The organism is Corynebacterium sp. UMB10321 (assembly GCF_030228725.1).
Classification (GTDB): Bacteria; Actinomycetota; Actinomycetes; order Mycobacteriales; family Mycobacteriaceae; genus Corynebacterium; species Corynebacterium pseudogenitalium.
The window spans coordinates 1-114082 of the sequence record NZ_JASOZC010000006.1 but is presented as its reverse complement, the minus strand read 5'-3'; the positions used below and the strand labels follow the sequence as shown (position 1 = coordinate 114082).

General features: G+C 61.2%; 114 protein-coding genes, 2 tRNA genes and 1 riboswitch (1 of these 117 cut by a window edge). Of the genes, 60 read left to right on the top strand and 56 right to left on the bottom strand.

The window, feature by feature from the left end; genetic code table 11:
• A protein-coding gene (locus tag QP752_RS07465) for a DUF3800 domain-containing protein (RefSeq protein WP_284805149.1) crosses the window boundary here: on the top strand, positions 1-56 show its 3' portion. Its footprint begins 988 nt before the window's first position; 56 of the gene's 1044 nt are visible here — the last part of the coding sequence; its start codon lies beyond the left edge, outside the window; its stop codon occupies positions 54-56.
• A gap of 41 nt (positions 57-97) precedes the next feature.
• Here the strand turns inward: QP752_RS07465 and QP752_RS07460 are convergent, their stop codons facing one another.
• Positions 98-1630: a multicopper oxidase family protein gene (locus QP752_RS07460; protein WP_070976178.1), complete on the bottom strand. Its 1533-nt coding sequence runs from the start codon at positions 1628-1630 to the stop codon at positions 98-100.
• 54 nt (positions 1631-1684) lie between these two features.
• Here QP752_RS07460 and QP752_RS07455 point away from each other — a divergent pair, with 54 nt between their 5' ends.
• The 7 genes from QP752_RS07455 to pth (QP752_RS07425) all read left to right on the top strand — a co-directional run bounded on the left by QP752_RS07455 (position 1685) and on the right by pth (QP752_RS07425) (position 9457).
• Positions 1685-2911, top strand: a complete 1227-nt coding sequence (locus QP752_RS07455; RefSeq protein WP_256041789.1) for an MFS transporter — start codon at positions 1685-1687, stop codon at positions 2909-2911.
• Positions 2912-2977: 66 nt separating this feature from the next.
• Positions 2978-4417 (top strand): bifunctional UDP-N-acetylglucosamine diphosphorylase/glucosamine-1-phosphate N-acetyltransferase GlmU, encoded by a 1440-nt coding sequence (glmU, locus tag QP752_RS07450; RefSeq protein WP_284805146.1) that lies wholly within the window; start codon positions 2978-2980, stop codon positions 4415-4417.
• A gap of 9 nt (positions 4418-4426) precedes the next feature.
• Complete coding sequence (locus QP752_RS07445) at positions 4427-5404, top strand: ribose-phosphate diphosphokinase (RefSeq protein WP_070362775.1); 978 nt, start codon at positions 4427-4429, stop codon at positions 5402-5404.
• A gap of 162 nt (positions 5405-5566) precedes the next feature.
• Entirely contained in the window at positions 5567-6925 is a 1359-nt protein-coding gene (locus tag QP752_RS07440; protein WP_070976174.1) for an amino acid permease, read from the top strand.
• Positions 6926-6958: 33 nt separating this feature from the next.
• Positions 6959-8023 carry a histidinol-phosphate transaminase gene (hisC, locus tag QP752_RS07435; RefSeq protein ID WP_070976173.1) on the top strand — a complete coding sequence of 355 codons (1065 nt, stop codon included), beginning with the start codon at positions 6959-6961 and terminating at the stop codon, positions 8021-8023.
• A gap of 141 nt (positions 8024-8164) precedes the next feature.
• Complete coding sequence (locus QP752_RS07430) at positions 8165-8797, top strand: 50S ribosomal protein L25/general stress protein Ctc (protein WP_070362778.1); 633 nt, start codon at positions 8165-8167, stop codon at positions 8795-8797.
• An 84-nt stretch (positions 8798-8881) separates the two neighbouring features.
• The gene (gene pth / locus QP752_RS07425; protein ID WP_284805144.1) at positions 8882-9457 is read left to right on the top strand and encodes an aminoacyl-tRNA hydrolase; all 576 of its coding nucleotides are present in this window, start codon (positions 8882-8884) and stop codon (positions 9455-9457) included.
• On the opposite strand, the gene QP752_RS07420 is transcribed toward pth (QP752_RS07425), so the two are convergent.
• Positions 9454-10371 carry a nitronate monooxygenase gene (locus QP752_RS07420; RefSeq protein ID WP_284805142.1) on the bottom strand — a complete coding sequence of 306 codons (918 nt, stop codon included), beginning with the start codon at positions 10369-10371 and terminating at the stop codon, positions 9454-9456. The two genes, pth (QP752_RS07425) and QP752_RS07420, sit on opposite strands and share 4 nt — an antisense overlap.
• 60 nt (positions 10372-10431) lie before the next feature.
• Here QP752_RS07420 and pth (QP752_RS07415) point away from each other — a divergent pair, with 60 nt between their 5' ends.
• Positions 10432-11034 (top strand): aminoacyl-tRNA hydrolase, encoded by a 603-nt coding sequence (gene pth / locus QP752_RS07415; RefSeq protein WP_336621663.1) that lies wholly within the window; start codon positions 10432-10434, stop codon positions 11032-11034.
• Between the two features lie 10 nt (positions 11035-11044).
• Here pth (QP752_RS07415) and QP752_RS07410 read toward each other — a convergent pair whose 3' ends face one another.
• Positions 11045-11599, bottom strand: coding sequence for an NADPH-dependent FMN reductase (locus QP752_RS07410; RefSeq protein WP_071573423.1), 555 nt, complete (start codon positions 11597-11599; stop codon positions 11045-11047).
• Positions 11600-11730: 131 nt separating this feature from the next.
• Between QP752_RS07410 and QP752_RS07405 the strand changes: the two genes are divergently transcribed.
• Positions 11731-13377, top strand: a complete 1647-nt coding sequence (locus tag QP752_RS07405; protein ID WP_071573296.1) for a peptide chain release factor 3 — start codon at positions 11731-11733, stop codon at positions 13375-13377.
• On the opposite strand, the gene QP752_RS07400 is transcribed toward QP752_RS07405, so the two are convergent.
• Positions 13374-14525: a YihY/virulence factor BrkB family protein gene (locus QP752_RS07400; protein ID WP_070479303.1), complete on the bottom strand. Its 1152-nt coding sequence runs from the start codon at positions 14523-14525 to the stop codon at positions 13374-13376. The two genes, QP752_RS07405 and QP752_RS07400, sit on opposite strands and share 4 nt — an antisense overlap.
• Between QP752_RS07400 and QP752_RS07395 the strand changes: the two genes are divergently transcribed.
• Both QP752_RS07395 and QP752_RS07390 read left to right on the top strand, forming a co-directional pair.
• Positions 14524-14967, top strand: a complete 444-nt coding sequence (locus QP752_RS07395; protein WP_070479302.1) for a hypothetical protein — start codon at positions 14524-14526, stop codon at positions 14965-14967. The two genes, QP752_RS07400 and QP752_RS07395, sit on opposite strands and share 2 nt — an antisense overlap.
• Positions 14968-14972: 5 nt before the next feature.
• Positions 14973-15674, top strand: a complete 702-nt coding sequence (locus QP752_RS07390; protein WP_070362786.1) for a metal-dependent transcriptional regulator — start codon at positions 14973-14975, stop codon at positions 15672-15674.
• On the opposite strand, the gene QP752_RS07385 is transcribed toward QP752_RS07390, so the two are convergent.
• The 7 genes from QP752_RS07385 to QP752_RS07355 form a co-directional block, all read right to left on the bottom strand.
• Positions 15577-16479, bottom strand: coding sequence for a metal ABC transporter permease (locus tag QP752_RS07385; RefSeq protein ID WP_070362787.1), 903 nt, complete (start codon positions 16477-16479; stop codon positions 15577-15579). The two genes, QP752_RS07390 and QP752_RS07385, sit on opposite strands and share 98 nt — an antisense overlap.
• Entirely contained in the window at positions 16476-17429 is a 954-nt protein-coding gene (locus tag QP752_RS07380) for a metal ABC transporter permease (RefSeq protein ID WP_284805136.1), read from the bottom strand. The genes QP752_RS07385 and QP752_RS07380 overlap by 4 nt, the downstream gene beginning before the upstream one ends.
• Positions 17429-18178, bottom strand: coding sequence for a metal ABC transporter ATP-binding protein (locus QP752_RS07375; RefSeq protein ID WP_070976160.1), 750 nt, complete (start codon positions 18176-18178; stop codon positions 17429-17431). The genes QP752_RS07380 and QP752_RS07375 overlap by 1 nt, the downstream gene beginning before the upstream one ends.
• 3 nt (positions 18179-18181) lie before the next feature.
• A complete protein-coding gene (locus tag QP752_RS07370; RefSeq protein ID WP_070362790.1) occupies positions 18182-19138 on the bottom strand; it encodes a metal ABC transporter substrate-binding protein in 957 nt (318 codons plus the stop codon).
• 163 nt (positions 19139-19301) lie between these two features.
• A complete protein-coding gene (locus QP752_RS07365; protein ID WP_284805133.1) occupies positions 19302-21677 on the bottom strand; it encodes a hypothetical protein in 2376 nt (791 codons plus the stop codon).
• Positions 21678-21689: 12 nt separating this feature from the next.
• Positions 21690-23648, bottom strand: coding sequence for a Rib/alpha-like domain-containing protein (locus QP752_RS07360; protein WP_284805131.1), 1959 nt, complete (start codon positions 23646-23648; stop codon positions 21690-21692).
• Between the two features lie 229 nt (positions 23649-23877).
• Positions 23878-25338 (bottom strand): glyceraldehyde-3-phosphate dehydrogenase, encoded by a 1461-nt coding sequence (locus tag QP752_RS07355; RefSeq protein ID WP_256007874.1) that lies wholly within the window; start codon positions 25336-25338, stop codon positions 23878-23880.
• Positions 25339-25677: 339 nt separating this feature from the next.
• On the opposite strand from QP752_RS07355, the gene QP752_RS07350 reads away from it, so the two are divergent.
• Entirely contained in the window at positions 25678-26478 is an 801-nt protein-coding gene (locus QP752_RS07350) for an HAD family hydrolase (protein WP_071573292.1), read from the top strand.
• Positions 26479-26481: 3 nt separating this feature from the next.
• On the opposite strand, the gene QP752_RS07345 is transcribed toward QP752_RS07350, so the two are convergent.
• Together QP752_RS07345 and QP752_RS07340 are read right to left on the bottom strand one after the other, a co-directional pair.
• Complete coding sequence (locus tag QP752_RS07345; protein ID WP_168156190.1) at positions 26482-26658, bottom strand: hypothetical protein; 177 nt, start codon at positions 26656-26658, stop codon at positions 26482-26484.
• 39 nt (positions 26659-26697) lie between these two features.
• Positions 26698-28236 carry an FMN-binding glutamate synthase family protein gene (locus QP752_RS07340; protein WP_071573291.1) on the bottom strand — a complete coding sequence of 513 codons (1539 nt, stop codon included), beginning with the start codon at positions 28234-28236 and terminating at the stop codon, positions 26698-26700.
• Positions 28237-28384: 148 nt separating this feature from the next.
• Between QP752_RS07340 and QP752_RS07335 the strand changes: the two genes are divergently transcribed.
• Both QP752_RS07335 and QP752_RS07330 read left to right on the top strand, forming a co-directional pair.
• Complete coding sequence (locus tag QP752_RS07335) at positions 28385-28963, top strand: DNA-3-methyladenine glycosylase (RefSeq protein ID WP_070479291.1); 579 nt, start codon at positions 28385-28387, stop codon at positions 28961-28963.
• A 102-nt stretch (positions 28964-29065) separates the two neighbouring features.
• A complete protein-coding gene (locus tag QP752_RS07330) occupies positions 29066-29719 on the top strand; it encodes a heme oxygenase (biliverdin-producing) (protein WP_256006383.1) in 654 nt (217 codons plus the stop codon).
• Here QP752_RS07330 and QP752_RS07325 read toward each other — a convergent pair.
• On the bottom strand, positions 29716-30135 hold the full coding sequence (locus tag QP752_RS07325) for a hypothetical protein (RefSeq protein ID WP_256006381.1): 420 nt from the start codon (positions 30133-30135) through the stop codon (positions 29716-29718). The genes QP752_RS07330 and QP752_RS07325 overlap by 4 nt on opposite strands.
• A 100-nt stretch (positions 30136-30235) precedes the next feature.
• Between QP752_RS07325 and QP752_RS07320 the strand changes: the two genes are divergently transcribed.
• The 6 genes from QP752_RS07320 to QP752_RS07295 all read left to right on the top strand — a co-directional run bounded on the left by QP752_RS07320 (position 30236) and on the right by QP752_RS07295 (position 36066).
• The gene (locus QP752_RS07320) at positions 30236-32140 is read left to right on the top strand and encodes an HtaA domain-containing protein (protein ID WP_336621662.1); all 1905 of its coding nucleotides are present in this window, start codon (positions 30236-30238) and stop codon (positions 32138-32140) included.
• Between the two features lie 14 nt (positions 32141-32154).
• Positions 32155-33222: a hemin ABC transporter substrate-binding protein gene (locus QP752_RS07315; protein WP_070362799.1), complete on the top strand. Its 1068-nt coding sequence runs from the start codon at positions 32155-32157 to the stop codon at positions 33220-33222.
• Positions 33219-34262 carry an iron ABC transporter permease gene (locus QP752_RS07310; RefSeq protein ID WP_070362800.1) on the top strand — a complete coding sequence of 348 codons (1044 nt, stop codon included), beginning with the start codon at positions 33219-33221 and terminating at the stop codon, positions 34260-34262. Before QP752_RS07315 ends, QP752_RS07310 begins: the two co-directional genes overlap by 4 nt.
• Complete coding sequence (locus tag QP752_RS07305) at positions 34259-35038, top strand: heme ABC transporter ATP-binding protein (RefSeq protein WP_070362801.1); 780 nt, start codon at positions 34259-34261, stop codon at positions 35036-35038. Before QP752_RS07310 ends, QP752_RS07305 begins: the two co-directional genes overlap by 4 nt.
• 99 nt (positions 35039-35137) lie before the next feature.
• Entirely contained in the window at positions 35138-35926 is a 789-nt protein-coding gene (locus QP752_RS07300) for an HtaA domain-containing protein (protein ID WP_070362802.1), read from the top strand.
• The gene (locus tag QP752_RS07295; protein WP_284805118.1) at positions 35923-36066 is read left to right on the top strand and encodes a hypothetical protein; all 144 of its coding nucleotides are present in this window, start codon (positions 35923-35925) and stop codon (positions 36064-36066) included. The genes QP752_RS07300 and QP752_RS07295 overlap by 4 nt, the downstream gene beginning before the upstream one ends.
• An 85-nt stretch (positions 36067-36151) precedes the next feature.
• On the opposite strand, the gene ppk2 is transcribed toward QP752_RS07295, so the two are convergent.
• Positions 36152-37018: a polyphosphate kinase 2 gene (ppk2, locus tag QP752_RS07290; protein ID WP_070362803.1), complete on the bottom strand. Its 867-nt coding sequence runs from the start codon at positions 37016-37018 to the stop codon at positions 36152-36154.
• Between the two features lie 47 nt (positions 37019-37065).
• Positions 37066-37389: a putative quinol monooxygenase gene (locus QP752_RS07285; protein WP_070362804.1), complete on the bottom strand. Its 324-nt coding sequence runs from the start codon at positions 37387-37389 to the stop codon at positions 37066-37068.
• Between the two features lie 171 nt (positions 37390-37560).
• Between QP752_RS07285 and QP752_RS07280 the strand changes: the two genes are divergently transcribed.
• A complete protein-coding gene (locus QP752_RS07280; RefSeq protein ID WP_256006368.1) occupies positions 37561-38202 on the top strand; it encodes a GntR family transcriptional regulator in 642 nt (213 codons plus the stop codon).
• On the opposite strand, the gene QP752_RS07275 is transcribed toward QP752_RS07280, so the two are convergent.
• The 5 genes from QP752_RS07275 to QP752_RS07255 all read right to left on the bottom strand — a co-directional run bounded on the left by QP752_RS07275 (position 38199) and on the right by QP752_RS07255 (position 44023).
• Positions 38199-40013 (bottom strand): ABC-F family ATP-binding cassette domain-containing protein, encoded by a 1815-nt coding sequence (locus QP752_RS07275; protein ID WP_256007878.1) that lies wholly within the window; start codon positions 40011-40013, stop codon positions 38199-38201. The genes QP752_RS07280 and QP752_RS07275 overlap by 4 nt on opposite strands.
• 17 nt (positions 40014-40030) lie before the next feature.
• Positions 40031-41023 (bottom strand): 4-(cytidine 5'-diphospho)-2-C-methyl-D-erythritol kinase, encoded by a 993-nt coding sequence (locus QP752_RS07270; RefSeq protein ID WP_284805114.1) that lies wholly within the window; start codon positions 41021-41023, stop codon positions 40031-40033.
• Positions 41020-41865, bottom strand: a complete 846-nt coding sequence (gene rsmA, locus QP752_RS07265; RefSeq protein WP_256059899.1) for a 16S rRNA (adenine(1518)-N(6)/adenine(1519)-N(6))-dimethyltransferase RsmA — start codon at positions 41863-41865, stop codon at positions 41020-41022. The genes QP752_RS07270 and rsmA overlap by 4 nt, the downstream gene beginning before the upstream one ends.
• A gap of 11 nt (positions 41866-41876) precedes the next feature.
• Positions 41877-42995 carry a resuscitation-promoting factor gene (locus tag QP752_RS07260; protein ID WP_070362808.1) on the bottom strand — a complete coding sequence of 373 codons (1119 nt, stop codon included), beginning with the start codon at positions 42993-42995 and terminating at the stop codon, positions 41877-41879.
• 188 nt (positions 42996-43183) lie between these two features.
• Positions 43184-44023, bottom strand: coding sequence for a TatD family hydrolase (locus tag QP752_RS07255; RefSeq protein ID WP_070362809.1), 840 nt, complete (start codon positions 44021-44023; stop codon positions 43184-43186).
• 12 nt (positions 44024-44035) lie between these two features.
• On the opposite strand from QP752_RS07255, the gene QP752_RS07250 reads away from it, so the two are divergent.
• Positions 44036-44446: a DUF3806 domain-containing protein gene (locus tag QP752_RS07250; protein ID WP_070976140.1), complete on the top strand. Its 411-nt coding sequence runs from the start codon at positions 44036-44038 to the stop codon at positions 44444-44446.
• Here the strand turns inward: QP752_RS07250 and QP752_RS07245 are convergent.
• The 4 genes from QP752_RS07245 to rsmI form a co-directional block, all read right to left on the bottom strand.
• Positions 44427-45620: an MFS transporter gene (locus QP752_RS07245; protein ID WP_284805107.1), complete on the bottom strand. Its 1194-nt coding sequence runs from the start codon at positions 45618-45620 to the stop codon at positions 44427-44429. The genes QP752_RS07250 and QP752_RS07245 overlap by 20 nt on opposite strands.
• A gap of 27 nt (positions 45621-45647) precedes the next feature.
• On the bottom strand, positions 45648-47492 hold the full coding sequence (gene metG, locus QP752_RS07240) for a methionine--tRNA ligase (RefSeq protein ID WP_284805105.1): 1845 nt from the start codon (positions 47490-47492) through the stop codon (positions 45648-45650).
• An 89-nt stretch (positions 47493-47581) separates the two neighbouring features.
• A complete protein-coding gene (locus QP752_RS07235; protein ID WP_083290957.1) occupies positions 47582-49399 on the bottom strand; it encodes a BCCT family transporter in 1818 nt (605 codons plus the stop codon).
• 117 nt (positions 49400-49516) lie between these two features.
• The gene (gene rsmI / locus QP752_RS07230; RefSeq protein ID WP_070479269.1) at positions 49517-50392 is read right to left on the bottom strand and encodes a 16S rRNA (cytidine(1402)-2'-O)-methyltransferase; all 876 of its coding nucleotides are present in this window, start codon (positions 50390-50392) and stop codon (positions 49517-49519) included.
• A gap of 118 nt (positions 50393-50510) precedes the next feature.
• On the opposite strand from rsmI, the gene QP752_RS07225 reads away from it, so the two are divergent.
• Positions 50511-52067 (top strand): dolichyl-phosphate-mannose--protein mannosyltransferase, encoded by a 1557-nt coding sequence (locus tag QP752_RS07225; RefSeq protein WP_070479350.1) that lies wholly within the window; start codon positions 50511-50513, stop codon positions 52065-52067.
• A gap of 4 nt (positions 52068-52071) precedes the next feature.
• Here the strand turns inward: QP752_RS07225 and QP752_RS07220 are convergent, their stop codons facing one another.
• Entirely contained in the window at positions 52072-52740 is a 669-nt protein-coding gene (locus tag QP752_RS07220) for a zf-HC2 domain-containing protein (RefSeq protein ID WP_070479267.1), read from the bottom strand.
• Positions 52733-53140, bottom strand: coding sequence for a DoxX family protein (locus tag QP752_RS07215; RefSeq protein WP_284805100.1), 408 nt, complete (start codon positions 53138-53140; stop codon positions 52733-52735). Before QP752_RS07215 ends, QP752_RS07220 begins: the two co-directional genes overlap by 8 nt.
• Before the next feature lie 53 nt (positions 53141-53193).
• Between QP752_RS07215 and QP752_RS07210 the strand changes: the two genes are divergently transcribed.
• Positions 53194-53799 carry a DNA-3-methyladenine glycosylase I gene (locus tag QP752_RS07210; protein WP_070976131.1) on the top strand — a complete coding sequence of 202 codons (606 nt, stop codon included), beginning with the start codon at positions 53194-53196 and terminating at the stop codon, positions 53797-53799.
• Here the strand turns inward: QP752_RS07210 and QP752_RS07205 are convergent.
• The 6 genes from QP752_RS07205 to QP752_RS07180 all read right to left on the bottom strand — a co-directional run bounded on the left by QP752_RS07205 (position 53796) and on the right by QP752_RS07180 (position 59004).
• The gene (locus tag QP752_RS07205; protein ID WP_284805097.1) at positions 53796-54404 is read right to left on the bottom strand and encodes a cation transporter; all 609 of its coding nucleotides are present in this window, start codon (positions 54402-54404) and stop codon (positions 53796-53798) included. The two genes, QP752_RS07210 and QP752_RS07205, sit on opposite strands and share 4 nt — an antisense overlap.
• 231 nt (positions 54405-54635) lie before the next feature.
• Positions 54636-54708, bottom strand: a tRNA-Ala gene (locus QP752_RS07200).
• Between the two features lie 63 nt (positions 54709-54771).
• Positions 54772-55941, bottom strand: a complete 1170-nt coding sequence (gene glpR / locus QP752_RS07195; protein WP_256041774.1) for a gephyrin-like molybdotransferase receptor GlpR — start codon at positions 55939-55941, stop codon at positions 54772-54774.
• Between the two features lie 94 nt (positions 55942-56035).
• Positions 56036-56701, bottom strand: a complete 666-nt coding sequence (locus tag QP752_RS07190) for a GNAT family protein (protein WP_336621661.1) — start codon at positions 56699-56701, stop codon at positions 56036-56038.
• 3 nt (positions 56702-56704) lie between these two features.
• Positions 56705-58006, bottom strand: a complete 1302-nt coding sequence (glp, locus tag QP752_RS07185; RefSeq protein ID WP_284805094.1) for a gephyrin-like molybdotransferase Glp — start codon at positions 58004-58006, stop codon at positions 56705-56707.
• A gap of 26 nt (positions 58007-58032) precedes the next feature.
• A complete protein-coding gene (locus tag QP752_RS07180) occupies positions 58033-59004 on the bottom strand; it encodes a UTP--glucose-1-phosphate uridylyltransferase (protein ID WP_070976124.1) in 972 nt (323 codons plus the stop codon).
• Positions 59005-59068: 64 nt separating this feature from the next.
• On the opposite strand from QP752_RS07180, the gene QP752_RS07175 reads away from it, so the two are divergent.
• From QP752_RS07175 to mscL, 3 genes are read left to right on the top strand one after another with little or no spacing between them, the layout of a single operon-like run.
• Complete coding sequence (locus QP752_RS07175; RefSeq protein WP_070976122.1) at positions 59069-59644, top strand: 5-formyltetrahydrofolate cyclo-ligase; 576 nt, start codon at positions 59069-59071, stop codon at positions 59642-59644.
• Positions 59645-59679: 35 nt separating this feature from the next.
• The gene (locus QP752_RS07170; RefSeq protein ID WP_070362821.1) at positions 59680-60285 is read left to right on the top strand and encodes an SAF domain-containing protein; all 606 of its coding nucleotides are present in this window, start codon (positions 59680-59682) and stop codon (positions 60283-60285) included.
• 53 nt (positions 60286-60338) lie between these two features.
• Positions 60339-60743, top strand: a complete 405-nt coding sequence (gene mscL / locus QP752_RS07165) for a large-conductance mechanosensitive channel protein MscL (RefSeq protein WP_070362822.1) — start codon at positions 60339-60341, stop codon at positions 60741-60743.
• Positions 60744-60748: 5 nt separating this feature from the next.
• Here mscL and QP752_RS07160 read toward each other — a convergent pair whose 3' ends face one another.
• The 7 genes from QP752_RS07160 to QP752_RS07130 form a co-directional block, all read right to left on the bottom strand.
• Entirely contained in the window at positions 60749-60934 is a 186-nt protein-coding gene (locus QP752_RS07160; RefSeq protein ID WP_141742264.1) for a hypothetical protein, read from the bottom strand.
• A gap of 48 nt (positions 60935-60982) precedes the next feature.
• Complete coding sequence (locus QP752_RS07155) at positions 60983-61552, bottom strand: molybdenum cofactor biosynthesis protein B (protein ID WP_070362823.1); 570 nt, start codon at positions 61550-61552, stop codon at positions 60983-60985.
• Between the two features lie 64 nt (positions 61553-61616).
• Positions 61617-62825 (bottom strand): S1C family serine protease, encoded by a 1209-nt coding sequence (locus QP752_RS07150; RefSeq protein WP_083290956.1) that lies wholly within the window; start codon positions 62823-62825, stop codon positions 61617-61619.
• An 83-nt stretch (positions 62826-62908) separates the two neighbouring features.
• Positions 62909-64492, bottom strand: coding sequence for a HAMP domain-containing sensor histidine kinase (locus QP752_RS07145; protein WP_071573787.1), 1584 nt, complete (start codon positions 64490-64492; stop codon positions 62909-62911).
• Positions 64489-65187 carry a response regulator transcription factor gene (locus tag QP752_RS07140; RefSeq protein WP_070362825.1) on the bottom strand — a complete coding sequence of 233 codons (699 nt, stop codon included), beginning with the start codon at positions 65185-65187 and terminating at the stop codon, positions 64489-64491. Before QP752_RS07140 ends, QP752_RS07145 begins: the two co-directional genes overlap by 4 nt.
• Before the next feature lie 102 nt (positions 65188-65289).
• Positions 65290-65463 (bottom strand): 50S ribosomal protein L32, encoded by a 174-nt coding sequence (gene rpmF, locus QP752_RS07135; protein WP_070362826.1) that lies wholly within the window; start codon positions 65461-65463, stop codon positions 65290-65292.
• A gap of 19 nt (positions 65464-65482) precedes the next feature.
• Entirely contained in the window at positions 65483-65755 is a 273-nt protein-coding gene (locus tag QP752_RS07130; protein WP_038589209.1) for a type B 50S ribosomal protein L31, read from the bottom strand.
• Positions 65756-66129: 374 nt separating this feature from the next.
• On the opposite strand from QP752_RS07130, the gene rpmB reads away from it, so the two are divergent.
• Genes rpmB through rpsR form a run of 4 tightly spaced genes read left to right on the top strand, consistent with a single transcriptional unit; the run spans position 66130 to position 67103 of the window.
• Positions 66130-66366, top strand: coding sequence for a 50S ribosomal protein L28 (gene rpmB / locus QP752_RS07125; RefSeq protein WP_070362827.1), 237 nt, complete (start codon positions 66130-66132; stop codon positions 66364-66366).
• Complete coding sequence (gene rpmG, locus QP752_RS07120) at positions 66366-66530, top strand: 50S ribosomal protein L33 (protein ID WP_070362828.1); 165 nt, start codon at positions 66366-66368, stop codon at positions 66528-66530. Before rpmB ends, rpmG begins: the two co-directional genes overlap by 1 nt.
• A gap of 3 nt (positions 66531-66533) precedes the next feature.
• A complete protein-coding gene (gene rpsN, locus QP752_RS07115) occupies positions 66534-66839 on the top strand; it encodes a 30S ribosomal protein S14 (protein ID WP_070362829.1) in 306 nt (101 codons plus the stop codon).
• A 12-nt stretch (positions 66840-66851) separates the two neighbouring features.
• The gene (gene rpsR, locus QP752_RS07110; protein ID WP_070362830.1) at positions 66852-67103 is read left to right on the top strand and encodes a 30S ribosomal protein S18; all 252 of its coding nucleotides are present in this window, start codon (positions 66852-66854) and stop codon (positions 67101-67103) included.
• Between the two features lie 160 nt (positions 67104-67263).
• On the opposite strand, the gene purH is transcribed toward rpsR, so the two are convergent.
• The 3 genes from purH to QP752_RS07095 are packed head-to-tail and all read right to left on the bottom strand — an operon-like array spanning position 67264 to position 70661.
• Positions 67264-68790, bottom strand: a complete 1527-nt coding sequence (purH, locus tag QP752_RS07105) for a bifunctional phosphoribosylaminoimidazolecarboxamide formyltransferase/IMP cyclohydrolase (protein ID WP_284805086.1) — start codon at positions 68788-68790, stop codon at positions 67264-67266.
• Positions 68787-69380, bottom strand: a complete 594-nt coding sequence (purN, locus tag QP752_RS07100) for a phosphoribosylglycinamide formyltransferase (RefSeq protein ID WP_284805085.1) — start codon at positions 69378-69380, stop codon at positions 68787-68789. Before purN ends, purH begins: the two co-directional genes overlap by 4 nt.
• Before the next feature lie 15 nt (positions 69381-69395).
• A complete protein-coding gene (locus QP752_RS07095; RefSeq protein ID WP_284805084.1) occupies positions 69396-70661 on the bottom strand; it encodes a DUF6350 family protein in 1266 nt (421 codons plus the stop codon).
• Between the two features lie 232 nt (positions 70662-70893).
• On the opposite strand from QP752_RS07095, the gene QP752_RS07090 reads away from it, so the two are divergent.
• Both QP752_RS07090 and QP752_RS07085 read left to right on the top strand, forming a co-directional pair.
• A complete protein-coding gene (locus QP752_RS07090) occupies positions 70894-71610 on the top strand; it encodes a M23 family metallopeptidase (RefSeq protein ID WP_256041772.1) in 717 nt (238 codons plus the stop codon).
• A gap of 308 nt (positions 71611-71918) precedes the next feature.
• Positions 71919-72608, top strand: a complete 690-nt coding sequence (locus tag QP752_RS07085; protein ID WP_070976111.1) for a M23 family metallopeptidase — start codon at positions 71919-71921, stop codon at positions 72606-72608.
• On the opposite strand, the gene pcrA is transcribed toward QP752_RS07085, so the two are convergent.
• Entirely contained in the window at positions 72609-74939 is a 2331-nt protein-coding gene (pcrA, locus tag QP752_RS07080; RefSeq protein ID WP_284805081.1) for a DNA helicase PcrA, read from the bottom strand.
• Positions 74940-75000: 61 nt separating this feature from the next.
• On the opposite strand from pcrA, the gene QP752_RS07075 reads away from it, so the two are divergent.
• The 3 genes from QP752_RS07075 (at position 75001) to QP752_RS07065 (ending at position 77713) form a co-directional block, all read left to right on the top strand.
• Entirely contained in the window at positions 75001-75294 is a 294-nt protein-coding gene (locus QP752_RS07075; protein ID WP_070362837.1) for a chorismate mutase, read from the top strand.
• Positions 75295-75366: 72 nt separating this feature from the next.
• Positions 75367-77007: a glucose-6-phosphate isomerase gene (gene pgi, locus QP752_RS07070; protein ID WP_284805079.1), complete on the top strand. Its 1641-nt coding sequence runs from the start codon at positions 75367-75369 to the stop codon at positions 77005-77007.
• A gap of 67 nt (positions 77008-77074) precedes the next feature.
• Positions 77075-77713, top strand: coding sequence for a DedA family protein (locus QP752_RS07065; RefSeq protein ID WP_141742262.1), 639 nt, complete (start codon positions 77075-77077; stop codon positions 77711-77713).
• Here the strand turns inward: QP752_RS07065 and QP752_RS07060 are convergent.
• The gene (locus tag QP752_RS07060) at positions 77658-78485 is read right to left on the bottom strand and encodes a DNA-formamidopyrimidine glycosylase family protein (RefSeq protein ID WP_070363557.1); all 828 of its coding nucleotides are present in this window, start codon (positions 78483-78485) and stop codon (positions 77658-77660) included. The genes QP752_RS07065 and QP752_RS07060 overlap by 56 nt on opposite strands.
• A 10-nt stretch (positions 78486-78495) precedes the next feature.
• Between QP752_RS07060 and QP752_RS07055 the strand changes: the two genes are divergently transcribed.
• Entirely contained in the window at positions 78496-78723 is a 228-nt protein-coding gene (locus QP752_RS07055) for a hypothetical protein (RefSeq protein WP_070362839.1), read from the top strand.
• A gap of 75 nt (positions 78724-78798) precedes the next feature.
• Positions 78799-80229, top strand: a complete 1431-nt coding sequence (locus tag QP752_RS07050) for an HNH endonuclease signature motif containing protein (RefSeq protein ID WP_284805075.1) — start codon at positions 78799-78801, stop codon at positions 80227-80229.
• A gap of 14 nt (positions 80230-80243) precedes the next feature.
• On the opposite strand, the gene QP752_RS07045 is transcribed toward QP752_RS07050, so the two are convergent.
• Complete coding sequence (locus QP752_RS07045) at positions 80244-84875, bottom strand: ATP-dependent helicase (RefSeq protein ID WP_284805073.1); 4632 nt, start codon at positions 84873-84875, stop codon at positions 80244-80246.
• Between the two features lie 77 nt (positions 84876-84952).
• Here QP752_RS07045 and QP752_RS07040 point away from each other — a divergent pair, with 77 nt between their 5' ends.
• The 5 genes from QP752_RS07040 to QP752_RS07020 all read left to right on the top strand — a co-directional run bounded on the left by QP752_RS07040 (position 84953) and on the right by QP752_RS07020 (position 87448).
• Positions 84953-85729, top strand: a complete 777-nt coding sequence (locus QP752_RS07040) for a 3'(2'),5'-bisphosphate nucleotidase CysQ (protein WP_070362842.1) — start codon at positions 84953-84955, stop codon at positions 85727-85729.
• Positions 85726-86526, top strand: a complete 801-nt coding sequence (locus QP752_RS07035; RefSeq protein ID WP_070362843.1) for a thymidylate synthase — start codon at positions 85726-85728, stop codon at positions 86524-86526. The genes QP752_RS07040 and QP752_RS07035 overlap by 4 nt, the downstream gene beginning before the upstream one ends.
• Positions 86526-87017 carry a dihydrofolate reductase gene (locus tag QP752_RS07030; protein WP_070976102.1) on the top strand — a complete coding sequence of 164 codons (492 nt, stop codon included), beginning with the start codon at positions 86526-86528 and terminating at the stop codon, positions 87015-87017. Before QP752_RS07035 ends, QP752_RS07030 begins: the two co-directional genes overlap by 1 nt.
• Positions 87014-87295, top strand: a complete 282-nt coding sequence (locus tag QP752_RS07025; protein ID WP_256022063.1) for a mycoredoxin — start codon at positions 87014-87016, stop codon at positions 87293-87295. The genes QP752_RS07030 and QP752_RS07025 overlap by 4 nt, the downstream gene beginning before the upstream one ends.
• Positions 87296-87375: 80 nt before the next feature.
• A tRNA-Arg gene (locus tag QP752_RS07020) sits at positions 87376-87448 on the top strand.
• A 78-nt stretch (positions 87449-87526) separates the two neighbouring features.
• Here the strand turns inward: QP752_RS07020 and QP752_RS07015 are convergent.
• On the bottom strand, positions 87527-89893 hold the full coding sequence (locus tag QP752_RS07015; protein WP_284805070.1) for a bifunctional lysylphosphatidylglycerol flippase/synthetase MprF: 2367 nt from the start codon (positions 89891-89893) through the stop codon (positions 87527-87529).
• Between the two features lie 50 nt (positions 89894-89943).
• Positions 89944-91161: an alpha/beta hydrolase family protein gene (locus QP752_RS07010; RefSeq protein ID WP_284805068.1), complete on the bottom strand. Its 1218-nt coding sequence runs from the start codon at positions 91159-91161 to the stop codon at positions 89944-89946.
• A 20-nt stretch (positions 91162-91181) separates the two neighbouring features.
• On the opposite strand from QP752_RS07010, the gene QP752_RS07005 reads away from it, so the two are divergent.
• From QP752_RS07005 to QP752_RS06985, 5 genes are all read left to right on the top strand, one after another.
• Complete coding sequence (locus tag QP752_RS07005; protein WP_284805066.1) at positions 91182-91820, top strand: triacylglycerol lipase; 639 nt, start codon at positions 91182-91184, stop codon at positions 91818-91820.
• A 96-nt stretch (positions 91821-91916) separates the two neighbouring features.
• Positions 91917-92381, top strand: coding sequence for a YceI family protein (locus QP752_RS07000; RefSeq protein WP_284805064.1), 465 nt, complete (start codon positions 91917-91919; stop codon positions 92379-92381).
• A gap of 21 nt (positions 92382-92402) precedes the next feature.
• Complete coding sequence (locus tag QP752_RS06995; RefSeq protein WP_284805061.1) at positions 92403-93893, top strand: gluconokinase; 1491 nt, start codon at positions 92403-92405, stop codon at positions 93891-93893.
• Between the two features lie 50 nt (positions 93894-93943).
• Entirely contained in the window at positions 93944-95110 is a 1167-nt protein-coding gene (locus QP752_RS06990) for a YibE/F family protein (RefSeq protein WP_284805059.1), read from the top strand.
• Between the two features lie 19 nt (positions 95111-95129).
• Entirely contained in the window at positions 95130-95936 is an 807-nt protein-coding gene (locus tag QP752_RS06985; RefSeq protein ID WP_256022072.1) for a DUF1906 domain-containing protein, read from the top strand.
• An 87-nt stretch (positions 95937-96023) separates the two neighbouring features.
• On the opposite strand, the gene QP752_RS06980 is transcribed toward QP752_RS06985, so the two are convergent.
• The 3 genes from QP752_RS06980 to QP752_RS06970 form a co-directional block, all read right to left on the bottom strand.
• Positions 96024-96860 (bottom strand): aldo/keto reductase, encoded by an 837-nt coding sequence (locus QP752_RS06980; protein WP_070362853.1) that lies wholly within the window; start codon positions 96858-96860, stop codon positions 96024-96026.
• A 9-nt stretch (positions 96861-96869) separates the two neighbouring features.
• Positions 96870-97229, bottom strand: a complete 360-nt coding sequence (locus tag QP752_RS06975) for an FKBP-type peptidyl-prolyl cis-trans isomerase (RefSeq protein WP_070362854.1) — start codon at positions 97227-97229, stop codon at positions 96870-96872.
• A 99-nt stretch (positions 97230-97328) separates the two neighbouring features.
• Entirely contained in the window at positions 97329-98624 is a 1296-nt protein-coding gene (locus QP752_RS06970; RefSeq protein ID WP_070362855.1) for a citrate synthase, read from the bottom strand.
• Between the two features lie 269 nt (positions 98625-98893).
• Here QP752_RS06970 and serC point away from each other — a divergent pair, with 269 nt between their 5' ends.
• Genes serC through QP752_RS06955 form a run of 3 tightly spaced genes read left to right on the top strand, consistent with a single transcriptional unit; the run spans position 98894 to position 101860 of the window.
• On the top strand, positions 98894-100021 hold the full coding sequence (gene serC / locus QP752_RS06965; protein WP_284805055.1) for a phosphoserine transaminase: 1128 nt from the start codon (positions 98894-98896) through the stop codon (positions 100019-100021).
• 54 nt (positions 100022-100075) lie between these two features.
• Entirely contained in the window at positions 100076-101002 is a 927-nt protein-coding gene (gene sepH / locus QP752_RS06960; RefSeq protein WP_284805052.1) for a septation protein SepH, read from the top strand.
• Between the two features lie 9 nt (positions 101003-101011).
• Complete coding sequence (locus QP752_RS06955) at positions 101012-101860, top strand: hypothetical protein (protein WP_070362858.1); 849 nt, start codon at positions 101012-101014, stop codon at positions 101858-101860.
• Here QP752_RS06955 and QP752_RS06950 read toward each other — a convergent pair.
• Complete coding sequence (locus QP752_RS06950; RefSeq protein WP_141742261.1) at positions 101820-102665, bottom strand: RNA methyltransferase; 846 nt, start codon at positions 102663-102665, stop codon at positions 101820-101822. The two genes, QP752_RS06955 and QP752_RS06950, sit on opposite strands and share 41 nt — an antisense overlap.
• Before the next feature lie 3 nt (positions 102666-102668).
• Positions 102669-104126, bottom strand: coding sequence for an NCS2 family permease (locus QP752_RS06945; protein WP_240492729.1), 1458 nt, complete (start codon positions 104124-104126; stop codon positions 102669-102671).
• 147 nt (positions 104127-104273) lie between these two features.
• Between QP752_RS06945 and QP752_RS06940 the strand changes: the two genes are divergently transcribed.
• The gene (locus QP752_RS06940; protein ID WP_284805047.1) at positions 104274-104963 is read left to right on the top strand and encodes a hypothetical protein; all 690 of its coding nucleotides are present in this window, start codon (positions 104274-104276) and stop codon (positions 104961-104963) included.
• A gap of 4 nt (positions 104964-104967) precedes the next feature.
• Here the strand turns inward: QP752_RS06940 and QP752_RS06935 are convergent, their stop codons facing one another.
• The gene (locus QP752_RS06935) at positions 104968-105648 is read right to left on the bottom strand and encodes a DUF3027 domain-containing protein (protein ID WP_070362861.1); all 681 of its coding nucleotides are present in this window, start codon (positions 105646-105648) and stop codon (positions 104968-104970) included.
• A 38-nt stretch (positions 105649-105686) separates the two neighbouring features.
• On the opposite strand from QP752_RS06935, the gene QP752_RS06930 reads away from it, so the two are divergent.
• Positions 105687-106472, top strand: coding sequence for a glutaminyl-peptide cyclotransferase (locus QP752_RS06930; protein ID WP_070363560.1), 786 nt, complete (start codon positions 105687-105689; stop codon positions 106470-106472).
• A gap of 10 nt (positions 106473-106482) precedes the next feature.
• Positions 106483-106989 carry a DUF2771 domain-containing protein gene (locus tag QP752_RS06925; protein WP_070362862.1) on the top strand — a complete coding sequence of 169 codons (507 nt, stop codon included), beginning with the start codon at positions 106483-106485 and terminating at the stop codon, positions 106987-106989.
• A gap of 3 nt (positions 106990-106992) precedes the next feature.
• Here QP752_RS06925 and QP752_RS06920 read toward each other — a convergent pair whose 3' ends face one another.
• The gene (locus QP752_RS06920) at positions 106993-107376 is read right to left on the bottom strand and encodes a cold-shock protein (protein ID WP_070362863.1); all 384 of its coding nucleotides are present in this window, start codon (positions 107374-107376) and stop codon (positions 106993-106995) included.
• Positions 107377-107613: 237 nt separating this feature from the next.
• Positions 107614-107790: riboswitch (cyclic di-AMP (ydaO/yuaA leader) on the top strand.
• A 9-nt stretch (positions 107791-107799) separates the two neighbouring features.
• On the opposite strand from QP752_RS06920, the gene QP752_RS06915 reads away from it, so the two are divergent.
• A complete protein-coding gene (locus tag QP752_RS06915; RefSeq protein WP_071573769.1) occupies positions 107800-108450 on the top strand; it encodes a resuscitation-promoting factor Rpf1 domain-containing protein in 651 nt (216 codons plus the stop codon).
• 120 nt (positions 108451-108570) lie between these two features.
• Here the strand turns inward: QP752_RS06915 and QP752_RS06910 are convergent, their stop codons facing one another.
• Positions 108571-108765: a hypothetical protein gene (locus QP752_RS06910; RefSeq protein WP_070362866.1), complete on the bottom strand. Its 195-nt coding sequence runs from the start codon at positions 108763-108765 to the stop codon at positions 108571-108573.
• A 53-nt stretch (positions 108766-108818) separates the two neighbouring features.
• On the opposite strand from QP752_RS06910, the gene QP752_RS06905 reads away from it, so the two are divergent.
• The 4 genes from QP752_RS06905 (at position 108819) to QP752_RS06890 (ending at position 113867) form a co-directional block, all read left to right on the top strand.
• On the top strand, positions 108819-110900 hold the full coding sequence (locus tag QP752_RS06905; RefSeq protein WP_284805043.1) for a helicase-associated domain-containing protein: 2082 nt from the start codon (positions 108819-108821) through the stop codon (positions 110898-110900).
• A gap of 16 nt (positions 110901-110916) precedes the next feature.
• Positions 110917-112569 carry a DNA repair helicase XPB gene (locus tag QP752_RS06900; protein WP_284805041.1) on the top strand — a complete coding sequence of 551 codons (1653 nt, stop codon included), beginning with the start codon at positions 110917-110919 and terminating at the stop codon, positions 112567-112569.
• A gap of 10 nt (positions 112570-112579) precedes the next feature.
• Positions 112580-113230, top strand: coding sequence for a DUF3239 domain-containing protein (locus QP752_RS06895; RefSeq protein ID WP_070479208.1), 651 nt, complete (start codon positions 112580-112582; stop codon positions 113228-113230).
• A 130-nt stretch (positions 113231-113360) separates the two neighbouring features.
• Positions 113361-113867, top strand: a complete 507-nt coding sequence (locus tag QP752_RS06890) for a GNAT family N-acetyltransferase (protein ID WP_256006316.1) — start codon at positions 113361-113363, stop codon at positions 113865-113867.
• The last annotated feature ends 215 nt before the right edge of the window (positions 113868-114082 follow it).

Genomic DNA, 114082 nt, shown 5'->3' with positions numbered 1-114082 from the left:
CCCCTGACTTACAACGGAAGTTAGACGCCATTCGCGGAGGCAAAGCTTCCAAGTAATTCTTAAACCTTTTCAGGTCGTGGTCTTCCTGGAACTTAGCCTAGTGGTGATGCCCCTCCGGCATCGGCCGCAGGTTCGCCTTCTGCCCAGGCTCAACCATGACGAACTGCCCCATCATCCCTTCATCTTCGTGGAAGAGCATGTGGCAGTGGTACATGTACGCCAAGGTCGGATCCGGGTGCCAGCCGAACTCCACAATGAGGGTGACGGTTGACAGTGGCGGTACATAGATCGTGTCGTGCCAGCCTTCGGTGAATGCGACGTCGCCGTTGTCCACCTTGTCCACCAGGAACCTGGCGTTGTGGACGTGGAAGTTGTGCGGCCAGTCGGAGTTCTCGTTGGTGACGTGCCAGACTTCGGGGCCATTGTGGTCGATGACAAAGTCGACGCGTTCCATATCCATGGATTGCTCGTTGATTTGGAAGCCGTTAAGCCGGAACTCGCGCTCCGGTGCTCCGCTGACATCAGGACGCACCACGGGGACGAGCTGTGCCGGTAGCGCGTCGAGTGCGGTGTCGTGTTCCGGCGCTGCGATCTCGAGCAGGTCGAAGGTGTCTTGCAGGCCAAACCCGTTGGCGACTTCCTCGTCAGGCAGGCCTCCCCCATTGGGGACGCCGTCGCTGCGCAGCATCAGGTCCTTGCCCGCCTCAAGGTCGACGATGATCTCTACCCGCTCGCCAGGGCTCAGCAGTACCGCGTCGGCTTCGATGGGGGCGTCGAGAAGCCCCTGATCTGTCGCGATGATGTTGAACGGCACGCCGAGGCTGAGATGGTGGAAGCGCATCGTTGCACCGTTGAAGATGCGAAGTCGAACACGGCTTGTCGACGCCTCAAAGCGCGGCTTCGTGATACCGTTCACCAGCGGCGTTGTCCCGAGGAGACCATAGGTTGGGTCGATGGTTTCGTCGAGTTGGCCATCCTCAGTGAATTTCGCATCGGTGATGATGACGGGGATGTCGTCGACACCGTATTCCTGCGGCAGGCCGAGCGCGTCGGACGCGTCGTCGGCAACGACAATGCCCCCGGCGAGGCCGCGGTACGCGTGCAGCGCGGAAATCTCGTGCGGGTGCGGGTGGTACCAGCAGGTGGATGCGGCCTGTTCGACCTGCCAGGTCGGTTCCCAGCTCGCGCCAGGATCAAAGATGAGGGCCGGACCGCCATCAGCCGCCGCGGGCAGGTGGAGACCGTGCCAGTGGACCACCGTCGGCTCGTCGAGCTCGTTGTTCACCTTCATCTCGATCGTTTCACCTTGGCGCATGTAGAGCGTGGGCCCAAGCCATGGGCCATTGAAGCCCCAGGTCTTCGTCATGGTGCCGGGTACGATTTCGTACTCGCCTTGCTGCGCGGTGAGTTCAAAGCTGCGCGTGGTGCCGTTAAGCGTGCCCTGTTCCAGCGGCGGGATAGGAAGCGGGCGGGCTTCGGCCTCAGCGCCTTCGGGCGTCGCCTGGCCGGAGCGTACCCCTCCCGGGCCTTCCCCGGCGCACGCCGCCAACAGCGCAACCTGCGTAAACAGTGCGCCTTTAAAGAATGTCCTTCTACTGATGACGTTGCGGTGAGCGCGTGCCGAAGCCATGGGTTCTCCTCTTTCGAATGCGTAAACTCTGCTGCCGACCCTACTATCTTTGGTATGACGTCTCACGAGGAGTACAACGCACGCAGATTCGTGTGGGCCAACGGCTTGCAGGGAATCGGTGACCAAATCGTTGCTACAAAGACAGTATTACCGTGGCTGTTCACAGCTGCCGGGGTACCAGCCCTGTTCACGGCATTCTTGGTACCGATCCGCGAATCAGGCTCAATGCTGCCGCAAGCCGCGCTGAGCCCCTGGGTCACGTCGCAGCGTTCGCGAAAATGGGTGTGGTTGGTTGGTTCGTGGGGCCAGGCCGCATCAGCAGGGCTGATCGCGCTCTCTGCGGCGCTGCTCAGTGGCGCTGCCTTAGGCGTTGCGATTGTCATCCTGCTTGCAGCGCTCTCGATCTTCCGTGCGCTGTGTTCAATCTCAGGCAAAGATGTACAGGGACGAACCGTATCGAAGGGTCGCCGTGGTCTCATCACGGGGCGGGCTACCGCGCTGTCTGGCGCCGTCACCCTCGCGATCGGTGTCCTGTTCGCAATTCTCCCGAATGACCTACCCCGATGGGTCCTGGTGACGCTTCTTGCGGCGGGCGCCTCCACGTGGGCGTTCGCCTCCCTGGTTTTCCGCACCATTAAGGAGCCTGAAGAGGAACCCTCGGAGGCCTCCAGCAAGGGGTGGGCACGCCAAACGTGGGACCTGATTAAGGACGACAGGGATCTGCAGAAGTTCCTCATCGTTCGCTCCCTCATGCTGGTCACCGCCTTATCGACGCCATTTATTGTCGTGCTGGCCCAGCAACAGGGCACGAACCTTTCCTCACTCGGCGGCTTCATCCTGGCATCGGGTGGCGCAGCACTCGTTGGTGGAAAGGTCTCCGGTATGTGGGCGGATAAGTCGTCGAAAAACGCGATGGCGTGGGCTGCTGGCGCCGCATCCGTCGTGCTCGTGCTCTTGGTGATGTCCGGGCACTGGCTTGCTCCCGAGGTCAACCGCTGGATCATGCCAATCGGGTTTTTCCTGGTCAACTTGGCGCACACGACGGTGCGCGTGGGCCGAAAGACCTACCTCGTGGACATGGCGGAGGGTGATCGACGCACGATGATCACCGGCGCCGCGAACACAGCGATGGGGATCGTCCTGCTGATCGTCGGTGCGATTTCATCGGCGGTTTCGACCCTTGGACCTGAGGCAACGCTGCTGTTCCTGGCCGCAGTCGGCGCGGTGGGTGTGTGGCGCGCGGCAGGTTTGAAGGATGTGTCTGCAAACTCGCGCGCGTAGCGCGTTATGCTGTTGTGCAGTTGGTTTTATACCTCATTCACCGATGAATTAAGGAGTACCCGTTCAGTGGTAAATCATCCTGAATGCGCCGTCGTAGTCCTCGCCGCAGGTGCGGGCACGCGCATGAAGTCCAGCATCCAGAAAACACTGCACGAGATTGGCGGACGCAGTCTGCTCGCGCACTCGCTGCACGCAGCCAACGCGGTAGGCCCGCAGGAGCTCGTCGCGGTTGTCGGCCACCAGCGCGACCAGGTCTCCCCCGCCGTCGATGCTATCGCCGAGGAGATGGGGCGCAGCATCAAGCAGGCAGTGCAGGAGGAGCAAAACGGCACGGGCCACGCGGTGCAGTGCGGGCTTGAGGTCATCCCAGACTTCGAGGGCACTGTCGTTGTTACGAACGGTGATGTGCCGCTGTTGCAGCCATCGACAATCACCGAGCTTATCGACGCCCACAAAGCCACCAGCGCCGCCGTCACCGTCCTGTCGCTCGAGTTCGACAACCCAACTGGCTACGGCCGCATCATCCGCGACGCTTCCGGCAACGTGCTGGAAATCGTGGAGGAAAAGGACGCCAACGAGGAGCAAAAGAAGGTCCGCGAGGTCAACTCCGGCGTGTTCGCCTTCGATGCCGCGGTCCTGCGCGATGCGCTGACCCGCATCGACGCCAACAACGCACAGGGAGAGCTCTACATCACCGACGTACTCGGCATCGCGCGCGGCGACGGCAAGGCCGTCAGCGCCTACGTGGCGAAGGACCCTCGCGAGTTGGCCGGCGTGAACGACCGCGTGCAGCTCGCCGAGGCCGGCAAGGAACTCAACCGCCGCTTGGTCGAGCGCGCCATGCGCGCTGGCGCCACTGTCGTCGACCCTGCTACGACCTGGATCGGCGTGGATGTTGAGATCGGCCAGGACGTCATCATTCAGCCAAACACGCAGCTGTGGGGCTCAACCGTGATTGGCAACGGCGCGACCATCGGCCCAGACACCACCTTGACGGACATGGAGGTCGGCGAGGGTGCACAGGTTGTCCGCACGCAGGGCTCCCTCTCCGTCATCGGCGCGAATGCGAACGTCGGCCCATTCACGTTCATCCGCCCAGGCACCGAACTTGGCACGAATGGCAAGCTCGGCGGATTCGTCGAAGCCAAGAACGCAAAGATTGGTGAAGGCTCAAAGGTGCCACACCTGACCTACATTGGCGACGCCACCGTTGGCCGCGAGTCCAACATCGGCGCATCGTCTGTGTTCGCCAACTACGACGGCGTCCAGAAGCACCACACCACGATCGGCGACTACTGCCGAACTGGCTCGGACACGATGTTCGTAGCGCCAGTAACCGTAGGCGATGGCGCGTACACTGGCGCAGGTACGGTGGTAACAAAGGATGTGCCGGCGGGTGCGCTGGCCATCAAGGAGGGCCATCAGCGCAACATCGAAGGTTGGGTTGAGGCCAACCGCCCGGGTACGGACGCAGCGAATGCTGCAAAGAAAGCACGCGAGAACTAAAGGATCACCATGACTGGATATTCCACGGAAAGCCAAAAAGACCTCAAGCTATTTACTGGACGCGCCCACCCTGAGCTTGCGGAGGCCGTCGCAAAGTGTCTGAACATCGAGTTGGTACCGACCACCGCGCGCGATTTTGCGAATGGTGAAATCTTTGTCCGCTTCGAAGAGTCCGTGCGTGGCTCGGACTGCTTTGTGATGCAGTCGCACGCGCAGCCGCTGAATAAGTGGCTGATGGAGCAGCTCATCATGATTGATGCACTCAAGCGTGGTTCCGCAAAGCGCATCACCGCGATTCTGCCGTTCTACCCGTACGCCCGCCAGGACAAGAAGCACCGCGGCCGCGAGCCTATCTCCGCCCGCCTGGTTGCTGACCTGCTCACCGCTGCCGGCGCAGACCGCATCGTGTCCGTGGATCTGCACACGGATCAGATCCAGGGCTTCTTCGATGGCCCGGTCGACCACATGCACGCTCAGCCAATCCTGGTGGACTACATCAAGTCCAAGTACCCGATGGACAACCTCGTGGTGGTCTCCCCTGACGCTGGCCGCGTGAAGTCGGCTGAGAAGTGGGCCAATATGTTGGGTGATGCCCCGATGGCGTTCGTGCACAAGACTCGAGACATCGACGCCGCGAACAAGGTTGTCTCCAACCGCGTTGTCGGCGACGTCGACGGCAAAGACTGCATCCTGATGGACGACATGATTGATACCGGTGGCACCATCGCAGGTGCGGTCGGCGTGCTGAAGAAGGCCGGCGCGAAGTCGGTCGTCATCGCGTGTACCCACGGTGTCTTCTCTGACCCGGCACGTGAGCGTCTGAGCGACTGTGGCGCGGAGGAAGTGATCACGACCGACACGCTTCCGCAGAGCACCGAAGGCTGGAAGAACCTCACCGTGCTTTCCATCGCTCCGCTGCTGGCAAAGACCATTCACGAGATTTTCGAAAATGGCTCGGTAACGACGCTCTTCGAGGGGCAGGCATAGCCTTACGCCTCACTTTCGGGATCTCCCCCTTGCGCGCTTCCCCGCGAAGCGGCGTCAAGGGGGTTCTTTGTGCACACCCAACGGTTGTCTGACACACGCAATTGATTAATGTGTGAGGAAGCCTCCGGCTATCCGGCAATCTTTATCGCAAGGAGTACGCCAATGAGCGGCGATGAACAACACCAAGTCACCAGCGATGGTGGCCTGCAGCGCAAGGTGAAAAACCGCCAGCTGCAGATGATCGCATTCGGTTCCTGTATCGGAACTGGCCTGTTTCTTGGTTCTGCGGAATCCATTAGCTATGCGGGCCCAGCGGTCCTGCTCACATTTTTAATTGTCGGGTTCATCGTCTATCTGCTGATGCGCATGCTCGGCGAGATGGCAGTAGCGCATCCTGTCTCAGGCTCGTTCGCGGCCTATGCTCGTGAGTTTATCGGCCCGCGCGCCGGGTTTATCACGGGATGGAACTGGTGGTTTACCACCATCGTGGTGGGCATGATTGAGCTCACCGCGATGGGCACCTTCCTCGACTTCTGGTTCCCTGACATTCCACACTGGCTCACTGCGCTTGTCACGCTTGTCGTTGTGATGCTTGTGAACGCAGCACGCGTGAGCGTGTTCGCAGAGGCCGAGTACTGGCTCTCACTGTTTAAGGTCATTGCGCTGATCCTGATGATCATTCTGGGCGTTGTGCTGGTGCTTGGTCTTGGTCCGGAGCCAGCAGTCGGTTTTGGCAACCTCTTTGTCCACGGCGGATTCTTCCCGAATGGTGCATCTGGTGTGCTGTTCTCCCTGGTAGCGGTGACCTTTACATTCGGCGGCATCATGTCGATCGGCACGGCAGCTGGCGAGACAGAGCACCCGGAGAAGACGATCCCACGCGCAGTGAACTCTGTTATTTGGCGCATTTTGGTCTTCTACATCGGTGGCATGAGCGTCATCTTGCTGCTCGCGCCGTGGGACGAACAGGATATTTCCGCCAGCCCGTTCGTCAGGGTGCTCTCCTCTGTGGGAATCGACAGCGCCGCCCACTTGCTCAACCTTGTTATTTTGGTAGCGGTTGCGTCAGTGTGTAACACAATGACGTACTCGGGAAGCCGTATGCTGCGCGATCTCGCGCGCAATGGCCAGGCGTCCTCATTTTTCGCAGCAACAACCAAAAAGGGGTTGCCGCTTCGCGCTCTGCTGTTCAACGGTTCGCTGATGGGCATTGTGGTCTTCATGAACTACTTCTTTGAGGGTCGTGTGTTCGCCATCCTGCTTGCCATCATCGTCGGCTCCGAGCTGATTACTTGGGCTGCTGTGTGCTTCGCGCACCTGAACTTCCGGAAGACGCACCCCGATGTGTCGTTCCGCGCTCCGTGGTACCCAGTGGCAAACTGGATCTGTGCAGGGTTCTTCATCCTGGTGCTGGTCCTGATGGCGTTCCTGCCTGATTACCGCACCGGCCTGTTCGCTCTGATCGGCTGGGTGATCGCGCTTTCAATCATTTGGGCGTTGAAGCCGAAGTCGCGCGCCTAAAATTTTCTATTCTCTACTCAAGGAGCATCCGAGTTGATTCGCAAAGATCTCGATAGCCTTCCGTCCTACGTCCCCGGCCAGAGGAACGAGCGTGCGGTGAAGCTTTCCTCCAATGAGATTGCTGAGGGCCCACTGCCCGCAGTAGAGGAGGCGATGGCACAATCACTGCGGTCGGTGAACCGCTACCCGGACATGGGTGCGATGCAACTGCGCGAGGCGATTGCTGCCTCGCTCGGCGTGCGGTCGGAGCAGGTCGCTGTCGGCACCGGGTCTTCAGCGCTGTGCCAGCAGCTGGTGACCATGACCTCGCAGCCGGGCAACGAGGTCGTCTTCCCATGGCGGTCGTTCGAGGCGTACCCGATTTTCGCTCAGATCGCGGGAGCTACGCCGGTTGCAGTGCCATTGACGGCTGACCACCGGATGGATTTGCCAGCGATGGCGGATGCAATTACCCCACGAACTTCCCTGGTGTTTGTGTGCAACCCGAATAACCCGACGGGCACCACAATCACGGAGCGTGAGTGGGCTGACTTCATGGCCCGCGTCCCTCAAGACGTTATCGTCGCGCTGGACGAGGCCTACTTCGAATACAACGCAGCTACCGACTCCCCGCGCGGTGTCGATGAAATTCAGGTGTATCCCAACGTTGTGTGCCTTAGGACCTTTTCCAAGGCGTATGGGCTGGCCGGAGCGCGCGTTGGCTACGCGTTCGGCCAGGAGGAGACGATCGATGCGCTGAATAAGGTCGCCGTTCCGTTTAGTGTGAGCTCGGTGGCACAGGTCGGTGCGCTTGCTTCCTTGTCTTCACAAGACGAGCTCCACGACCGCGTCGCCCGGACGCGCGCGCAGCGTGAGCGGCTGCAGGAGTTCTTCGCTGCATACGGAACTCCCCACTCCGAGGCGAATTTCGTGTGGGTTCCGGCAGAGAGTTTGAACGAATCACCGCAGGAGTTGGCGGCGCAGCTTGCTTCGCACGGGGTGCTTGTTCGCGCCTTTGATGAAGGCATCCGTATTACGGTGACAAACGAGGAAGAAACCAATGCGTGCACTGCCGCCTGGCGGGCGCTTGACAATGGTGGGCGTCGAAACCTAAGCTAGCTGGGTCTCGGCGAGGGCTGATTTTGGCCGTTATCGACGCGATATGTATCTCAGACTTTGGCCTGTGATCACTCGACGAGCAATTTGTCCGTTCAGTGGTCACAGGTTTTTTGTGGCCCAATTACAAAAGGAGTCACAAACATGGCTATTACCCCAGTTGTTGTCCCAGGTCAGAAGCGCGAAGAGTTCGGCAAGGGCGCTGCACGTCGCCTGCGTCGCGACGGCCGTATCCCGGGCGTTCTCTACGAAGCTGGCATCGACAACATCCACTTCTCTGTCGACCGCATCGAGATGACCTCCATCGTGCGCAACGAGGGCGTCAACGCCATTGTTGAGCTGGAGCTCGACGGCGAGAAGCTGCTCGCGATGGTCAAGCACATCGACCAGAACGTGATCACCCTCGATATCGACCACATCGACCTGCTCGGCATTAAGCGCGGCGAGAAGGTTGTCGTCGAGGTCCCTGTTGTCACTGTCGGCGAGGCTCACCCAGACGCAGTCGTCCTGGTCGAGTCCGACCTGATCGAGATCGAGATCGACGCTCTGAACATCCCGGACGAGATCGAGGTCAACATCGATGGCAAGGAGATCGGCGACCTCATCACCGCTGCCGACGTCACGCTGCCTGAGGGCGCTGAGCTGGTGTCCGCTCCGGATCACCTGCTGGTGAACTTCACCTACGAGCAGGTTGACGAGGATCTCGAGGCTGCAGCTGAGGAAGCTGAAGAGGGCGGCGCTGAAGCTGGCGCAGAGTCCACTGAGGAAGCTGAGTAATCCTCCCGCTGCGTTTCACAACGTTTCGACGCCCCGTTCCACATGCGAGCGGGGCGTTTTGCCATCTGTGCCTATGATGTGGGAATGACTGCTTCACCAATCATCGTCGTGGGCCTCGGAAATCCTGGCCCGAAATATGAGGGAACGCGCCACAACGTTGGCGTGCATGTTATCGAGGAGCTCGCGGGCCGAGCAACGATGTCGCCGGCGACGCTTGCGCTGCACAAGCGCACGAATACCCAGGTTGCGGAACTCGCCGCAGGCAGGCTTCTGGCGGACCGTCGAGTGGTCCTGGCACGAACGCAAAGCTACATGAACGTGTCTGGCGGCCCGGTCAAGGCGCTGCTTGACTACTTCGACGCCTCCCCCGCGGACCTGTACGTGGTCCACGACGAGCTTGACCTTCCGCTGGGAGAGGTGAAGCTGCGCACCGGCGGGGGCGACCACGGGCACAACGGGTTGAAGTCAGTGACCCAGTCGCTGACGAAGCTGAAAAACGGCAAGAACTACAACAAGCTCGCGGTCGGGATTGGACGCCCGCCTGGCAAGATGCCGCCGGCGGACTTTGTGCTGCGCCAGTTCGCGGCGAAGGAGCAGATTGATGTCGCAATTGCTGTTGCGGATGCGGCTGACGTCCTCATCGCCCACGCGCAGGGTTAACGGAGTTTGCCGGTACCTGCCATCCACGCTTCTACCGCTGCAGCTGGTCCTGTAGGCAAGGTGCCTCGGCGGGCACCGACTAGGCAGTAGTCATTGCTCGAGGTCATGGGGCGCAGGTAGGGGTAGAGTGGCGGCAGATCGGGGTATTCGTCTGTGAACGCGCTCTGGATACCCCTGGCGACCCGTCCGCTGAACGCCCTGCTGGCAATCGTCGACCGATCGCTTTGGAGAAGCTCTCGGTTGCGCAGGCTCGTTCCGGCTTCGTCCGTCATGAGGAATATGCTGCCGCAGGATACCGCCGTGGCGCCTGCTTCAATGAGGCGATCGACGTCGTAGGGCGTGCGCGCTCCCCCAGCCGCGATGATTGGCACTCTGATGTCCTTGAGCGCGCGGACGAGCTCCAGGGTGTCACGTGGGTCCGGCATCTCGTTCGGCGACCACGTAGCACGGTGGCCTCCTGCAGAAATTCCTTGCACCACGAGTGCGTCAACGCCACGCGCGACGGCAACCTTCGCTTCTTCTTCGTTGGTGACGGTCGCCCAGGCCTGCGCGCCGGCGTTGTGTGCGCGTTGAATTTCGCGCTCGGAAAAACACCCGAACGTCGAGGAGACCACTGCAGGGCCAGCCTCGAGCGCAATCGCAAACTTATCCTCGAAGCCACAGCTCAAGTCAACATCCGGCACCTCCACCCCAAGTTCCGCGGCCAGCGCGCGGACGTCACGCTGATCGGGCGCAATCTGCTGTGGCATGAAGAAGTTCACGCCAAAGTTGCCGTTGACCTCCGCAAGTTCTTCGCGGGCCTGCGCGACGCTACAGGTCCCAAACGCAAGGAACCCAAACGTCACGGCGTTGACAAGGGCCGGCGTGGAGGGTCCTCCCGCCATCGGAGCCGCAATAATCTTCGGTAGCTGCATACCCATACGCTAGCGGCTCCCACCGTGAGAATCGAAGGGTTTTGCCTTACACTAGCCTCCGTGTTGAACTTCTTCCGCCGCCCCAAGCGCACCAACTCTGTCCCTAAGCAACCCGAAAACATTGACTGGCTCGTCGTTGGGCTGGGCAACCCAGGTACCCAATACGAGAAGACGCGGCACAACATCGGCTACCTCGTTGTGGACGCGCTCGCGGAAGGGCTTCCGGTCACCACTGGCCGCGGATACTCCTTCGCCGTCAAGGATGGTGTGGCCTACGCCCGCGCACACACCTACATGAACGAGTCTGGCAAGGCCATCGCCCCGCTCGCCGCGCGCTACAACCTTCCCCCAGAGCGGATCGTGATCGTCCACGACGAGCTGGACCTGCCTCCGGGCAAGGTTCGTTTGAAGCAGGGCGGCAACGAGAACGGCCACAACGGGTTGAAGTCGCTCACGCAGGAGCTTGGGACGCGCGACTACGTGCGGGTGCGCGTCGGCATCGGCAGGCCGCCGAAAGCAAGCGGCATCGCTATCCCCGATTGGGTGCTTGCGGAATTCACAACCACCCCCACTGACGCAATCGCGTTAGCTGCCGATGCCGTCCACGCAATCACCAGCACCGGGCTGGCGCAAGCGCAAAACGAGATCCACCCGCGCAGCTAACCCGGCTCTCCTACTGGGAAGCGTGATGGTGACGCAAGAACTGTTCCAGCGCATTCAGCATCTTCGTCAGGTCGGTGTTCTTCTGAGGGCGCGGGGTGAGGGTGCCGTTGGTGGCGTCGTCGAAAAGTGAAAGGGCAACTTGGTTGCGCACGTCGAACATCGAAAAGTTTGCGACGATCTGCCGCCAGTGCTCCACCGCGCGAATCGCGCCGTCGGCACTGTATCCAACGAATGCGACGGGCTTCATGGCCCACTCATCGCTAAGGCTGTCGTAGGCGTTCTTCATCGCGCCGGGCACGGAATGGTTGTGCTCAGGTGTAACAAAGATGTAGCCGTCGCAACTATCGACTGCGCGAGACCAGGCGGTAACGCGCTCGTCGGCGTACTGTTTGTTCGCGCCCCCAGGTAGCGTCGCTGTGTCGAGCAGCGGGACCTGAAACTCCTGGAGGTCAAGGATCTCGTAGGTGATGTCGGGGCTGTTCGCAGCAGCGTCAGCAACCCAGTGGGCAACTTGCTCGCCAAAGCGGCCTTGGCGAATGGATCCGAGCACGATTCCGACTTTCATCACAAACCTCACAGTGTTGCGTTACGTTGACCTATTTCTTTCCCAACCGCGGCGACTATAGCACCGCCCTCCTCACCCTACCTGCCTCCGGTTGTCTATCTCCCCCGCCTTGCGACTACGCTTGAGCACTTATGAGCACGTCTACTGGTACCCGCGCAGAGGCCCACCGTCGCCGCACGTTCGCAGTCATTGCCCACCCCGATGCTGGTAAGTCAACGCTGACGGAAGCGCTTGCGTTGCACGCGCACGTCATTTCGGAGGCAGGTGCGGTGCACGGCAAGGGCAACCGCAAGTCGACGGTCTCCGACTGGATGGACATGGAGAAGGAACGCGGAATCTCCGTAGCGTCCTCGGCGCTCCAGTTCGAGTACCTCCCCGAAGGCTCGGAGGCGACGACGCCCTACATGATCAACCTGGTTGATACGCCTGGTCACGCCGATTTCTCCGAAGATACCTACCGCGTGCTGTCCGCAGTCGATGCCGCTGTCATGCTTATCGACGCCGCCAAGGGCCTTGAGCCACAAACCCTCAAGCTCTTCCGCGTCTGCAAGGCGCGCGGCTTGCCGATCGTCACGGTGGTCAACAAGTGGGACCGCATCGGCCGCGAGCCGCTCGAGCTGGTGGACGAGATTGTCCAGGAGATCGACCTGCAGCCGACGCCGTTGTACTGGCCTGTCGGCGAAGCTGGCGACTTCCGCGGCCTCGCCCACATCAACGCCGACGGCGAAGCAGACAACTACATCCACTTCATCCGTACCGCCGGCGGGTCCACTATCGCGCCGGAAGAACACTACTCCCCTGATGAGGCAGCTAACCGCGAGGGCGAGACCTGGGAGACCGCCGTCGAGGAAGCTGAGCTGCTTGCCGCCGACGGCGCTGTGCACGACCAGACGCTGTTTGAGCAGTGCGTGACCTCCCCCATCATCTTCGCCTCCGCGATGCTGAACTTCGGTGTCCATCAAATCCTGGACACGCTGTGCGCGATCGCGCCAGCTCCTCAGGGCCGTGACGCCGACCCCAAGGCCGTCGAGACTTCCACCACCGCGATGGATACTCACCGTGACCTCGACGACGACTTTTCCGGTGTGGTGTTCAAAGTGCAGGCAGGCATGGACAAACACCACCGCGACACACTGGCGTTCATGCGCGTCATCTCGGGCGAATTCGACCGCGGTATGCAGGTCACGCACGCCCAAAGTGGCCGTACGTTCTCCACCAAGTACGCGCTGACGGTCTTCGGGCGTAACCGCGACACCGTGGAAACCGCCTACCCGGGCGACATCATCGGTTTGGTCAACGCCGGTTCGCTCGCGCCGGGCGACACCATCTACGCAGGCAAGAAGGTGCAATACCCGCCGATGCCGCAGTTCGCACCGGAACACTTCCAGACGCTGCGCGCTAAGTCTTTGGGCAAGTATAAGCAGTTCCGTAAGGCCCTCGACCAGCTGGATGCGGAAGGCGTTGTCCAGATCCTGCGCAACGACCTGCGCGGCGACGCTGCTCCGGTCATGGCGGCCGTCGGCCCGATGCAGTTCGAGGTCATGCAGGCTCGCATGGAGCTGGAGTACAACGTGGAAACAGTCACGGAACCAATCCCGTACTCGGTGGCCCGCCGGACTGACGCCGAGTCTGCGGAGGCGCTTGGACGCCAGCGCGGCGTCGAGATCTTTACGCGCTCCGACGGCGAGCTGATCGCTCTGTTCGGCGATAAGTGGCGCCTGGCCTTCATCCAGAAGGAGCACCCGAACCTGACGATGGAGCCGCTCGTCGCGGACTAGGCCTCCAGGTCCTTCTCGACGTCGTCATCCTCCTCCTGCGCTTTGAGCGTTGAGGCACTGCGGTCGATCCAGCGCTGCACTTTCAGCCGGAAGTCGACCGCTTTCGTGCTTCTCGGCGGGACCTGAATGATTGTTTTTGCGTCATAGCCGACCTGCAGCTGTTTCACGCGCAGCACTTCCGCGTCGATCTTGACGCCCTCGAGGAGCACGACATTCATCACCCAGACCAGCACAAGGACGGCGCCCACTGTGCCGAACGCCCCGTACGCGCTGGAGATCCCTATCGTGCCGATGAACCATGAGAAGCCAAGCCAAATAATGAAAATCGCCGTCAGCGCCATCGAGGACCCAAGGGTCAGCAGGCGGAACTTCTCCGGCCGAACGTTGGGCGAAACGAAGTAGAGGATGGAGATCAACGCGATCGCAGTCACGATAGTGACCGGGAAGCGGGCGTAGTCCCAGACCGGCAGGAAGATCTTTGTCAGGTAATCAACGGCCTCGGTCATCCCCAGTGGTTCCGCGATCGGCTGCAGCAGACCGTTCACGATTGACTCGCGCAAAAACGTGCCGACGATAATCACGATCACCCCGAGCACCATGACCAGCGTGGTGACCCACATCGTGAACCACGTGCGTACCAGGTTGCGCCCCTCCATGCGACCGTACATGACGTTCGCGTTCCGTGAAAAAGATCGCACGTACGCGGATGCGGAAAGGAGCGAGATCACAATCGATACCACCAGCGCAATCGTGCTCTGCGCCGGTGTGCCAATCACCGTCAGGAGGAAGCGCAGGGCCTCATCCTCCAGCGCTTCGGGCACATAGAGGGCGATGAAGTCGTCGATGATGTCGTTGACGGCGGCTTCATCACGCGGCAGCAGCAGCGTCGCGATCGAGTAGACCGCCAAAATCATCGGGGCGATAGACAACACGGCGTAGTAGGTCAGCGCAGCTGCGCGGTCAAGCATTGCGTCAACCGAGAAGTCCGCAATGACACGCTTAGCCACGTATATCCAGCCCTGTGGCGTGACCCGGTTATCTTTTGTGAACACGTCAGGCCCGTCGCTGTGCTGCGGCACGTGCACGAGTTCGCCGGGACCATAGGGCACGACGTAGTCTGTCGCCGGAGGCGATTCGCTGTGTTCCATGGCGTTTACCCTAGTACAGGGTATCGTGTGCACCATGAGCGTGTTGGGTCAGATCAAGAAATGGTTCGGGGCGGGCGCTGCTCCTGCACTCGCAGAGTACCCGACGGAGTATGAGCGTGTGGAGCTCCCGGTGCTCAAGGTCACGACTGCGGCGCTCTCTCCAGGTTCGGACGAACGATTGGTCGTCGTGACCTCTACACCGGCGGCACTCGCGGAGCTCCAGCGTATCGACGGCCCGCTCCAAATGATCTGCCCCGGCGCGCGCACCGTGACTTGGGTGCCCGTCAAAAAGCCCGCTGTTCCTGTACTCGACCCCAATGCTGGATGGGTCATCCCGCTGACCGCTGAGGCGCGTCAGGAAATCGCTTCGCTGCCGGCGACCGAAGGCGAGCTCGAGCTGCAGACCATGCACCTCGCGTTCATTCTCGAGTCTGTACAGTAAGCCCCATGGATTCCGTTTCCCAGCTCTCCACCAGTACGCAGGACTATCTCAAGTCACTCTGGGCGCTCACCGAATGGTCAGACACGAAGGTGACCACCAAGGTGCTGGCGGATTACATGGGGCTTCGGCTCTCGAGCGTGTCGGACGCCGTCAAGAAGCTTGCTCAGCAAGGGTACGTACACCATAAGCCTTACGCGCCCATTACGCTGACGGAGGAAGGCCGCGCGCACGCCGTCGCGATGATTCGCCGTCACCGCCTCATCGAAACATTCCTCGTGGAAACGCTCGGATACTCGTGGGACCAGGTGCATGACGACGCCGAGGTCCTCGAGCACGCCGTTTCGGAATTCATGCTGCAGCGCCTCGACGCCCACCTCAACTACCCTTCCCGCGACCCACACGGCGACCCCATCCCCGCCGCCGACGGCACCGTGCCGCAATTCCACGCTGAGCCGCTGAGCACGATCGCCCCAGACAACGACGTCGTGGTCCAACGTGTCTCCGACGGTGACCCGAGTCTGCTGCAGTTCTTCGACACCTCCGGTATCACGGTGGGTACGCACTTGCGTACCCAGCAGGCAGCCCCGTTCTCTGACACCGTCGAAGTGCTTATCGACGGCCAGCAACCTCCACTTGCGCTCGGGAAACGCGCAGCGGACGCCGTGTGGGTGACCGCTGAGCCCGCCGTGCCCAGAGGGCGCAGCTGAGGAACTCGAGCCCGTAGATGACAGTCATCGTGGCGGAGGTGGGGGCGTCGAGAAGGTAGGCGACGCCGAAGCCTGCGACTGCCCCAACCGCAGCGAGCAGAACCGTCAGGGTCATCATGCGCGGTACCGTCGTGGCCAACTGTTTGGCTGCTGCCGCGGGGATGACCACCAGTGCAATGACCAGGATCGCCCCGACTGCGTTGAACGCTGCTGTGACGGTCAAGGACACCAGGAACATAAACGCGACGGACAGCATGCTCACTGGCACGCCGATGCTGCGTGCGAACTGGCCATCAAACGTGGACGCGAGCAGTTGCGGATACACAAGACCAATCGCGACCACGTTGAGCGCTAGCACCGCGAGCATGATGTAGAGATACACCGGTCCCAGCTGCGCCCCGCCAACAGTAAGCTGATTCCACGCAGCCAGGTTCAAGTCGCCGACGAGCACCGCGTGTGTATCCAGGTGGACGTTCGAGAAGTGGGAGGTAATCAGGATGACGCCCACGCTGAACAGTGCCGGGAAGATGAGGCCCTGCGGGGCGTCTCCAGTCACGAGTCCCGAATCCCCGAGCCACTGTGCGCCGAGGACCACCGCCACACCGGCCAGCGCCGCGCACACGATCACCACCGGTGAGTTCAGGTTGTTCGTAAACAAGTACCCCAGGGCAATGCCCGGCAAGATCGCATGCCCGATAGCATCTATGAGCATGGAGTGCTTCCGCAGCACAACGAATGCTCCCGGCACTGCGCATGCGCACGCCGTGACCACCGCGAGCAAAAGTGTTCCGACGATGAAACTCACGACGCTACCTCCGCCGAAACTGTTGTTTCCAGCCGGGCACGCAGCGCTGCCGTCGCTCGCCGCTGCGAACGGGCCCGGGCGATGACGCTTCGCTTCGGGGCGAAGAGGAACGACACCAGAAAAATCGCGAACAGGACAAGCACGATGACGGGGCCCGTCGGCACGTTGCCAAGCGCGATCGATAAGTAGGATCCGACACCGCTGCCGACCGCCCCAAACACGCCCGCGAGCACGACCATCGCTGGCACTGTTTGCACCCACTGACGCGCCGCAGCAGGCGGAGTTACAACGAATGCCACCATCAGCACCAGCCCCACCGATTTGACCCCGATCACCGTCGCGAGCGCGATCGTCATGAACATCGCCGTGTCGATGACCCTCGGGTGGAACCCAAGCATCGTGGACTGCACGGGGTCGAAGGAGCGCAGCTCGAACTCCTTAAACAACACGCACATCACGCAGACCGCGAGCACCCCGACGATGATGCTGATTCGCAGGTCCGCTCTGGTAATCACTGACGCGTTGCCGAACAGGTAGTCCTGAATCCCACCTTTGCCTGGGAACGGATTGTTTGTGATCACGTCCAGCAACAACATACCGAAGCCGAAGAAGAACGACAGGCTGATCGCCATCGCTGCATCAATCGACGTCCGTGTCCGGGCAGTAATCGTGTTCGCCACCATCACCGCACTTGTACCAGTGATGACAGCGCCCACGAGCAGCGCAACCATGTTACGGCCGTCGACTCCCAGCCCGACGCACAGCAAAAACGCCAGCAGCGTGCCCGGAAGTGCGGAGTGGGAAATCACATCACTGGTCAGCGATTGCTTCCGCAGGTACGCAAACGTCCCGAGCATCCCCGCCACAGCGCCGATGATGGTGGTCCCCCAAAACACCATGGAGTAGGTGTGGTTTGCAAAGAATGCACCAAGGCTTATCGACGTCCCCATCACAGCACACCCAACAATCCCATAGAGTCCGCACTCAATCCGTACGTCTTCGCGATCATCTCCGGCGTAAATGTCGTAGACACCGGGCCCGATGCAATCACTGTCTTGTCCAACAGCGTCACCGCATCGCAGTACGTTGGTACCGTTGCGAGGTCGTGATGGACCATCACCATCGTCGTACCTGCCTCGCGCATGTCGCGGAGCACGTCGATAATTGTCGCCTCACTTTTCGCATCAATGCCCTGAAACGGCTCGTCGAGGAAGAACAGGTCCGGGTCCTGCACTAACCCTCGTGCGAGGAACACCCGCTGGCGCTGCCCACCGGAGAGCGCACCAATCTGGCGGCTGGCGAAATCCTGCATCCCTACGCGCTCCAACGCACCGTACGCGGCGGCGCGTTCGCGCTTCCCCGCCCTGCGGAACCAACCGAGGCTCCCATACGTGCCCATCGTCACCACGTCAAGCACCGTCGTAGGAAAATCCCAGTCAACGCTCGCGTGTTGAGGCATGTAGCCCACACGGTGGCGCACTGCCTTGAGAGGCTGGCCGAAAAACTCGGTCGCCCCGGTCAACGTCGGAACAAGACCCAGCATTGCCTTGATCAGGGTCGACTTGCCGGCGCCATTCGGCCCGACGACCCCCATAATGACGCCTTCTGGGACCCGCACCTCCACCTGCTCCAGGACCGGATCAAGGTGGTAGGCGACGGAAAGATTATGCGTCGCGCACGCAAACGTCTGCGTAGTCATGGGTTACTTGCCCCCGAGCGCTGCAGCAACTGCTTCAGCGTTATGCAGGAACGCCCCGATGTAGGTATCCGTTGGCGCGGTGGGGCCGAGGGTGTCGGCGAAGAGCTCCTCGTCAGAAATGGCGACATCCCACCCGCGGGCGTGCACAGCCTCCTGCAGGCTCTTAATCGCCTGCGGGTTCGCCTGATTGTCCTGGAAGATCGTCGGCACCTTGTTGTCCGCGATGAGATCCGCAAGGTCCGAAAGTTCCGACGCCGACAGCTTCGCCTCTGTGGAAACAAAGTCCGTCGCGTACACATCCAACCCGTAGGTCTTGCCGAAGTAGTTGAAGGCATCGTGGCCGGTGATCAAGATGCGTGGCCCAGTGATGTTCGCCAGCATGGTTGCAGCCTTTTCGTTCGCATCCGCGATTTCCGCCTGGTATTTCGCGGCGTTCTCGTGGTACTCATCGGACTTCGAAGGGTCGACCTCTGCAAGCTTGTTTGCGACCTCGCCGACAACCAGGCTCCACGCCTCTGGACTGTTCCATACGTGCGGGTCATGCAGAGGGTTGCCCTCAGCATCGGTTTCTGGCCAGTCAAGCAGCAGATTGTTCGGCAGCTTGTCTCCTACTGCCAGCTGGCGGTCCCCGAGGCTCTCCAGCTGCTTGATCATCTGAGCTTCGAGGTGCAGGCCGTTCCAGAACACCACATCGGAGGACTGAATCTTGTCGATGTCCTTCGTTGAGGGCTGGTAGGTGTGCGGGTCCCCGCCCGGGCCAACCATCGTGGTGACCTCCGCCTCAGGCGCAATGTTGGCGATGGCATCCGCGAGGTAACCCGTGGTTGCGTAGACCTGCAGCGCACCGTCGGCGTTGATGCCGTCCTGTGTCGCCTGGTTGTCCTCGGTAGACGAGCAGCCTGCGAGCCCTACGCCCAAGGCAAGCGCGCATGCAGTGAGGATCCTGGATGTGCGTGACATGAAGTGCTTCCTTTCGAACTAAAGTGTACCTCACTAACCTTAAAGTTCGCCACGTCGAACTTACAACTTGCTGTGGGCTAACTCACGCTTGGAAGTCGCTATGCAGCACAAATAGAGAAAGACCCCGAGGGAGAATTCCCACGGGGCCTTTGTAGAGAGAGGCTTAGAACTTCAGAAGACCTGATGCCCACGCCGCAGCGTAGACTGCCGCCAACACACCGCCAACTGCAGCGATAATGCCGACGATCATCCCCACGTTGTCGGACGCGGACGACTTGTTCGATTGACCAGCCGTGTTCACACCTGGATCGGTCTGCGGCTGCTGTGGCGTTGGCGTCGCCAAAGGAATACGGTCCGGCTCTTCTGGCGCCTGACGCCCAGCCTTCGGGTCCAGAATCCGGCGCGCAGATTCCTTCAGGCGGTCACTAGCGGTTGGATCCTTCTCGATCTCCTTGCGGATGCGCTCCATCTCTTCCGCCGTGTAGTCAAGAACGGAAACCTGGTACTCCTCCTTGAATACCTCGTCGCCTTCGGCGTTAACGATGCGGATCTCAAGCGGCATCGTCGAGTCCCGCAGCGAGGTTGCATTCTTGATCGGGATTTCAACACGTGCAGAAGGTTCCGCACCGCTGGCGTTAATCTGGCCAGGAACAGTGACTTCGATTGGCTCCGCACCCGTGATCGTCGGATACTTGGCGTACACCGTGAACTTGTGCACATCCAGACCGAGGTTGCGGATCTCACCAGTCAGTACGTCGGTTGAACGGTTCGTCACCACCGCCGCATCTTCACCGCCGGCCATTCGGAAACCGGCCTTACCCGGGTTCTGATCTGCAGCAATGATTTCTAGCTCGCGAGCAGAAATATTGTGGCTTGGCTCCGGAATGTCGTCGGTGCCAACGGTGCCTTCGCCCGAACCAATGTACTTGCCCTTGAGGTTCAGGTTGTCCCAGTCCGCTGGCACGGAGTACTTGCCCTCGTAGCAGACCACCCCGTCTTGCTCACACTTGTCTTTCGGGTACCTCTTGTCGGTCTTGGGGACCGATTCATAGGCCTGGTCGGAGTAGTCGAAGTGCGACCACTGGTAGAGGTAGTTCATGACCGACTTGTACGTCGGCAAATACGCCTCGGTATCCACCGGGTTCGTCGACAGTGCGCCATTGTGGGTCAGGCCTAGGTTGTGGCCGAACTCGTGCAGGATGGTGTTTCGCAGCTGCTCTTGGTTGGTCACGTTCTCGTGGTAAGACACGTAAAACGCAGAGTCGTTGACCAGGCCGGTACCCGTCGACCAGTCGCCTTTCTCCATCTGGTCGCCGATAATGCCGACGCGGAACACCGACTCACGAGTACCGAGCAGCTCCTGGCGCTTTTGCCCTAGCTTGTCTCGCTTCGACATACCATCCGCGAAGTACAGCGGGGTGAAGTCCTCCGTTGGGCCACCGTGCCTGTTCTCGTAGTTAGGGATGGAGGTGTAGAGGTCACCAGCATCGATATGGAGACGAATCCCGTGCGCAGCGAACTTATCCTCCAGCTCCATCAGGGACTCACGGGAGGGCCGGTACACGTTCGCGTTCGCCTCAGCGCACTTCGCAAACTTCTCAAAGTCTTGGATGTTCGCGCCGAACTTATTCACCTCGTTGCAGTTCAGCGTCTCCCACTCAGACTTCATCCAGTTCAACTGCAGGAACAGATCTTTCTGTCCTACTTTCGCCCCCCACCTGTCGAGTGGAAGCTGGGTCCCGTCAGCAGCGGTAAACCCCACCTTCTCCCACTCATCCGGCAGCCCATCCTGGTCAGTGTCTTTCGCCGTGGGCTGCGTCTGGATGAAGATGTTCGCGGTAACCGACGCCGTCCCCTGAACTGGTAGTTCCTTGTTCCACGCCGCGTACTGGTAGCCGGCGCCGTCTTCGGCAACTTCACCCACCCGGCTAGCTTCGCCAGACTCGATCGCGTGCCCCGCCGCCTTTGAGACGTCAGCACCACGGAAGTTCACCGAAACATCGTAGCCAGGTTTTTCGGCAGGACCGAAGTTAAACCTTCCGCCTCGGTAGGTACCTTGATACTGCGCATACTTTGGCACGGCAGAGAACATCTCAATGTCAATCTTGCGGTCACGCTTCGACTTGTTCGTAGCCTCGACCGTCACGTCCATCGAATTTGTGCCGATCTCAATCGTGCGCGTGATCTGGATTTCGGTGTTCGCATCGTAGTGCGTCAGGATGACCTTGTAACCGATCTCGTTTTCTTCAACGTCAGACTTCGTCTCAGTCGGGAGGAACGCCACCTGTCGCCCGTCGACGGTCAGGACAGTCTGCAGGCTGCTTTCGAGCAAACCGCCGACCGACTGCGGATTCTGGAACGTCGTGTTCAGCTTCGACCCGTACGCCAGGTTCGAAGTAGCAAAGCCTTCAGTCTTCGAATCATTCTCGATCCAGACGCCGCCGGGATTCTTTTGAACGCCAGCCTCAGCGATGGGCTGCACCCCACCGAAGGCAAGGCCTGCGCACAGCGCGATAGCAAGAGCTCGTTTCATCTTCACTTTTCTCGTCCTTTATCCCGAAACGTTAAATCCGGCGTTCTTCAACGCATGCGTCACCGCGTTAAACGGCGGAACATGCTTGTTACTGTCCCACAACCAGAAGAGTAAGACACCAAGGCCCTCAGCGGCGATCATGAACGGCACGATCCACCACACGCGCTCCCAGTTCAGCTCCTTTTGCGTCGCTGTTTGCTTAGGCACAACGTGTAGGTCGACCAGCTGCTGTGAGCCATCTTCCCACGTCACAACAACAGGAACGTTAATCTCTTTTGGCTTCTGACTACGTGGCACCGTAGCTCGCACCTCGCCCGTTTCCGGGTTGATATCGACGTTCGCGTCCTGGTTCTTGTAGCTCTTTGGCAGCCCATAGTGGACGCCAGAGAACTGATCTTTCGGCTTGGCAAAGCCCTCTTGCACAGCGTAGTCGACTGTGTTCTTCCTAGCTAACGAGTTAGCAGTTGCCTTCAACTCGATGATTTGGTGCCCACCGGGGAAGTCAACGCGCAGCTTCGAGGTGTAGGTGCTGTCTGCCTCGGTATCTGCCGGAATCTTTGCAGTGACGCGGCCTGTCGCGCGGTCAATGGTGATCGGAATGCCACCGTCGTTTTCGATGGAGAACACGCTGCCGTAGACAGGATCGCCTTCTGGTTCAGCGGTGAACGCCTTACCAGGGGTCACGATTTGCTGTGCATAGCGCAGCTTGTGCGCCTCGAGTTCCTCCGGGCTGAGTTGGTTCACGATGTGCACAGGCAGTGTTACGTACTCCCTTGACCCATCCGTATAGCTGGCCAGGATGTGTAAGTTGTACTCCTTGTCCTCGACACTTTCGGGAACCACAGCCTCGACGACCCCCGTGGCACTGTCGACGGCGACGTTCCATCCGCGGAGGTCAGCGTTCTTTCTAGCGTCCCAACGGAACTCGGTGCCAACGGGCAGCGGTTCGCGGGAGTTGAGATCTGCAACGAACTTTCCACCTGGCGCCACGCGGGCGTCATCATAGGAGATGTCCGTTACTGTCTTGAGCAGCGGAGGGATCACCTCAAAAGCGGCGTCCGTCTTCAGCTGGCTGCCGTCGGGCATCGTCACGGTCACCGGAATTTTGACGGTCTCCCCGACCTTGGTGCCCCTCGAAGCGATGTACTTGACCTCGCCGGTGTTCTTATCGATCGTAGCTTCTGGGTATGAAGTCTCAAACATCGTCCCACGAGGCACCGGCTGGTTAATGAAGTCGTAGCCGTCTTTACGCAGCGTCAAGCTCGGTGTGATGCTTGAACCGACAGAACCGGGACGAACGTAGCTGGTTGGATACTTGAAGGCGTATCGATCAGCGCCACTAGCTGATTCCTGCAACTCAATCCTGACGGCAAAGTCAGATGCGTTCGAAGCGCGAATCTTGACGGTGTACACACCGGCCTTCGTCGTTTCGAGTGGTGTAACCTCCACCGTGCCGTCACGGTAGACAGTCACCCATTCAGGAGTCCCACCGATCTTTTCAAACTCGGTACTGGTCTCATTCTCCTCGTTTGGCATGACCACTTTGTGCTCACCTGGCTTCAAGTCAATCTTCGGCCATGTATAGAAAATGGTTTGCTCAGCAGGCAGCTTCAGCGAGGTGATGATGAACGTGTCTTCTTTGACGGTGATCCAACCCGAAACAAAGCGCGGTTTCTCCGGGTCCTTTCCGCCATAGATTTGGTAGCGGTACGAACCTGGGTCGACGATGAACGCAACTGCACCATTCTCGTTGGTGCGCGCAACGTGCGAAGTCTTCCCGTCCTGGCTCACGAACCGTACCTCGGTGTCCTGCAGTGGTGAACCATCGGTATCGAGGAAGAGGTACGAGCGCTTCGCTTTCCCTTCCGGAAGTTCCTCAAACCCCAGCGAGTTTGAAGTATCGACGGCAGCTTCGTCGATCACTCCCGGAGAATCTTGCTCGGCATGGGCATATGTTGGAGCAATACCTGCGGACACAAGCATGATTGAAGTCGCCGTTGCGACCGCGAGCCCGGTTTTACACTTACCTCGACGCACTATTGCCTCTGCCTTACACTTCTTCGAATCACCCATACCGAAAGACGTACGCTTCTAACTTAGTGTATGAACGTCAATTTGCGAACTCCCAGCGCAAAACGTACACCCCCCAATAACTCATCATGCCCCAGGAACTGCCATGTGCAGCCTGGGGCATGGAAAGAAATGACTACTTCAGATCCTCCGGAACGGTCCGTGCGGGGTAAATGCGCGGGCGAACACCCGCGATCTCCTCAACAACTCGCACTACCTGGTGGGAGTAGCCATACTCATTGTCGTACCAGACGTAGAGCACGAGGTGCTTGCCGGCCGAAATCGTCGCCAACCCGTCAACGACACCAGCGTGCGTGGTACCAAGCAGATCTGTCGAGACAACCTCAGGCGACTGGATGTAGTCAATCTGCTGGCGCAGGTTAGAATCCGTCGAGACCTTACGGAGGAAGTTATTGACCTCATCCTTTGTCGTCTCGGTTTCGAGCTCAAGGTTGAGCACCGCCATAGAAACGTCAGGCGTTGGAACGCGGATCGCGTTGCCGGTCAGCTTGCCCTCGAACTCGGGAAGCGCCTTCGACACAGCCTTTGCGGCACCTGTTTCCGTCAGCACCATGTTGAGGCCAGCAGCGCGACCGCGGCGGTCCCCCTTGTGGAAGTTGTCGGCCAGGTTCTGGTCGTTCGTGTAGGAGTGCACTGTCTCAACGTGGCCGTGGACCACACCGTAGCGATCGTTGATGACCTTCAGCACCGGCGTAATACCGTTCGTGGTGCACGAAGCCGCGGACAGGATCTGGTCGCCGTCCGCAATGTCAGCATGGTTGATACCGTAGACGATGTTCTTAATATCACCCTTACCTGGAGCGGTCAGCAGAACGCGGGAGACACCCTTGGACTTCAGGTGCTGGCTCAGCCCAGCCTCATCGCGCCAGACACCGGTGTTATCAACGACGATCGCATCGTTGATGCCGTACTCGGTGTAATCGATGGATGCCGGGTCGTTCGCGTAGATCATCTGGATCGGCGTCCCGTTGGCCCAGATGACTTCCTTCTCGTGATCCACAGTGATAGTGCCGTCGAATGGGCCGTGCACCGAATCGCGGCGAAGCAACGATGCACGCTTGACGATGTCGTCGTCACCCTTCTTCCGCACGACGACGGCGCGCAGGCGCGCTCCCCCGTACATCGCCTCACGAGCAATCAGAATGCGAGCCAACAAGCGGCCGATGCGACCGAAACCATACAGCACAACATCGCGTGGCTCGAGCTCCGAGTCCGTATCTACGACGTCGGCAAGCGCCTCGTTCAAGTATGCCCGCAGATCGCTCGCGCCGGACTTCTTGTAGTCGCTGGCAAGACGGCCAAGGTCAATCGATGCCGTGCCGAGGTTCATCTGAACAAGCTCACGAAGCACCGGCAACGTGTCCTCGAGCGGAAGCTCCTTCTCCACAATGCGACGCGCGTACCGGTGCGCCTTAATAATGTCGATGTCCGTCACACCTACCAGCAGTCGGCCAAAAATCGAGGTGACAACGTTGTTTTCACGGTGAAGCTGGCTGATGAGCGGAAGCATTTCCTGGGCCAGGGTCAGCTTGTGATTCCAGTCCTGTTGGTGCGTTGTATTCGTAGGCGTAGACACAGTCATCCTCTTCATGCGGTAATTGAACAATTGGGAAACGTTTGCCTTGGGGGTACATGACACAGCTGCCGTACCCCCAATACAGGAATTATCGTAGCGTGTATTGGTCCATCTTTGTTACAAATACTCCAGCTAAACCAACCGCACCGCGAGATATGGTTACATCAGTCGCCTTAGGTGGGCTTTGTAGTGCAACGCCAAGTAAACCCGCACCCCACCCCCAAAACACACCCCCGGTGCTGGATGGCGGTATTTGTCCAACGTGGCGTCGACAAGCTGGCGCGAAACTACCTTCGGTACCCTGTGCACGTACATCAACGCATTGGAGGAAACGAATCTATGCCTTGCCCGAAGATCATCGCCCTCGACATGGACGGCACCCTGCTCGACGAACACGGGCGCATTCCCGACGCCTTCTGGGAGCTCCTTCGCCTTGCCGACGACCGCGAAGTCCTGGTCACGCCGGCATCGGGACGCCAGCTCGCGACGCTTCGTGACATGTTCACCACTCATCAGCCTCACACGTTCATCGCGGAGAACGGTTCCGTTGTCTTCCATGACGGCCGCATAATCGACGTGACTGCCATGCCGGAGCAGCCGGTGCGCGAGTTTCTACGCGCGTTTGAAACAGCGCCGTTTTCAGCGTCGGCGGTGCTGTGCACTCCCGAGCAGTCCTACTCGCTGCGCGGTGCATCTAAGGAAGTCGAGCAGGAGATTGCAAAGTACTATCACGCCAACACAAACGTGGATTCGCTTGTCGACGTCCCCTTCGAACAACCCGTGAAAGTCGCGCTCTACGTGGACGGTGATGCAGAGCGTGACGCGCTGGCGTGGGTGCAGGCGCACGCGCCTGGACTGGACCACGTAGTAAGTGGCCAGCACTGGATCGACATCATGAGCCCAGCGGCAGACAAGGGCAAGGCGCTGCTGGCGATCGCGGACGCCTTGGGCGTGCCTCAGGAAGCAACTGCCGCGATCGGTGATTTCCTGAACGATTACACGATGCTCCAGGCGGCTGGAACAGCGGTTGCGATGGGCAACGCCCACCCGGACCTTAAGACGGTGGCGGACGAGGTCATCGGAACCAACGCTGAGCGTGCAGCAGTGCATCGACTTGCTGCATGGCTCAGTGAGCAATAGCGCTTACTTTGCGGACTTGCGCTCCGCAATAGCTCTCTCAAGCTCAGCTTGGCGCTCTTCGAACTCCTGGACCTTCGCCTTCATCTGCGCCATGAGTTCTTCGTGGTGCTTACGACCGAGCTCGAGGCGCTCCTCAAGCTCGGCCAGTTCCTTCGCACGTTGTGATTCATCTAGGGTCATGCCCCTATTGTGGCAAATTTTCCGCGCCGAAGCGAAGCGCTACTTCCCTTTCGCTAGAAACGACTCCGCGTTCGCAGATTCCCAGTCCTCGCGCCAGTTCTCTGGGACGTCGCCGTCGACTAGCTGACCGTCACGAAGCCACTCGTAGCGCTCGCGGTACGTCTGGGGTTTCCCGTAGTCGTCGTTGCAGCGAATCATCTCAGGGCGCAGGTCCTTCGGATCTTGCACTCCCATCGCGGCCATGAGGCGCAGCGCTGACGAAACGGTGGCCTTCTGGTACCGCATCACGCGCATTGATTTGTCCTCGACATCCAGGCCACGCTCACGCCACGGGTCTTGCGTCGCGACACCAGCCGGGCACGTACCGAGGTGGCACTCCATTGCCTGCACACAGCCGACGGCCATCATCATCGCGCGGGCGCTCAGCAGGAAGTCCGCGCCCTGCACCATGCGACGCACCAAGTCGTTGCCGGCGGCGATCTTGCCGGCAGCGCCGATCTTGATCTTGTCGCGAAGGCCGCAGCCCACCAGCGCATTATTCACGAACGTCAGGCCCTCTGTGAGTGGCAGGCCCACGTGGTCCTCAAACTCCTTCGGCGCCGAGCCAGTACCGCCCTCGGAACCGTCGACCACGATGAAGTCAGGCAGAATGCCAGTCTCGAGCATGGCCTTGCACACCGAGAGGAATTCCCGACGAGAGCCTATGCACAGTTTGAATCCAACCGGCTTCCCCCCGGAGAGGGTACGCATCTGGTCGATGAAGTGCAGGAGGCCGATTGGGGTATCAAATTCAGAGTGCGCACCTGGGGACGTGAACGCCTTCCCCTCCTCGATCCCGCGAATTTCAGCAACTTCCTTCGTCGCCTTCGCGGCTGGCAGCTCACCGCCCAAACCAGGCTTCGCTCCCTGTGAGAGCTTGAGCAGCGTCATCTTCACCTGCGGCCGCTTTGCCTTCTCTGCGAAGGTATCTGCATCAAATCCCCCCATCGGGGTGCGTGCGCCGAAGTACCCGGTGCCGATTTCCCACACCAGGTCACCGCCGTACTTTTCGTGGTGCGGGGACAGACCGCCTTCACCGGTGTCCTGGTAGAACCCGCCCATCTTGGCTCCCTTGTTCATCGCTTCGACGGCGCGCCCAGACAACGAGCCGAAGCTCATAGCGGAGATGTTCAGCAATGCTGCACTGTACGGCTGGGAGCACTGTGGACCTCCAATCAGCACGCGCGGCGGCTCGGCAGGCATATCTACGGGGCGCATCGAATGCACCAGGGAGCGGTGTCCCTGCTCGTAGACGTTTTCTTGCGTACCGAACGCAGTGGTCGAAGTCTGCCCTTTCGCGCGCGAGTAGATGAGACTACGAGTGCGGCGGTCGAATGGGCGGCCGTCCCAGTCACGCTCAATAAAGTACTGCTGAAGCTCCGGTCGAATCTTCTCGAGTGCCCACCGCGCACGCCCCAAGACTGGGTAAATTCTTCGAATGGAGTGTTTCTTCTGAGTCAGATCCACAGCTGCAACAGTTCCTACCCCCAACGCTGCCGCGATCGACGCTGTTGCTGCCCAGTTGCGCTTGCCTGCCATGATGCTCCTTAGACTAAGTGGCGTGTAGAAAAGCGTTCCTGTGTTCACCGTACGCAAAAAAATAACAAAACAAACTCCAGCCACACTTCATGTGGTGTTTCCCCCTTTCGTTCAACCACCATTGGGGAACTCTCGTTAGGGTGGGGCCATGATTGACTTTTCCCGCCCCGCAAACATCGTCGCGCCCAAACTACTCGGGTGCACACTCACTCATGGCGGGGTCAGCATCGTATTGACCGAGGTCGAGGCATACCTCGGCGAGGAAGACGCCGCCGCGCACACCTATCGCGGCAAAACGGCACGAAACGCTGCGATGTTTGGCCCTCCCGGACGTTTCTACGTGTATCTTTCGTACGGCATTCACCACAACGTCAACATTGTGTGCGCACCGGAGGGCATCGGCCAGGGATGCCTACTGCGCGGAGGCAGGGTCATCGAAGGCCACGATATCGCCTATCGACGCCGCCAAAAACCCGACCGCCTTCCCATCGAAGAAGACAACCTGGCGCGTGGTCCCGGAAACCTGGGCGAAGCGTTGGGGTTTGAACTCACCGACAACCATAAATCCGTCTCTTTGACCGCACCTACCGCTCCCCCGGAGTGGGTTTGTGGCCCCCGTATTGGCATCTCGAAGAATGCTGATGCCCCCTGGCGATTCTGGATCCCCGGAGACAAAACTGTTTCCACGCCACGCGGTTATAAAACGAGCAATAAATACAAGGCATAAATCCTAAACTTTTGGGCGATTTTCTTTAGGCAAGCCTTGCCTTACTATTGGTGCGTCAGCTTGGAGCGCTCGCTCCCCACCTACGCACGATCGGAGTCACCGATGACCCTCATCGCCCCTACACAGATGCCACTGTCCGTCGCCCTGAAGGAGCAGACCACAGCCGCACACGCAAGTGCCGAGACCTCCCGCTTCATGTCTAACCTCAGCGGAGGTCAGCTCAGCGCAACAGCCGTCGCCGAGCTCACCGTGCAGTACTTCCACATCTATTCCGCACTCGAAGCCGCGGTGCGCCGCACAGCCACTCACCATGCCGTAGCCCAGATCGCCGACCCGAGACTTGAGCGGGTAGACGCAATCTCCGCCGACCTCACAGCGCTACTCGGCGCGGATTGGCAAAATCACCATCACCCACTCGAGGCAACGTCACGCTACGTTGCCGAACTCAACGCACTCACCCCCAACAACGGCCCCGAGGTGATAGCACACCACTACGTTCGCTACCTCGGCGACATCGCTGGTGGTCAGGCGCTTGCCCGGGTATTTCGCAGCGAATACAACCTCAGCGATAACGCCCTCAACTTCTACGACTTTTCCGCGATTGGGAAAATCCCGCCATATCGTGCGCAATACAAAGCATCCTTGGACGCCATGCAACTGAGCGACAACGAACGCGCCCAACTCATCGAGACAGCAAAGCACGCCTTCACGCTGAATGAAGCCGTGTTCCAGGAGCTCACATCACGACTCGACTAGCCCCGGCGCTTGACATCACTGCTATCAAGGTACGCAAACACACCCCACACGGCACTTGCCGCCACAAAGGCGGCAAGCACGCCCCCGGTAAGGGTGTAGCGCTCAGGCACGGCGAACAACACCACCAGCGAGACTGCAACCACCCCAGCCCACACCACACCAACGAGAAACCCGGAGCGACGACCTCCGCGCGGTGATGCCTGGTAACGATGTCGCGACGGCAGCGCAGCCAGCGCAAAAACTAGTGCAACCAACCCCAAGCAGGCCAAGGAGCTTACCCACAGATTTCCGGCGCTCACACCAAAGACCACTACGCCAGCAATTACAGCCGACAGTGCACGCTCCCACGGCGCGAACCGCCCTTGAGACACCTCTGAGACGACTGGAATGAGCTCGGTTACAGGCTCCTGGTCCACTATCACAACAACACCCTTTCATAAGGCTATGCTCACCTAACTTTAATTAGGTAAGCTTACCCTCATTTATCCCAACGTTAAAGAGTTTTCTGCAAGAACTATGCCTATCCGTTACATATTCGCCTTGACCGCTTCAGCCAGCATGCTTGGCTTCACATCTACCGTCTTCAGCCCACTCCCTATCACCCCTCCCCCTGCTACGGCACAAGAACAAACCGCGTCACACCGCACTGTATCCACGGGAACAATGGATTGGGGTGTGCGGGAATCGTTCCGTAAGTACATCGAAACCGGCGTCGCCAAGGGGTCCATCTCCACAGATGAAGGGGCGACTCGCTCAGGGGCGGCATTCGAATTCCCAGCCGAATCCTCCGCGATTACTGGCCCATCCTCCGGACAATTCAACTTCACCGGCTCAGTCCACTTCAGTGGCCACGATGGCTCTCTCGAGCTGACGCTCAGCAACCCGATCTTGGTGGTCAACGGCACTAACGCAGAACTCCGGGTGGACTACAGCACACGGAAGTATGTCGGCGCAGGAGCTGTGGGCCCTGTCGAAGAAGGACAAAAAGAAGTACTGGCCACCATCACCCTTGACGCCGCACCGGACTTCACCGCAAGCCAAGTGACAATAAGCGGCCACACCTCACTTACCGCTTCTGGGGAAACTATCTTCGCCGGATTCTACGAAGCAGGCGAGCCCCTCGACCCGATCAGTATCGATCTCTCACTCACGGAGGCTTCGGGTGCCGGACCAGTCCCGGACTTCACACTCGGGTCCCCATCAGGAGACAATAGCAACGCAGCTGCTCAGGGGCACAGTGGCGCCACACGTTCAAAGGCGACAAGCGGACCGGCTTTCTGGCTCGGACAGGTAAACGACACGCTCATCGAGGTCAATGGGCTGTTTACCAACGCCGACAAGGTCTTGCGAAGCGCAACGTCGTTACACGAGCGCGCTACATCGTCGCAACAGTCAGCCCGTCCCAACCGCTCTTCGACGGCGCCGGGGACGACTGCTTCGGCTGCCAACACGGCCCCGGCGCGCAACCAAGCATCAGCGCCGACTTCCCCATCGAGCAACGCATCGGCCCACAGCAATCGCGATGCCTCAGCCACAGCACCGTCAGGCGGTAATGCATCTTCAAATACCGTCTGTGATGCTGGCACCTCACACGGAGTCACCTCTGCTGAGGCACAGTGGGGAATCCGGCAGTCGTTCCGTACATACATCCGTGGCAATATCGCGAAAGGAAAGTGGGAGCTCCAAGGCGTTAGAGACAGCGGTAATGCCTTTACTTTCAACGGCAATTCGGGAGCAGTTGATTCTGCGACGCGGTCGGGGTCCATCCTCTACCCCGGTTCGATCCGTTTTACCGGGCACGGGGGCGTATTGGACACTCGTTTTTCCAACATGGAAATCCAGTTCTCCGGCAATACCGGCCAGCTGATCCTCAACGCGACGTCGAACACCATGGAAGGCGACCCCCGCGACTACGGGCGCATCGCCATCGCAGACCTCACTTTCACGAACCTCGATGTGAGCGACTCTGCGGTAACCGGTACAGCAGAAGCAACGCTTACGAGCACAGGTTCGGAAGCGTTTGGGCAGTTCTACCCTCCTGGCGATCCGCTCGACACAATTCACTTCACCGCTCAACTCGGCGGATCGGCTAACTGCGCCGAAGGCCAGGGCTCCATCGGAGGGGCGTCCTCTCCATCCAACAATGCGGCGGGGGCCGACGCTCGAGCGAAACTTCGGAAGTCTACAACATCCTCGTCTACGCCTTCCCGCGGAAGCGTTCTCGACGAGCATTTGGGGGACGCAACTGTTTCGTCCTCTGATCAGCCAGAAGGCGGAAAGTTCCAGATTAAAAACACCGCGCCCAATTCGCGTACAGGGGCGGATGGTTGGGATGACGCGACCGTCGCGACGCTCTTGGTGCTCATTGCCTCGCTGCTTGGCGCAGGCGGTGCGCTCATCAGATTCGCGGTCATCGGATAGGGAGATATGACACTATGAAAATGCTGCAAACCACTCTTTCCTTGGTTACCGCGACTGCGATAACGCTGAGCCTCGGCGGGTGTGCGGAGTGGGACAACCCAACACAACACACCACCAACGAGCTCGCGGAGTCGCTGCAGACAAACGGGGACCCACACCAGGCGCAAGGGGTTTCGATGGTCTCTGAGATCTCCGAGGTCGAGCCAATCGATACGCCACGGGAACAAGCTCTGCCCGTCGAAGTGACCGATGCGGACGGTTACGACGTCACCATTACTGATACCTCCCGCATCCTTGCACTGGACCTATACGGCACATTCACCAAGACGCTTCGTGGTGTCGGCATGGCAGACAACATCGTCGGGCGGACCGTAAGTTCCTCGGAGCCGTCGCTTGCGCATCTGCCCGTAGTCACGGAAAACGGGCATTCGCTCAACGTCGAGGCCATTCTGAATCTTCGTCCCACCTTGGTGCTTGTCGACCGCTCAGTAGGACCAGTTGAGGCGATCGACCAGCTACGGGCAGCCGGTATCACCACTGTGATGCTGGAGCCGACGCGTTCGCTGGCCTCGATCGCGGAGGACATCACTAATGTGGCAACCCTCGTCGGTGAGCCTGAGGCAGGCCGCCTCCTCGCCGAACGCAGCGAGAAAGAAGTCCAGCAAGCGCTCGACGCAATCGCTGCGGTGGCACCTGAAGAACCACTGCGAATGTCGTTTTTGTATGCTCGCGGCACCGGTGGCGTCTTCTATCTACTCGGGCGTGAAGAAGGAACTGAAGAACTCATCACTGCTCTAGGTGGCAGGGACGTCAATTCCGAGCACGGCATCGGTCAGCCTTCGCCTGCAAGCCCTGAGGCGCTCGCCGAGGTAAACCCCGAAGTGTTCGTCATGATGAACGGTGGGCTCCAGTCCACAGGCGATATTGAAGGCCTCCTCCAACGTCCCGGCGTCGCACAAACCACCGCGGGGCAGCACCGGCGAGTCCTGGCGCTTCCCGACGGTGACTCACTTGCGTTCGGACCTCAAACTGGCGAACTGCTGCTGCGCGCGGCGCACGCTCTCTACGGAGAGCAGCTATGAGCGAGCACCACGGAGCAATCCATGCACGACGCATTGGAAGAATTGTGCTTTTCGCAGCCACCGCTTCCCTGCTAGTGCTCACGGCCATTGCCTCTCTCGTTGTAGGCCAGTTTGAGTTCTCCCCCGGCGAGCTCTGGCCGATCCTTACCGCAGGGCCAATGTCAGCGTCCACACTCGAAGCATCAGTATTGTGGCAAATCCGCATCCCGAGGCTCGTTCTAGGACTCTGCGTCGGCGCGGCACTGGGAACAGGCGGGGCGCTCATGCAGTCCGTATTTGCCAACCCCCTAGCAGAACCAAGCGTCGTTGGCGTCAGTACCGGGGCAGGTGTAGGCGCAGCAATCGCCACCGTATTCGGCATCACCATATTCGGAACGATGACCGTGCCGATCTTCGCGTTCGCAACGGGCATATTCGTCACCGTGGTGGTGTACCAGCTAGCGCGTTCAGGTGGCAGAGTCCGCGTCCTGAACCTGGTTCTAGTAGGCATCGCAGCGAACGCTATCTGCGGCGCATGCATTTCAGCACTCACATTCATCGCCCCCACCACGGCGCGGGAACAGATCGTTTTCTGGCAGATGGGCAGTCTCGCTGGGGCGAGTTGGGCGCAAACTGGGGTGGTAGCTGCCGTTGTCACCTTCGCATTGGCATGTGCCATGTGTTTTGTGCGCAAGCTCGACATCCTCGCTTTGGGCGACCAAGCTGCATTCCATGTAGGCATCAACGTCGCACGCCTGCGCATGTTGGCGATCGCACTATCGACATTGCTTACAGCCGCAGCAGTCTCCTTCGCTGGGTTGATCGGGTTCGTAGGACTCGTCGTCCCACATATCGTGCGCACTGCGGTCGGCCCGTCCAATACGGTGCTTGTCCCGGCTTCTGCACTCGGTGGCGCGCTTTTGATCGGTGCTGGCGATATCCTCTCCCGCACAATCATTCCATTCGCTGACCTGCCAATCGGTATTTTCACAGCGCTGATTGGCGGGCCGACCTTCTTCTTCCTGCTGCGGCAGATGATGCGAAAGGGCCATGCACAATGACAGTTACCGCTTCACATGTCACAGTCCATAGACAGGGGCGCGAAATACTCCACGATGTCAGCATGTCCGCGCAGAGTGGAGAGGTCACCGGCCTCATCGGCCCCAACGGAGCTGGCAAGTCTACATTGCTCGCTGCGCTCTCCGGCGATACATCCCTCTCGAGCGGAAGCGTCCAGCTTGTAGGTCAGGATGTATCTGGGTGCACCGCTCATCAACTCGCTCGGACGCGTGCCGTCATGCTTCAGGATGTCAGTGTCGCCTTTTCGTTCTTGGTGCGCGACGTCGTCGAGATGGGGCGCCATCCGTGGGGCACTCAGCCTGACGACGCCACCATCGTCAACCAAGCGCTCGCCGCGACGGGCATCACGCACCTCCAGGAACGAGAGATGTTCACGCTTTCCGGTGGTGAGCGCGCCCGTGTGGCCTTTGCCAGAGTCTTGGCACAGCGAACACCTGTGGTGTTTCTCGACGAACCAACTGCCGCGATGGACGTGCGCTTCCAAGAGCAGACGATGGGCGTCGCCCGCACCTTGGCACGTGATGGCGCGACCGTGATCGTCGTGCTCCACGATCTTCAGCTTGCTGCGCGGTACTGCGACCACGTGGTGTGCTTGAAGCAGGGGGCTGTTGCGGCAGCGGGGCCGGTGGCCGAGGTGTACCAGGACCACATTCTGAGCGAGATCTACGACTGGCCTATTACGGTCCTGCACGACGGAAATCGTGTTTTCATCGCGCCTCATGAGGCAAACTGCTCCCCTATGACAGGTGCGACCTAGCCCCATTACCCCCGGCCGTTGACCAAACCCCAACCAATATTTAAGGTTAGCCTAACCTCACCATTCGGTGTGGTTGCGATTACTCATGAAAGGACGTACATGTCTCGCTCCACCACTCTGGCAACCCTCACCGCTGCCTTCCTTGCTTCTACTGCCCTCGTCGCGCCGAGCGCATTCGCGGAAGCCCCAACGCTCGAGTCCGGGCACGCAAACTGGAACATCAAGGGATCATTCCTGAGCTACATCCAGAAGCCGTTTGCCGCAGCAACCATCACGGCGTCCGATGGGGCAGAAAAGGTACTTGACGCGAGCAAGCTGGTTGACTTCGCCTTGCCAGTAAATGCAAAGGAGTCCAAGCTCACGGCAACTGGCGAAGGGGTCATAGACCTCGACGGCGCTATCAGTATCAACGCACACCACGGTGCGATGGATATCCAGCTGTCTGATTTCAAGGTCGTCATCGAAGGGGCTAAAGGGTTCCTCCAGGCAGACTATGTCCGCAAGGGCGCTATGCCCGGTGCAGAAACCACCACGTTGACCGGCGACGATAAGCGCATCGTCGAGTTCGACGTCCAACAGCCGCTGAAGGCTAACAAGAACAACCAATTCGCTGCGACCTTCACCCCGACCAAACTGACAGAGGACGGCTCCGCGATCTTCGATAAGCAGTACAAGGCCGGTGAGCCTTTCGCGGATTCCAAGGTAGCCCTTGCACTGAAATTCAAGGATGCTCCCGCACAGACGACGCCCACTCCCACGCCGGAAGGATCAAGCCTTGGAACCGGCGCGATCGTCGGAATCGTGCTTGCCGCAATCGCGGCCCTCGGTGGCCTTGCATTTGCAGCGAGCCAGCCAGGTTTCCAGGCGATGCTCGGGAAGCTCGTATGAGCGCCGTCGATAACTTCGGCGGACACATCACCACGGTGATCACTTCACTCATGGCGATCGCTGGCGTCGTAATGACCGTCGCCGCACTCGCCCAGGGCGCAGGGACGATTCTCGGGATCCAGCTACCAACGATTCCTTGATATACAGAGATATACAGACCGCAAAACAAGAAACCCAGCCACCTCATGGTATGGCTGGGTTTCTCCATTTGGGCAACACACCAAACTAGGAGTTCTTCTTGCCCTTCTTCTTTTTCTTGCTGCTCACCTTGGAGAGTTCCAGCTTTGCAGCAGCATCGGGCACGTAACGGAACTCGTCGCGCGGAGGTCGCTCGTAGTCAATAATCTCTGGGCGTTCAGGGATCTCTGGCAGATCAGGGTCAATGTGCTCGTAGGGGATCGTCGACAAGAGGTGAGAAATCACATTGATGCGCGAGCGCTTCTTATCCTCCGACTCAACCGTGTACCACGGCGCCGCAGGAATATCCGTGTGGATAAACATCTCATCCTTGGCTCGGGAGTAGTCCTCCCACTTTGTAATGGACTCGAGGTCCATTGGCGAGAGCTTCCACTGGCGCAGCGGGTCTTCCCGGCGGGATTGGAATCGCTTGTACTGCTCTTCATCCGATACAGAGAACCAGTACTTACGCAGCATGATGCCGTCCTCAACGAGGAGGCGTTCAAAGATCGGTGTCTGGTGTAGGAACCGACGGTATTCCTCCGTGGTGCAGAACCCCATCACGCGCTCAACGCCGGCGCGGTTGTACCAGGACCTGTCGAAGATGACGATCTCGCCTGCGGCGGGGAGCTTTTCGACGTAGCGCTGGAAGTACCACTGCGTCTGCTCGCGCTCAGTTGGCTTCGGCAGCGCCTCAATACGGCAGGTGCGCGGGTTCAGGTACTGGGTGATGCGCTTAATTGCGGAGCCTTTGCCTGCCGCGTCGCGCCCCTCCATCACGATGACAACACGCGCTCCGGTCTTGACGACCCACTGCTGCATTGCCACCAACTCAGCTTGAAGGCGTACGAGTTCTTTCTCGTACGCCTTCTTGGAAAGTTTCGGGGGCTTGGTGGAATTCTTCTCTTCACTCATAGGTACTAACCGTACCCATAAAGCGGGGAGAAATTAAGCCGATTCGGCTAGTCCACCTTGAATTCAGCCATGGTATCCCACTCGGTCTTACCCTCGATCAGGGTATTGATGATGGTCGGGGTTTCCTTCAGAATCTTCGGGAACAGCTCCTGGGCGGCGCGGAAATGATCGGAGTTCACGTGCGCTTCCGCGGCATCGTCGTGGAATGCCTCGATGAGCAGGTATTCATTCTTATCCTCTTCACTGCGGTACCAGTCAAAGAAGATGCAGCCCGGCTCTGCGCGGGTTGCGTTGGTGAATTCCTCTACCTCTTGACGAAATGTCTCGACGTATTCTGGCAGTGGCTTGTAACGAACGTTGATCAAAATCATGCCACCACCCTACGCATATCTCGCATTGTTGTCAGCCGACGCTTTTGGCTACGAAGCTGCTCAGTTAATTGTTCAACAATAGATGCGTTATACTCGTAACAGTTGTCGGCCGATGGTTCTATTTACCATTGCTGACTAGCTTAAATAAATAGTTCTACACTTACGGATGCCATGCTTGCTCAAAACGTTGCCTCTGAGGTCCGCCGCGCGATTTCGCGTGGTGAGTTCTCCCCAGGCCAGAAGCTCAACGAGGTTGCCCTCGCTGAGCGTTTCGAGGTATCCAGAAATACCCTCCGCGAAGCATTTGCAATGCTTACGTCAGAAGGTCTTTGTGAGCGCATTCCGAACCGTGGCGTGTTCCTCGCTACCCCTTCCCCAGACTTTGTTACCGATACGTATCGTGCACGCGCCGCAATCGAGCCTGCGGCTCTCCTTTGGGGCGAGGAGCTGGACGTAGACCGTCTCGAAGAACTCAACACTGAAGCCCGCGAGGCAATCGCACAGGACGACGACGACCTGCTGACTGCTGTGAACCAGGCATTCCACCACGTGGTACTTTCCGCAATGGGTTCGAAGACCCTCGGCGACACCATGGACCAGCTTGACGCGTTCATGCGCTTGGCAACGCTTCCGATTATTCAGCAGCAGCCGTCGTTTAACCGCCAGTTCATCTCCGTCAACGAGCACATTGTGGAGCTGCTGCGCGAAGAAAAGCGCCACGAGGCGTCCGACTACCTGCAGGAAGCACTTCTCGAGCAGGGTCGTATTGTGAACGACCTGATCGAGAAGATCAATAACGGGTACCCAATTTAGTGCTCGAGCTGCTCCCCAAGCTCAAGCCACTCCATCTCTAGCTCATCGCGGCCATCGTTGGTGCGCTGCAATTCCTGCGTCTTCGCGCCGATCGCTTCGAAATCCGGCGCGTCTTCACCCGACATGTCGGCAATCTGCGCTTCCAACTCCTTGGCACGAGTTTCTGCCGTCGCGATCTTGCGCTCAAGCGCTTTCATCCGCTTCCGGATCTCACGTTCTTCCTGCGATGAAAGCCGTGGCTCCTCCACGGGAGCAGCTTTTTCGGCGTTCTCGGTCTTCTCCCCCAAATCGAGTGGACCCGTTTGGGTGTCCATGGCAGCTCGCTGCTCGAGGTATTGCGAAATCCCGCCCGGCAGGTTGCTGAGTGTTCCGTCGCCGAACAGCGCATAGGTGGTGTCTGCAATACGCTCGATGAGGTAGCGGTCGTGTGAAATCACGACGAGTGTCCCTGGCCAACCATCAAGCAGGTCTTCCAACTCTTGCAATGTATCGATGTCGAGGTCGTTGGTGGGCTCGTCGAGGAGCAAAACGTTCGGCTCGCTCATCAGCACACGCGTCAGTTGGAGCCGACGACGCTCACCGCCGGAGAGGTCCCCAACAGGTGTGCGCTGGCGCTTCGGGCTAAACCCGAGACGCTCCGCGAGCTGTGAGGCCGAAACCTCTTTCTTGCCTAACGTGATGTAGTGCGCGACGTCCTCCACAGAGTCGAGCACCGTCCTCGTTGGGTCGAGGTCGTCGAGTTCCTGTCGCAGCCACCCAATCCGTGTGGTCAGGCCTTCGATGCGCTTGCCGGCGGCAAGCGGGTAGTCACCGGCGAGCGTCCGCAGCAACGTCGTCTTTCCGGAACCGTTGACACCAACAAGACCGATGCGCTCGCCCGGCGCGAGCCGCCACGTGAGGTGGTCGACGAGCGTGCGCCCGTCAGGAGCGTCGATGCGGGCGTCCTCAAACTCGATGACGACGTTGCCCTGGCGTTGCTTGGAAAACGCCATCAGCTCGACCTTGTCGCGTGGTGGCGGGACATTTGCGATGAGAGCTTCGGCTGCTTCGATACGGTAGCGCGGTTTTGACGTGCGTGCGGGGGCGCCTCGGCGCAGCCACGCGAGCTCTTTGCGCGCTAAGTTCTGACGACGTTGCTCGATGGCGTCCGCCTGGCGGGCACGCTCGGCGCGGGCAAACGTCCAGTCGTTATAGCCACCCTCGTAGACGTCGACGGTGCCGTCGTGGACCTCCCAGGTCAGCGTAGCGACGGTATCGAGGAACCAGCGGTCGTGCGTAACCACCACGACTGCGAGTTTGCGCTGCATGAGGTGGGATGCCAGCCACTGCACGCCCTCGACGTCAAGGTGGTTCGTCGGCTCGTCAAGCACGACGAGATCTAAGTCCTGCACAAGGGCCGCGGCGAGGCTCACGCGGCGCCGCTCACCACCAGAAAGCTCCCCGACCGGGGTGTCCAGCCCGAGGGCAGCTACGCCTGTTCCTTGGAGAACCTCTCGCACCTTGCTATTCGACGCCCACTCGTACGTCTCGAGACCCAAGGGTTTGACGACGACGTCGCTGACGGTGGCGTCGTCGTGAATTTCGAAGCGTTGTGTCACCACCGCCATGCGTAGGTCAGAGTTGTGCGACACGCGCCCGCTGTCCGGGGCTTCGATGCCGGTGAGCACCTCAAGCAACGTTGTTTTCCCGCCGCCGTTGACGCCCACGATGCCGATGCGATCGCCGGTCTGGATTCCGAGGGAGACACCGTCGAGCAGTGTTTTTAAGCCCCAGGTTTTGGATACGTTTTCGAGGTTGATCAGGTTCGCCATAGCAAACCCATCGTAGCCTACGCCTCGAGTTGCGCCCCCGCAGACGGGCCGGAAGTACAGAACACCTCGACGCGCTCGACGCTGTCACGCAGTCGTGCTTCGAGCTTCCGTGCAGCTTCTTCGTCGAAGCACAGTGCGGCGATCGTCGGCCCGGACCCAGAAACAATCGCGCGGGCTACAAGTTCAGTTTCGGATTCGATGCGTGTGATCAGGGCTGCGATGCGTGGGCGCATCGCCACCGCTGCGGCCTCCAGGTCGTTGTGCAGGTGCTTCGCTAGCTCGCGCGGGTCGCCCGTCACGAGTGCCTGCGACAGCGCGGCCGTGTCCAGATGCGGTACGAGCGCCGGGTTGTCGTGGCGCAGATCATCGAGTGTTTCGAAGGCCTTGCCCGTCGAGATCCCAATCTTCGGGTTGCAAAACACCCACCAGTACGTGCCGCGTCCGAGGACCTCAACGAGGGCGTCGCCACGCCCGGTGCCGAGCGCTGTGTGTCCGTGGAGTGCAAACGGCACGTCCGCTCCCAGCCCGACTGCAAGGTCGTAGAGATCTTCTTCGCTGAGCCGCTCACCGCAGTACCGCTCCAGGTAGGCGTTCGCTGCGACGAGCCCAGCCGCGGCATCTGCGGAGCCGCCCGCCATCCCGCCTGCCACAAACACATGCTTGTCGACGACCAGCTTCGCCTTCGGCAACGACAATCCTTGCACGCCACTGCGGGCTCGGACGGCGTCGACGACGGCATCGACCGCACGCCACGTCAGGTTTCGAGGCGTATCGATATCCTCGTCTGGTACGTCCACGTGGAAGTGCGTCTGCATCCCAACGACCACAGAGCCAGATTCGACGCATGCCGACTCATCCTCGACGACGATGCGAACTCGCTCGCGGCGCTCAACGGCTTGGAAAACCGTTACCAACTCGTGGTAGCCGTCGGCACGCGCGTTGCCGACGCCGAGGTGTAGGTTCACTTTGCCGGGCGCTGATGCAACAAACTCCCGCGTGTTGCTGCTCATCGAGCCTCCCCCAGCCTGACAAAGTCCTCCACCCCGAGCTTCTCACCACGCAGTCCAGGATCGATACCGGCCGCGCGCAGCGCAGACTCGGCCTCCGCGGGGGAACCGTACACCGATGCGAGCGTTGAACGCAGGGTCTTGCGGCGTTGGGCGAAGGCGGCGTCGATAAGCGGGAAAACCTTGTCGCGCACGCTGCGGTCGCGCTCGGGATCGACGTCGATGCGAACAAGCCCTGACTCGATATTCGGAGCCGGCCAGAAGACGTGCTTGCCGATGGTCCCTGCCTGCGACACCTCGCCATAAAACGCCGCTTTTACGCTAGGCACGCCGTAAATCTTCGTGCCTGGCTTCGCGGCAAGGCGGTCAGCGACCTCTTTCTGCACCATCACCAGCACGCGGCGAATGGAAGGGAACTCCGCAAGCAGGTGTAACAACACCGGCACTGAAACGTTGTACGGCAGGTTCGCGACCAGCGCCGTTGGCTCCCCGGAAACATCACGCTGCGAAGTCTTCAGTGCATCCATGTGCACGATATCCAGCTTGTGCGCGGCCGAAGGTGCTCGAAGCTCAACCGTTTTACCCAGCTGCTGTGCCAGCCTGTCATCGATCTCAAGCGCTGTCACGTGCGCTGCCTCATCGAGCAAGCCAAGCGTCAGCGACCCGAGACCCGGACCGACCTCGACCACGCGGTCGTCTGGGGAAAGCTCCGCTGCGGCAACGATACGCCGCACGGTATTCGGGTCGTGCACGAAGTTCTGCCCCAGCCGTTTCGTTGGGGTGACACCTAGTGCAGCCGCAAGCTCACGGATTTCTACCGGGCCAAGCAGTTGGGTTTCGCTCATACCTGACGAGGTTAGCGCAACCCCATCCGTGCGGTACATGCAGGCCACGCACCCCACCCCTGGGATGCCTGCGTTTTCTGGGCGATTGCGATCTGCTGCTCACGGGTCGCCTGGTCAGCGGTCGGCGCGTACTGGGTGCCGCCGTACGCTGCCCACGTCGACGCAGAGAACTGCAAGCCGCCGTGGTAGCCATTACCCGTGTTAATGGACCAGTTGCCGCCAGACTCACACTGCGCCAACGTGTCCCATACTGAACCAGCTGCAACAGCAGGAGCATTCGCCGACTCCTTGGTACCGCGTCGCACCTTCGCCGCCTTCGGCGCACGAACCTCGCGCTCTCCTGCAATGCCCTCGGATTCAACCTTGCCATTGACCAGAACGGTCTCGTGGAGAATTTCCTTCTCCCCGTCCTTGCCTTCCTCCAGCACCTCTTCGTTGCCGGTTTCCAGCTCTTCATCATCGACGTACTCAACCGGTGCCTCGATTGGCAGGACCTCAGCACGCTTCACCACGTTGACGCGGTCGAGCACGATCTCCATGTTCGGGTACACCGCGGCATCAAGCGGGTGGTTCAAACGATCATCGGAGTCGAAGGTGATGCCACGGTCCGCGAGGAGCTCGCCTACGGTTTTCTTCGCAACCGACGCGTAGGTCACGTTCCCGCCGTCATTGATCGCGATGATCTTCGGGGTGGTCACGTCGACATTGAGGCCGTCGACAAGCTTGGTGTCCTTGTCCAGGTCCGACGAGGAAGCCGGGGACACACCCACCTCGTCCATGACTTCCCCAACAGTCAGCGCTGTCGAGGTGATTTCCTTTGCCACCCCGTCGACGACGACGGCGACTGGCTTCGCAGTACGAACGGTCACGGTATCGCCGTTCGACAGCTTCTCAGCAGGCGCCGGGTACACAACGTCACTGTCCTTGACCTCAACGCCCGCAGCCTGCAACGCACCCGCGACGTCACCCGAGAAGGTCTTCAGCGAGGTCGCCTCACCGTTGACGTCCACTGTGACGTCCTTCTGCGCGGCGAGCGCCGTGGTGGTACCGGCTGCAATGACAACACCTGCGAGTGCCCCGACGGCGATTCGCTTCGTTGCGGTGTTGTTGTGCTGGATACGCGAGCCCATAAAGCGTCATTCCCCTTCGTCACGAAATAATACTTCGATAACAATACGGTAACTTCTACCGTTTTACCAGCACATGTTTGCACACCATGGTGGACACGTTCACTCGCGCCACGCGATTCACACCACTCACAGCCGACCTGGGACAACGCTTACTTGCGCCCAGTGTGTTCCCGGACACGTGCACAGCATCATCCCAGACCATAGACGCGATCGAAGGTAGCGGATACCTCGCTCGCCAGCGTCTCGACGTCCACTCCCCGAGCTTGCGCAACCACGTGTGCCGTATGCCCAATCAGCGATGGCTCATTGCGCGAACCTCGAAACGGCTCCGGGGTCATATACGGCGCATCGGTTTCGATGAGCAGCTGGCCCACCGGCGCCAGAGCCGCCGCCTCCCGCAGCTCCTCATTGCGCTTAAACGTAACGTTGCCGGCAAAGGAGAGCACATAGCCACGCTCAATCGCCTCCCGCGCCACGTCAAGGGGCGAGGAGAAGCAGTGCAAAATCACATGCTCCGGTTTCGGCGTATCCGCGAGAATCCGCATCATGTCCGCATCCCCCTCACGGTTATGGATCATCAATGCCTTGCCGGAGTCCACGGCGAGCTGAATGTGCCAACGAAACGCCTCTTCTTGCGTGGCAAGGTCAGCGGTGTTCTCGGCGTCGTGGCGGATCCAATACGTATCGATGCCTGTCTCCCCCACCGCAACACACCGAGCGTCCGAGGCCATCTGCGTGAGCCGTTCCCGCGTCGCGTCGTCGAGCTCGGCGGCTCGCGTCGGATGGATCGCGCACGCTGCGAACACGCCCTCATGCATGTGCGCGGCAGCAAGCGCCTGCTCTGCTTCCGCGAGCCCATCGCCCACGGTGCATACCCGCTCCACACCGGCGCTCAACGCACGCTCCATAATCGCATCGATATCCGCCTGCGTGGTGGCTCCGGTAGAGGCCAGGTGGGTGTGGGCGTCGATAAGCCCTGGTATAGGGGCTGCTGGTACTGGTGTCGGGCGAGGTTTCTTTTTGCTCATACGATAGAGCCTATGACATTCCACGCGATTGACGCACAGACCCAAACCAGCATCGACAACGCACTCGCCGAGGCAGCGGCGCAGAGGCTCAATGGCCCTGCACGAGTAATCATCGAGCGGTTCGAAGGGCTACTCGAGGATTTCCTTGCACTTCCCCGCGACGCACAACGCAGCTACCCGCGCGGCGACACAGCCCGTATCGTCGGCACCGCCCTCGGCGACGCATTCGTCCGCGACTACGGATTTACCTGGAAACTCCTGAAAGATGACTACGGCACGGACCTCGTCGTCGTCCGCGATGCCGACACCAACTCCCCCAAATACACCGCCCCCATCATGGTTGTCGACGCCCGCTTCGACGACGACGCAACCGGCAAACTCACCACGTTCCTGGAACAGTTCCTCAGCGGCTTGCAGCACTAAGCTCGTCGTCAATAACGACGTGACGCGCCGCCACGATGCCAACAACCCCCATGACCAACGCCATGATGACCAGCGCGATCAGGATCGGCTGGAACTCCCCGATCCGCCCATAGGCCACGCCAATGAGCAGCGGACCCGTTGCCGCGAGCACGTACCCGACCGGCTGCACAAAACCCGACAGCCGTGCAGTGACTAGCGGGTCGCGTGTGCGCGCCGGGATCAGTGCGATTGCTAGCGGGAAGCAGCACCCGCCGAAGCCCAGGAGGAAGCTCCAGCCCAGCGGTGATGCTGCCGGCGCGAAGTACAAACCGAGATACCCAGTGGCCGTCGAGAGCGCAAACAGCACCACCAGCGGCGTCAGCGTCCGCGCGCGAGAGATGACCGTCGGCAGCACAAGCCCACCAACCATGCCTACCGCGCCAAGCAGCCCGAGTCCCGTGGCTGCGGTGGAAGGGGCAACCCCGGCGTCAATGAAAATGGCGGGCAACCACCCCATCTGGATATACGCGCTGGTTGACTGCAACCCGAAGAAGAGCATCAAGGCCACCGCAGTGAGCGACTTCCACACCGGCGCTTCTGGCGTAGCAACCGCGCCGTCCTGCGGGGTCGAAGCCTTGCTCCCGGGGATGTCCCTCCCGAACTTGAAAAGCACAAATACCCAAACCGCCAGCTGCACGACAGCCGTCACCGCCCACAGGCCGAGTGCCGACTGCCACGAGGGTGTCACCAACGCGCTGAGCGGGCCAGCCGCCGACGATAAGCCCAGGGTTACGGAGTACACCGTAGTCAGGGCGACGATGTAGCGCCCACCGTGCTGCTTGATCCACGCAGGCAGCAACACGTTCATAAGTGCGATGGCGCCGGCCGCGCCCACCGTCGCGAGTAAGAACATCGCGATATCGGGTGCGAAGGGGCGCAAGCCCAAGCCCGCGGTCAGCAACCCCGCAGCGCCCAGAATGACGGGGGTGAGGCCAAACCGCCGCGCAATCGGTACCGCACAGATACCGACCAGGAAGAAGAGCGTGCCGGGGATCGCCGTGATGACGCCACCGACCCATGCCGGGGCGTCATAGTATGCGATGACCTGGTCAAGTACAGACCCGACGGAGGCAATGCCCGCACGCAAATTCAGTGAGGCACTAATGACAGCGACGAAAAGTACAAGAGCAAACACTCGAAGCACTCTAGCGCTGCCGCAGCGTTACTGCACAGGCGCCCACTCCGGGCCGGTCTCCCCGAGCTCCGGATCGAGCTTCGCCACCAGTGGCTTCGGCTTCGACAGTGCCACGCCGGGCTCCATTGGCACGCGCTTCCATGTCGCCTGCTGCTCGGAGTAGTCGCCGGTGATGGTGAGGTAGGTCTGGCCGCGCTCCGGCAGGCCGACGCCGACGAGATCGTAGTCAGCATCATCGCGAACCTCAACGATGGACGGCTCTGCCGCCCACACACCAGTCCGGCCGAGGGTCTCGTGTACCTTCTGCGCCGTGTGCGGCAGGAACGGGGTCAGCATCGCATTGCAGTCGCTGACCACCTGCAGTGCGGTCCACAGGACCGTCGCCAGACGAGTGCGCTGTTCCGGATCCTTCGCGAGCTTCCACGGCTCCTGGTCCGCGATGTACGCGTTGGTCTCCCCGACCACGTGCATGATCTTGGTGATCGCGCTCTTAAAGTGAGCCTCGGCCAAGTCCTTGCCTGCGGAAACAAACGTGGATTCCGCCAATTCAAGGATTTTCTCGTCCACTTCGGCGAGCTCTCCTGGTTCTGGAACCTCACCGAAGTTCTTGTGCGCCATCGACACAGTGCGGTTGACCAGGTTGCCCCAGCCATTCGCCAGCTCGTTGTTCACACGGCGCACGAACTCGTCCCAGGTGAAGTCCGTGTCGTTGTTCTCCGGTCCGGCCACCGCAATGAAGTAGCGCAACGGGTCCGCACCGAACTCTTTCAGGAAGTCCTTGACGTAGATGACTACGCCCTTCGAAGACGAGAACTTCGAACCAGACATGGTCAGGAACTCCGAGGACACAACCTCAGTCGGAAGATTCAGGGTGCCCAGCTCGTGTTCCTGTCCACCATGCGAGCCTTTGCCCGCGTAGCCGAGCAGCTCCGCTGGCCAGATCTGTGAGTGGAACGTGATGTTGTCCTTGCCCATGAAGTAGTAGCTCGCGGTTTCTGGGTCCTGCCAGAACGTCTTCCACGCATCCGGGTCACCGCTTCGCTCCGCCCACTCAATCGAGGCAGACAAGTAGCCGACCACCGCGTCAAACCAAACATAGAGCTTCTTCGACGGGTTGTCCTGCCAGTCCTCGACCGGGATAGGGATGCCCCAGTCGATGTCACGCGTCATTGCGCGCGGACGCATGTCCTCCAAGAGGTTCAACGAGAACTTCAGCACGTTCGGGCGCCACTTCTCACGGGTGCTCAGCCACGTCTTCAACGCGTCGTGCAGCGCCGGGAGATCCAGCATGAAGTGCTCGGTCTCAACAAACTTCGGCGTCTCGCCGTTGATCTTGGAGACAGGGTTGATCAGGTCTGCTGGGTCGAGCTGGTTACCGCAGGTATCGCACTGGTCACCACGAGCGTCAGTCGCGCCGCAGATTGGGCAGGTGCCCTCAATGTAGCGGTCCGGCAGCGTACGGCCATTCGAAGGAGAGATCGCGCCCTGCGTCGTCTCCTTGATCATGTAACCGTTGGCGTACAGTCCCTTAAACAGCTGCTGCACCACGGCATAGTGGTTACGAGTCGACGTGCGAGTAAACAGGTCGTAGGACAGACCCAAACCGGCCAAGTCGTGCACGATCTGTTCGTTGTAGCGGTCTGCGAGCTCCTTGACGCTCACGCCTTCCTTGTCCGCCTGCACCAACAGCGGGGTCCCGTGTTCGTCGGTGCCGGAGACCATCAGGACGTTGTTGCCAGCCATACGCTGATAGCGCGCAAACACGTCAGAAGGTACCCCGAAACCAGCTACGTGGCCGATGTGGCGGGGGCCGTTCGCATATGGCCACGCAACGCACACAAGGATATTTTTTTGAGTCTTCGCAGAAGTCATGCCCTTAAGCATAAGTTATGGCCCCGACACAACCCATGTTTCGGGTCATATCGGGGCCATGAGCGGTATTCACCGCAGGATGTCAGAGCTTAGTTACGCGGACGCAACATGCGCTTGACCTGCTCCTTCTTCCTATCAAGCTCGAGCTGGTCGCGGTGCATACGGCGTTCAATAGCCAACTGGCGGTTGAAGCGATCCTGTTCCTTCTTGTCCAGGTAAATAGTGTCGTTGGACACGTCCTTCACAATCGCGAACATCAGCAAGATCAGGATGAGCAAGAACGGGGTTGCCGCAACAATCGTCACAGACTGCAGCGCGCCCAGTGCGTCAGAGCCGCCAGCGATCAGCAGCGTCAGGCCAACGAACGCGGTGCCAAGGCCCCAGACAGCTGCGATCCATGGGTTCGCATCCGATTTACCGTTCTGCGACATAGACGCCATCACGGTCGAAGCCGAGTCAGCCGAGGTGATGAAGAACGTACCCAGCAGGATCACCGCGAAAATACCAATGTAGAAGCCACCAGGCAGCTGGTGCAGCAGGTTGAAGAGCTGCTCTTCCGAGGTACCCTCGCCGTAAATGGAACGACCGTCCTGCTCGAACTTGATCGCGGTGCCGCCAAAGATGGCGAACCAGACGGTGGACAGGCCTGCTGGAATCAGCATGACGCCAAGGCAGAACTCGCGAATCGTGCGGCCACGGGAAATTCGTGCCAGGAAGGTGCCAACGAATGGTGACCAGGAGATCCACCATGCCCAGTAGAAGATGGTCCAACCGGACAGGAAGTCTCCTGCTTCACCGTTCTGGTTCTCAGCGGTACGGCCAGCCATCTCAAAAAACTGGGACAGGTATGCGCCGACGCCCGTCGGCAAGAAGTTCAGGGTGCTGACGGTTGGGCCGAAAACGAACACGAAAATAGCCAGCAACGCAGCAATCGCCATATTGAAGTTCGACAGCCACTGGATTCCCTTGCCGACGCCCGACATCGCGGACAGCAGGAATGCAAGAGTCAGGACGGACACGATGCCGACCGTCAGCTTCGTCGACGGCGAATCCACAAAGCCGGAAGCGTTCAGGCCCGAGCTAATCTGCATCGCGCCCAAGCCCAGCGAACATGCGGTACCGAAAATCGTTGCAAAAATTGCAAAACCATCAATGAGCTTGCCCCAGAAACCGTTCACGCCCTTTTCACCAATCAGCGGGATGAAGGCGCTAGAGAGCAGTTGCTTGCGGCCGAGGCGGAACGTCGAGTACGCGATCGCAAGGCCCAAGATCGCGTAAATCGCCCATGGGTGCAGGCTCCAGTGGAACATTGTCTGCGCGAGCGCAGTGCCCACTTCGTGTGGCTGGTGGCCAGGGACACCATCGCGGTACATCGCCAGCGGCTCAGACGCACCGTAGAACATCAGACCAATGCCCATGCCTGCCGCGAACATCATCGCAATCCATGACGACGTTCTAAACTCCGGTTGTTCGTCCGACTTGCCCAGGCGGATCGTACCGAAGTTCGAAAACGCGATTACCAAGACAAAGAACACAAAAATCGTGCCGAAGAGCACGAACGCCCAGCCAAGGTTGTTAATCACCCAGCTGAAGGACGTATCAGCAAAGCGCGAGAAACTATCTGTTGCTAACAGGCCCCAAGCGACGACGGCCGCCACCACGACGAGAAGCGGAACAACGATGCTCCAGTCAATCTTCGCGTTCTCGTCCTCCGCAGCAAGCTCAACCTGCTCCTCTGCGTCGACCGATTCTTTACGCTCCCCGCGCCGCTCTGCAACGATGAGCTCGGCAAGCTCGCTCGTCGCAGACGGTGCGGCAATTTCGGTTTCATCGGAATTTATCTGTTCAGTACTCCGAGTTTCTGCATCAGGATCATGCGGATCCTGGGTCAGGTCTCCCTGAGACATGAAAAATTCTCCTCAATTCCATAGAAAATAAGAAAGCTTTAGCAGGTTAACTGAATTCGGCTGCTATATCTAATCCAATTCGTCCACGTAGTGCCCATTTTCAGCCAAAAAGTCTGACTATTCCGCGCTGCGAGCTTCCTGAGCGAGGTCATATAATTCGCCCGATTTCACCCCGTGCTGCTTCGCGATAGTCTTCACTGCATCCTTCATCCGCATACCCCCGCTTACCAGCTCTAAGACGAGTTCCACAAGGTCTTCGGGCTCCGCTGTTGCGGCGTCACCGCCCTCGATGACAACGGTGACTTCTCCCCTCACTCCGTCCTTGGCCCACTCGGCGAGTTCACCAAGTGTCGCGCGCTTTACTTCTTCGTACGTTTTTGTCAGTTCGCGGCACACCGCTGCACGTCGATCGCGGCCGAGGACCGAAGCGGCGTCGGCAAGCGTCTGTGCCAGTCGGTGCGGTGATTCGAAGAAGCACACGGCGCGCGGTTGGTGCACAAGCTCCTTGAGCCAGGCTTCCCGCGCGCCTGCCTTGCGTGGAGCAAAGCCATCGAAGATGAAGTGCCCTACATGCAAGCCTGAGAGCGCAAGCGCCGTCGTGACAGCAGAGGGGCCAGGCAGGCAAGTCACGGGGACGCCGGCGTCGTGTGCCGCTGCAACGAGTGAAAGGCCAGGGTCGGACACAATCGGCATGCCGGCGTCGGTCACCACGAGCACAACGCCATTGCGAGCAGCCACGAGCAACTCGTCCCGCCGCTGCTCTTCGTTGTGGTCAAAATTCGAGATGATCTTCCCACGCGGTTCCACCCCCAAGGCTGCCGCTAGCGCGCGGGTGCGCCGCGTATCCTCCGCCGCAATCACGTCTGCGTTCGCGAGTGCGTGCTGAAGCCGCTGCGAGGCGTCATCAATATTGCCGAGCGGCGTAGCGGCCAGCACTACCCCACGTGTTGGAAACTGGTGTTGCAACGTCGCTTGAGTGTCTGCACTATCCATGCATTAGATACTAGGTGCAGCTACAGATAATGCGGCGAACACAGTAGTATCCATTCACGTGAATACCAATGCGCCCATCGATACCGTCCAGAGTGAAGCGTCGCCAACGCCCGCGTTGATGAAGCCTGGCAGGCCCCAGCCGGGAGCACCAGTCAGTGTGCCATGGCATCGCAGGGACACCGTGACGCTGACGGTACTGACGGTCCTCGCGCTGTTCACGCGCTTCCTCGGGCTGGTGCAGCCGACGTCTTCTGGCACCCCGGTCTTCGATGAGAAGCACTACGTGCCGCAGGGCTGGGACATGGTGCGCAGCTCCTTTAACCCAGTGCTGGGCGGCATCGAGTCCAACCCCGGTTATGGGCTGGTGGTGCACCCGCCGCTGGGCAAGCAGCTCCTCGCGCTTGGTGAAACCGTCTTCGGCTACACCCCGATGGGTTGGCGCATCATGACAGCGCTCTTTGGTACCGCAGTAATCGTGTTCACGTTCCTGCTCGCCCGACGCGTGAGCCAGTCGACGTCGATCGCAGCCATCGCAGGCGTCATCGCGCTTTTCGACGGCGTGTTGCTGGTCGCAGCCAAATTCGGCATGCTGGACATCTTCCAGGTGCTGTTCATCGTCGCCGCCGCGTGGACGCTCGCAGGTGACATGCGCCAGGTACACCAGCGTTGGCACGACGCCTGGCTGTCAGGTGCTGTGCAGTCCTCGGGTCCGTACGGGCCGCGCCTCGGGTTCCGCTGGTGGCGCTTCGCTACCGGTGTGTTGCTCGGACTCGCCCTGGGCGTGAAGTGGTCGGGGTTGTATTACATCGCGTTCTACGGCCTGATGTCTGCGTTTTGGGATCTGTGGCTGCGAAAGCGTTATGGCGTCGAGAAGCCGCTGGCTGGCGCACTGGTGCGCGACGTGCCCTCTGCACTCGCCTCGATCGTGCTGTTGCCCGCACTCCTCTATATCTGGTCGTGGCGCGCATGGTTCGCCTCTGAGACTTCTGTGTACCGCCACTCCCTGGCGGACGGCACGATCGCAGGTTCTGACTGGCCGTGGCTCGCCAACCTGCCGGATGCCGCTGCTGGATGGCTGTATTACCACTTCTCCGTGCTCGAGTTCCACGGCTCCCTCACGAGCTCTAGCGGGCACTCGCACCCATGGGACTCCAAGCCGTGGGCGTGGCTCGTCGCAGCACGCCCGATCCTCTACTACTCCTCCACCGACATCGAGTGCGGCGACGGCAACACCTGCCGCGAAATGATTTCACTGTTCGGCACCCCGGCGATCTGGTGGCTCACCATCCCCGTGTTGCTGTGGGCAGCGTGGGTCTGGATTACCCGACGCGACTTCCGCGTCATCGTGCCAGTCATCGGCTTTGCCGCAGGCTTCCTGCCGTGGCTTGCGGCGTTCGACCGCCAGATGTACTTCTTCTACGCCACCGCGCTCATTCCGTTTACCGCAGTGCTGCTCGCGCTGGCGCTCGGAAACATCGCGAAGAAAGGCACGCTACGGGAACCTAAGTGGCTGGTGAAGCTGACCGGCGCCCCGATTCGCACCGGCCAAATCATCGTGATTGTCTACCTCGCCGTTGTGGCGGCAAGCTTCGTCTACTGGGGTCCGATCCTGTACGGCCTTCGAGTCACCGACGGCTACTACGAGTCCCTCATGTGGTTCCCGAGCTGGAAATAGTTCGCTAGAGGCCGGTCGGGTCTGCGTTGAGCAAGTGCCACGCGCGGCGCATGGCCACGCCTTTGTCCGCGATCCACGTCCAGGCGAGCGCCAACAACGCGATTCCCGGAGCGATGACCGTCATCGGTGCCACTGCTCCGATACGCTGCACAGCATCAAGCACCGCAAACCCCAGGGTAAACGTGAACATCGTCCCCACGATCAACACGATGCCGGGGATCTGGGCAGGCTTCCAGGACGCGAGCCCCAACGACAGGCCCACGCCGAAGCGGACCGCAACCCCCATCAGCGTGGCTGCGGCGACCTCGGGAGTCTGCGCCAACGCCTCGCCCACACCGACGACCCCAACGATGGCCCACACAATCCAGCACACCGCGATCGCACACAGCGCGGCTCTGCCAATCATCACGTTGACTTGTCGGCGCTGCATCATCGCGTGCCACGGGTCGTTGACCCCGGCGAGGATCGCGTCAGCGAGGTCGCTCGGAGGAGCCACATTGCCGTCAACCTCTGCAAAGCGCACCGTCTGCGACAAGGAAAGCGCCTGCTCCCAAAACGCGGCGCACTCCTCGCACTGCGCCAGGTGGGCGTCCACGATGGCGTCGTCAAGCGATGGTTGCTCCCCGTCGAGCCGCGCGGACAGGCAGGCCTGAATCTCGTCATGGCTAATCACGTGTGAGCACCCCGTCCAAGCTTGCGCGCCCCGGCCCGAACACGATGACCACGAACAACGCCGCGGCGAGCACCATCGTGTATTCAATACCGCCATCGGCAACGAAGAAACCGTTGCTCAAATGCACGAAGTAGGTTGCCGCCACCGCCAATAATGCAAGTACCGACGCGACGATCGTAGTCAGCAGACCAATGACGAGGAACGCTCCCCCAACCAGCTCAACGAATCCCGCCAGGTACGCCGACAGCGTCGGCTGAGGCACCCCAATCGCCGCAAAGTCCTCCGCAGTGCGCCGCATTCCCAGCTCAAACCAGCGCTGGTACCCACGCGCAACAAACACGATCCCGAGCACCGCGCGGATGACTAAGAGCGCAAAATCTCGAACTGCTGGCCTGTTCATGCACACTAGAGTACTCAAGGAACCGAACTAGACAGAAAAACGTCAAACTACGTATGGATAAAGAAACGAAGCAACAATTCCCAATCACCGGCGACGACGGACTCAGCCGCCCACCCTGGGCCGCACACGATCCGCTCCTGCGCCACTACTACGACACCGAATGGGGCATGCCCATCCGCGACGAGGCCGGAATGTTCGAGCGCCTCTGTCTCGAGGGGTTCCAAGTCGGATTGTCGTGGAAGCTCATTCTGCAAAAGCGCGACGCCCTACGCGAAGCCTTCTACGGATTCGACCCCGACGCCCTCGCACGGATGGACTCAATCGAGCATCTTCTTGACGACGCCTCCCTGATCCGCAACCGGCGCAAACTCCAGGCGGTGCTCACCAACGCGTCCGCCACCCGCGAGTTGCGGGAATCCGGCACGGATCTTGCAACCTTTATCTGGTCCTACCAGCCAGAAACCACACCTGCACCCCGCACAATGGAGGAGGTTCCAACGCAGTCTGAGGAGTCACGCCGCCTCGCGCGCGATCTGAAGAAGCGTGGCTTCACCTTCGTCGGCCCCGTCACGATGTACGCGCTCATGGAATCGACCGGCATCATCGACACGAACTTGGTCGGCACGCACCGGCGAGGAGCCTCCGGGGTGTGGAGCTAGTCGTCATCCATCTCTGCGAAGGCTTCCTCCACCGAGTCGTACTCCTCGCGGGACGCCTCCCAGACTTCCTTCGCAGCTGAGAAGTTCACCGCTGCGATGATGGCGCCAACGATGATGTCGAACCAAGCGGTGGACCACACGAACGTCAGTAACCCGGCCGCAATGATGAGCAGGTTCGCCAGTGCGTCGTTGCGCGCTGCGAGCCATGCCCCCTTCGCCAAGGAGGATCCCTGGTCACGCAGCTTGAGCAGGATCACCGCGCACACGACATTCACCACGAGCGCACCAACCGCGACCCCCGTAAGGCCCTCCGGCGATGGCGGCTCCGGGTCCAGCACCTTCGCAACAACGGTCACCACCGCCGCGACCGCCGGAATCAGAATCAACGCCGCCAACACACTGCCCGCCGTACGACGCCGCGATGCCGGCCAAGCGACCGCGAAGAACACCAGGAAGTTAATCGCTGTATCCTCCAGGAAGTCCGCCGAGTCCGCAAACAACGACGCCGACCCAATCGAGACAGCCGCCACAAACTCAACGAAGAAGTACGCCAAGTTCAGCAGCGCAACCACCAGTACTGCTCGGCGGATCCGTTCTGTAGCCACGAGGTTCTCCTTTTCTTCGGCTGTCTTGCGTGTAGCACTCCTGTAGCACTCTAGCGACGTTGGTTGCTCTGTTCTAAGCGTTCCTGAACGTTGGCTGGGCACCGCAATCCACTAGCCCAATCATGCGACCTGGGCTTTTGCCAGCCCGCTTGCCGAAAAACCCGGAATTTGGAGCCAGCACAAACACAACAAAACCCCAGGCCACCAACGACCTGGGGTTTTACGGAACTGTGGAGCTAAGGGGAATCGAACCCCTGACCTTCGCATTGCGAACGCGACGCTCTACCAACTGAGCTATAGCCCCTCGCTGGAGAAAACGTTACTCCTCTTCTCCGCTGATGCTAAATCGTCCGGTTACCCAGGCGATTTAGCTCGCCCGTGGGGCGCGGTTGTCGTCCTCGCCGTATGGGTAGTGGGGGGAATCCGTGTGGTCCTCGAAGATTGCGGAGGATGCTTCGGGGAGGTCGGTGAAGTCGGGGTGGGCGTCGTCAAGGTCGAGGGCTACGGATTCTCCGTATCGACGCGGCCACTCCTGCCTGGGGTGCGTCGAATCTGCAGTGGCGACGCCGAGGCGCGCGCGGCGCAGCTGGCGCATGCGGCGGCGATGCAGCGCACGCTCCTGACGGACGACGCTGCGCAGCACAACCATGAACCAGGTGGTCAGGGCGACGGAGGCCGCAGGCAGGATCCATGTCCAGCCGCCTGCGACGAACGCGATCACAAACGTGACCACGCAGGCGATGATGAGGCCCAGGAAGGTGCGCTGACGGCGCATAAAGCGGTCTTCGCGTGCCCGGCGTGCACGGTCTGGGTCCCAGCCGCCACGGCCGCGGCGGGCCTCTGCAAACGCGAGATCTTCGTCGGTGACTGCGACCTCTTCATCTGGAGCGTCCTGCTCGTCCTCGGTTTCCTCGGCAGTGAGCTCTTCGGCGTCCATCTCTGCCGTCACGCCAGTGTCGTATCCGAAGTCAGCTGCGGAGTAGTACGAGTCGGGGATGCTTTCGGCTTCTGCTACCGAGGCCTCCGGATCCTCCGCAGTCTCGAGTGCTACCGCATCGGCGTCGTCTGAAGAATCGTCTGAAGCCTCATCCACTTCATCGGCGGACTCAGTCTCAGCCTCAGCGGACTCTGCTTCAACTGCCGCATCCTCGACTGGCTCCGCTTCGATGACCTCTCCCTCAATAACGTTTGAGTCGGTATCTTCTTCGGAGCCAGCGTCTTCCTGGTTCTTCGAGAAGAAGTTTCGGATGACCGCACTGTCATCGATGAGCACTTCGCTGGCAGCTGGCTCGTGTTCGACGGCTTCGACGAGTTCCACGTCCGCAGTGTCTTCGTCGTGCAGGTGCACGTCCGCAGCGGTCACGCGTGGGCGGCGACGAACCTCCATGGGTTCCGTACCACCGGTGTGCAGGACCCTCGTCTCGTCGTACCCTTCGCCGGAGCGGCGAATTGGTTTGTTGTTGCCAAATACGAGTGGTGCCAGCACGATGACCCACACGACGATCATCAAGATAATGATCAAGCTCGGGCTACCCATACAGCGAAGCCACCTTCCTAAAACTACCCTCGAAACTGACCTTTAACGGTAGCGAGCAATCCGCTCTTCCGGCCCGAGCCACGCCGGGGCCGCGTCATCGAATTCGGCCGGAACGCCGCAGCCTGTCTACGGCCGTGGTCGGGTAGTCATCTTCGGTCATTGCGACGAAGTAGTGGTCGCGCCAACGGCCGTCGATATGAATGTTTCCCCGCATGAATCCTTCTTCGCGGAAACCCACGGTCTGCAGGACGTGGCCGCTGGCCGGGTTGTCTGGAAGGTACGTCGCAGTCACGCGGTGCAGGCCCACCCGCGCAAAGGTGTGGTCAACGCCCAAGGCGCACGCGGCCGTGGCGACGCCGCGCCCTTGATACGGGCTGTGCACCCAGTAGCCGATCCAGCACTCGTCGACGGTTCCGCGCTGAATACCGCCGAGGGTCAGTTGGCCGGCAAAGTGGCCGTCGACCTCTATCACCATCGGTACGACGGTGCCATCTGCAGCCATTTCTTTGAGCATCGTCCACTGCCCCGCCCAAGCGCTCTTGGTGTGAGCAGCTTCCCATGTGGAATGGATCGTTGGTTCTACCGGCTGCAACCACTGCTGGTCGAGCAGGCGGGTACGGCACCATTCCCCGCCATCCTGCAAGCGCAGGGGCCGCAGCGTGACGGTTTCTCCACTCGGAAGTCTGACGAACGGGGTGCGTTCGGGCCAACCAGGTGTGGGTCCGTGCAGCCAAGTTTCAATCCTTCGCAGCAGGCCCAACGTCTATCCCCGCTGCTGGAGGAATTCGACGTCCACCACGTCGCCTGGGCGGATCTCCGCGGTGGACTCCGGCAGGCGAATCATGGCGTTGGCTTCCGCGAAGCCTGCGAAGAGGTGGGAGGTTTCGCCACCGGCACCGCCGAGGCCTTCGACTAAGTAGTCGCCGGTCTCCGTGTCTCGCATGAGGCGTGCACGGATGTAACCACGCCGCCCCAGCTGCGAGGTAATTGCCCGCATCGAGCGTGCGCGAACCACCGGGCGCTGCCAAGACTGCTTGCCCAGCGCTTGGCGGATTGCCGGTCGCACGATGGTTTCGGCGATCACGAGCGCGGCCGTCGGATTGGACGGCAGCAGGAAGACCGGCACATGTTCCTCACCCAGCGTGCCGAAACCCTGGACGGACCCGGGGTGCATGGCCACTCGAGTGGTGTCGATTTCCCCGAGGTCATGCAGCACTTCTTGGAGTGTCTGCGCGCCTGAACCACCAACCGCGCCGGTGATCACTATCATCTCGCTGCGCCCAATGTAGCCAGCCAGGATTTCCCGCATTTTCCGCGGTTCAGCGTTCATGATGCCGGCACGGTGTACATCTGCACCCGCTTCTTCGGCGGCAGCGGAAACGACGTAGGAGGCGACGTCGATAACTTGGCCCAAGCCTGGCTCTCGTTCGATGTCAACGAGTTCCATGCCGAAACTCAGCACGGTGACCCTCGGCCGGGGATACACCAGTACTTTTGTGCGCCCAGCAGCGGCTAGCAGCCCAATTTGTGCAGGTCCGAGGACCGTGCGGGGGCGCACTGCGATGTCGCCTGGCTGGATATCAGCCCCCGGCTTGCGTACGAACTCGCCACTTGCAACTGGGCGTTGCGGCGTAACCCGCTTGGTGCCCCGGTCGCTCCATTCCAGTGGCAACACGGCGTCGGCAAGTGTGGGAAGCGGGGCACCTGTTGCAACCCGCACCGCTTGGCGTGGCTGCAGGCGCAACGGCTTCTGGGAACCGGCGGGAACCTCCCCCACCACGGGTAGAGCACGATCGGCGTTGGTGCGTGGGCGCGAATCGCGCTCCGGCTCGCCGTCTTCTTCCGCCTGGCGCGGCTTCACCCGCAGGCCTGCGGATCCTCCGACGTCGACCGCGCGGACGGCGTAGCCGTCGATGGCTGCTTGCGAAAAGCCGGGCAGCGCGCGTGTCGCTACGACTTCCTCGGCGCACATCAGCCCCAGCGCGTCGTCGATCCCCACTCGGATCGGCTCGGGGGTCCGGATTGCGTCGCCAATTATGGCAAGCTGCTCATCAACACCGCGCATCAGCCACGCCTCTTTCTACGCCTTCGTTAGCGTTGTTCATCACCCGTGAGTTCGGGGTGTTCGGCCTCAAAGTCGTTCATGATCTGCTTGAGTGCCGTGTACAGTGCAGGTCCGTACTTCGGGTCGTGCAAACCAAAGTCCACATTAGCGGGAATGTAGCCGCCCGGGTTGCCCAAATCGTGGCGCTTGCCGTGGTGCACCACGATGTGCACTGGATGACCTTCCTGGATCATCAGCTCGATCGCATCGGTCAGTTGCAGCTCCCCGCCCTTGCCCGGCGTGATGCGACGCAGCGCATCAAAAACTGCCCGGTCAAGCAGGTAGCGTCCGGTGGCCACGAGCGTCGACGGCGCGTCTTCCACGGCTGGCTTTTCCACCATGCCCTTCACGCGCTTGACCTCGACGCCCTCAATAGTCTCGTCGACGTCTTCGACATCAAACACGCCGTAGTTAAAGACTTCCTCCGGCGTCACGTTGAACGCACACAGCACGGAGCCGCCGAGCTTCTCGCGGGTGCGCACCATTTTCTCCATCACGCCGGTGGGAAGCACAAGGTCATCTGGCAGCATGACGGCGACAACGTCCTCGTTTTCGTCGAGGGCAGATTCCGCGCAGCTCACCGCGTGGCCAAGGCCCAACGGCTTCTCCTGCGTCACGGCGACTGCATTAATAAGGTCCGCGGCGCGGGCGACCTTCTTCACTTGGTCGTCTTTCCCGCGCGCCGCGAGGGTCTCGCGCAGCAGTTCGAACTCGCCGAAGTGGCGCATGATTTCTTCTTTTGCCGGAGCTGTCACGATCACCAATCGGCGAGCGCCGAGCTCTGCCGCTTCCTCGGCAATCAGCTCGATACCGGGTGTATCCACCACGGGCAGGAGTTCCTTAGGAACAGTCTTCGTAGCTGGCAAAAACCGTGTACCCATGCCAGCTGCCGGCACCACGACGGTCTTCACGCCACGCGACGCAGGCTGCTGGGAGGTTTCTTCATTAGACTTCCGCATAAAGATCTACTTTACCTCTGTATGGCCCGACTATCGTTTCCGACTCGTGAGGAGGCTCCCCCACTTGCACACCAAGCAAACTATCCGCGAAGCACACACTACTTTTCGACGCCACCTCGCCAGCAAACCCGACGAAAAGCGTCAACGCGACGCCAGCATCCTCCAGCACACGCTCAAGGCTCTCGATCACTTCGGCGCCGTGGGCAGTGAAATCAGCGCCTACCACCCGTTGCGCACGGAACCCGCTGCAGCTGACTACCCGCTGCAGCTCGCCCAACACGCAAGAACGGTGTGGCTGCCAATTTCGCTTCCTGGCGGTGTGTTGCAATGGGCCGCGTGCACCGAAGAACAGCAGCCGGGCGCGCTTGGCATCGCGGAGCCAGTCGGTTCCCGGTTCTCAAGCGAGGTGCTCAAAGGTTGCGCTGCGCTGGTGATCCCGGCGCTCGCTGTGGACCGCCGCGGGCAACGTTTGGGTAAGGGCGCCGGCTATTACGACCGGGCGCTTGAGCAGGTCCGCGACCACCGCATCCCTATTGTTGCGGTGGTGTTTGACGAAGAGGTCGTCGACACGCTGCCAGCGCAACCTCACGATGTGCCCGTCGATGCAATCGTGACAGACCGCGGATTTTTCCCACTCTAAGGAACCTTCCGGGCCACACCCGCGTCTAAAGACGCATGAAGCCCGCCTCATTCCTTCGCGACCTCCGCATGCCCGGTTACCACCGCACCGTCACAGTGCGCCGCACGATCGCAGTAGTGTTGCTGCTGGTAGCAGGCGCAAGCATACTTTTCGACGCCCGCTCCGCCGACCCACCCGCTGTTGTCTTCGCCCGCGACGTTGAGGCCGGCACAGTGCTCACCACGGCGGACGTGGAGCTTCGCAGGCTGCCGCCCTCTGTTGTTCCCGCGAACGCCTTGGGCAGTACAGACCTCGCCGTCGGACAGGTCCTCGCGGCTGGTGCATCCGCGAACGAAGTAGTTACCAACACCCGTCTTGTCGGACCGGACCTTAAAGCTTCGCTGATCGAAAGCGATGACGACCCGCACGACTTCACCATGGTTCCGGTCACGCTCGCGGAACCGGAACTCATCCCGATGCTGCATCACGGCGCCGGCGTAGACGTGGTCGCGCCAGGCCCGCGAGTTATTGCGCGTGGCGGAAGGGTGGTCACGACGAACGAGGAGGGGTCAATCCTGGTACTGCTGCGCAGTGTCGATGCAGCCAACGTTGCGGCCGCATCACTGACGGACCCGTTAACAGTTGTATTGACCACACGATAGTTTGTTGCCTATAGTTTTTAGGTCCAAATCCAAACCTTACAAAGGAGACCCTAATGCTTGAGGGCTTTAAGAACTTTATTCTGCGCGGCAACGTTATTGACCTCGCAGTCGGTGTTGTTATTGGTGCTGCGTTCACCGCAGTTGTTACCGCTTTCTCCGACAACATCATCAACCCGCTGATCGCTTCCGTCGGTGGCGCTGATTACTCCGGCCTTGGCTTCCACATCATTTCCGGCAACGACGCAACTTTCCTCGACTTCGGCGCGCTGATCACTGCAGCGATTAACTTCCTGCTGATCGCGGCAGTCGTCTACTTCGTGATCGTCGCTCCGATGAACAAGCTCGACGAGATGCAGAAGCATAAGCGCGGCATCCAGCCAGACGCCCCGGCTCCGACCGAGACCGAGCTGCTCACCGAAATCCGCGACCTGCTCTCCGAGAAGCCCGCGCAGCAGTAGTACTGCTATTCTCCGTAATGGGGTGGTCGCTCGTACTCATAAAAGGCTTTGCCTGTGAGTTCTGGCTCGCCGTCGCCGTCGATATCGACGCTGCGCCCGGCATCATAGCCCGTCCGCCCAGAAGCCGCGTCACCAAATAGTTGCGTGCGTTCAGGACTACGGTCGTATTCTGCTTCCGACCGTCGCTCCACGCGCCTCCGCTGGTGGCGCGGCTTTTTCATGCTCGCCATCGTTCCTGATTACGCCTGTACGGAGTAGGTATTCAGCTCGCCGATCAGGTGCTGGACTAGTGGTGCGATCGTCGATACGCCGTCGCGTATCGCTTGGCGGCTTGCGGCGAGGTTTACCACGACGGTCGAACCAGAGACGCCACACACACCGCGCGACGTGCAGGCATCCACCGCTCCACACGCCTGGCCCGACGAACGAACCGCCTGTGCTACACCGGGCACGTTCTTGTCGATCACGGCCTTCGTCGCCTCTGGCGCCGTATCACGTGGCCCGACGCCAGTGCCACCGACGGTCAGCACCAGGTCAACCCCACCAACGACACCGGTTTCGATCGCTTTGCGGATCTCCGCCTCGCTCGAATTGACGTGCACCACCGCGTCAACGGTAAACCCGAACTCGCTGAGCAACTCGACGAGCATGTCACCCGTGGTATCCCCTTCTGAGCTGTATCGGCGGTCCCCAACCAGCACTGCGATGGCCGCAGGAGGCGTCGGAGTCTGCTCGGCGAGCTCTGCGGCCTTCAGCGATGCTTCGTCGGGCTCCCCAACCGTGTCAAGCAATACTTCTGTCGTTGGCATGCCAGGTCTCCTGTCGTGTCGTTGCGAAATCGCACAGTTTCATTTTCATTGTTTGCTTCAAAACTTACCCGTTGCTCAGGGTTACATCTACGGAATGAGGAGCTTCTTCTCCCTCCCGCAAGACTTCAAGCTGAACGACCTGCCCGAAGTCCTTCGACCGCGTCGCCGCAATCAACGCATCCGCTGAGTCAATCAGCCGACCGTCCAGCTTGGTAATCACATCACCTTCTCGGATACCGGCCTTTTCTGCTGGACTACCAGGCTCAACTCCGGCGACCACGGCGCCGTCGATACGAGTGCCGCGAATCGAAACGCGGACGCCCAACATCGGCTGCGACGCCTTGCCGGTTTCAATGAGCTGCTGCGCGACACGCTTGGCAAAATTCGACGGAATCGCGAACCCGAGACCAATCGAGCCCGACGACTGCTCGCCACCAAAGCCGCCCGCCGAGAGCGAAGCAATAGCCGAGTTCATCCCGATCAGGTGCCCCTGCATATCCACGAGCGGACCACCCGAGTTACCAGGGTTAATCGCAGCGTCTGTCTGCAGCCCGTCCATCAACGAGCTCTCCCCACCGCCCTGGGCCGCACGCACCGGGCGGTTCTTCGCGGAGATGATGCCACTGGTTACCGTCGCCGAGAGCCCAAGTGGGGAACCAACTGCGACAACCTGCTGGCCAACCTTCAGCTCGTCCGAGTTGCCGAAGTCAAGCACAGGGAGATTTTCGACGCCATCAACCTTCAGCACGCCAATATCAGTGTTGACGTCCGACGCTACAAACGTAGCCGAGTGCTTCGAACCGTCGTTGAACACCACCTGAATCTCGGACCGTTCGGTCGCCGCAGCGCCGATCACGTGGTGGTTCGTCAAAATGTAGCCGTCGGAGGAAATAATCGACCCCGACCCTTCCGCGATACCATTCGGCGTCGCCACAGTGATGGATACAACCGAAGGCAGCACTGCGGCCGCAACCTGCTCAACGGAGCCATCAGGCGCAGTCTCTGGCGATGCGAGGCTCGGGTTCTCAAGTGCGTTGTAGTGCTGCTGTTCGCCGTTATCGTTCGCAGCGACGACTGCGTACCCGGCGCCGGCGCCGGCCAACAGCGAAAGCACTACGGAGCACGCCACTGTAGCCGCCCCCAGCCCACGCCGCTGCTTTTGCTGCGGTGCAGACTGCACGAATGCGGTTTCCGGGGAGGCCTCCTGTGGATAGGAGGCCTCGTACGGGTTTTGTTGTGGCGTATTTGATTGTGGTGAATACGGGTTCGTCATGTGCAGTAGTATGCACGACGCCACTGTGGTAGCACTAAAAAGTAAACTCGTTCTCTCGCAATGTTTCCTGAATGTTCACTGTGTTAGCTGAGCTGGGATTTGTTCGGCAATCGCGGAATTTCGATGCCTTCTTCTTCCAGATAAAAATCCTCATCAGCATCCGGAGCCTTCCCCGGGAAGACCACACGGAAGCGCGCCCCGTGGTCATCCGACTCCTCCACGAAGATCCGGGCACCATGCCGGTCCATCACCTGCTTGACGATTGCAAGCCCCAAGCCCGAACCAGGCATCGAACGCGACTCCGCCGAACGGTAGAAGCGTTCAAAAACCCGCTCACGCTCCTCCGGAGCAATGCCCGGGCCGGAATCGTCGACAACCAACACTGCGTACTTCTTCGCTGCCTTCAACGAAATCCTTACCGTTCCGCCTTCTGGCGACCACTTGGCCGCGTTGTCGATCAGGTTTAGCGGAGCGCGGCCCATCGCGAACCGATCACCCATAATCAGCCACGGGTCAGCGTTGAACTGGAACGTAACGTCAGGCCGACGACGCTCAACACGCCGCACAGCCTCCTCCAGGATCACATCCAGGCGGATCTCCTCAAACTCAACGTTCGAGGAATCCTCCCGCGCGAGATCCACCAGGTCTCCGATCAGCGTCGACATTTCTGTCATCTGCGCCAGCACATCCCGCTCAAGATCGGCGCGGTCCTCCGCACTAATCTGATCCTGCCGATCAGCGGAGTACATCATCATGAGCAGCTCAATATTGGTACGCATGGAGGTCAGCGGCGTTTTCAGCTCGTGGCCGGCGTCGGCAACAAGCTGTGCCTGCCTGGTGCGCGAATCCTGCAGCGAAGCCATCATGTCATTAAACGCGTTCGTAATACGCGCCATCTCATCATGGCCCTGCACCGGAAGCGGCTTCAGCTCCTTCGTCCTGGTCACTTCCTTCAGCGCAAGGTGCAATTTACGCAGCGGGCGCATACCGGAACTCGAAACCAGGAACGCCACCAGCGTCGACACTATCCAGCCCAAGCTGAGCAGCACCAACAGCGCCGCGGCAATACTGCGCTGCAGCTGACGCGTCGGGTCGACCGCCTTCGACAGGGCCACGACTGTTCCATCATCCAGCCTTGTAACCAGCACACGGTTACCGTGCAGGGTGCGTGCGGAGACGTCCGCTCCGTAGTTCATTCGAGCAAAGTCCCCACCCACGGGAATTTCATCTCCCACGAACCGGTTCGACTCCGCGCGTGAAGCCGTGGCGAGGATGTGAGGGTTGCGGCGTCGAAAAGTCTCGACCTCAGCCGCCAGCTCCTCATCGCTGGACATTTCCTGCGAGTCGTACGCGAGCATCGCGCCCTGCGTGCGCAGATCGTTGTCCATCATGCCGATAATCGACGTCGACGACGCCCAGTAGCTCACCGATGCCGTGACCAAAATCGTAAGGGCCACGAGCACGCCTGTCAGCACCGCAAGCTGCTGGCGAAGCGTCATCTCCGACCCGAGGTACGCACCACGAATATAGGTATCGAACAGGATCGTCGGCAGGTTCGGACGCGGGGGTTCCTGATCCTGCTCGGCTGCCGACACTTGGCGATCCACCCCCTCAAGGGACATGCCCGTAGTGCGCTCAAAGTGATCCGCCGACTGGCGCAAAATCACAGTGCAGTCTCCCGAAGCACGTAGCCAACCCCACGGACCGTATGGATCAGGCGAGGCTCCCCGCCCGCCTCAGTTTTCTTACGGAGGTACCCGATGTAGACCTCCAAGGCGTTGCCGGACGTCGGGAAGTCGTATCCCCACACCTCTTCAAGAATCTGCTGGCGCGACAGCACCTTGCGCGGGTTCTCAATCAAAACGAGAAGGAGCGCGAACTCGGTACGGGTCAAGGAAATAGCGCGGTCGCCGCGGAAGACGTCGCGGGTATCGGTCTCTACAGACAAGTCCTCAAACTCGTACTTTGTTTTCGGAGCAGACTGCGACTGGATGGCGTCTGCCTGAGCGCGGCGCAGCAGCGAGCGTACGCGTGCCAACAGCTCCTCAAGCGCGAAAGGCTTCGGCAGATAGTCATCAGCGCCGGCATCCAAGCCCGCTACACGGTCCGCGACTCCATCTCGCGCTGTCAGCATCAACACAGGACGGTCGTATCCCGAGGAGCGCAATGTGCGGCACACGTCGAGCCCATCGATCTTCGGCATCATCACGTCCAGAATCGTCAGATCGGGCTGTTCGTCACGGATGACATCGAGCGCCTCCTCGCCGTCGGAAGCAAGCAGTACATCATACCCGTTGAAGCGAAGGGAACGCCGCAGGGATTCACGAACGGCTTGCTCATCATCGGCAACAAGAATCTTCATACGCCCATTATTGCCTATCTGAGAGACTTTTAACACCGGACTGTCAGATACATGAAAAAGCCGGGCCCGTTGGGCCCGGCGAACGCTTATAGTAAGGCGCTTTTAGAACTGCTCGACGTCAATCAAGCCAGCCTGTGCAGCCTTGAGCAGGCGACGTGGGATACGTACTTCCTGGCCGTCAACCTTCGCGGTGATCAGCGGCGCATTGTCAGCCTTCCACTGCGAACGACGCATACGGGTGTTCGCGCGGGACTTCTTAAACTTAGGGGTTGCCATTGTTGTTTCTCCTTACGCCCTATTTTGCGGTCTTCTTCTTGCGGCGAGCCATACCGCCGAAGCGCTGGTTGAACTTCTCAACGCGGCCAGCGGTGTCCATGAGACGCTGTGCGCCGGTCCAGAACGGGTGGGACTCAGCGGTCACATCAACGACGATGAGCGGGTACTCGTTGCCGTCTTCCCAGGTATCGGTGCGGTCGGAGGTCTTGGTGGAGCGCGTCAGGAACTTGTGGCCCGTGTTCGCGTCCTGGAAGATTACCGGGTGGTAATCCGGATGGATATCCTTTTTCATATGTGAGTTCGTCTCCCTCAGGATTGATACTTCAGGTCGGTTCCCCACTTGGGGATCGTGCCTGAGTTGGGTGCGAATGATTCATGTCCGCCCAGCTGTTCACTGGACAACTTTGCACATATTACAGGGTGAATCCGGTTTTACATAATCAAGTTCCACCAACGCCACCGACAAACAACCGGTAGGTGTGCGAAATAGAATTATGCATTTCCTTGCTGGACGTGTATTGTTGACTCTCGCTGTTGTCGAAGTACACGTATACGCCTACGTCAACCGATTACTCAGATACTTTGTCGCGGACCCTCACTCCGCATTTCCGTATCTAACTTTTCAGTGATCAGTGCGTGGGCGGCAGAAGAGAAAGAAGTCAACCCATGTCGGCACATTGCCAGGTCACGGGACGGAAGCCACAGTTCGGCAAGACCGTCTCCCACTCGCACCGCCGCCACTCGCGTCGTTGGAACCCCAACGTACAGAAGCGCCGGTTCTACCTGCCCTCCGAGGGCCGTACCATCACCCTGACCGTTTCCACGAAGGGTCTGAAGGTCATCGACCGCGACGGAATTGAGTCCGTCGTAGCTAAGATCCGTGCACGAGGTGAGAAGATCTAATGGCACGCAACGATATTCGCCCGATCATCAAGCTGAAGAGCACTGCGGGCACAGGTTTCACCTATGTAACCCGTAAGAACAAGCGCAACAACCCAGATCGCATCTCTCTGAAGAAGTACGATCCGGTTGTTCGCAAGCACGTCGAATTCCGCGAGGAGCGATAAGTTATGGCTAAAAAGTCCAAGATCGCCAAGAACGAAAAGCGCAAGGAGATCGTCGCTCGCTACGCTGAGCGTCGTAACGAGCTGAAGGCAATCATCCGCAACCCGGAGACCTCTGACGAGGACCGTCTGGACGCTCAGTTTGAGCTGAACCGCCAGCCTCGCGACGCCTCCCCTGTTCGCGTGCGCAACCGCGACTCCCGCGATGGTCGCCCACGTGGTTACCTCCGTAAGTTCGGTATTTCCCGTGTCCGTATGCGCGAGATGGCTCACCGCGGTGAGCTGCCTGGCGTCCGTAAGTCTTCGTGGTAAGGAGGATGACCAATGAAGCGCAATAATAACCATCGCAAGGCGCGCATGGAGCAGTCCCGCCGCCCGAAGAAGAACCCGTTGAAGGCCAAGGGCATCGAGAAGGTCGACTACAAGGACCTCGACACCCTTCGTCTGTTCATCTCTGATCGTCACAAGATCCGTTCCCGCCGTGTTACCGGTCTTTCCCCACAGCAGCAGCGTGAAGTTGCTACTGCGGTGAAGAACGCACGCGAGATGGCTCTTCTGCCGTTCACCAGCCGCTAAAGTTCGGTTGACGATAACAGCGTAGAGTCTTTCGACGAACTCCCGCCCCTGGTCTCCAGGCGCGGGAGTTTTTTCATGCCCTGTTGAAGCTGACACGCGGCACGACAAAAGGCCCCCCACGACCGTGGGGGGCCTTCAGTATGTCTCGGGTTAGGCGATACTAGTGCGCAAAGTGGCGCGTACCGGTCACGTACATTGCGACGCCAGCGTCTTCTGCGGCCTTAATGACTTCCTCGTCGCGGATGGAACCACCAGGCTGCACGACGGCACGCACTCCGGCGTCCGCGAGGATCTGGAATCCATCTGCGAATGGGAAGAACGCGTCGGAGGCGGCGACGGCACCGTTGGTACGGTTGCGGCCCTCGTCGAGCGAGTTAGCGCGGTCGACGGCCAGCTTCGCGGAATCGACGCGGTTGACCTGCCCCATGCCGATGCCGACGGTAGCGCCGTCGTGCGCAACGAGGATTGCGTTCGACTTCACGCAGCGTACTGCACGCCACGCGAACACGAGGTCCGACATGGTTGCGTCGTCGACGGCTTCGCCTGCCACTAGCTTCCAGTTTTCTGGGTTATCGCCCTCGGCCTGGAACGCGTCGCGCTCCTGGAGAAGGAAGCCGCCGGAAATCTGCTTGATCTCTTCGGTGTCTTGGCCTGGCTCCACTTCGAGGATGCGAAGGTTCTTCTTGGTCTGCAGCAGCTCGAGCGCATCCGGCGCGTAGGAAGGCGCGATGATGACCTCGGTAAAGATTGGCTTGACCTGCTCGGCAAGCTCGAGCGTGACCTCGCGGTTCGTCGCAATGACGCCGCCGTACGCAGATACAGGATCGCAGGCGTGCGCCTTTCGGTGCGCGTCAGCGATGGACACCTCAGATACTGCGACGCCGCACGGATTGGCGTGCTTGATGATTGCGACGCACGGTTCTTCGTGGTCCCAGGCTGCGCGCCACGCGGCGTCGGCATCCTGGTAGTTGTTGTAGCTCATTTCCTTGCCGCCGTACTGAGTGGCGTCGGCAAGGCCCCAGCCCTCGTTGATGACGCTTGCCGCCTGGTGCGGGTTCTCACCGTAGCGCAGCGCACCGTCCTCGTCGTCGCCGAGCTGCTCCGCAAACCAGTCTGCAACGGCGGCGTCGTACTCTGCGGTGTGCGCGAACGCTGCAGCCGCCAGTCCGCGACGCTGCTCGAGGGTGAATCCACCCTGCTCGACTACTTCTTGCGCCAGCTGGTACTGGTCCGGGGAGGTCAGGATCGCCACGGATGGATGGTTCTTCGCTGCTGCGCGGACCATGGAAGGACCGCCGATGTCGATCTGCTCGACGCATTCATCGAACTCCGCGCCGGACGCAACCGTTTCCTCGAATGGGTACAGGTTGACCACAACGAGCTCGAACGGTGCAACTCCGAGTTCCTCGAGCTGTTGCTTGTGGCTATCCTTGCGGAGGTCTGCCAGGATGCCTGCGTGCACGTGTGGATGCAGCGTCTTCACGCGGCCTTCAAGTACCTCTGGAAATCCGGTGACTTCCGATACTTCGGTGACGGGCACACCGCTTGCGGCGATCTTTTTAGCAGTCGAACCAGTAGAGACAATTTCCACACCGGCCGAGTGGAGCGCCTTGGCAAGCGGCTCAAGATCGGTCTTGTCGTACACGCTCACGAGCGCTCGACGAATAGGTGTGCGTTCGTTGTTCATTCGAAAGTGACCTTTCCTTCATGTATCGAAGCAGTAGCTAGTAGCTCAGTAACCTGACGGCGCTCTTCTTGCTTAATCCGTTCGTGCAGCGAGGACTCCGTATCCCCTGGCTGCACCAGCACGGGGCGCTGCGCAATGATGCGGCCTGTGTCCATCCCGTCGTCGACAAAGTGGACGGTGCAGCCGGTGACCTTGACGCCGTAAGCGAGGGCGTCGCACACCGCGTGCGCTCCTGGGAAAGCAGGCAAGAGCGAAGGGTGAGTGTTAATTGTTTTACCTTCGTAGACATCCAAGAATGGGCGCCCCAAAATGCGCATAAACCCTGCGGAAACAACAAGGTCCGGGCTGCAACTAGAGACGGTTTCCGCAAGGTGGGCATTCCACGCGTCGCGGTCCTTTTCCATTTCTACGATTGCAGTCGGGATGCCTGCGTTCTTCGCCCTCTCGATTGCCGGACACACTTGGTCCGCAACAACTAGGTCAACACGGTATGCACAAGGGTGGGCGTCCTGGTAGTCCATAATCGCCCGCAAGAGCGTTCCAGTACCAGAAACAAGGACGGCCACAGATAAAGCTTTATCAGCACTCACGGTTCATCAGTGTAGTCATTCTTCTTCCGCGTGTGAGCGGTTCAAGAAAGTTCTCACAAAGCGCACAAGCCACACCAATCCGCCCACGCCGACGGTCCATATAAAGAGGAAAAGCACTGCGGAAGCTAGGTCAGCGCCAACGACGCCGTACGCCCCCGCGTGCCCACGCGCGAGTAGGAGGCAGACGGCGAACATCGCTGCACTCCACGAGCCAATGGCGGCGACTTCTACCATCGTTGACGTCCGCCGCACGAAGAACGCGCACAGGATGGTCACGGGCACGGCGAGGAGGACGGCTGCCCACGGCGCGACTGTCGCAGGGATTGCCGCGAAGAGTGGGAACGGGGGTAAGGGGACGGAGAGGACGTCGAAAAGCGACACTTCCCCTCTGCCGACGTGGAAGGAACCGCCGAGAAGCACTGCGAGCGTGCCCACGACAGCATTCGGAAGGTACAAGATGCTCAGGACGAGCAGCATGATGGCGCTCCCCCACCCGGAGTTGGGGTATGCCGCGTAGGCTTCGCCAATGCTTGGGTAGCGCGCGGCGAGCACGAGGAGCAGCACAAGTCCGCACCCCGCGCATAGAAAGAGGAGAAGCAGGCTCGCAGCGCGGGCCGTATCGACGGCCACCACCGGCACACGGACCGTGGTGGCGAGGGCCTGCCAGAGCACATGTCGAATGCCAAAGAGGAAGCCGATGAGATGGATGCAAGGCGGTAGCACTAGCGCTTGCCATGCGGGTGGTGGCTCTATCGCGAAGACTGCGGAGGCGTCAGACACCATGAACAGCGCCATCGCGCTTGCGAGTAGCGGCAGCACAATCACCAGCCCAGCGATCACCGCGAGATCCAAGATGCTGACCTGCTTCGCAGTTGCGGCACGTACTCGCCACGCCATGAGGGCCACGATCCCAATGGCTGGAAGCAGCGGCACCTGAGACAAGTACACCCCGTCGATCGTGAGGGATACGCCGTGAAGGGCAAACCATGTTTGCCCGATTGCGGCGGGCAGGTACGCAGTCTTCCATCCACCAATCAGGAGCGTCGCGGCGCAGACTGCAACGATGCCAAGGATGACATCGAGCGTCGGGATACCTATATAAGGGAGGTACGTCCGAATACGCGTCTTCCAGGTGCGCTCCTCCGGCGGAACGGTGTCGGCATCAGGCTTTCTTTTCGACGCCCACTTCGCACCGCGCCGTGCATTACTCAGGAAACCGCGACCGCTGCCCCGCGAGGAGCGGTCCACCGGTGATGATTGAGGTCTTGTTTTCTTCGACATTGCGCCTTATATTGCCATTGGTTGACCGTTTTCTGCCGTTCGACACTACCGCATTCCACTCACTGCCTGGCGTTTTAGGCGATGTAACGTAATACGCAAAGAAAACGATTAAGAAATACTCAGGTTATAGCTTGCCTTAGCGCATTCGATTCATTACAGTTACCTCTCGTAGATAACAGGAAGGTTACAAACGTTACAGTTCTGTAACCAACGGGAAGTCTAAAGAGGGTCCATGCTCCACTCAACGAAATCAGCTGGCAAGCACCGCAAGCAGTCCCCTAACAAGGGTCGCGTCGCAATGGTTGCCGTTGCCACTGGCGCCGTCTCCACCGCTGGACTCTCTGGCGCTGCCGCAGCTGCGCTTCAGGGCGATGGCTCCCAGCAAGCTGACAGCTACACCCTCGCCGCAGATACCGACCAGCTCACGGCACTGACCGATGAGGCTGCTCCACAGATCCTCGCTATCGCGGAATACAAGCCGGTTGAGAACCTTGCGGATCAGCTCGTGAAGGCAGTCGCACATTCCGAGGAGGTCGCACGCGCCGATGAAGCCGCTCGCGCACCGCTGGTTGTGAAGCCAGCTGAGGGCGTGTTCACCTCCGGATTTGGCCCTCGCTGGGGTTCCTTCCACTCTGGCGTCGACATCGCCAACGTGAATGGCACGCCAATCCTGGCAGTCATGGACGGCACGGTCATCGACTCCGGCCCGGCACAGGGCTACGGCAACTGGATCCGCATCCGCCACGAGGACGGTTCCGTCTCCGTATATGGCCACATGGATTCCCTCTACGCTTCCGTCGGTCAGGTTGTGCACGCTGGCGAACTGATCGCCGGTATGGGTAGCCAGGGCTTCTCCACCGGCTCACACCTGCACTTCGAGATCCACCCAGATGGCAACACTCCTGTTGACCCGGCGACGTGGCTCGCAGAGCGTGGCATTCAGCTCTAAATCCAAAACTTCAAACCGCTGTGGCTCATATATGAGTCACGGCGGTTTTTTCTTTTTCGACACACCAGCCGGGGGTACCGTCACCTACCCCCGCCATAAACCACATTGGCACCATTGTTCCCATCTGTCACATTCGTCACGGGCGCCCAGCCAGCGAGTTTGCGGTTGTTCTAGAAGCATTCGAACATACTTTTCCCTCCCTACCTGCGGTTACGCATTGCTAAGCCCACGGGAGGTGACTAAGTTTTTTCGCTGTATGTGGCTGCAGCGTGGCCACCCGGATTTTTTAGAAAAGGTTGCTTCTCCGTATGAATCGCACAGTACTTTCGGCACTTGCCGTCGCGACTGCGTCCATGCTCACTCTCACCGCTTCCCCTGCGAACGCTGTAGGTCTCACGCTGAACGGCGCTCCGATTGACCACAATCAGGCCGTGAAGGCTGTTGCGCAAGCAGCAGACACGATTCTGGATAGCGGTGCAACCCTGCGCGTCGGAGACTACTCACTCGTGTACGACCCGCGCGTCATTCAGGAAAACCTCGGTCTCTCCTTCCAGCAGGAAGGTGCGAACGGTGGCGTCCGCTACCAGCGTGGCCGCACCGCCGATGGCCGCACGGTCGTCACCCCGGCAACGGGGACGTTTACGTCCGGGTTCGGCCCACGCTGGGGCACCGTCCACCAAGGCATCGATATTGCGAACAACCTCGGCTCCCCGATCTACGCCGTGATGGATGGCACCGTCATCAACGCCGGCCCGGCCCAGGGCTTCGGCAACTGGGTCGTGATCAAACACGACGGCGGCGAGGTCTCCGTCTACGGCCACATGGCGGTCTACAACGTCAGCGTCGGCCAACGCGTGACGGCCGGCCAGCAGATCGCGCAGATCGGCAACGAAGGCTTCTCCACCGGCCCGCACCTCCACTTCGAGATCCACCCAGATGGCGTGACACCAGTAGACCCTGTGCCGTGGTTCGCGCAGGCAGGTATCCGCATCCAGTAGTTAGAGCTTCTCCATCGGGACGCCGCCGATCAGCATCAGTCGGACCGTCCCGGAGGAACCAAAGTCAATCGTCACGGTTTCTCGCACGCCCGTGCCATCAACGGCCAGTACGGTACCCAGGCCGTACTTTGCATGGTTGACCCGGTCCCCGACCGCTAGTTGCAGGTCCTTGTTCACCTTGGTCCTGCTGCTACCGCCGCGCGACTGCGGCCGTCCAAACCCGTTGCTGCGGCTACGGCCACCCGTGGACCACGGTGAGTGCGAAGAGCCCGAAGAATACGTGGGCTCCTCACGCTTCCAATCGATGAGTTCCTGCGGAATCTCCCCAAGGAATCGGCTCGCCGGGTTTGTCACCGGGCTCCCCCATGAGGACCGCAACATCGCGCGCGTCAGGTAAAGGCGCTTGCGCGCACGGGTGATGCCGACATACGCCAGGCGACGCTCTTCGGCGAGCTCCGCCGGATCTCCCAAGGCGCGCAGGTGCGGGAACTGCCCGTCTTCCCACCCAGTCACAAACACGACGGGGAACTCAAGACCCTTTGCGGTGTGCAGCGTCATCAACGTGACTACGCCCTGATCGTCCTCAGGAAGCTGATCGGCGTCAGCGACGAGCGCCACTTTCTCCAGGAAGGCTTGTAGGGTTCCTGGCAGCGGTTCACCCTCGTCGAAGATCTCCGAAATTTCCTCGTCGCTGAGGTACGCCAGCTGCAGTGCAGACTCCGAGGAATACTCACGCGCGACGGACACCAACTCGTTTAGGTTATCCAAGCGCGTCGCGTCCTGTGGGTCGTTCGACTGCTCCAACTGCGCTTTGTACCCGGTGACGTCCAGAATCGTGGAGACCAGCTCCCCGAGGTCACTGTTGCCAGCCTCTTCTCGCTGGTCCGCTGCCATTTCCTCGCGCAATTCATCCATCATGGTGACAAAACCATTGATGGCGTTCTTCGCGCGCGTACCCAGTGCGTCAATGCCGCCATCGGCCGCCACCCGCAACGCTTGGCCGAAGCTCACCGAGTAGGTCTGCGCGTACAGCGCCACCGTGGACTGCGCCTTATCCCCGATGGCACGCTTTGGCTCGTTAATAATCCTGCGCAGGCTGACCGTATCGTCCGGGTTTTCTAGCGCCTTGAGGTAGGCCACGATATCGCGAACCTCTTTGCGCTCATAGAAGCGCGTGCCGCCTACCACCTTGTACGGGATCCCGGTGCGAATGAAGATGTCTTCCAACGCACGCGATGCATTGTTGGTGCGGTACATGATCGCGATGTCGGAGTAGGGCACTCCACTGTCTGTGAGCCGGTCGATCTCGCCAGCGATAAACCGAGCCTCGTCGTGCTCGTTGTCCGCGACGTAGCCGACGATCTGGTCGCCGGTGCCGTGGTCCGTCCACAGCTTCTTCGGGCGCCGACCGGTGTTCTGGGAAATCACCGCGTTGGCAGCGTCCAAGATGGTTTGCGTCGAGCGGTAGTTCTGCTCCAGCACGATGGTGGTTGCGTCGGGGTAGTCGCGCTCAAACTCCTCGATGTTGCGGATCGTCGCGCCACGGAACGCGTAAATCGACTGGTCGGAGTCGCCAACTACGGCAAGCTCAGAAGCCTCAGGCCCCTTGCCCACCAGGGTGTGGATGAGTTCGTACTGCGCATGGTTCGTGTCCTGGTACTCGTCCACGAGTACGTGGCGGAAGCGGCGTCGATAATAATCCGCAACCTGCGGGTGCTCCTTAAAAATCCGCACGACCTCCCCGATGAGGTCGTCGAAGTCGACAGCGTTCGCGGCGCGCAGGCGGCGCTGATACTCAACAAACACCTTGGCCATAGTGGAATCGAATGGGTTGTGGGTGCGCTGCGCGTCGTCGGCCGCCTGCTGTTCGTCGATGAGCTCGTTCTTGAGGTTCGAGATCGCGTTCGCGAGCACCCGGGGTGAAAACTTCTTCAGGTCGAGATTGTTCTCTTTAGCAATCATCGAGAGCAGCCGGCGGGAATCGTCGGCATCATAGATACTGAAGTTCGTGTTCAGCCCGGGGACGAGTTGGGCCTGCTGGCGAAGGATCCGCACGCAGATCGAGTGAAAGGTTGCCACCCACATCCGCTCGGTCTGCGGCCCGATCAGCGCCGCGACGCGCTCCTTCATCTCCGCGGCGGCCTTGTTGGTAAATGTGATCGCCAGGACCTGCCAGGGTGCGACACCGCGCTCCTGTAACAAGAAAGCGATGCGCCTGGTCAGCACTGCGGTTTTGCCGGACCCAGCGCCCGCGACAATTAGAAGAGGCGAGCCGCTGTGGCGCACGGCGGCTTCCTGTTGGGGGTTGAGTCCTAGCGTCAGATCATTCATGTCACACACCCTAACTCACACCCCGGACACAACCGCTGGAGCAGTGGCATAATGAGCAACCATGAGTGACTTCGAAATCCGCATGCCGTCCGGGACGGACGATCCGCTCTCCGATGCGGAGATCCAGCAGTACCGCAAAGAGATTGACCGCCTCGACCGTGTGATTTTGGACGCGATTAAGCGTCGCACCAAGGTGTCGAAGGCGATCGGCAAGACGCGGATGGGGTCGGGCGGCACGAAGCTTGTGCACACCCGCGAGGTCGCGATCATTAACCAATTCCGCGATGAGCTTGGGGAGGAAGGCCCGGCGCTGGCAAATATCTTGCTGCGCCTGGGACGCGGAAAGCTGGGCTAGCCCCAACAACGCACTCCCCAACTTTCGTAGTACCATATCAAGGCAGACAACCATCCGTTTCAAGGAGGAACTATGTCCGATATCACCGCCACGCCAGCCTGGTCTAACTTGGAAAAGCTCCACGCCTCCAAGGCTGATACGACCCTGCGCGAGCTCTTCGACCGCGACGCAGACCGAGCGAAGAAGCTCACCTTCGACGCAGCAGGGCTGCACGTTGACCTTTCCAAGCAGCTTATCGACGCCGACGTCGTCGATGCGCTCGTCTCCCTCGCAGATACCGCACAGCTTCGCACCAAGATCGACGCGATGTTCGCGGGCGAGCACATCAACGACACCGAGGACCGCGCGGTGCTGCACACGGCACTGCGCCTTCCGGTAGAGGCCAACCTTGAGGTCGACGGCCAAGACGTAGCGGCGGACGTGCATGAGGTGCTGGGCCGGATGCGTGACTTCGCATCGGCGCTGCGTTCCGGCGAATGGCTGGGCCACACCGGACACACCATTAAGAAGATCGTCAACATTGGTATTGGTGGTTCGGACCTGGGCCCTGCGATGGCAACCAAGGCGCTGCGCGCCTACGCAACCGCGGGCATTACCGCAGAGTTCGTCTCCAACGTCGACCCGGCGGACATCGCCGCAGTCCTCGACCGTTGCAACCCTGAAGAGACGCTGTTCGTCATCGCATCGAAGACGTTCACCACCCAGGAGACCCTAACCAACGCACACGTGGCGAAGCGCTGGCTCATCGAGCAGTTCGACGGCGACGCCTCCGCTGTGGCGAAGCACTTCGTCGCAGTGTCTACGAACGCGGAAAAGGTCGCCGAGTTCGGCATCGATACCGCGAACATGTTCCCGTTCTGGAACTGGGTCGGCGGCCGCTACTCCATGGACTCCGCGATTGGCCTGAGCCTGATGGCCGTCATCGGACCGATGGACTTCATGCGCATGCTCGAGGGCTTCCACGCCATGGATGAGCACTTCCGCACCACCGAGTTCTCCCAGAACGTGCCGGTGCTGATGGGCCTGCTCAACGTCTGGTACCGCAACTTCTACAACGCCGAGACGCACGCCGTCCTGCCCTACTCCGAGGACCTTTCCCGCTTCCCTGCCTACCTGCAGCAGCTGACCATGGAGTCCAACGGCAAGTCCGTGCGCCACGACGGCACCGCGGTGACCTACAACACCGGCGAGATTTTCTGGGGCGAGCCAGGCACGAACGGCCAGCACGCATTCTTCCAGCTGCTGCACCAGGGCACCTCGCTCGTGCCGGCGGACTTCATCGGCTTCGCCACCCCGAAGGAAGACTTCCCGACCATGACCGGCGAAGGCTCCATGCACGACCTGCTGATGGGCAACTTCTTCGCACAGACGAAGGTGCTCGCGTTCGGCAAGGACCAGGCCGCCATCGAGGCCGAGGGCGTCGACGCCACGCTGGCCCCGCACAAGGTCATGCCAGGCAACCGTCCGACCACGACCATCCTGGCCGAGGAGCTGACCCCGTTCACGCTCGGCGCACTCATCGCGCTCTACGAGCACATCGTGTTCACCGAGGGTGTGATTTGGGACATCAACTCGTTTGACCAGTGGGGCGTTGAGCTCGGCAAGCAGCAGGCAAACGACCTGGCCAAGGCAGTCGCGGGCGAAGAAACTCCAGCAACCGGCGATGCCTCCACCGACGCACTGATTGGCTGGTACCGCGAAAACCGTCGCTAGCGCTTGGTGCATCACTCCTTAGTAGGGCAAGATAGGCAGTTGTTTTACCTACAACTAAGGAGTGAACGTGCAAGCCATCATCGACTGGATTGTCAACCTGATGGAGCTTCTCGGCGCCCCCGGCGTCGGGATAGCAATTTTCCTGGAGAACGTCTTCCCACCGATCCCCTCCGAGGTAGTGCTGCCGCTGGCCGGCTTCACGGTCGCGCAGGGCTCGCTGAGTTACCCGGCGGTGTTCATCTGGTCGGTGATGGGGTCCGTCGCGGGCGCGTTTTTCCTTTACGGCCTCGGTGCCTGGCTGGGCGCCGAGCGCCTGCGCGCGATCGCTGACTGGATGTGGTTGGTGAAGGCTTCGGACGTCGATAAGTCCCTCGAGTGGTTTGATAAGCACGGCCGATCCTCGGTCTTCTTCGGCCGCCTGATTCCGGGGGTGCGCTCCCTCATCTCGATTCCTGCAGGCCTGGACCGCATGAACCTCGCGATGTTCGCCCTGTGGACCGGGCTCGGCTCCGCAATCTGGAACGCAATCCTGATCACGCTCGGCATGTACCTCGGCGAAAGCTGGGAGACGGTCTCCCATTACGTGGATACGTACTCGACCGTGGTCTACGTCCTGCTGATCCTGATCATGCTCGGCTTCCTGGCGTACTTCATTCGCCGCTCCATGAAGGAGAAGGCGGCTGGCACTGAGGGCACCACCAAATAACTCGTTCTAAGTCGCCCGCTCCCCCGAGGAATCCTTTCTCGATGAGCGTGCCACACCGCCGACACGGCTTGTTGTTCCTTCCAAATACGTAGCTGGTCTCCCCGGCGCGTTTGATCCCCGTGGTCACTCGCACCGGGGAGTCTTTGTTTGCCCACATGAGGCGCCGCGCGATCGCCACATGCTTTTCGACGTCCACCTCCCCCACCTTGCGTGCCGGATGCGTACCAGCGATGAAGTGAATTTCTGCGCGGTACTCATTGCCGATGCCCGCGACGAAACGCTGGTTGAGCAGCGCGCGCCCCATTTCGAGGTGCGGGTGCTCACTGATCCTGCGCACGACCTCTTCCTGGTCGAAGTCGCGTGCCAGCATGTCCGGGCCCAGGTAGCCCATCCGCTGCGGGTACTCGCGCGCGGGGAACACATCGACGAGGCCCAGCGAGTGTCCGACGAGCTCGATATCAGGCTTCGGCGCGTCCGCGAGGCGCAGCACCACCCGGGCGGTGTGGCCGGGCTTGCGCCAGCGGGTGCCCGCACGATGGATCGCCCATGTGCCTTCCATCTTGAGGTGCGTGTGTAGCACTTGTGATTCGTGGCCTTCGCGGGAAAACTCCATGAAGAGGTGCTTGCCGTAGGGCCAGACGCGCTCGCAGGTCATGCCGGTGAAATCGACGGTGGCGAAGCGCGGCACGCGAACACTCGTGGCAGTGACTTCACGGTGTTGCATCCACTGCAGGCGCTTCGACAGCTGATAGACGGAATCCCCTTCAGGCATAGTGGTATCCATGTTCCGCTTCTTACAAAACCTTTTCAACTACGGCCCCACGCCGGAGGAGTCGCTCGTCGGGTTCTTCCCCGACATGGATGCCGCCACCGAGTGGGCGCGGGGTGTGCTGGCAGAGACCGGCACCGACCCCGAAGCCGAGTTTGTTCGCGCCGTGAAAGACGTGCGCGTGGCGAACCCGCGCATCGGCCTGGCCGCGGCAGCACACCTGGTCAAGCAACTGCTTTAGAATCTTTGTTCGAATCTCATTTTTTCAAGTCCGACACGTCTGTATAGTCGCCCTTAGCTACTTGAAGGAGGGGACATGAACGACGTGACCAAGCTCGTTGACCAGGTCATTAACGGCCTGACGCAGCTACGCATGCTTTTCGACGACCCCTCCTCCCTCCGCCTTTCCGCCATCGCCGAAGACATCGCACGCCTCGAACACGCGATGGACAAGAAGGCCTACATCGATGCCGCCTTCGCGCAGGTCTGCGCTATCGCCGACGCCGGCAAACTCGTCGGCGCCAACTACCCGGATACCTACCTCATGGAGAAGTTGGGCATCTCCAAGGGTGAGGCATATAACCGGCTCGCGCGCGCCAAGGCGATGTTCGCTCCGGTGACGGAGCCGGACCGTGGCGGCCTGCTCGATGTGGAGGAGGCGGAGCGGCGTCGTAAAGACCAGGTCCAAGCTCGCCGCCACGCCGACGCGGTTCCCGCGGCCAAGCAGGACATCATCCGGCGCGAGACCGACAGGCTACTCAAGGCCGCCGAGGGCGAGCACATGAGCATTTACGCCCACGCCATGGAGGAAGCGAAGACCCGAGACGAGCAGGACCTGCGCCTCACGGTCAAGCGCCTCGTGGATAAGGCGAACCGGCCACACGCGAAGAAGAACCCCAACGCGGGCTTTGAGAAGCGCGAGGCCACCCTGGGCAAGGAGAACTCCGATGGCACCTACCACGTGCGCCTGGACATGACAGCAGGCGATTACGCGCTCTACAAGGCGCTGACTGACAAGGGGCTTGCGCCAAACTCCAATATCCCGCCCGATCGCCAGCAGGACCGCGATCCTCGCACCCGTGGCCAGCGCCGCTACGACCAGTTCATGGCCATCATGCGCCAATACGAGCACGGCGAGCAGACCACCAACGGTGGCGCCGCCTCCGTGGTGGTCTCAGTAACGCTCGACGACCTCGCCGACGCCGACGCCACCACACTGTTCCAAACCAACGTCGGCGTGGAGCTGGACGCCTTCGAACTCGTGCGCCTCGGCATGGATGGCACGTCTGACTTCCTGCTCACCGTCGACGAACTCACCGGCGTGCCGTTGCACCTAGGCAGGTCCAAGCGGCTCGCCTCTGTTGGGCAACGCATCGCCATGTTTGCTATCCAGGGCGTGTGCTCCTGGGCCGGCTGCACCACCGCAATGAGCGAGTGCGAAGCCCACCACATCATTTCCTGGCTGCGCCACGGCGGCACCGACATCACCAACCTCACCGGCCTGTGCCCCACCCACCACCGGTGCAACAACGACCACCGGGACGGCTCCTTCAACAAGGGCTACATGGACTACGACTCCACCACCGGCACCGCGTTGTTGGTCAAGGCCGACGGCACCCGCCACACCAACACCTCGGACCCCGCCATGCACTCGGCGGTGAATCGGATCCGGAACAAACGGGCGATGCGGGCAGGGCCACCGGGGACTACTCACCGGCCGGTGCCTCGCGTGATACTGCGACCCTAAACCCAGCCGAAACACTAATCGTCGAAGGAGAGCCCGTCCAGATCCCCTAGGGCCTCCGTCATGCTGCGCCCGCGCCGCTTCGGAGGCGCGGCCTGCTTGCCTCCGATTCTTACGCCCTTGTGCGTCACCGCCACGCCAAGATCGCGGAGCCGGAACGCGGGCTCGCCGTTGACGGTTTCGACGTTGAGCGGGCGCATCCTCCCGGCGGCGACGGCATCCGATAGTGCGTCGATGACAAGTGGTAGCGGATCTTCGATGCCTTCCGGGAAGGTCTCGAAGAAGGTGGTGAGCTTCTTGCCGCCACGGGTGACGTGGGCCGCCAACAGCCCGTCCACGAGCACCACCATCGCGCCTGCCGATCTGGTCGGGCCGGTCACGGGCCACGGCAGCGCGGCCCCGTAGGGGTTGGCCGGGTCGGTGGCGGCGAGCACGTACACCTTTGGCTCACGCGCACCCGATGGCCAACCGGCGACGTCGTCGCTGTCCTGCTGGCCACGCAGCCGATCAATCGTCGCAGGGGTGGAGAACTGCGCTGCGCCAAGCCCCTCGATGAGGTAGCCGCGCAGCGCCTTGCCGGAGTCCTCGAACCCGGAGAGCACCTTGTACGCCAACGCGAAGCCGCCGATGACATTCTCTGCGACGACGGCGCCCTTGGTCACCACCCCGTAGCGGTCCAGCCACGCCTCCCCAAGCGCGAGCGAGCGCCGGGTCGGGTCGGTGTCGGGCTGCGGGGTGGCGGCCCAGCGTCCCAACATGTCTGGCGGGGCGGTTTGCGTAAACGAGGTCCTGCCGGAGCGGATGCGGGAGCGGGACGGTCGCCGCTTCGCGCGGTGCGCGGCCTTACCACCGGCAAGGCGTGCGCGCAGCGGCGCGAAGGAATCCGGTGAAACGTGGCCGGCCTCGACAAGGTCCCACATGGATTCGCGTAGCTCTTCGGCAGTCGTCGCTGGCGTGAGCAGGTCGCTGAACAGGTAGCCTCCACCTGCTGCGAGCGTGTCCATGATGTGCTGCTGCGTGAGCGAGAGCAACGGCGGGTCGACTTGCGGCAAGAGCTGCGCGGCGTAGTCACTCGGCAGCAGCATGATCCACGGGTCGTTCGCCCCCGCCGACCCAGCGCCCACAATGATGACCTCGCCGGAGGCAGTCAGCTCATCCAACATGATCGGCGAGTAGTCCCCCACTCGCGACGGCAAGATGTGGGACTCCCACGCAGAGGCCGGCAGCCGCACGCCCGCGAGCTGCTCGATGACGGAGTACACCCCGTCGGCGCCGCGTAAGGGAGGCACCGTTCCCGCCGCGGCGACGTTACTCCACGCTGGCAGGAAACGCCCGTACGCCGACGAAGACACCGGCCGGGCTTGCGCCCGCGCGACCGCCAAGGAGCGGGAACGGATCACGCGCAGGACCTCGTGCGCGACGTACTCCTGGTCGTCGACGCCTTGGCGGAAGCGCCCCTCGATGACGGAGTTGGCGTCGACAAGCGGTTGGAGCACCGTGTAGGCAGCGCCGAGCGCGAGCCCGAAGGCATCGGCAAGCGCGCGCAGCGTGAAGGGGCCGCGGGTGCGCACCCAGCGACGCACGAGCTGGGAGAGCGCATCGGGGATGGTGGCCACCTGCGCTGCCACCCCGGGAGGGACCGGCACGCCAAGGCCATCGCGCAGCAGTGGGGCGTCGAGCGCCTGCGCAACGTGTTCCCTGCCGCCGATGCGCACCCGCATCACGCGTGGCCCGAGCGACGCCTCCACCCCCGCGAGCGGCACCGAGGTGTACACCGCGAGCTCGTCCACAGGCACCGGGCCGGTCAGGCGCAGGGTGTCGGCGAACTGCTCCGGTGTCTCGGCGCGGCCGACCCGGCGCAGCGACGCGTCGACCTCGGCGATCACCTCTGGGTCCAACAGCTCGCGCAGCTCCACGGTGCCCAACAGTTTGGCTAGCAGTGACGGGTCCAGCGCGAGTGCCGCCGCCCGCTTCTCCGCGAGCGGAGTGTCGCCCTCGTACATGAACGCGCCCGTGTAGTTGAACAGCAGCGAGGAGGCGAACGGGCTCGGCTGCTGCGTGGTCACCTCCGCGATGCGGACCCGGCGCGTCTGCAGGTCACGGATCACTTCTTGCAGGGCAGGCAGGTCGTAGACGTCCTGGAGGCACTCGCGCACCGTTTCCAGGATGATCGGAAACGACGGGTAATTCCGGGCCACATCCAACAACTGCTCGGCGCGCTGGCGCTGCTGCCACAGGGGCGCGCGCTTGCCGGGGTTGCGGCGCGGCAGCAGCAGGGCGCGGGCGGCGCACTCGCGGAACCGGGAGGCGAACAGAGCGGAGTTTCCCACCTGCTCGGTGACGATGTCGGTGATCTCGTCGGCGTCGAATTGGAACAGGGCCCCGGAGGGCTCGTGGTCGCCTTGGGGCAGGCGCAGGACGATGCCGTCGTCGCCAGCCACGGCCTGGGCGTCCATCCCGGTCTCCTGCGCGATCCGCCACCCGGCAGCCAGCGCCCACGCGGCGTTCACACCCTTGCCGAATGGCGTGTGCAGCACCACGCGCCAGTCCCCAAGCTCGTCGGTGAAGCGCTCGAGCACCAGCGTCGTCTCGTCCGGCAGCACGCCGGTGGCTTCCTCTTGCTCCTCGAGGTAGGCCCGCAGATTGTCGCGCGCGTACGCATCGAGCGAATTATCGACGCCCGCTCCGCCGCGCACCTCCCTCCTGAACGCGCCGAGCGCCTTGCCGAGTTCGTACGGGCGCCCGACGCCCTCTCCCGACCAAAACGGCAGCCTGCCAGTATGCCCCGGCGCAGGCGAGACCTGCACTTGGTCGCGCGTGATGTTTTCGATGCGCCAGCTCGTCGCCCCGAGCGTGAACACGTCGCCGACGCGGGACTCGTAAACCATTTCCTCGTCGAGCTCACCGACGCGGCGCGGCGCCCCTCCCTCCGCCTCGGAGCCGACGAGGAACACGCCGAACATGCCTCGGTCCGGGATGGTGCCTGCGTTGGTGACCGCGACGCGCTGCGCGCCCTGCAACGCCTTGAGCACGGTGCCGTCGAGCCAGGCGCGCGGCTTGAGCTCCGCGAAGTCCGTTGATGGGTACACCCCGGTGACCAGGTCGATGACGGCGTTAAAGACATCCCGGTCGAGTGACCGGTAGGGCCAGGCGCGGGTGACGGTCTCGTACCAGTCATCGAGCTCGAGGTCCTCGACTGCCACCGCGGCCACCGTCTGCTGGGCGAGCACGTCCAGCGGGGAACGTGGCGTGCGCAGCTCCTCGATGAGCCCGTCGCGCATCCGCGGCACGGTCACGGCCGTTTGCACCAGGTCGGAGCGGTGCTTCGGATAGAACGAGCCGTGCGAGATCGCGCCTACCGTGTGCCCGGCACGCCCGACGCGCTGCAGCCCGGAGGCGACCGACGGCGGCGACTCCACCTGGATCACCAGCTCCACCGCCCCCATATCGATGCCGAGTTCCAGCGAGGACGTCGACACGACCGCTTTGAGCGTGCCCTCTTTCAGCATCGTTTCCGTCGTGGCCCGCTCATCTTTGGACACGCTGCCGTGGTGCGCCCGCGCGATCACGGGCGCCGCCTCCCCCGCGAGGTCGACCCCTTTGCCTAGCTGTGCAGGGGGGCGTCGAGTAGCAGGGCTGAGCGCTTCGGGGTCGTGCTCTTTGGCCCACAGCTCGTTGAGTTGGCTGGTGAGCCGCTCTGCCGTGCGCCGCGAGTTCACGAAGACGATCGTCGAGCGGTGCGCCATGACCTCCTGGTACACCGATTCCGCGATGTGCGGCCAAATCGACTTCGGCGCCGGTGGCATCAGCGCCGCGGTCTCCCCGCCGAAGTCCAGGGCGTCGTCGACGATGGCGTCCCCAATTGTCGACGCCTCCTCCGGCACCGGCAGGTCACTCATATCGGCCACCGGCACCCGCACCGCGAGGTCCCAGCGCTTCTCCCCCGGCGACTGGATGATCGTCGTGCGAGGCCCGAGGAAGTCCGCCACGGCCTCCAGCGGGCGCACCGTCGCAGACAACCCGATGCGCTGAAAGTCCCCCGCGAGGCGGCCGAGCCGCTCCAGCGACAGTGCCAGGTGCACGCCGCGCTTCGTGCCCGCGAGCGCGTGAATCTCGTCCACGATTACGGTGTCCACGGTCCGCAGGATGCCCGCGGCCTTCGACGTCAGCATCAAATACAGCGACTCAGGCGTGGTGATCAGGATGTCCGGCGGCTTGCGCACCTGGCGGGACCGCTCCGCTTGCGGGGTGTCGCCCGAGCGCACCGCCACCGACACATCCGGCATGTCCAGCCCCATGCGCTGCGCCACGCGCCCAATCCCGCCGAGCGGGGCCCGCAGGTTATTTTCGACGTCCACACCAAGGGCTTTCAGCGGCGAGATATATAAGGTGTGCACGCCGCCGTGGCTGCTGGTGTTCGCCCCGTCGATTGGCAGGGCCTGCTGCCCGTCGCGTTCCACGAGCGAATTCAGCGACCACAAAAAGGCCGCCAACGTCTTACCGGAGCCGGTAGGCGCTACCACCAGGGCGTTGCCGCCGTCGGAAATCGTGGCCCACGCCTGCTCCTGCACCGGCGTTGGCGCCTCGAATACTTCTTCAAACCAGGTCGCCACCTGCGGTTTGAAGCGTTCGAGGATTCCTTTGGCCATGCCCGCCAGAATACAGATAGTGCAGGCAGGCGAAAAGAAATGGTTCCTTTGGCTGGTTTCGCGCTAAAGTCGAAGCCATGACTGCTCAGTATTCAGACTCTCGGCTGACAAACTTAATCGCGCAAGGCACCGGCGAGATCCTCAAGGGTATTCGCGGTGTTGGCCTTCTCCGCGGACGTGAACTTGGAGAAGCCGGCGATGACCTCGCACAGAACTGGATCGCGCGCGTGCTTGAGCAGCACCGCCCGGGCGATGCATTTCTGTCCGAAGAGGCAGCCGACGACCACTCCCGTCTCAGCAACAACCGCGTCTGGATCGTTGACCCACTCGACGGCACCAAGGAGTTCGCAACCGGCCGCCAGGACTGGGCCGTGCACATCGCGCTCGTCGAAGACGGCGTCCCGACCCACGCGGCGGTAGGTCTGCCGGACCTTGGCGTCGTCTTCAAGTCTTCCGACGTGCGCCACGTCTCGGGGCCGTTCGCAAAGAAGATCGCTATGTCGCGCAACCGCCCGCCGGCGATCGCCCCGTTCGTTGCTGACGCCCTCGGCTTCGAGACCAGCCCGGTCGGCTCCGCAGGCGCGAAGGCAATGCACGTCCTGCTCGGTGACTTCGACGCCTACGTACACGCCGGCGGCCAGTACGAGTGGGACCAGGCAGCACCAGTTGGTGTGTCCATGGCTGCGGGCCTGCACTGCTCGCGCCTCGACGGCTCGCCGCTGAAGTACAACAACAAGGACACCTACATCCCGGACCTGCTCATCTGCCGTCCGGAGCTTGCCGACGACATCCTGGAAGCCTGCGCGAAGTACTACGACGAGCACGGCTCCTTCGAAGGGGTCGTCGCGAAGTGAGCCTGGTGACTCCGTACGAAGACCTCCTGCGCGACGTCCTGGAAAACGGCACCGATAAGGGCGACCGCACCGGCACCGGCACGCGAAGCGTCTTCGGCCGCCAGCTGCGCTACGACCTTTCCGAGTCCTTCCCCCTGCTGACCACCAAGAAGGTGTACTTCAAGGGCGTCGTGGGCGAGCTGCTGTGGTTCCTCCGCGGCGACTCCAACGTGACCTGGCTGCAGGAACACGGCGTGCGCATCTGGAACGAGTGGGCCGACGAAAATGGCGAGCTCGGCCCTGTCTACGGCGTGCAGTGGCGTTCCTGGCCCACCCCCGATGGGCAGCACGTCGACCAGATTTCACGGGCGCTCGAGCTTTTGAAGGACGACCCCAATTCGCGCCGCAACCTGGTGTCCGCGTGGAACGTCTCCGAGCTCGAGCACATGGCGCTGCTGCCGTGTCACCTGCTGTTCCAGCTGTATGTAGCTGACGGCAAGCTGAGCCTGCAGGTGTACCAGCGCTCCGCCGACATGTTCCTGGGCGTGCCGTTTAACATCGCCTCCTACGCGCTGCTCGCGCACATGTTTGCACAGCAGGCAGGTCTCGAGGTCGGCGAACTCATCTGGACCGGCGGCGACTGCCACATTTACAACAATCACTTCGACCAGGTGCGCGAGCAGCTCTCCCGCGAGCCTCGCCCCTACCCGCAGCTCAAGCTGCGGAAGGCAGAGTCGCTCTTTGACTACGACTTCTCCGACATCGAAGTCGTCGGCTACGACCCGCACCCGACGATCAAAGCGCAGGTGTCCGTCTAATGCTGGGCGCGATCTGGGCCGAAAGCATCGACGGCATCATCGGCGACGGCGTGGGCATGCCCTGGCACCTGCCTGAGGACCTGCGCCACTTCAAGGAGATCACGCTGGGCCACCCGATCATCATGGGGCGCAAGACTTGGGACCACCTCCCCATCAAGCCGCTGCCGGGCAGGACAAACCATGTGTTGTCCTCGCGCGAGCCCGGCGAGTGGTCCGACGGCGCCTTCGTGTCCCGCGACATCCCAGATTTGAAGACGTCCGCCTGGATCATCGGCGGTGGCCAGATTTACGAAGCAACCATCGACGAAGTAGACGTCATTGAACGCACGATCGTCGATGTCCACGTCGCAGACAAGCTCGGAGCGTCCGCCGTCCGCGCGCCCCGCGTCACTGATGACTTCGCTATCGTTTCTGATGGACCGTGGCAAACCTCCGCCAATGGCACCCGTTTCAAGCACCAACGCCTCGAAAGGTTAGGCCCAAAATCATGACCACTCCCGAAACCTCTTCCCACGTCACCATCTTCGCAACCGATTGGTGCCCGTTCTGCAAGAAGCTTCGCGAGCGCCTCGACCGTACCGAAACCCCTTACGACGTCGTTGACGTCGAAGCCGAAGGCGCCAAGGACGCCGCCGCGTGGGTCGAGTCCGTCAACGACGGCAACCGCGTCGTCCCCACCGTCCTCTATTCTGACGGCACGCACGCGACCAACCCTGCCGCGTCCGCTGTTCGCGCGAAGCTGCGCGAACTGACCGGCGAAGAGGCCTAGCACCCGGGCAAATAGCGATGCCGTCGCGGGCGCCCGCGACTTTGGCATCACTTCTGTCCTGCGGTACTGTTAGTCGAGTTGCCCCAGTAGCTCAGGGGATAGAGCACGGCTCTCCTAAAGCCGGTGTCGGAGGTTCGAATCCTCTCTGGGGCGCAAAACACCCCCGCGGCCTGCGCAAATAGGCTGCGGGGGTTTCGCATTTCTGCAAAGAACGCGAATGCACTAACTTATCTACCCTCTTTGCGCAAGATTTGGCCGGCCCAGGAACTCCTTGACCACGGTCATCATGTCTGACTTCTTCATGTCCGGCAGGTAACAGTGAATGACTGCTAGCGAGATATTGGCGAGTGACATTTCGTCTTCGTACAGCAGGTACCAGCCTTGGTGCGTCGGGTGGAATTTGTGCTTCGAGGCAGCGAGTGAGCGGAAGCCGTAGAGTGGCTCGATCGTCGCACCGGCCTTATCCAGGATGATTTCTACGAGTGATTCCGGCGCATCCGTTCGAGCCAGCGGCGCTCCGGAGAGGGAGACCCATCCAAGTCCTTGCTCGGCAGCAATGCGGGCGCTTTCCGCGAGAAGGAATTCGATGGCTGGCCGGAACCCGTTCGCGTCGCGGCGCATGAAGTCAAGGGTGTAGCCGACGAGGGCGCCGCCCTCGTAGACGGGCAGCCAGCTCGTCACTGCGTGCAGGCTGCCGTCGTCGCCCACTGCGAGGAGGAGTTTGGTGTCCGGGTCGCGGAGCTCGTCGAGCCCTCCCAAGGTGAAGCCCATTTCTGGAAGCGCTTTATCCGCGACCCATTGTTCTGAGAGCGCGACGATGCGCTCACGCATTTCCACTGGGCTTTCGGCCCAGCTAGTCCACACGGCGCGCACTCCCTCTTTTGCTGCGCGGTTGCGCGCGGTTCGGATGTTTTGAAATTTCTTGCCTTTGAACTCGATGTTATCCGTCAACAACATGGATTCTTCGGCGACGTGGATGCGTCGGAAGTCGGGGCGAGCAAAGGTGCCGGGCACTGAATACCACGCGACTCTCCAGCCTTGACTTGCGGCGAACTCTTCAAACGCACTGGCAACGGCTTCTTCTGTCATCGTGCCTCGGTGCACGGGACTTCCGACCGTGACAGCGACGTTGTAGGAGACGCGGTACGCGACGACGCCTTCTCCGTCGCCGGAGTCCGTCCCGCAGAAAAAGTAGCGGTTTCTTTCCCACAGCCCCATCCACGCGAGGTGGTCACCGGACCCATGGACCAGAATCTCCCGGGCTCGCTGGCGGTCCTGCGCGTGTGCTTCGGACGGCGGCGCGGACAGCACCTCAAACAGTGCAATCAGCGCGGTAATCCAGAATATGATTCCCACCCATTCGTAGAAGATCCACGCCACGGAGCTGATGGGGAACGCATGCGTTGGAGCCAGCACAGCTACCACGGGTGGGAGGTACCTGTTCGGCAGCTCAGCAAGCAGCGCGCTTATCGACGCTCCTCCGAGGATGTCGTCTCGCACAACCCAGGCTCCGCAGGTCCACAGTGCTGCGGTTGCTAACCACGTCCCTCCTATGATCGCCGCGCCACGGTACCAGTTGGACGGAACCGTGAACCGGCGGCGAGTGGCAATGAGGACTGCAATGGTGACCAGCCACGGGAGAACTACCAGTATTGTGTTCACAGCGGTAGAGCCGTCTGCTCCCCCACCGATTGTTTGCCAGCAGATCACCGCAATGGATCCAACGCTGACGAGGACGGCTGCCCACCATGCCAGTTTCCTGCCATGCACGAGCCCCAGCGCAAGGATGGCTGACAAAACGATAGGCAAGGCATTCATCAGCAAGGGACCGAGGCCATGCTGGCTGTTCACCGCCATCGCTTCCGCGCAGGCGACGGATGTAGCGTCAGCGCACCGCTGGGCTACTAAATGCCCTGCGACTGTCGGCTCCCACATCAGCTTGCTCACTCCTGCGAAAGGCCCCTGTGCAGCGGGGTTGATCGCCGTGATAACTGGTCCGATTGCAACACTGAGAAACAGGGCAGCCACCAGGACCCGTGCTTCCCGCAGCGACATTCTGCGTGGCGTACCTGTGTCCGTGACAAGGACGCCAGCGACGGTCCCTGCGACAATGGCGACAAGTGCAACGACGCCTGAGAGTGAGCCGTCGTAGAGTACAAGGGTCGTCATCATCGCAAGCATCACGAGGCGGAGGCGGCGTCGCCACAGCACGCCCATGAAGGCAGTGGCGAATGCGGCGGGCCCGAAGATCCACGCGACCGGAGACACAAAGGTCTCGTTGGCAAGGTCTGGGCCCCACAGGTTAAAGCCTGCTCGCTCGATGGCACTACCGATAATGAAGCCGAAAGGAAGCGCTACAAACTCGGAAGCCGTCGCCACAACCGCGAAGCGAGCAGAGCCAAGTCGCACCTCGGCTGGAACTGCGAATAGCAGCGCTGCGACAGTGGCCAGGATGAGCCCGACGAGGTTACCTGCGGTCAGCCCTGCGGTGGCCCAGTGCCAAAGGTCGGGATCAACGGGAAGGCGCAATCCGAAAGCCTCCCGCGGGGCCGCACCCGACAATACGCAGGCTAAATACGCAGCCCAAGCGATACTCAAGAGGCCGAGCGTGACTGGAACTTTCCTCAAACAGGTGCTGATCAAGTGTTTCATTGAATTCCTCCGCGTTGAGCAACGAAGTCAATGTCTTGGCGTAGCGCCACTCGCCACACTTCGAAGCTGTGCCCACCTGGCAGCGAGCGGAATGTGGTGCTCATCCCGGCTTTCTGCGCGAGCTCGTTTTGGTGCGGAAGCGCTGCCATAGCCTCTTGGTCACGCTTGCCGGCGGCGAACCTGCCAGCGATTCCCTTGTAGGTCGCCGTCCCGATTGCTTCCTGAAGGAGCGTTTCCGGGTTCACGGATTGGAACGCGGCCTCGTCGCCGCCGAACAGCACGTCGACGGTCCGTTGGTGCCCGCCTAGGTTCGGTTCCGCCTCACCCGAATAGTCGAGGAACGTCCCGTAGGCCGTGGGATCGTTGGTAATCACTTGGAGTGCGCACGTGCCGCCGTAGCTTAACCCACCGATTGCCCACGTGCGTTGGTCTTCTTTCACACGGAAATTGTCCTTGACCAGCTGTGGAATTTGCTGGGCCAGGTAGCTTTGGATTTGCAGATCCGGGCCGTCCACGCACCCGGGATTTCCCGTGGTTGTTCCTGTGCCGTCCGCGCTGACGACAATGGGGGCTACGCCGTCGTGTGCAACTTGGTAGTCGTCGAGCGTCTGTTGCGCCCCGCCTTCGTCAAACCACCGGATTGGGCTGCCGGGGCTTCCTGCGAGCAGCACGAGGACTGGTAGGTGCTCGCCATGCCAGTAGGCGGGCGGAACGTACACAATTGCATCGCGCAGCGGTGGGGCAGGCAGGGTCACTAGGGCGCCCACTTCCCTGCCGTCGAGGGTCGGGGCGGTCGTCGTTTCGCGGAACTGATCCAAATTCATGGACACGGTGACCGGGACCGGGCGGAAGGACCCGAGGGTCGGGTACTGCTCATAAACAAGGTTGACCGCGAGGTACGCCAGCATCAAAGGAATCACTGCGAGCGGGGCGAGGCGCCACCGCCACCGCGGCGCCAAGAAGATGGTCGCCACCACGAACACGGCAGCTGCACAGCTGGCGTAGATGTGCCACGGAATTGCATCCGGGAACGGCTTCGGCCACACCGTGAGCAACAGGTACGCCGCTGCGAGCAGCGCTGCCGCGATTGCGAGTGCAATGCGCCGGTGCTGACGGCCGTACCACAACGCGACAACCACGGAAGCAGCTAAGGAGAGGTAGATCGCCCAGGTCGCGCCTGTGCTGACCACGGATAACGAACGGATTGCATCCACGGCGAGTAGTTTAAGACGCTATGGCGTTGCTTTCCTACGTGCCACGGATACTTCCATCCCCTTCAACAGCGAACTCCCAGACAACAGGCCGGGTTGTGGTCGCTCTCCACGGCACGGGCTCTTCCCCGTTCGTCTTCCGACGCCTTGCACACGCACTGGAAAAACATGGGATTGGGTTGATTGCGCCTGGCTACGGCCATCGGGCAACGGCAGGTATCGACGCCTCGTCCAAAGAGATTGCGGCGTTCCTCGACAGCCTGGCTGCGCAGCAGGTCGATGTTGTGGGGCACTCGTATGGCGCGCTGATCGGGCTGAGGGCTGTTCAGCTGAGCGAAATCGCCGCGCGCTGCGGCACGATCGTGGGCCTCGGGGCCTCGTGGCGTGGCACGCACGGCATTGCGCGTCTGTTTCCGCCTGGACTTGTTCGGGCAGTGGCTGGCGACGCGTTCGTCGAATTGGAGCATTTCCGAGAGGACCCAGTGGCCCCTTCCGGTACCGAAATCGTCTCCATCGTTTCGGATGCTGACCGCATTGTTCCAGCGTGGTCGTCACGGTGGGGAGACGTAATCGAGGTGTCTGGTGTATCGCATGCGGCGCTGGCGTTGCGGACGAATGAGATCCTGGCGGCGCTCGGGGTATGCCCTTCCGGCACCGGCTGAACAGCAACAACCCTACATTGTTGATACGTCACCAATAATCACCTACACTCGCACCTGCAATCATTTTTGATGAAACGTCAACGAAAAGTAGGAATCATGTCTCAGCTCACCGGTACATACAAGCTCGACCCGGCACACTCCTCCATCGGCTTCACCGTCCGCCACGCGATGGTGACGAAGGTCCGCGGCGAGTTTACCGACCACGACGCCACCATCACGCTCACCGACGATCTGGCAGCAAGCACGGCGCAGGGCACGGTCCGGACCGCGAGCGTCGATACCCGAAACGAGGACCGCGACGCACACGTGCGCGGCGAGGACTTCTTCGATGTACAGAAGCACCCGGAAATGACGTTTACCTCCACGGCATTCAACGTAGATAATGCCGGCAACGGCACCGTCACGGGTGATCTGACCATCAAGGGCACCACGAAGCCAGTCACGTTCGAAGTCGAGACCTTCGGCATCGATTTCCAGGTCCCGCTGAACTCGGGCGGCATGCTCGTGAGCGACAAGGTCGCCATTGAAATTGAGGGCTCCGCGATCAAGCAGGACGCATAGCCTCTGCCGTACCATCGGGGTATGAGCGCTACCAAAATCCCAACCATGTCGGTCCCTGTACAGGACTCTCGCGGGCCGTACGTCCTCGGCATCGACGTCGGCTCGACCGCGAGCCGCGGCGGCCTTTACGACGCCACCGGCCGCCCCGTCAAGGGCGCGAAGCAGCGCGTTGCGCACGCGTTTACTACCACCGCTGACGGCGCGAGCACCATCGACGCCGACCAGGTCGTCGCCGAGGTCCGCAAGGTTATCGACGACACCGTCGCGTTCGCCGCAGCGCATGACCTGCGCATTGAGGCCGTCTGCATGGACTCGTTCGCCTCGAGCCTCCTCCTTGTCGACGCCCACGGCGACGCCCTGACCCCGCTGTACACCTACGCGGACTCACAATCCCGCGACTACGTCGAACGGCTCCGCAACACAATCGACGAGGCCGAGTACCACCAGCGCACCGGCGTGCGCCTCCACACGAGTTACCACCCGGCGCGCCTCGCCTGGGCAAAGGAGCAGCTGCCCGAATTCGCCCGCGCGGCCACGGCCATGACGATCGGCGAGTACGTGTACCACAAGCTCGCGGGCATCCATGGCCTGGCGGTCTCTACTGCGGCGTGGTCGGGCGTCGCCAATGCGCACACCGGGGAGCTCGACACCGAGATTCTCGACGCCATCGATATCCCGCACGACATGATCCAGCCGCTGCGCTTCCCCGACGAACCCGACTACCCGGATGACACCGCGTGGCCCGCGCTCAATGGGGTTGCGTGGTTCCACTGCATCCCAGACGGCTGGCCGTCCAATGTCGGGCCCGGCGCGACCGGCCCCGACACTATCGCGGTAGCCGCGGCGACCTCTGGCGCGATGCGCGTCATCCTTCCGGAGGTGCCAGCTCGCATCCCAGAGGGACTGTGGTGCTACCGCATCGCGCGAGACAAGGCCATCTTGGGCGGCGCGCTCAACGACGTCGGGCGTGCCGTCACCTGGCTCGAGGAAACCATCCAGCCGGTGGCCCCGGATGAGATCGCCGCGGCGCTTTCCTCCGGGCCAGGACGCGCCCCGCTTGTGCTGCCGTTCTTTACCGGCGAGCGCTCCACCGGCTGGGCCGCGAGCGCGCAAGCGCAGCTCTTGGGCGTCACCGCGGCAACTACACCGGCTGATTTGTGGCGGGGCGTGTTTGAGGGCATCGCCCTGTCGTATCTTCGCGTCTACGAGCAGCTCAAGGAGGCAGGCGCACTCCCCGAGCGCGTGGTCGCCTCCGGGCGCGTCACGGCCGACCACCCGGCGTGGCTGTCGGTGCTCGCCGATGCGCTTGGTTGCGACGTCGTCCCCCTGGAGATGAAGCGCGCCACCCTGCGCGGCACCGTGCTCATCGCGCTGGAAGACATCGCCCCTGAAGTAAAGAGAGCAACCCCGCCGTTCGGCCAAGGGCACCGCAACGTGGATGCACACGCCGAGTACTTCAGGGAGCTCCGCGACCGCTTCGAGGCTGCGTACCGCACGTTAGTTGCACAGTAGCTCTACAATCAGTCTGATTGTCCCAGTATTGATCTCACAAGGGAGCCCCGTTGGCACGCCACGCAACTCAGTCCTCGCCTTCTCCGCTGCGCACGGCACGCGGCGCGCTAGTAGCGTTCCTCGCGATTGCCGGCATCGCCACGGTAGTGGGCCTCGCCCTACTGTGGCCGGGAGGCAAGCAGCCAGAGGTCCTGCCCGGGTTTGAGCAGACCCAGACGTCGACGGCGGAAACCGTCAAGGCCACCGTCATTGAACACTCGGTGGCTTCCTGTGGTGGCGTCGCAACGCCGAACCACCCTGAGTGCGACTTCCTGCGCGTCGAGCTCAAGTCCGGAGGCACCACCACGATCGAGACAGCGCAGCAGCCGGGCACCCCGGAGCTTTCGGTCGGCGACCGCGTGGTGCTCTCGGTGCTCCACAACCCCGAGACTTCGTACTCCTTCCTTGACATGGATCGCTCGATACCGCTTGGGCTGTGGCTCGCGCTCACGCTGCTGGTCGTCGTCGTGGTTGGGGCATGGCGTGGGGTGCGCGCGATTTTCGGCCTACTGTGCACCTTGCTCGTCATCTTCGGCTTCCTGGTTCCCGGGCTGCTGCTCGGCTACAGCCCGGTGGGACTTTCGCTGGTCACGGGGGCCGCGGTGCTCTTCCCTGTCATCTTTGTTGTGCACGGCAGGAATTGGAAGTCCGCGTCAGCCCTGGCTGGCACCTTGACCGCGCTGGGGCTCGCGGCGCTCGCGGCACGCCTCGCCATCGATACGACGCAGCTGCGCGGCCTTGCCGACGAAAACAACCTCCTCATCCACATGTACCTCCCCCAGGTGCAAGTGCCAGGCATCATGCTCGCCGGATTCATCATCGGTGCCCTCGGCGTGCTCACCGACGTCACCATTGCGCAGGCTTCAACGGTGCAGGAGCTGTATGAGACTTCGCCCGACGCCCGGCCCCGCACCGTGTTCACCTCCGCGATGAAGGTCGGCCACGACCACATTGCGTCGATGGTCTACACCCTGGTCCTGGCGTATATGGGCGCTGCCCTCCCCCTGTCGATGCTGCTCCAGGTCGCCGACCGGCCGCTGACCCAGGTGCTCACCTCCGACGTGGTGGCCACCGAGATCATGCGTTCGAGTATCGGCGCGATCGCGTTGGTCCTGGCAGTGCCGATCACCACGGCGATTGCCGCGTGGACAATCCGCGCTCCCCAACCCCAACAGTAATGTTGCTAGAGTTACGGGTGTGACTACTTTTAATCGACGCCGCTTCCTTCAAACCACCGCACTCGCTCTCACGGGCGCAACCCTTGGCTCCACCGCGCAAGCCCACGCCCAGGGCCGCATCCTCGGCACCGTGATCGACTACGCGGGCGGGGTTCCGTCCGGTCGCGCAGTAAAGGCCGCCGGGCACCTCGGCGCTGTCCGCTACGTGTCGGAGCGCCGCCCCGGCGCGAACTGGATGCTGGGCAAGCCCGTCACGCTGGGCGAAACACAGGACTTCGCCGCGAACGACCTCGCCACGGCGTCCGTCTACCAGTTCGGCCGTGCCGAGACCGCCGACTGGCTCGGCGGCGCCGCTGCTGCCGCCCGCCACGCACCGGAGGCGATGCGCCTCCACGCCTCCGCCGGCGGCCCAACCGGCCGCCCGATCTACATCGCGATCGACGACAACCCCTCGCGTTCCCAGTACCTGAACCAGATCCGCCCCTACCTCCGGGCGTTCTCCGCGGCGCTGACGCTTGGTGGCTACCAGACCGGTGTATACGGAAACATCAACGTGATCCAGTGGTGCATCGAAGACGGCATCGGCTCGTTCTTCTGGCAGCACGACTGGGGCTCCGGCGGCAAACTGCACCCGCGCGCAAACATCCACCAGAAAGCAAAGTGGACCGGCGTGATCGACGGCGTCACGGTGGACATCAACAACGTTTACAGCGCCGACTGGGGACAGTGGACCCCCGGCCGGCGCGGCCCCGGCTTCACCCTTGGCGACCTGGGCAGCTCCCAGCTTTCATCACGCTTTGATTGGCGCGCGCTGCTGCCGAAGTAGCGTCACGCAAAGTAGCGTCACCAGGACATGGCAAAACCCCGGTGCACAGAGCGTAAAGGCTCGCCGCACCGGGGTTTTGCGTTTGTGCTAGCTAGGGTCTCCCGGGAACTCGCGCGGGTCATTCGACATCCGCTCGCCGCTCAACGCGTCGAGCGCTGCGATATCTTCCTGCGAAAGCTCGACCTCGACCGCCCCGAGATTCTCCTCGAGGCGAACTGGATTCGCCGTCTTCGGCACAACCGAGCATCCCAGGCTCATCACGTACGCGAGCGCAATCTGCGCCGGGGTCCGGCCATGCTTCTCGGCGAGGCGAGTAAACACCGGATCGTCAAGGTTCGCGCCTCGCGCGAGCGGCGCCCACGCCTCGGTGACAATCCCCTTTTCCTGGTGGTAGGCGCGCAGCTCCTGCTGAGTAAACCCTGCGTGCAGCTCCACCTGGTTGAGCACTGGCGCGACGCCGGTGTGCGCGATGATCTCATCGAGCACCTCTTCATAGAAGTTCGCCACGCCTACCGACTGCAACCGGCCCATGCCCTGCAGCTGCACCAAAGATTCGTACGCTTGCACGAAGGTCCCGTGCTGCGGCCACGGCCAGTGCACGAGGAAGAGATCGATAAACTCGAGCCCCATCCGCTGCAGCGACTCCTCGTAGGCTTCCGCTGCACGAGTCTGGTCATCGTTCCATAGCTTCGAGGTGATGAATAGCTCTTCGCGAGTCACATCACCGGCCGCAATCGCGTCGGCGACCGCGCGCCCAACCTGCTCCTCATTGCCGTAAAAGGAGGCAGTGTCGATGTGGCGGTAGCCCAACTCAATAGCTCGCCGCACGATGTTGACGCAGTCTTCACCTTGCAGCTTGTAAGTGCCCAGACCTAGCAGCGGAAAATCATAACCGTCGTTGAGTGTTGTCACTGGAATGCGCATATCGAATCCTTAGCGCGCGTCAAGCAGGTCGATAATGAACACCAGCGTCAGGCCGGAGAGCGGGTGGCCGCCACCAGCAGGGCCGTACGCCTTCTCCGGCGGAATCGTCAGCTTGCGGCGACCGCCAACCTTCATCCCCGGGATGCCCTCTTGCCAACCCGCGATGAGGCCAGCCAACGGGAACTCCGCGGCCTCGCCGCGGTCCCACGAAGAGTCGAACTCTTCACCGGTTGCATAGTCAACACCCAGGTAGTGCACCTGCACATAACCGCCTGCTACAGCTTCGGCTCCGTCGCCGACTACGAGATCCTCGATGACAAGGTCCGTTGGGGCAGGTGCTTCAGGTACCTCAATCGTGGGCTTTTCCATACGTGAATACTCCTTGCGTCGTTCATTCATGGCGAAACCGCCGGGTACATATCCCCAAAGTATAAAGGAAGATACGTACCCGGCGGTGAACGCTAGAGATTATCGCTGGTCACGCGGCACAAAGTCGCGCTTCGTGTAGCCGGTGTAGATCTGGCGTGGACGGTTGATCTTGGAGTTCATCGCCAGCTGCTCGCGGTACTGTGCGATCCAGCCCGGGAGACGGCCGATGGCGAAGAGCACGGTGAAGAAGTCCGTCGGGAAGCCCATCGCGCGGTAGATCAGACCGGTGTAGAAGTCTACGTTCGGGTAGAGCTTGCGCGAGATGAAGTAGTCGTCCTTCAGCGCGATCTCCTCGAGCTTCATCGCCAGGTCCAGGAGCTCGTCGCCACCGAGGTGCTCCAGCACCTCGTGTGCGGTCTCCTTGACGATCGCTGCGCGTGGGTCGTAGTTCTTGTACACACGGTGGCCGAAGCCCATCAGGCGGACGCCCTTTTCCTTGTTCTTCACGCGGTTCATGAAGTCGGTGGCGTCGCCGCCGTGGTTGTCCTTAATGTCCTCGAGCATCTCGAGCACAGCCTGGTTTGCACCACCGTGCAGCGGGCCTGCCAGCGCGTTGATGCCGCCTGCAATGGAGACGAACATGTTCGCCTGCGCGGAAGCAATCATGCGGACCGTGGAGGTGGAGCAGTTCTGCTCGTGGTCTGCGTGCAGAATCAGCAGCTTGTCCAGAGCCTTCACCAGGATCGGGTCAACCTCGTACGGCTCGGTTGGGTAGCCAAACATCATGCGGAGGAAGTTCTCGCGTGCGTTCAGCGAGTTGTCTGGGTACATGTACGGCTTACCTCGGGATGCACGGTATGCGTACGCCGCCAGCATCGGCACCTTCGCCATCAGGCGAACGGTTGCCTTGTCCAGCTGCTCCTCGTCGAGCGGATCCAGCTGGTCCTGGTAGTAAGCAGAAAGAATGTTCACGGACGACGCCAGCACCGCCATTGGGTGTGCGTTGCGCGGGAAGACGTTGAACGCGGCCTTGAAGTCTTCGTCGAGAAGCGTGTGGTGACGAATCTCGGAGTTGAACTTCTTGTACTCATCCGTCGTTGGAAGCTCGCCATTGATGAGGAGGTACGACACCTCGTTGAACGTTGCATTCTGCGCCAGTTCAGCGATGTCGTAGCCGCGGTAACGCAGAATGCCGTTGGCGCCATCGATGTAGGTGATCTTCGACTCGGTCGAGCCAGTGGACACGTAGCCCGGATCGAAGGTGACAAGCCCAGTCTCCCCGAGGAGGTTGCCTAGCACCACTCCGTCGTTGCCCTCGGTGGCGGACTTGATGTCCATTTCGAATTCGCCACCTGGGTAGTGAAGTACAGCTTTGTCTTGACCTTCAGAAGCCATAGCAAACCTTTCTCAGAAGTTTCGGAAACCCTATTCCTTGCGGGATGCAAGGAGGTTGCAATTTACTCCCGCAATGCTAGCAAAAAATGTGACTCGCCCGACACAACTCAATAAATCTATTGACCACCACACCCCCATTTGTTCGATTTTCAAGTATCCGGAAAAGAGCTGGCGAAAGGCGCCCCGGGCGCGTCGTTGGGTAATAAGATGCAGTGAGACGCGAGTGGCGTCGTCAAGTTTCTCTACCCCCTGTTACAGGAAAGGCTGTCATGCAAACATTTCCGGTTCTTCCCCCAGCTCTGCTTCCTAGCGATGGGCGTTTTGGCTGCGGCCCTTCAAAGGTTCGCCCGGAGCAGCTAGAGGCTATCGCGAAGGGCGCGGACATCATTGGTACCTCTCACCGCCAGCCAGCTGTGAAGAATCTTGTGGGTGAGGTCCGCCAGGGTCTGCACGACTTCTTTAAGCTTCCTGAGGGTTACGAGATCGTGTTTTCGCTCGGCGGTGCGACCGCCTTTTGGGACGCCGCTACCTTCGGCCTCATCGAGACGAAGTCTGCACACCTGACGTTCGGTGAGTTTTCTGGAAAGTTTGCGAAGGCCTCGGCCGCCGCACCATGGCTGGCTGATCCGCAGATCGTGGACTCCGCACCCGGCACCGCACCTTCGCCGCACGAGCTCGACGGCGCCGACGCCGACGTCGTTGCGTGGGCACACAACGAGACTTCCACCGGCGCGATGGTCCCAGTTCGCCGCCCGGACACCGATGCACTCGTAGTTATCGACGCTACCTCCGGCGCCGGCGGCCTCCCCGTCAATGTGCACGAGTTGGACGTCTACTACTTCTCGCCACAGAAGTGCTTCGCTTCTGACGGCGGCATGTGGTTCGCCGTGATGAGCCCAGCCGCCCTGGAGCGCATTGAAAAGATCCAGGCGTCTGGCCGCTTCATCCCCGCGTTCCTGAACTTGCAGACGGCCGTCGATAACTCACGGAAGAACCAGACGTACAACACCCCGGCAATCAGCCCTCTGTTGATGCTGGCGGAGCAGGTTCGTTGGATGAACGAGCTCGGCGGGTTGGATGCGATGGTTGCTCGCACGACGGCGTCGTCCTCCCTGCTGTACAAGTGGGCTGACAACCACGAGTTTGCGACGCCGTTCGTCGAGGACCCTGCTGCCCGTTCCAAGGTCGTCGGTACGATCGATTTCGACGAGCGCATCGACGCAGCTGAGCTGGCTAAGGCGCTTCGCCAGAATGGTTACCTGGATACGGAGCCTTACCGCAAGCTTGGCCGCAACCAGTTGCGCATCGGTCTGTTCCCTGCAATCAAGTCCGAGGACGTCAAGCACCTGACCAAGTCTATTGACTATCTGATCGAACAGGGCGTGGGCCAGAAGTAGTCCAGAACAAATGGGCTAAGCTGGTGGAGGTATTTGTCAGCGGAAAGGAGCCACATGCGCGAGTTGTACCTCATGGATGAGGAGTCCACGGAGACGTTCTTCGTCCTCCGAGATGACGAGGGCATCCGTTACCAGCTCGCGCGTTCCGAGATGCAGGCCGTGGCTGAGGAGGAATCCACCAAGCCTGAGCTTGAGGTTGCACCGGACGCGCAGGAACCATCCGCTGACGCTGACAATGCACTCGGTGACGAGCACTCCGAGGACGCTGCGGAGACAGCCTCCGAGGAGAAGCCCCGCAGCCTGCCGGAACCGGACCCGCTGTACTCCACCCCGCTTTCGATGCGCCCGAACCAGATCCAGGCGCGCATCCGCTCCGGCACCCAGCCATCCGAGTTGGCTGAGGAGATGGGGGTGGCTGAAAGCCGGATCGACCCGTACGCCCACCCGGTGCTCCTGGAGCGCTCGCAGGTTGCCGAGGCCGCAAAGCAGTCCCACCCGATGCGCGAGGATGGCCCCGCGAAGCTGACACTGTTCGAAATCCTCGCCACCGCATTCGCTGCCCGCGGGCATTCGCTTAGCGACGCCACCTGGGACGCAACCCGTGAGCCCGGCGATGACTGGGTGGTGCATGTCCGGTGGCAGGCAGGCTTAAGCGAAAACGAGGCCTTGTGGTCCTTCCACCGCCAGATGGGTTCCGCACCGACGACGGAGGCGCGAAACTCCATCGCTGCAGACCTCACAGACCCGGATTTTGTGCAGCCAGTTCGTTCACTCACGGCTATCGATCAAGACGTCGATGAGGGCGAAGACGCCACCGACGCCCCCGCTGCTTCGGACGAGGATGCAATCGCGACCGGTGACTTCTTGCAGCACCCGGATGAGGCACCGCAGCCGCAGAAGAGGCGTCGAAAAGCTGTAACTCCGCACTGGGAAGATGTCCTGTTGGGGGTCCGGACAAACACGAAGCGACCGCGAAAGTAGGGCCCCGCTATGTCTCATAACGCCGTGGTTACCTGCTGGTTTGTCAACGTCGCACACCCGGAGGACGTGCTCGAGGGCGAGCCGAAGGCGGACCGTGGGTTCGGCCGAAAGCTGCTCGCACAGGTTAACCCGGCGTGGCCTATTACCCCGATTGGCCAGTTCCCGCTGAATCGTTCCTCGGTTCCTGGTGTGGACGAGTATTACATCGCGGGGTACCCGGGAGTTGCGGTTGTCCGTTTCTTTGTCACGGACGCCGAGCGCATCAGCGAAACCGCCAAGGCGCTGCGCACCGCACTGCCTAGCGCTGACACCTACGTCTACGCGGAAGGCACCGATTCGGACTACGCGGCGATCGCCCACTACCAGGGTGAGACGTTGCGCCGCGCGTTCTCTGCCACCCGCGACCACGTCTTCGAGGACGTCGGCTTGCCGGACCCGTTCGAGGCCCCGTACTGGGCCGGGGAAACCGCACCCCAGCTCGGCGGCATTTCGCTACCGTTCGAGCCGCCAGCGCTGATGCGCGAGGCTGAGCGCGCGTGGTTGGGTATCGAGGTCGGCGAGGACGGTCCGGATGTGCACATCATCGGCTACGCGGTGGATGGCCGCCCGGAGCCGAAAGTCGAGGCTCCTGCCCCACGCACCAAGACTGTCAACGAGGTGGCGGCGAAGTTCGCCGAGCAGACCAACACGTACGACGACTACGAGCAGCACGACGAAGAGGCAGAGCGTGACGAGTTTTCCGAGCTTGCCGACGCCTCCGTCGCAGCAGCAAAGCGCGTTGGCCGCGGGCTACGTCGCCGCGCCCGCGACCTAAAGGCTACGATTGCGGAGAAAATCCGCCACGCAGACCGCGGCTGATGAGGTCACGCTGGCGCTCGTAGAACGCAATCGCCGCAGCCGTGGCCACGTTGAGTGAATCCGTTCCGGGCGCCATGGGGATTTTCGCGCGCACATCGGTCGCGCGCATTGCGTGCTGCGTGAGCCCAGGGCCTTCCCCACCGACGAGAAATGCCACCTTCTCGTGATCGTTAAGTGCCTCTGAGAGGTACACGGCATCGTCCGCAGGGGTCAGTGACACCAGCCACCAGCCCTGTTCCTGCAGCTGTGCGAGCTCGCGCTGCCACGTGGTTGGGGTGCCGCCAAAGTGCGCAAACGGGGTGCGAAGCACATGGCCCATCGATACGCGGACGCTGCGCCGGTAGAGCGGGTCGGCGGTGGCGGCACCGAACAGCACGCCATCAACGCCCATGCCGGCGGCGTTGCGGAAGATGGAGCCGATGTTCTCGTGGTCCCCTACTCCCTCAAGAATTACCAGGGTGCGGGCATCTGCCACGACGTCTTCGACGCTCAGCGGTTCGGGTTTATCCGCGGAGACTAACAGCCCACGGTGCATGTCGTAGCCGGCGACCTCCCCCATCACTGCGCGGCTGATCTCGTAGACCGGTATTCCTTCCGCTTTGAGGCGCTCGCCGTACTGCTCCAAAAAAGACTGGAGGCGGCCACCGAAGCCGAACACCGCGCGGACAGGAAAGCGGGACTCCACAAGGCGTCCCGCAACAAGAGGCCCCTCCGCAAACACCAGGCCTTTCTCGCGGTCTGAGTGCTTCAGGTCGCGGATATCGTCAAGCCGGGGGTCGGAGGGGTCGTCGATAACTATGCTCACGCTTTACGAGATTAGCGACATCAACGGTCCTTGTGCGAAATAGATCAGGAACAGCGCAGAAATCAGCCACATGATCCAGTGGATGTCCTTACGCTTGCCAGCGAAGAGCGCCATCACGGTAAACGCGATGAAGCCGACGCCGATGCCGTTGGCAATCGAGTAGGTCAGCGGCATCATGATGATGGTTAAGAAGGCCGGGAAGGCAACGTCGAAACGGGTCCAGTCGATGTTGCTGACCTGCATCATCATCAGCGCGCCAACCACGACGAGGACCGGTGCGGCGGCCTCGATTGGGACGATTTCGTACAGCGGGGTGAGGAACATCGCCAGCAGGAACAGGATGCCGGTGACCACGTTTGCGAGGCCGGTGCGGGCGCCGTCAGCAATGCCGGCGGACGAGTCCACGAACACCGTGTTCGAGGAACCAGAGAACGCGCCACCGACTACTGCGCCGAAGCCTTCAACAACGAGGGCTTTCTTCATGCCTGGCAGGTTGTCGTTCTCGTCGGTCAGGCCGGCCTGGCGGCCGAGCGCCGTCATGGTGCCCATTGCGTCGAAGAAGTTCGCTAACACGAGGGTGAAGACCAGGAGGCTGGCGGCGACGACACCGACCTCAACGAAGGCACCAACCATGTCGATTTTGCCCACGAGGGACAGATCCGGGATGCCACCCAAAGAATCCGGAAGCGCAGGGACCGCGAGCGACCAGCCGTGGTCATTCTCAGCGGACGAGCCTGCACCGACGAAGGACTCCACAATCATCGAGATGATCGTCGTCGCGACGATGCCGATGAACAGCCCACCCGGAATGTTCCGGATCACCATGAAGCCACAGATGAGCAGGCCGATGACAAACACAGCCGTCGGCCACGAGGCGATCGAACCACCGAAGCCCAGCTGCACCGGGACAGTGGTGTGTGCCTCGTCAGGGATGCGGCGCACGAACCCGGCGTCCACCAGGCCGATCATCGCGATGAACATGCCGATGCCGACACTCATTGCCACCTTCATCGAGTTCGGGATGGCCTCAAAGACGGCGGTACGGAACCCGGAAATCGCAAGAATGCAGATGATAATACCGTCAATCACGATGAGGCCCATGGCCTCTGGCCAGGTCAGGCCCTGTTGCCCAACGAGTGTCACTGCAACGAGCGTGTTCAGGCCAAGGCCCGCAGCAATACCAAACGGATATTTAGCAATAACGCCGAACAAGATACACATCACACCGGCGGCAAGGGCCGTCACCGCAGCTACCTGCGGGATACCAAGCACGACACCTTCGCGGTCGGGGCTCGTGCCCAGGATCAAAGGATTCAGGAGCACGATGTACGCCATCGCAAAGAAGGTCACGATACCGGCGCGGATTTCGCGGCCGACGCTCGAGCCTCGCTCACTGATATGGAAGAATTTATCAAGCCCGCTAGCGGGCTGCTTCGTTGAAGATTCGCTTGGAATACTCACTGCGAAGATCCCCTTTAGTTCGTTGAGGAAGTTATGAAAGAGAGCAAAGTTGTTGCATGCATCGGCTGAAATCTATCTGCCAAAAGCCTGCAATAGACTTTTACCTTAGTGCACACACTTCCTAATAATTTCGACTTGGAGCCCAAAGTGGATGTATTCAGCTTTGTCATTTCGCAAGGCATGGTTGCAGATGCAGATCTGCTCACCTCGAAGCTTCGCGGCTGCGGCATCTCGCACTCGGAGTTTGAACGCCTCCGCGTTACGGTCAGCCAGGTTACGGGCCCTCGCAAAGCGGTCGTCCACGTCACGGGAGGCCATGCGTCCTTGACGCTTCGCCCGGCGCCTGCGCCCTCCACGGAGATCACCATGTTCGCGGAGCCAATCCGGGATCAGCGCGCGCAGCCGAACAGGCACGGGCCGGACCTCGGGTGGCAGTTGCACGCATCGGCAACGCTGGGCACCAACGACGGATTGCTTGCCGACGCCAGCGGCCGCATCATCTCCGCACTCCTCCAACCACTGATCACATTTCCAAGCGCCACGCGGGCGGTCATCTCCGGGCACCCTGCTACCGCGGGGTCATACGCGCTGGAGGGGGTTGTGCGTGTGTTGGAGGAGGCGGGCGTCGAAACGCATGAGGCGCACGACGGCTTCTCACGCTTCGATCTGATGCACCAGGAGACGTGGGCCGTCGATGCTGTGCAGGGTGCCCGGCTTGTCGAGCAATGGCAGGAGTATGGCACACCCAAGCCTGGCCCCCGAATGATTTCGCGCGGTTTACTGCCGACGCACCGCGAGATCAATGAAACCCGGCGGCTGCGGGCATCACTGCTCTAGCGGGTTACTTCCCGTCGTGGCGCGGCGCCTTGGTATCTGCGTGGGCACCGCAGCCGTAGGATGCAGCGACGATGCGGCCATCAGCTGAGTATTCGTTGGTGCACACCCCGAAGTTCTCCCCCACTGGGTGCTCCATTGGAATGTAGAACGCGCAGGTCCGGCAGTGCAGCGTTGCCTGCTCGGCGAACGCAGAATTAGGGCCAAACTTGCCCTTCCGCCACCGCGTCTTCGCCGCATTGAGGCCTTCTTGCGTGAGGTAGTGGTCAGTTTCCCTGCCTGGGAACGTCACTGCATCCTTTGCAAAGGAGTCTGTGGTCAGGCGCTCGTCGTCAGGCGCTGGCTCCATGATGTCGCCGGGGCCGAGGTCGCCGGGGCGAAGACGCTCGGAGTACGGCACCCAGTCCGGCGCCTGCAGCGCGTCACGAGCCGGCATGAGCGCGACCTCGTTGACGGTCACCCATGTTGAGCCCGTGGCACACGCGACGACCGCGTTCCATTCCCACCCGTTGTAGCCAGGCACGCTCGCTTCGAAGCGGTGCGTGGCCACGTTGCTCGAGAGCCCAGCGACACCGATGTGCGCGCCGACCTCGCCTTCCGCGATCTCGAGGATGGCCTCTCGCGCGACTTCAATTGCTTTGTCGCTCAGCAGTGGTGAAGAGTTCTTGTTCTGAGACACGCTCTCCATTATGGCCCATTTCTGGGGAAATGCTGCATGATGGACGTATGCGTGTTCACTCCCGACGGTTTTGGTCCATCCTGATGTGTCCTTTGGTGCTGCTCACCGTGAGTGGTTGCGATGAAGCTGCCACCGAGGTGGAGCAGCTGAAACCCGAAATCGTACAGCGCTACGACTACGACCCTGCCCTGTTCACCCAGGGCCTCGAAGTCGATGAGGACGGCACGCTCCTCGTCAGTACCGGCCAATATGGAGCGTCCGGTATGTATCGGCTCACGACAGAAGGCGACGTGTTGGGCGAGGTTGCCTTGCCGGACGTGTTCTTCGGCGAAGGCATGACCCGCGTCGGAGATTCGGTTTGGCAGCTGACGTGGCAGGAGGGCACTGCGTTTCGCCGCGATGCAGCGTCCCTAGCAACTGTCGATACCGCCCACTACGACGGCGAAGGGTGGGGGCTGTGCGCCACCGATGATGCACTTATTTTCTCCGACGGTTCCGCCGAGCTGCGCCGCATGGACCCGGACACGCTCGCCGAGCTTGCGCGGTTCGAAGTCACCGACCAAGGCAAACCCGTCGAGGGTCTCAACGAGTTGGAGTGCGTCGGCGACGACGTCTACGCAAACATCTTCACAACCACCGACATCGTGCGTATCGACGCCACCTCCGGCCACGTCACGGCCAGGATCGATGCGTCGTCTCTTCCCAACAACGCCGACGAAGACATAAACAATGTGCTCAACGGGATCGCGCATATCCCTGGCACCGACGAGTTTTACCTCACCGGCAAGCGTTGGCCCGACCTCTACCGCGTCCGGTTGGTCCCTTCCCAGTAGAATTTCGCTCATGACTGCTTCCCGCCGTGCTTCCTCTCGCCTTGCGCTCCAACTCGGTGCGACGGTTCTCGCCGTCGCTATCCTGCTCGCTGGGGTGTACGCGTTCATGAACTGGCAGCGCTCGCAGCCAGGTCTTCCCGTAGAAGACCTTCGGATTCACGTCACTGCATCCGACGGCGAGCACGAGATCGCCCCCTACACGCTCTGCCCCCTCGATGAGCAATGTGACGGCGGTGAGCCACCGGCACTCACACGTGATGGCTCCGACGAACTCACATTCCGCATCGACCCAGATATCGCTGCGGGCAGCTGGCGCCTCCTCCTCATTTACGACGACCCCTCCGCCAACGAAGAGCGCCTCCACCAGGCGGGCGAGACCACCGAAGAGACCGCTCCTGCCGTCAAAGAAGGCGGGGCGAAACTCCTCGTTGCTGAAGTCTCGACGCTGGCCGTAAAAAATGACGACCACGGGGAAGAAATCCCGGTGGTCGCCACATGGTCGGTCGCGTTTGAATAACGCTTAGGCGTCAAGCTCCTTCGCCACTGCGCGCAGGATGCCCGCAACCTGTCGAGCCTCTTTGCGCTCAGGGTAGCGCCCAGCCGTCAACGCCGGTTGCACGTCGGACTCGATGAGCGTCATCACATCGGCAAGCATGCTTCCGAGTTCTTCTGGCTTCCTACGGTGCACGGGGCGACGCTTCGGCGTCTCCAAGATGGCGACGCGCAGCGCCTGCGGGCCCTTTCGGCCTGCGGCAAAGTCGAACTCGATGCGCTGTCCAGGCACAAGCTCATCCACACCATCCGGGAGCACCGACTTAGAAATAAATACGTCGTCGTCTCCAGGGTTGGATGCGAAGCCGAAGCCCTTGTCGGCGTCGAACCACTTCACCTTTCCAATTGGCATTAGTCTTCGTTCCTTCTCTGTTCTCTATGCAGACTCAGCAGTGGCTATCCATCATAGTCGTATCGCCCGTTCGAGCCCCAACACGAAAGAAAGTGCCACAAATCACATTCGCGCTAATTTTGCTCGTGAACAGGCCAAACGGCCCTACCTGCCTCCCCACATCCGCGACACCGACCCCAAAAAGTGCCCGGAGCGTGACTAAATCGTTATAAAGCGTTAGGCTGTCCCGCAGCAAGAAAACGAGGCACGCTGAGTTCTGTTCGCCTCGCACAATTACACAAACAACAGAAGCGGAGGACCCAACCTTCGGAAACTCCCCTCCCGGAGCTTCCTTGGGGTGAAGTTGCTACTGCAACCGGGCGCCTCAGCCCGAACCCGACAGCTTACTTCGCAAGCGACAACAAGAGAGGACATCGTATTTCAATGGGACGCCATTCCAAGCAGACCACTTCCCTGACCAAGAAGGCACTCGCCGGCGCAGCCGCAACCGCGGCGTTCGCTGGACTGATGGCCCCAGAGGCCACGGCAGCGCCTGACTCCGACTGGGATCGTCTCGCACAGTGCGAGTCCGGCGGCAACTGGGCAATCAACACCGGCAACGGCTACCACGGCGGCCTGCAGTTCTCCGCGTCCACCTGGCAGGCATTCGGTGGCGGCCAGTTCGCTCCAACCGCGAACCTGGCAACCCGTGAGCAGCAGATCATCGTTGCAGAGCGCACCCTGGCACAGCAGGGTTGGGGCGCATGGCCAGCATGCTCCGCTCGCCTTGGACTGAACTCCGCTGCGACAAATCGCGACGCACAGGCTGCCGCACCGGCACCTGCTCCTGCACGCGCTGCCGTTGCATCCCCGGACGCAGCCCAGCGCCAGGCAGAGAACCCAGTTGACGCCCTGTACCGTCAGCTCGGCAGCTCCCTGAGCAACTATGGTTTCGCGATTCCGGCGCACATCCAGCAGTCCTACGCTGCGAACCGCGCGAACTACGATGCGTTCTACAGCCAGAACGCTGCACTGATCAACGCTGTTCGCTCGGGCGATCTCGCCGCTATCGGCGCAGCACTGCTGAACCGCTAAGCACTCAATAGAACGTGCCCGCCACAGAAAGCTTGTGGCGGGCACGTTTGTTTTGCTTTATGAAAGGGGCATAGGGACTGGCCAGCCCACTCTTTCAGGGCTGGCCAAAAGGTTGAACACTTAGCGGTTGATTCGCGTCGTTGGGTGGACGTACCCGATTTCTTCCGCCGGGAGTGGGAGCACGAGCTCGTCCCCAAACGGGCTAGATGCACCGGTAAGCTGCGAGGACAGCTCGGTGACAGGCGAACCATTACCAGGGGTGTTGGTGGGCCACGCCGGGTTCGCGCGACCGATCTTCTCTACGTCTTTAGCCATGCGTACTATTCTTTCACGCCTGGACAAAAATCGCACGTACACTAGCCAACGCTATGACTACGTTCCAGGAAGCGCTCCGCACGATGCGCCCCGAACAACTCCGGGAGCTCATTTATCTCAGGCCAGACGCCTTTTACCCCACCCCGCCATCCTGGGGTTCGCTGGGGACGCGGCTGTCGCTGGCTGGGTCTGCAGCACGAGCGTTACGCCGTCTCAACGCTGCCGAGTTGCGGCTTCTGGAAGCGCTCGGGGACGTCGGCGCCGAGCTCTCTCCCGTCGACACCAACAGTGTCCCCGCAGCGCGTGTTCCCGGGGCCGTCGAGCGTCTCCGTGCGATGGCGCTCATCTATGGCCCGGATACTGCTGTACGGGTCGCACCAGGGGCACTTTCCGCGCTGCCGTCGGGCTGGCGCCTCGGGGACCAGGCCCCACCGAACCTCGACGGGCTGCTGGAAGGACTCAGCGCCCGCGAGCGCTCAGTGCTGGATACGCTAGCGGCGTCAGGTTCCGTCGGCACGACGAGGGCCGCCGCGGCGGACGCGGATCCCACGACGCCAGTTGCAACACTCATTGCGAAAGGGCTGCTCATCCGCGTCGACGCCACAACGGTTCGCCTACCTCGCCCCGTCCGCGACGTCCTCCGTGGCCTGCCACCGCGCGAGTTCCCCGAGCACGCCCCTGCCGTCAACGATCCAGATCAGCCGACGATCGACCGCAACGCGACTGGCGCGGGCCTCGACGCGGTGCGCAAGCTCCGCCAGCTGCTGCTCCTGTTACTTGAGTCCCCGGTCGCACTGAACAAGGACGGCTCCCTGGGGGTCCGCGCACATGCGGGGTTAACGCAGGCCCTCGGTTTCGATCCTGCGCTCCTCATTACCACGGGCGAATCCGCCGGCCTTCTCGGCCGTGGAAGCACCGACGAGGCCGACGTACTCGCGGCCACCCACGACGCTCTTTCCTGGTTGGACGCCACGCTCGCCGACCAGTGGGCTATCCTCCTCGCCGGCTGGCTCGCCTCGCCCTGGCGCACCGACAAGACGCCGGAGCACCGCCTCCTTTCCGAGCCCACCCACAACCCCGACGTCAGGCACGCCCGGAGGCGCATCGTCGAGTACGCGGGCCCCGACCAGGAGGCTCGATTACTGTTCCACGTACCGCTCATGGCAGCGAATTTCTCACCCCAACTTATCGACGCCACCATCGCCGAAGCCGCATTCGTCGGCGCGATTGGCGGCGTGGGGAGCTCGGCGTCGACACCCCTGCAAGCACTTCTCAACGACGGCGACGTCGTCGAGGCCACGAAGCAGCTCGTCCCCGCGGAGGTCTCGCAGCTCATCGCGCAGGGCGACATGACACTGCTCGCCCCGGGGCCGCTCGATGCGGCGACCGCCGCCGTCGTCGAAGATATCGCCGACCTTGAATCGCCGGGCCTTGCCAGCATGTGGCGCATCAGCGACGCCTCCCTGAAGCGCGCCCTCGACCGTGGGCACGACGCCGACTCACTGCACACATGGTTGAAACAGCACATCATGGGCGAGGTTCCGCAGGCCATCACCTTCCTTATCGACGACCTCTCCCGCACCCACGGCGCAATCCGCGCCGGCAGCGCGCTGAGCTACATCCGCTGCGCCGACCCTGCCCTCCTCGCCGTGGCGGCCGAGCACGCCGATCTACGGATCCTAGCGCCGACCGTCGCCGTCAGCCCGCTTCCGCTGCCACGCTTGCTCCACGAACTACAAGCAGCAGGCCTGCAGCCCACCGCCGAAGACGACCACGGCGCCTCCATCACGATCGCTGACGAACCGACACTGGTGAGGGCAACACCGTCCTCGCTTCCCCGTACCGCCTCTCTGAGCGAAGGGGACGTCGATAAGATTGTTGCCGCCCTCAACTCGGATACGAGCCAACCTTCCGCTTCCGGGGTCAGCGAAACGTCAACGACTGATATGCTTCGTGCAGCAGCCCGCGCCCGTCGCCGCGTCAAGGTTGAGTATGCGGACTCGCAGGGCGCGCAGCACACCCTAATGGTCATCCCGTTGACGGTGAGTGTCGGCGTCATTGATGCGCAGGACACGGCCACGCAGCGCGTGATCCGCATACCGCTGCGGCGCGTCACCACTGTGACGCTGGTGTAGAAAGAAAGGTCCAACAATGACGTTTGGGGACGGCCCACTGATCGTGCAGTCCGATAAAACCGTACTGCTTGAAATCGCGCACCCGGACGCGGCGAAGGCACGCGCAGCGCTTTCCCCATTCGCTGAGCTCGAGCGCGCACCCGAGCACGTCCATACCTACCGCATCACCCCACTTGCGCTGTGGAATGCCCTCGCCACCGGCTTCGACGCCGAGACCGCAATCGATGTCCTCGAGCGTTATTCCCGGTTCCCCGTCCCCCAGTCGCTCCTCATCGACATTGCGGAGACGATGGCGCGCTACGGGCGCGTCAGCCTACTCAATGATCCACAACGCGGGCTCATCCTCACCACGGAAGAGCCCCCAATCCTGGATGAGATTACGCGCAACAAGAACATCATCCCGTTTCTTGGCCAGCGCTTCGACGCGCACACGGTAGGCGTACACCCGTCTGCACGCGGGCGCATCAAACAAGAACTGATCAAGACGGGCTGGCCGGTGGCGGACCACGCCGGATACGTCGACGGCGAATCCCACCCAATCGCGCTCGACTTTGACGGTTGGGAGCTTCGCGACTACCAACAGTACGCCGCCCAAGCATTCTGGGAGGGCGGCTCAGGCGTGGTGGTCCTGCCGTGCGGTGCAGGCAAAACCATCGTTGGCGCCGCCGCGATGGCGCAGGCAGAGACGACCACGCTCATCCTCGTTACCAACACTGTCGCCGGGCGGCAGTGGCGCGATGAGCTGCTGCGCCGCACCACGCTCACCCCGGAAGAAATCGGTGAGTACTCCGGCGAAAAGAAGGAGATCCGCCCGGTCACCATCGCGACCTATCAAGTAGTCACCCGGAAGACAAAGGGCGAATACCGCGCCCTCGAGCTTTTCGACACCACCGACTGGGGCCTCATCATCTACGACGAAGTCCACCTCCTCCCTGCCCCCGTTTTCCGTATGGCGGCCGACCTCCAGTCCCGCCGCCGTCTCGGCCTGACCGCAACGCTCATCCGCGAGGACGGCCGCGAGGACGACGTCTTCTCCCTCATCGGCCCCAAGCGTTACGACGCCCCCTGGAAAGAACTCGAAATGGCAGGCTTCATCGCCACCGCCGAATGCATCGAGGTCCGCACCACGCTCACGGAAGAAGAGCGCCTCAGCTATGCGACGGCCTCCGCACGCGAGCGCTACCGCCTGGCCGCCACCGCATCAGCCAAGCTCTCGACGGTCAAGGACATTCTCGCCCGCCACGAGGGCGAACCGACGCTCATCATCGGAGCTTACGTCGACCACCTGCGCCACATCGCGCAGCAGATCGACGCCCCACTCATCGACGGCCGCACCAGCACCAAAGCCCGCGAAGAAGCCTTCGAGCGCTTCCGCCAGGGCGAAATCCGCACCCTCGTCGTATCGAAGGTGGCGAACTTCTCCATCGACCTCCCCCAGGCAGCCGTGGGAATCCAGGTCTCAGGCACGTTCGGTTCCCGCCAGGAAGAGGCCCAGCGCCTCGGCCGACTCCTTCGACCCAAGCCGGACAGCAGTGAGGTCTTGTTCTACACCGTGGTCACACGAGACACCCTGGACGCCGAGTACGCCATGCACCGCCAACGCTTCCTCGCCGAACAGGGCTACGCTTATCGCATCATGGATGCCTCAGACCTCAAACGCGGCCTATAGACTGTGGCCTATGACTGAACAACCATTCCGCTTCAACGTCGACGAAGAATACGCCAAAGAACACAACGAACTTATTCGAAATACCAAGAACCTCGTTACCTCAAGCATCGCTCTGTTCGTCGTCTGCCTCATCGCGGGCGTCATAGTCTGGTTCCTCGTCGACCCGACCTCCCCCTGGCGCCTACTCGGATCCCTCTCCCTTATCTTTTTCGGCACCATCATGCTGATCGTCGGTCTTGCTATTCCTCGCGCGGTTCCACGTACCCAAGCAATTTACGACGCCAACCCCCTCTCTCCCGCTGTCATCACCGATGACAAGGGCACCACAGTTACCCTCACCGCGTTAGTAAACACAGTCGTTGACCAGCAGTCCCCTGCCGAGTGGGCGCTCACCTCAACTGTGGTGCAACGGATCCCCGGCGTCACTCCTAAGGTTGGCGCTGCAGTTCCGTGCGTCGCTGTGGGAGGCCAGCGCACATCCCGCGACAAGGCACACTGGGCAACGATTACTCCGATGCCAATCGCGTGGGGCACCCCTTCAGAGGAAGTTATCAAACAAGCCACGGACTACATCCCCGACGATCAGTGGCGCGCCCTCAAGCAAGCTATCCGCGACGAGGATCTAGTCAAGAAGTCTAGAAATGAGCTCATAGCTTTTTAGGCCGACATCCTCGCCTCTGCGTACGCCCCAGGGAATGCTTATGTCCCCTGGGGCGTATTGCTTGCACCATGCCTCAGCCATTGAGGCCAGGTAGCCTGAGAGGCCTAACACTTTGAACGGAGATTCCAAGATGAACGATGCTTTTCCCCTTCGCACCCCTCGCCTTATCCTCACTCCTCCCACGGACCAAGATATAGACGCCATTTTTAGGATCCACGCCGACGCCCGCACCTATCAACACCGTCCCGACCTCGCGATGAAAAACCGCAAAGAGGCAGAGGAGTTGGCAAGCACATGGCAAGAAAACTGGGATGAACAGGGTCTTGGCTACTACGTAGTGTCCATGCTTGACGGAACAACCATCGGGTTTACTGGAGTACGCCACAGTGAGGAAGCCGGTGAACAGGTACTCAACCTCTATTACCGATTCGCCCCTGAATCTCAGGGCCAGGGATACGCAAAGGAGGCTGCATCTGCGGCGATTGCCAATGCACAGGAACGTTTCCCGCAGCTTCCAGTCATCGCTATCATCGACCCCACTAATGAGGCATCGATCGGTTTAGCATTGAGGCTCGGATTCCAGCACGTCCATGGTGCGGGTGTACCGAACGATTACGAGGTCTACCGCCTCTCCTGAATTCTGGGCTCAACGCGGCGGGGTTCTCGATACGAGCTTCTCTGTATACGCCCTGTTGTTTGTTGTGGGTGCATAAAAAAGAGTGTGGTGGGTACCACCACCCCCACACCGGGAATAATGGAACCCACCACACACAATAAAATGAAGTTATAGGCCGGCGGTAACCTACTCTCCCACACCCTCCCAGGTGCAGTACCATCAGCGCGGGCGGGCTT

Bases quoted from the DNA above. Each gene is read 5' to 3' on its own strand.
- QP752_RS07460 (WP_070976178.1), bottom strand. From the start codon at position 1,630: ATGGCTTCGGCACGCGCTCACCGCAACGTCATCAGTAGAAGGACATTC.
- QP752_RS07455 (WP_256041789.1), top strand. From the start codon at position 1,685: ATGACGTCTCACGAGGAGTACAACGCACGCAGATTCGTGTGGGCCAAC.
- QP752_RS07445 (WP_070362775.1), top strand. From the start codon at position 4,427: ATGACTGGATATTCCACGGAAAGCCAAAAAGACCTCAAGCTATTTACT.
- QP752_RS07440 (WP_070976174.1), top strand. From the start codon at position 5,567: ATGAGCGGCGATGAACAACACCAAGTCACCAGCGATGGTGGCCTGCAG.
- QP752_RS07430 (WP_070362778.1), top strand. From the start codon at position 8,165: ATGGCTATTACCCCAGTTGTTGTCCCAGGTCAGAAGCGCGAAGAGTTC.
- pth (WP_284805144.1), top strand. From the start codon at position 8,882: ATGACTGCTTCACCAATCATCGTCGTGGGCCTCGGAAATCCTGGCCCG.
- QP752_RS07420 (WP_284805142.1), bottom strand. From the start codon at position 10,371: ATGCAGCTACCGAAGATTATTGCGGCTCCGATGGCGGGAGGACCCTCC.
- QP752_RS07410 (WP_071573423.1), bottom strand. From the start codon at position 11,599: ATGAAAGTCGGAATCGTGCTCGGATCCATTCGCCAAGGCCGCTTTGGC.
- QP752_RS07405 (WP_071573296.1), top strand. From the start codon at position 11,731: ATGAGCACGTCTACTGGTACCCGCGCAGAGGCCCACCGTCGCCGCACG.
- QP752_RS07395 (WP_070479302.1), top strand. From the start codon at position 14,524: ATGGCGTTTACCCTAGTACAGGGTATCGTGTGCACCATGAGCGTGTTG.
- QP752_RS07400 (WP_070479303.1), bottom strand. From the start codon at position 14,525: ATGGAACACAGCGAATCGCCTCCGGCGACAGACTACGTCGTGCCCTAT.
- QP752_RS07390 (WP_070362786.1), top strand. From the start codon at position 14,973: ATGGATTCCGTTTCCCAGCTCTCCACCAGTACGCAGGACTATCTCAAG.
- QP752_RS07380 (WP_284805136.1), bottom strand. From the start codon at position 17,429: ATGGGGACGTCGATAAGCCTTGGTGCATTCTTTGCAAACCACACCTAC.
- QP752_RS07375 (WP_070976160.1), bottom strand. From the start codon at position 18,178: ATGACTACGCAGACGTTTGCGTGCGCGACGCATAATCTTTCCGTCGCC.
- QP752_RS07370 (WP_070362790.1), bottom strand. From the start codon at position 19,138: ATGTCACGCACATCCAGGATCCTCACTGCATGCGCGCTTGCCTTGGGC.
- QP752_RS07350 (WP_071573292.1), top strand. From the start codon at position 25,678: ATGCCTTGCCCGAAGATCATCGCCCTCGACATGGACGGCACCCTGCTC.
- QP752_RS07345 (WP_168156190.1), bottom strand. From the start codon at position 26,658: ATGACCCTAGATGAATCACAACGTGCGAAGGAACTGGCCGAGCTTGAG.
- QP752_RS07340 (WP_071573291.1), bottom strand. From the start codon at position 28,236: ATGGCAGGCAAGCGCAACTGGGCAGCAACAGCGTCGATCGCGGCAGCG.
- QP752_RS07335 (WP_070479291.1), top strand. From the start codon at position 28,385: ATGATTGACTTTTCCCGCCCCGCAAACATCGTCGCGCCCAAACTACTC.
- QP752_RS07330 (WP_256006383.1), top strand. From the start codon at position 29,066: ATGACCCTCATCGCCCCTACACAGATGCCACTGTCCGTCGCCCTGAAG.
- QP752_RS07320 (WP_336621662.1), top strand. From the start codon at position 30,236: ATGCCTATCCGTTACATATTCGCCTTGACCGCTTCAGCCAGCATGCTT.
- QP752_RS07315 (WP_070362799.1), top strand. From the start codon at position 32,155: ATGAAAATGCTGCAAACCACTCTTTCCTTGGTTACCGCGACTGCGATA.
- QP752_RS07310 (WP_070362800.1), top strand. From the start codon at position 33,219: ATGAGCGAGCACCACGGAGCAATCCATGCACGACGCATTGGAAGAATT.
- QP752_RS07305 (WP_070362801.1), top strand. From the start codon at position 34,259: ATGACAGTTACCGCTTCACATGTCACAGTCCATAGACAGGGGCGCGAA.
- QP752_RS07300 (WP_070362802.1), top strand. From the start codon at position 35,138: ATGTCTCGCTCCACCACTCTGGCAACCCTCACCGCTGCCTTCCTTGCT.
- QP752_RS07295 (WP_284805118.1), top strand. From the start codon at position 35,923: ATGAGCGCCGTCGATAACTTCGGCGGACACATCACCACGGTGATCACT.
- ppk2 (WP_070362803.1), bottom strand. From the start codon at position 37,018: ATGAGTGAAGAGAAGAATTCCACCAAGCCCCCGAAACTTTCCAAGAAG.
- QP752_RS07285 (WP_070362804.1), bottom strand. From the start codon at position 37,389: ATGATTTTGATCAACGTTCGTTACAAGCCACTGCCAGAATACGTCGAG.
- QP752_RS07280 (WP_256006368.1), top strand. From the start codon at position 37,561: ATGCTTGCTCAAAACGTTGCCTCTGAGGTCCGCCGCGCGATTTCGCGT.
- QP752_RS07275 (WP_256007878.1), bottom strand. From the start codon at position 40,013: ATGGCGAACCTGATCAACCTCGAAAACGTATCCAAAACCTGGGGCTTA.
- QP752_RS07270 (WP_284805114.1), bottom strand. From the start codon at position 41,023: ATGAGCAGCAACACGCGGGAGTTTGTTGCATCAGCGCCCGGCAAAGTG.
- rsmA (WP_256059899.1), bottom strand. From the start codon at position 41,865: ATGAGCGAAACCCAACTGCTTGGCCCGGTAGAAATCCGTGAGCTTGCG.
- QP752_RS07260 (WP_070362808.1), bottom strand. From the start codon at position 42,995: ATGGGCTCGCGTATCCAGCACAACAACACCGCAACGAAGCGAATCGCC.
- QP752_RS07255 (WP_070362809.1), bottom strand. From the start codon at position 44,023: ATGAGCAAAAAGAAACCTCGCCCGACACCAGTACCAGCAGCCCCTATA.
- QP752_RS07250 (WP_070976140.1), top strand. From the start codon at position 44,036: ATGACATTCCACGCGATTGACGCACAGACCCAAACCAGCATCGACAAC.
- metG (WP_284805105.1), bottom strand. From the start codon at position 47,492: ATGACTTCTGCGAAGACTCAAAAAAATATCCTTGTGTGCGTTGCGTGG.
- QP752_RS07235 (WP_083290957.1), bottom strand. From the start codon at position 49,399: ATGTCTCAGGGAGACCTGACCCAGGATCCGCATGATCCTGATGCAGAA.
- rsmI (WP_070479269.1), bottom strand. From the start codon at position 50,392: ATGGATAGTGCAGACACTCAAGCGACGTTGCAACACCAGTTTCCAACA.
- QP752_RS07225 (WP_070479350.1), top strand. From the start codon at position 50,511: ATGAAGCCTGGCAGGCCCCAGCCGGGAGCACCAGTCAGTGTGCCATGG.
- QP752_RS07215 (WP_284805100.1), bottom strand. From the start codon at position 53,140: ATGAACAGGCCAGCAGTTCGAGATTTTGCGCTCTTAGTCATCCGCGCG.
- QP752_RS07210 (WP_070976131.1), top strand. From the start codon at position 53,194: ATGGATAAAGAAACGAAGCAACAATTCCCAATCACCGGCGACGACGGA.
- glpR (WP_256041774.1), bottom strand. From the start codon at position 55,941: ATGGGTAGCCCGAGCTTGATCATTATCTTGATGATCGTCGTGTGGGTC.
- glp (WP_284805094.1), bottom strand. From the start codon at position 58,006: ATGCGCGGTGTTGATGAGCAGCTTGCCATAATTGGCGACGCAATCCGG.
- QP752_RS07180 (WP_070976124.1), bottom strand. From the start codon at position 59,004: ATGCGGAAGTCTAATGAAGAAACCTCCCAGCAGCCTGCGTCGCGTGGC.
- QP752_RS07170 (WP_070362821.1), top strand. From the start codon at position 59,680: ATGAAGCCCGCCTCATTCCTTCGCGACCTCCGCATGCCCGGTTACCAC.
- mscL (WP_070362822.1), top strand. From the start codon at position 60,339: ATGCTTGAGGGCTTTAAGAACTTTATTCTGCGCGGCAACGTTATTGAC.
- QP752_RS07155 (WP_070362823.1), bottom strand. From the start codon at position 61,552: ATGCCAACGACAGAAGTATTGCTTGACACGGTTGGGGAGCCCGACGAA.
- QP752_RS07150 (WP_083290956.1), bottom strand. From the start codon at position 62,825: ATGACGAACCCGTATTCACCACAATCAAATACGCCACAACAAAACCCG.
- QP752_RS07140 (WP_070362825.1), bottom strand. From the start codon at position 65,187: ATGAAGATTCTTGTTGCCGATGATGAGCAAGCCGTTCGTGAATCCCTG.
- rpmF (WP_070362826.1), bottom strand. From the start codon at position 65,463: ATGGCAACCCCTAAGTTTAAGAAGTCCCGCGCGAACACCCGTATGCGT.
- QP752_RS07130 (WP_038589209.1), bottom strand. From the start codon at position 65,755: ATGAAAAAGGATATCCATCCGGATTACCACCCGGTAATCTTCCAGGAC.
- rpmB (WP_070362827.1), top strand. From the start codon at position 66,130: ATGTCGGCACATTGCCAGGTCACGGGACGGAAGCCACAGTTCGGCAAG.
- rpmG (WP_070362828.1), top strand. From the start codon at position 66,366: ATGGCACGCAACGATATTCGCCCGATCATCAAGCTGAAGAGCACTGCG.
- rpsN (WP_070362829.1), top strand. From the start codon at position 66,534: ATGGCTAAAAAGTCCAAGATCGCCAAGAACGAAAAGCGCAAGGAGATC.
- rpsR (WP_070362830.1), top strand. From the start codon at position 66,852: ATGAAGCGCAATAATAACCATCGCAAGGCGCGCATGGAGCAGTCCCGC.
- purH (WP_284805086.1), bottom strand. From the start codon at position 68,790: ATGAACAACGAACGCACACCTATTCGTCGAGCGCTCGTGAGCGTGTAC.
- QP752_RS07095 (WP_284805084.1), bottom strand. From the start codon at position 70,661: ATGTCGAAGAAAACAAGACCTCAATCATCACCGGTGGACCGCTCCTCG.
- QP752_RS07090 (WP_256041772.1), top strand. From the start codon at position 70,894: ATGCTCCACTCAACGAAATCAGCTGGCAAGCACCGCAAGCAGTCCCCT.
- QP752_RS07085 (WP_070976111.1), top strand. From the start codon at position 71,919: ATGAATCGCACAGTACTTTCGGCACTTGCCGTCGCGACTGCGTCCATG.
- pcrA (WP_284805081.1), bottom strand. From the start codon at position 74,939: ATGAATGATCTGACGCTAGGACTCAACCCCCAACAGGAAGCCGCCGTG.
- QP752_RS07075 (WP_070362837.1), top strand. From the start codon at position 75,001: ATGAGTGACTTCGAAATCCGCATGCCGTCCGGGACGGACGATCCGCTC.
- pgi (WP_284805079.1), top strand. From the start codon at position 75,367: ATGTCCGATATCACCGCCACGCCAGCCTGGTCTAACTTGGAAAAGCTC.
- QP752_RS07060 (WP_070363557.1), bottom strand. From the start codon at position 78,485: ATGCCTGAAGGGGATTCCGTCTATCAGCTGTCGAAGCGCCTGCAGTGG.
- QP752_RS07055 (WP_070362839.1), top strand. From the start codon at position 78,496: ATGTTCCGCTTCTTACAAAACCTTTTCAACTACGGCCCCACGCCGGAG.
- QP752_RS07050 (WP_284805075.1), top strand. From the start codon at position 78,799: ATGAACGACGTGACCAAGCTCGTTGACCAGGTCATTAACGGCCTGACG.
- QP752_RS07045 (WP_284805073.1), bottom strand. From the start codon at position 84,875: ATGGCCAAAGGAATCCTCGAACGCTTCAAACCGCAGGTGGCGACCTGG.
- QP752_RS07040 (WP_070362842.1), top strand. From the start codon at position 84,953: ATGACTGCTCAGTATTCAGACTCTCGGCTGACAAACTTAATCGCGCAA.
- QP752_RS07030 (WP_070976102.1), top strand. From the start codon at position 86,526: ATGCTGGGCGCGATCTGGGCCGAAAGCATCGACGGCATCATCGGCGAC.
- QP752_RS07025 (WP_256022063.1), top strand. From the start codon at position 87,014: ATGACCACTCCCGAAACCTCTTCCCACGTCACCATCTTCGCAACCGAT.
- QP752_RS07005 (WP_284805066.1), top strand. From the start codon at position 91,182: ATGGCGTTGCTTTCCTACGTGCCACGGATACTTCCATCCCCTTCAACA.
- QP752_RS07000 (WP_284805064.1), top strand. From the start codon at position 91,917: ATGTCTCAGCTCACCGGTACATACAAGCTCGACCCGGCACACTCCTCC.
- QP752_RS06995 (WP_284805061.1), top strand. From the start codon at position 92,403: ATGAGCGCTACCAAAATCCCAACCATGTCGGTCCCTGTACAGGACTCT.
- QP752_RS06980 (WP_070362853.1), bottom strand. From the start codon at position 96,860: ATGCGCATTCCAGTGACAACACTCAACGACGGTTATGATTTTCCGCTG.
- QP752_RS06975 (WP_070362854.1), bottom strand. From the start codon at position 97,229: ATGGAAAAGCCCACGATTGAGGTACCTGAAGCACCTGCCCCAACGGAC.
- QP752_RS06970 (WP_070362855.1), bottom strand. From the start codon at position 98,624: ATGGCTTCTGAAGGTCAAGACAAAGCTGTACTTCACTACCCAGGTGGC.
- serC (WP_284805055.1), top strand. From the start codon at position 98,894: ATGCAAACATTTCCGGTTCTTCCCCCAGCTCTGCTTCCTAGCGATGGG.
- sepH (WP_284805052.1), top strand. From the start codon at position 100,076: ATGCGCGAGTTGTACCTCATGGATGAGGAGTCCACGGAGACGTTCTTC.
- QP752_RS06955 (WP_070362858.1), top strand. From the start codon at position 101,012: ATGTCTCATAACGCCGTGGTTACCTGCTGGTTTGTCAACGTCGCACAC.
- QP752_RS06935 (WP_070362861.1), bottom strand. From the start codon at position 105,648: ATGGAGAGCGTGTCTCAGAACAAGAACTCTTCACCACTGCTGAGCGAC.
- QP752_RS06930 (WP_070363560.1), top strand. From the start codon at position 105,687: ATGCGTGTTCACTCCCGACGGTTTTGGTCCATCCTGATGTGTCCTTTG.
- QP752_RS06925 (WP_070362862.1), top strand. From the start codon at position 106,483: ATGACTGCTTCCCGCCGTGCTTCCTCTCGCCTTGCGCTCCAACTCGGT.
- QP752_RS06920 (WP_070362863.1), bottom strand. From the start codon at position 107,376: ATGCCAATTGGAAAGGTGAAGTGGTTCGACGCCGACAAGGGCTTCGGC.
- QP752_RS06915 (WP_071573769.1), top strand. From the start codon at position 107,800: ATGGGACGCCATTCCAAGCAGACCACTTCCCTGACCAAGAAGGCACTC.
- QP752_RS06910 (WP_070362866.1), bottom strand. From the start codon at position 108,765: ATGGCTAAAGACGTAGAGAAGATCGGTCGCGCGAACCCGGCGTGGCCC.
- QP752_RS06905 (WP_284805043.1), top strand. From the start codon at position 108,819: ATGACTACGTTCCAGGAAGCGCTCCGCACGATGCGCCCCGAACAACTC.
- QP752_RS06900 (WP_284805041.1), top strand. From the start codon at position 110,917: ATGACGTTTGGGGACGGCCCACTGATCGTGCAGTCCGATAAAACCGTA.
- QP752_RS06895 (WP_070479208.1), top strand. From the start codon at position 112,580: ATGACTGAACAACCATTCCGCTTCAACGTCGACGAAGAATACGCCAAA.
- QP752_RS06890 (WP_256006316.1), top strand. From the start codon at position 113,361: ATGAACGATGCTTTTCCCCTTCGCACCCCTCGCCTTATCCTCACTCCT.